The 115,343-nt window shown below is 51.9% G+C and carries 106 protein-coding genes and 2 pseudogenes; 23 read left to right on the forward strand and 85 right to left on the reverse strand.

Features of this window, described 5'->3' with window-relative positions; all coding sequences use genetic code 11:
- Nucleotides 1-50: 50 nt before the first annotated feature.
- The 9 genes from CHH75_RS13550 to CHH75_RS13585 all read right to left on the reverse strand — a co-directional run bounded on the left by CHH75_RS13550 (nucleotide 51) and on the right by CHH75_RS13585 (nucleotide 6,121).
- The gene (locus tag CHH75_RS13550) at nucleotides 51-449 is read right to left on the reverse strand and encodes a hypothetical protein (RefSeq protein WP_095398446.1); all 399 of its coding nucleotides are present in this window, start codon (nucleotides 447-449) and stop codon (nucleotides 51-53) included.
- A gap of 239 nt (nucleotides 450-688) precedes the next feature.
- Nucleotides 689-1,027, reverse strand: coding sequence for an antibiotic biosynthesis monooxygenase (locus tag CHH75_RS13555; RefSeq protein ID WP_095266516.1), 339 nt, complete (start codon nucleotides 1,025-1,027; stop codon nucleotides 689-691).
- 138 nt (nucleotides 1,028-1,165) lie between these two features.
- Entirely contained in the window at nucleotides 1,166-1,573 is a 408-nt protein-coding gene (locus CHH75_RS13560) for a hypothetical protein (RefSeq protein ID WP_095398447.1), read from the reverse strand.
- A 115-nt stretch (nucleotides 1,574-1,688) separates the two neighbouring features.
- Nucleotides 1,689-1,853, reverse strand: coding sequence for a hypothetical protein (locus CHH75_RS24880; protein WP_176475565.1), 165 nt, complete (start codon nucleotides 1,851-1,853; stop codon nucleotides 1,689-1,691).
- A 21-nt stretch (nucleotides 1,854-1,874) separates the two neighbouring features.
- Nucleotides 1,875-3,098, reverse strand: coding sequence for a glycosyltransferase family 4 protein (locus tag CHH75_RS13565; RefSeq protein WP_095398448.1), 1,224 nt, complete (start codon nucleotides 3,096-3,098; stop codon nucleotides 1,875-1,877).
- 12 nt (nucleotides 3,099-3,110) lie between these two features.
- Nucleotides 3,111-3,827, reverse strand: coding sequence for a glycosyltransferase family 2 protein (locus CHH75_RS13570; RefSeq protein WP_095266519.1), 717 nt, complete (start codon nucleotides 3,825-3,827; stop codon nucleotides 3,111-3,113).
- Nucleotides 3,828-4,009: 182 nt separating this feature from the next.
- Nucleotides 4,010-4,336: an AzlD domain-containing protein gene (locus CHH75_RS13575; protein WP_095266520.1), complete on the reverse strand. Its 327-nt coding sequence runs from the start codon at nucleotides 4,334-4,336 to the stop codon at nucleotides 4,010-4,012.
- On the reverse strand, nucleotides 4,327-5,061 hold the full coding sequence (locus CHH75_RS13580) for an AzlC family ABC transporter permease (protein WP_095266521.1): 735 nt from the start codon (nucleotides 5,059-5,061) through the stop codon (nucleotides 4,327-4,329). The genes CHH75_RS13575 and CHH75_RS13580 overlap by 10 nt, the downstream gene beginning before the upstream one ends.
- 142 nt (nucleotides 5,062-5,203) lie before the next feature.
- Nucleotides 5,204-6,121: a DMT family transporter gene (locus CHH75_RS13585; protein WP_095398449.1), complete on the reverse strand. Its 918-nt coding sequence runs from the start codon at nucleotides 6,119-6,121 to the stop codon at nucleotides 5,204-5,206.
- 79 nt (nucleotides 6,122-6,200) lie between these two features.
- Here CHH75_RS13585 and CHH75_RS13590 point away from each other — a divergent pair, with 79 nt between their 5' ends.
- Nucleotides 6,201-7,556, forward strand: a complete 1,356-nt coding sequence (locus tag CHH75_RS13590) for a TrkH family potassium uptake protein (RefSeq protein ID WP_095266523.1) — start codon at nucleotides 6,201-6,203, stop codon at nucleotides 7,554-7,556.
- A 128-nt stretch (nucleotides 7,557-7,684) separates the two neighbouring features.
- On the opposite strand, the gene CHH75_RS13595 is transcribed toward CHH75_RS13590, so the two are convergent.
- On the reverse strand, nucleotides 7,685-7,954 hold the full coding sequence (locus CHH75_RS13595) for a hypothetical protein (protein WP_095266524.1): 270 nt from the start codon (nucleotides 7,952-7,954) through the stop codon (nucleotides 7,685-7,687).
- Nucleotides 7,955-8,092: 138 nt separating this feature from the next.
- Between CHH75_RS13595 and CHH75_RS13600 the strand changes: the two genes are divergently transcribed.
- From CHH75_RS13600 to CHH75_RS13615, 4 genes are all read left to right on the forward strand, one after another.
- On the forward strand, nucleotides 8,093-9,325 hold the full coding sequence (locus CHH75_RS13600) for an aminopeptidase (protein ID WP_095398450.1): 1,233 nt from the start codon (nucleotides 8,093-8,095) through the stop codon (nucleotides 9,323-9,325).
- Between the two features lie 122 nt (nucleotides 9,326-9,447).
- Complete coding sequence (locus CHH75_RS13605) at nucleotides 9,448-10,677, forward strand: aminopeptidase (protein ID WP_095266526.1); 1,230 nt, start codon at nucleotides 9,448-9,450, stop codon at nucleotides 10,675-10,677.
- A 506-nt stretch (nucleotides 10,678-11,183) separates the two neighbouring features.
- Entirely contained in the window at nucleotides 11,184-11,771 is a 588-nt protein-coding gene (locus tag CHH75_RS13610; RefSeq protein WP_095398451.1) for an RNA polymerase sigma factor, read from the forward strand.
- Complete coding sequence (locus tag CHH75_RS13615) at nucleotides 11,752-12,555, forward strand: DUF4367 domain-containing protein (RefSeq protein WP_095398452.1); 804 nt, start codon at nucleotides 11,752-11,754, stop codon at nucleotides 12,553-12,555. The genes CHH75_RS13610 and CHH75_RS13615 overlap by 20 nt, the downstream gene beginning before the upstream one ends.
- A gap of 157 nt (nucleotides 12,556-12,712) precedes the next feature.
- On the opposite strand, the gene CHH75_RS13620 is transcribed toward CHH75_RS13615, so the two are convergent.
- From CHH75_RS13620 to CHH75_RS13660, 10 genes are all read right to left on the reverse strand, one after another.
- Nucleotides 12,713-13,171, reverse strand: coding sequence for a hypothetical protein (locus tag CHH75_RS13620; RefSeq protein WP_255223032.1), 459 nt, complete (start codon nucleotides 13,169-13,171; stop codon nucleotides 12,713-12,715).
- A gap of 208 nt (nucleotides 13,172-13,379) precedes the next feature.
- Nucleotides 13,380-14,693, reverse strand: a complete 1,314-nt coding sequence (locus tag CHH75_RS13625; RefSeq protein ID WP_095398453.1) for a hemolysin family protein — start codon at nucleotides 14,691-14,693, stop codon at nucleotides 13,380-13,382.
- A gap of 398 nt (nucleotides 14,694-15,091) precedes the next feature.
- A complete protein-coding gene (gene gerQ, locus CHH75_RS13630) occupies nucleotides 15,092-15,517 on the reverse strand; it encodes a spore coat protein GerQ (protein ID WP_095266531.1) in 426 nt (141 codons plus the stop codon).
- A 54-nt stretch (nucleotides 15,518-15,571) separates the two neighbouring features.
- A complete protein-coding gene (locus CHH75_RS13635) occupies nucleotides 15,572-15,994 on the reverse strand; it encodes a cell wall hydrolase (protein WP_095266532.1) in 423 nt (140 codons plus the stop codon).
- 230 nt (nucleotides 15,995-16,224) lie between these two features.
- On the reverse strand, nucleotides 16,225-17,313 hold the full coding sequence (locus CHH75_RS13640) for a copper resistance D family protein (RefSeq protein ID WP_095263764.1): 1,089 nt from the start codon (nucleotides 17,311-17,313) through the stop codon (nucleotides 16,225-16,227).
- A gap of 3 nt (nucleotides 17,314-17,316) precedes the next feature.
- On the reverse strand, nucleotides 17,317-17,931 hold the full coding sequence (locus tag CHH75_RS13645; RefSeq protein WP_244908083.1) for a copper resistance CopC family protein: 615 nt from the start codon (nucleotides 17,929-17,931) through the stop codon (nucleotides 17,317-17,319).
- Between the two features lie 333 nt (nucleotides 17,932-18,264).
- Entirely contained in the window at nucleotides 18,265-19,020 is a 756-nt protein-coding gene (locus CHH75_RS13650; RefSeq protein WP_095398454.1) for an SDR family NAD(P)-dependent oxidoreductase, read from the reverse strand.
- 125 nt (nucleotides 19,021-19,145) lie between these two features.
- The gene (locus tag CHH75_RS13655) at nucleotides 19,146-19,547 is read right to left on the reverse strand and encodes a DUF2500 domain-containing protein (protein WP_095398455.1); all 402 of its coding nucleotides are present in this window, start codon (nucleotides 19,545-19,547) and stop codon (nucleotides 19,146-19,148) included.
- Nucleotides 19,548-19,834: 287 nt separating this feature from the next.
- Nucleotides 19,835-20,011 carry a hypothetical protein gene (locus CHH75_RS24885; protein ID WP_176475566.1) on the reverse strand — a complete coding sequence of 59 codons (177 nt, stop codon included), beginning with the start codon at nucleotides 20,009-20,011 and terminating at the stop codon, nucleotides 19,835-19,837.
- Nucleotides 20,012-20,374: 363 nt separating this feature from the next.
- A complete protein-coding gene (locus tag CHH75_RS13660) occupies nucleotides 20,375-21,628 on the reverse strand; it encodes a YCF48-related protein (protein WP_255223033.1) in 1,254 nt (417 codons plus the stop codon).
- A 266-nt stretch (nucleotides 21,629-21,894) separates the two neighbouring features.
- Here CHH75_RS13660 and tlp point away from each other — a divergent pair.
- A pseudogene (gene tlp / locus CHH75_RS13665) lies at nucleotides 21,895-22,121 on the forward strand (small acid-soluble spore protein Tlp).
- Between the two features lie 139 nt (nucleotides 22,122-22,260).
- Here the strand turns inward: tlp and CHH75_RS13670 are convergent.
- From CHH75_RS13670 to CHH75_RS13685, 4 genes are all read right to left on the reverse strand, one after another.
- The gene (locus CHH75_RS13670; RefSeq protein WP_095263758.1) at nucleotides 22,261-22,887 is read right to left on the reverse strand and encodes a LysE family translocator; all 627 of its coding nucleotides are present in this window, start codon (nucleotides 22,885-22,887) and stop codon (nucleotides 22,261-22,263) included.
- A gap of 466 nt (nucleotides 22,888-23,353) precedes the next feature.
- Nucleotides 23,354-24,298: a tyrosine-type recombinase/integrase gene (locus tag CHH75_RS13675; protein ID WP_244908081.1), complete on the reverse strand. Its 945-nt coding sequence runs from the start codon at nucleotides 24,296-24,298 to the stop codon at nucleotides 23,354-23,356.
- A gap of 626 nt (nucleotides 24,299-24,924) precedes the next feature.
- Entirely contained in the window at nucleotides 24,925-25,272 is a 348-nt protein-coding gene (locus CHH75_RS13680) for a hypothetical protein (protein ID WP_095398457.1), read from the reverse strand.
- 252 nt (nucleotides 25,273-25,524) lie between these two features.
- Entirely contained in the window at nucleotides 25,525-28,698 is a 3,174-nt protein-coding gene (locus CHH75_RS13685; protein WP_095398458.1) for a bifunctional cytochrome P450/NADPH--P450 reductase, read from the reverse strand.
- A 533-nt stretch (nucleotides 28,699-29,231) separates the two neighbouring features.
- Between CHH75_RS13685 and CHH75_RS13690 the strand changes: the two genes are divergently transcribed.
- Entirely contained in the window at nucleotides 29,232-30,770 is a 1,539-nt protein-coding gene (locus CHH75_RS13690) for an esterase/lipase family protein (RefSeq protein ID WP_255223034.1), read from the forward strand.
- Nucleotides 30,771-31,111: 341 nt separating this feature from the next.
- Here the strand turns inward: CHH75_RS13690 and CHH75_RS13700 are convergent, their stop codons facing one another.
- The 12 genes from CHH75_RS13700 to CHH75_RS13755 all read right to left on the reverse strand — a co-directional run bounded on the left by CHH75_RS13700 (nucleotide 31,112) and on the right by CHH75_RS13755 (nucleotide 45,086).
- Nucleotides 31,112-32,338 carry an alpha-helical endospore appendage domain-containing protein gene (locus tag CHH75_RS13700; protein WP_095398461.1) on the reverse strand — a complete coding sequence of 409 codons (1,227 nt, stop codon included), beginning with the start codon at nucleotides 32,336-32,338 and terminating at the stop codon, nucleotides 31,112-31,114.
- Between the two features lie 729 nt (nucleotides 32,339-33,067).
- Nucleotides 33,068-33,421 carry a DUF2200 domain-containing protein gene (locus tag CHH75_RS13705; RefSeq protein ID WP_095398462.1) on the reverse strand — a complete coding sequence of 118 codons (354 nt, stop codon included), beginning with the start codon at nucleotides 33,419-33,421 and terminating at the stop codon, nucleotides 33,068-33,070.
- 30 nt (nucleotides 33,422-33,451) lie between these two features.
- A complete protein-coding gene (locus CHH75_RS24890) occupies nucleotides 33,452-33,619 on the reverse strand; it encodes a hypothetical protein (protein ID WP_155617788.1) in 168 nt (55 codons plus the stop codon).
- 16 nt (nucleotides 33,620-33,635) lie between these two features.
- Nucleotides 33,636-35,591 carry an ABC transporter ATP-binding protein gene (locus CHH75_RS25310; protein ID WP_230875641.1) on the reverse strand — a complete coding sequence of 652 codons (1,956 nt, stop codon included), beginning with the start codon at nucleotides 35,589-35,591 and terminating at the stop codon, nucleotides 33,636-33,638.
- Nucleotides 35,572-37,329, reverse strand: coding sequence for an ABC transporter ATP-binding protein (locus CHH75_RS13715; RefSeq protein ID WP_095263752.1), 1,758 nt, complete (start codon nucleotides 37,327-37,329; stop codon nucleotides 35,572-35,574). The genes CHH75_RS25310 and CHH75_RS13715 overlap by 20 nt, the downstream gene beginning before the upstream one ends.
- A gap of 129 nt (nucleotides 37,330-37,458) precedes the next feature.
- Complete coding sequence (locus tag CHH75_RS13720; protein WP_095398463.1) at nucleotides 37,459-38,289, reverse strand: PadR family transcriptional regulator; 831 nt, start codon at nucleotides 38,287-38,289, stop codon at nucleotides 37,459-37,461.
- A 304-nt stretch (nucleotides 38,290-38,593) separates the two neighbouring features.
- A complete protein-coding gene (locus CHH75_RS13730; protein ID WP_095263749.1) occupies nucleotides 38,594-39,469 on the reverse strand; it encodes a carbohydrate ABC transporter permease in 876 nt (291 codons plus the stop codon).
- Nucleotides 39,470-39,490: 21 nt separating this feature from the next.
- Complete coding sequence (locus tag CHH75_RS13735; protein ID WP_095263748.1) at nucleotides 39,491-40,348, reverse strand: carbohydrate ABC transporter permease; 858 nt, start codon at nucleotides 40,346-40,348, stop codon at nucleotides 39,491-39,493.
- Nucleotides 40,349-40,470: 122 nt separating this feature from the next.
- A complete protein-coding gene (locus CHH75_RS13740; protein WP_095398465.1) occupies nucleotides 40,471-41,805 on the reverse strand; it encodes an ABC transporter substrate-binding protein in 1,335 nt (444 codons plus the stop codon).
- A 631-nt stretch (nucleotides 41,806-42,436) separates the two neighbouring features.
- Nucleotides 42,437-43,324, reverse strand: coding sequence for an aldo/keto reductase (locus CHH75_RS13745; RefSeq protein WP_095263746.1), 888 nt, complete (start codon nucleotides 43,322-43,324; stop codon nucleotides 42,437-42,439).
- A gap of 276 nt (nucleotides 43,325-43,600) precedes the next feature.
- Entirely contained in the window at nucleotides 43,601-44,374 is a 774-nt protein-coding gene (locus CHH75_RS13750; protein ID WP_095263745.1) for an SDR family NAD(P)-dependent oxidoreductase, read from the reverse strand.
- Nucleotides 44,375-44,567: 193 nt separating this feature from the next.
- Complete coding sequence (locus tag CHH75_RS13755; protein WP_095263744.1) at nucleotides 44,568-45,086, reverse strand: GNAT family N-acetyltransferase; 519 nt, start codon at nucleotides 45,084-45,086, stop codon at nucleotides 44,568-44,570.
- 233 nt (nucleotides 45,087-45,319) lie between these two features.
- Between CHH75_RS13755 and xerS the strand changes: the two genes are divergently transcribed.
- Nucleotides 45,320-46,402, forward strand: coding sequence for a tyrosine recombinase XerS (gene xerS, locus CHH75_RS13760; protein WP_095263743.1), 1,083 nt, complete (start codon nucleotides 45,320-45,322; stop codon nucleotides 46,400-46,402).
- Nucleotides 46,403-46,476: 74 nt separating this feature from the next.
- On the opposite strand, the gene mobB is transcribed toward xerS, so the two are convergent.
- The 7 genes from mobB to lpdD form a co-directional block, all read right to left on the reverse strand.
- Nucleotides 46,477-47,013 (reverse strand): molybdopterin-guanine dinucleotide biosynthesis protein B, encoded by a 537-nt coding sequence (gene mobB, locus CHH75_RS13765; RefSeq protein WP_095398466.1) that lies wholly within the window; start codon nucleotides 47,011-47,013, stop codon nucleotides 46,477-46,479.
- Nucleotides 47,010-48,323, reverse strand: coding sequence for a molybdopterin molybdotransferase MoeA (locus tag CHH75_RS13770; RefSeq protein ID WP_095398467.1), 1,314 nt, complete (start codon nucleotides 48,321-48,323; stop codon nucleotides 47,010-47,012). Before CHH75_RS13770 ends, mobB begins: the two co-directional genes overlap by 4 nt.
- A 211-nt stretch (nucleotides 48,324-48,534) precedes the next feature.
- Complete coding sequence (locus CHH75_RS13775; RefSeq protein ID WP_095398468.1) at nucleotides 48,535-49,272, reverse strand: DUF4247 domain-containing protein; 738 nt, start codon at nucleotides 49,270-49,272, stop codon at nucleotides 48,535-48,537.
- A gap of 10 nt (nucleotides 49,273-49,282) precedes the next feature.
- Complete coding sequence (locus CHH75_RS13780; protein ID WP_095398469.1) at nucleotides 49,283-49,789, reverse strand: DUF4178 domain-containing protein; 507 nt, start codon at nucleotides 49,787-49,789, stop codon at nucleotides 49,283-49,285.
- A 25-nt stretch (nucleotides 49,790-49,814) separates the two neighbouring features.
- Entirely contained in the window at nucleotides 49,815-50,219 is a 405-nt protein-coding gene (locus CHH75_RS13785; RefSeq protein ID WP_095398470.1) for a DUF350 domain-containing protein, read from the reverse strand.
- Between the two features lie 160 nt (nucleotides 50,220-50,379).
- Nucleotides 50,380-51,048, reverse strand: a complete 669-nt coding sequence (locus CHH75_RS13790; RefSeq protein ID WP_095263737.1) for a PspA/IM30 family protein — start codon at nucleotides 51,046-51,048, stop codon at nucleotides 50,380-50,382.
- A gap of 228 nt (nucleotides 51,049-51,276) precedes the next feature.
- Nucleotides 51,277-51,633 carry a prenylated flavin chaperone LpdD gene (gene lpdD, locus CHH75_RS13795; RefSeq protein ID WP_176475568.1) on the reverse strand — a complete coding sequence of 119 codons (357 nt, stop codon included), beginning with the start codon at nucleotides 51,631-51,633 and terminating at the stop codon, nucleotides 51,277-51,279.
- A 184-nt stretch (nucleotides 51,634-51,817) separates the two neighbouring features.
- On the opposite strand from lpdD, the pseudogene CHH75_RS25315 reads away from it, so the two are divergent.
- A pseudogene (locus tag CHH75_RS25315) lies at nucleotides 51,818-52,114 on the forward strand (DUF6434 domain-containing protein); the annotation flags it as partial.
- A 1,087-nt stretch (nucleotides 52,115-53,201) separates the two neighbouring features.
- Here the strand turns inward: CHH75_RS25315 and CHH75_RS13810 are convergent.
- Nucleotides 53,202-54,230 (reverse strand): NADH:flavin oxidoreductase/NADH oxidase, encoded by a 1,029-nt coding sequence (locus tag CHH75_RS13810; RefSeq protein WP_095263734.1) that lies wholly within the window; start codon nucleotides 54,228-54,230, stop codon nucleotides 53,202-53,204.
- A gap of 256 nt (nucleotides 54,231-54,486) precedes the next feature.
- Between CHH75_RS13810 and CHH75_RS13815 the strand changes: the two genes are divergently transcribed.
- On the forward strand, nucleotides 54,487-55,332 hold the full coding sequence (locus CHH75_RS13815) for a polysaccharide deacetylase family protein (protein WP_095398471.1): 846 nt from the start codon (nucleotides 54,487-54,489) through the stop codon (nucleotides 55,330-55,332).
- Between the two features lie 99 nt (nucleotides 55,333-55,431).
- Here the strand turns inward: CHH75_RS13815 and CHH75_RS13820 are convergent, their stop codons facing one another.
- From CHH75_RS13820 to CHH75_RS13870, 11 genes are all read right to left on the reverse strand, one after another.
- Nucleotides 55,432-56,058 carry a 3D domain-containing protein gene (locus CHH75_RS13820; protein ID WP_230875646.1) on the reverse strand — a complete coding sequence of 209 codons (627 nt, stop codon included), beginning with the start codon at nucleotides 56,056-56,058 and terminating at the stop codon, nucleotides 55,432-55,434.
- 264 nt (nucleotides 56,059-56,322) lie between these two features.
- Entirely contained in the window at nucleotides 56,323-57,318 is a 996-nt protein-coding gene (locus tag CHH75_RS13825; RefSeq protein WP_095398473.1) for a sigma-70 family RNA polymerase sigma factor, read from the reverse strand.
- A gap of 361 nt (nucleotides 57,319-57,679) precedes the next feature.
- Complete coding sequence (locus CHH75_RS13830) at nucleotides 57,680-59,092, reverse strand: extracellular solute-binding protein (protein WP_095398474.1); 1,413 nt, start codon at nucleotides 59,090-59,092, stop codon at nucleotides 57,680-57,682.
- A gap of 115 nt (nucleotides 59,093-59,207) precedes the next feature.
- Nucleotides 59,208-60,053 carry a carbohydrate ABC transporter permease gene (locus tag CHH75_RS13835; protein WP_095398475.1) on the reverse strand — a complete coding sequence of 282 codons (846 nt, stop codon included), beginning with the start codon at nucleotides 60,051-60,053 and terminating at the stop codon, nucleotides 59,208-59,210.
- Between the two features lie 20 nt (nucleotides 60,054-60,073).
- Entirely contained in the window at nucleotides 60,074-60,973 is a 900-nt protein-coding gene (locus tag CHH75_RS13840) for a carbohydrate ABC transporter permease (protein ID WP_095263729.1), read from the reverse strand.
- Between the two features lie 71 nt (nucleotides 60,974-61,044).
- Nucleotides 61,045-62,430 (reverse strand): MATE family efflux transporter, encoded by a 1,386-nt coding sequence (locus CHH75_RS13845; protein WP_095398476.1) that lies wholly within the window; start codon nucleotides 62,428-62,430, stop codon nucleotides 61,045-61,047.
- Nucleotides 62,414-63,121, reverse strand: coding sequence for a glycerophosphodiester phosphodiesterase (locus CHH75_RS13850; RefSeq protein WP_095263727.1), 708 nt, complete (start codon nucleotides 63,119-63,121; stop codon nucleotides 62,414-62,416). Before CHH75_RS13850 ends, CHH75_RS13845 begins: the two co-directional genes overlap by 17 nt.
- 115 nt (nucleotides 63,122-63,236) lie before the next feature.
- Complete coding sequence (locus CHH75_RS13855; RefSeq protein WP_095398477.1) at nucleotides 63,237-64,259, reverse strand: CehA/McbA family metallohydrolase; 1,023 nt, start codon at nucleotides 64,257-64,259, stop codon at nucleotides 63,237-63,239.
- Entirely contained in the window at nucleotides 64,240-64,722 is a 483-nt protein-coding gene (locus CHH75_RS13860; RefSeq protein WP_095398478.1) for a hypothetical protein, read from the reverse strand. The genes CHH75_RS13855 and CHH75_RS13860 overlap by 20 nt, the downstream gene beginning before the upstream one ends.
- A gap of 348 nt (nucleotides 64,723-65,070) precedes the next feature.
- Nucleotides 65,071-66,093 (reverse strand): LacI family DNA-binding transcriptional regulator, encoded by a 1,023-nt coding sequence (locus CHH75_RS13865; RefSeq protein WP_155617855.1) that lies wholly within the window; start codon nucleotides 66,091-66,093, stop codon nucleotides 65,071-65,073.
- Nucleotides 66,094-66,300: 207 nt separating this feature from the next.
- The gene (locus tag CHH75_RS13870) at nucleotides 66,301-67,221 is read right to left on the reverse strand and encodes a phosphatidylinositol-specific phospholipase C (RefSeq protein ID WP_196426412.1); all 921 of its coding nucleotides are present in this window, start codon (nucleotides 67,219-67,221) and stop codon (nucleotides 66,301-66,303) included.
- Between the two features lie 414 nt (nucleotides 67,222-67,635).
- Between CHH75_RS13870 and CHH75_RS13875 the strand changes: the two genes are divergently transcribed.
- Both CHH75_RS13875 and CHH75_RS13880 read left to right on the forward strand, forming a co-directional pair.
- Complete coding sequence (locus tag CHH75_RS13875; RefSeq protein WP_095398480.1) at nucleotides 67,636-68,217, forward strand: TetR/AcrR family transcriptional regulator; 582 nt, start codon at nucleotides 67,636-67,638, stop codon at nucleotides 68,215-68,217.
- Between the two features lie 28 nt (nucleotides 68,218-68,245).
- Nucleotides 68,246-69,445 carry an Acg family FMN-binding oxidoreductase gene (locus tag CHH75_RS13880; RefSeq protein ID WP_095398481.1) on the forward strand — a complete coding sequence of 400 codons (1,200 nt, stop codon included), beginning with the start codon at nucleotides 68,246-68,248 and terminating at the stop codon, nucleotides 69,443-69,445.
- 505 nt (nucleotides 69,446-69,950) lie between these two features.
- On the opposite strand, the gene CHH75_RS13885 is transcribed toward CHH75_RS13880, so the two are convergent.
- The 4 genes from CHH75_RS13885 to CHH75_RS13900 all read right to left on the reverse strand — a co-directional run bounded on the left by CHH75_RS13885 (nucleotide 69,951) and on the right by CHH75_RS13900 (nucleotide 73,505).
- Complete coding sequence (locus CHH75_RS13885; protein ID WP_176475571.1) at nucleotides 69,951-70,349, reverse strand: hypothetical protein; 399 nt, start codon at nucleotides 70,347-70,349, stop codon at nucleotides 69,951-69,953.
- A gap of 637 nt (nucleotides 70,350-70,986) precedes the next feature.
- On the reverse strand, nucleotides 70,987-71,385 hold the full coding sequence (locus tag CHH75_RS13890) for a RidA family protein (RefSeq protein ID WP_095263719.1): 399 nt from the start codon (nucleotides 71,383-71,385) through the stop codon (nucleotides 70,987-70,989).
- 431 nt (nucleotides 71,386-71,816) lie between these two features.
- A complete protein-coding gene (locus CHH75_RS13895; RefSeq protein WP_095398483.1) occupies nucleotides 71,817-72,485 on the reverse strand; it encodes a hypothetical protein in 669 nt (222 codons plus the stop codon).
- 123 nt (nucleotides 72,486-72,608) lie between these two features.
- Nucleotides 72,609-73,505, reverse strand: coding sequence for a sigma-70 family RNA polymerase sigma factor (locus CHH75_RS13900; RefSeq protein WP_095398519.1), 897 nt, complete (start codon nucleotides 73,503-73,505; stop codon nucleotides 72,609-72,611).
- Nucleotides 73,506-73,716: 211 nt separating this feature from the next.
- Between CHH75_RS13900 and CHH75_RS13905 the strand changes: the two genes are divergently transcribed.
- Entirely contained in the window at nucleotides 73,717-74,202 is a 486-nt protein-coding gene (locus tag CHH75_RS13905; protein ID WP_095263717.1) for a carboxymuconolactone decarboxylase family protein, read from the forward strand.
- Between the two features lie 128 nt (nucleotides 74,203-74,330).
- On the opposite strand, the gene CHH75_RS13910 is transcribed toward CHH75_RS13905, so the two are convergent.
- The 3 genes from CHH75_RS13910 to CHH75_RS13920 form a co-directional block, all read right to left on the reverse strand.
- A complete protein-coding gene (locus CHH75_RS13910) occupies nucleotides 74,331-74,630 on the reverse strand; it encodes an SDR family NAD(P)-dependent oxidoreductase (RefSeq protein WP_095263716.1) in 300 nt (99 codons plus the stop codon).
- Nucleotides 74,631-74,735: 105 nt separating this feature from the next.
- Nucleotides 74,736-75,305: a TetR/AcrR family transcriptional regulator gene (locus tag CHH75_RS13915; RefSeq protein WP_095263770.1), complete on the reverse strand. Its 570-nt coding sequence runs from the start codon at nucleotides 75,303-75,305 to the stop codon at nucleotides 74,736-74,738.
- Between the two features lie 101 nt (nucleotides 75,306-75,406).
- Nucleotides 75,407-76,003 carry a YdeI/OmpD-associated family protein gene (locus CHH75_RS13920; protein WP_095398484.1) on the reverse strand — a complete coding sequence of 199 codons (597 nt, stop codon included), beginning with the start codon at nucleotides 76,001-76,003 and terminating at the stop codon, nucleotides 75,407-75,409.
- 358 nt (nucleotides 76,004-76,361) lie between these two features.
- Here CHH75_RS13920 and CHH75_RS13925 point away from each other — a divergent pair, with 358 nt between their 5' ends.
- Nucleotides 76,362-77,654: an MFS transporter gene (locus CHH75_RS13925; protein ID WP_095263769.1), complete on the forward strand. Its 1,293-nt coding sequence runs from the start codon at nucleotides 76,362-76,364 to the stop codon at nucleotides 77,652-77,654.
- 56 nt (nucleotides 77,655-77,710) lie between these two features.
- On the opposite strand, the gene CHH75_RS13930 is transcribed toward CHH75_RS13925, so the two are convergent.
- The 3 genes from CHH75_RS13930 to CHH75_RS13940 form a co-directional block, all read right to left on the reverse strand.
- A complete protein-coding gene (locus CHH75_RS13930; RefSeq protein WP_095263714.1) occupies nucleotides 77,711-77,902 on the reverse strand; it encodes a hypothetical protein in 192 nt (63 codons plus the stop codon).
- A 91-nt stretch (nucleotides 77,903-77,993) separates the two neighbouring features.
- Complete coding sequence (locus CHH75_RS13935) at nucleotides 77,994-79,136, reverse strand: glycosyltransferase family 4 protein (RefSeq protein WP_095263713.1); 1,143 nt, start codon at nucleotides 79,134-79,136, stop codon at nucleotides 77,994-77,996.
- Nucleotides 79,137-79,180: 44 nt separating this feature from the next.
- Nucleotides 79,181-80,512 carry a UDP-glucose dehydrogenase family protein gene (locus CHH75_RS13940; RefSeq protein ID WP_095263768.1) on the reverse strand — a complete coding sequence of 444 codons (1,332 nt, stop codon included), beginning with the start codon at nucleotides 80,510-80,512 and terminating at the stop codon, nucleotides 79,181-79,183.
- 369 nt (nucleotides 80,513-80,881) lie between these two features.
- On the opposite strand from CHH75_RS13940, the gene CHH75_RS13945 reads away from it, so the two are divergent.
- The 3 genes from CHH75_RS13945 (at nucleotide 80,882) to CHH75_RS13955 (ending at nucleotide 82,402) form a co-directional block, all read left to right on the forward strand.
- Nucleotides 80,882-81,244, forward strand: a complete 363-nt coding sequence (locus CHH75_RS13945) for a PadR family transcriptional regulator (RefSeq protein WP_095263712.1) — start codon at nucleotides 80,882-80,884, stop codon at nucleotides 81,242-81,244.
- Nucleotides 81,210-81,887, forward strand: a complete 678-nt coding sequence (locus tag CHH75_RS13950; protein WP_095263711.1) for a DUF1129 family protein — start codon at nucleotides 81,210-81,212, stop codon at nucleotides 81,885-81,887. The genes CHH75_RS13945 and CHH75_RS13950 overlap by 35 nt, the downstream gene beginning before the upstream one ends.
- A 71-nt stretch (nucleotides 81,888-81,958) precedes the next feature.
- Nucleotides 81,959-82,402: a hypothetical protein gene (locus CHH75_RS13955; protein WP_095263710.1), complete on the forward strand. Its 444-nt coding sequence runs from the start codon at nucleotides 81,959-81,961 to the stop codon at nucleotides 82,400-82,402.
- A gap of 74 nt (nucleotides 82,403-82,476) precedes the next feature.
- Here CHH75_RS13955 and CHH75_RS13960 read toward each other — a convergent pair whose 3' ends face one another.
- Nucleotides 82,477-82,773, reverse strand: a complete 297-nt coding sequence (locus tag CHH75_RS13960; protein WP_141235845.1) for a nitroreductase family protein — start codon at nucleotides 82,771-82,773, stop codon at nucleotides 82,477-82,479.
- 152 nt (nucleotides 82,774-82,925) lie between these two features.
- Nucleotides 82,926-83,954, reverse strand: coding sequence for a nitroreductase family protein (locus tag CHH75_RS13965; protein WP_095263709.1), 1,029 nt, complete (start codon nucleotides 83,952-83,954; stop codon nucleotides 82,926-82,928).
- Between the two features lie 423 nt (nucleotides 83,955-84,377).
- Between CHH75_RS13965 and CHH75_RS13970 the strand changes: the two genes are divergently transcribed.
- Nucleotides 84,378-84,878, forward strand: a complete 501-nt coding sequence (locus CHH75_RS13970) for a MarR family transcriptional regulator (RefSeq protein WP_095398485.1) — start codon at nucleotides 84,378-84,380, stop codon at nucleotides 84,876-84,878.
- Between the two features lie 21 nt (nucleotides 84,879-84,899).
- Here CHH75_RS13970 and CHH75_RS13975 read toward each other — a convergent pair whose 3' ends face one another.
- The 3 genes from CHH75_RS13975 to CHH75_RS13990 form a co-directional block, all read right to left on the reverse strand.
- Nucleotides 84,900-85,829 carry an alcohol dehydrogenase catalytic domain-containing protein gene (locus CHH75_RS13975; protein ID WP_095263707.1) on the reverse strand — a complete coding sequence of 310 codons (930 nt, stop codon included), beginning with the start codon at nucleotides 85,827-85,829 and terminating at the stop codon, nucleotides 84,900-84,902.
- Nucleotides 85,830-86,084: 255 nt separating this feature from the next.
- Nucleotides 86,085-86,807 (reverse strand): amino acid ABC transporter ATP-binding protein, encoded by a 723-nt coding sequence (locus CHH75_RS13985; RefSeq protein WP_095263705.1) that lies wholly within the window; start codon nucleotides 86,805-86,807, stop codon nucleotides 86,085-86,087.
- Nucleotides 86,794-88,236, reverse strand: coding sequence for an ABC transporter substrate-binding protein/permease (locus CHH75_RS13990; protein ID WP_095398486.1), 1,443 nt, complete (start codon nucleotides 88,234-88,236; stop codon nucleotides 86,794-86,796). Before CHH75_RS13990 ends, CHH75_RS13985 begins: the two co-directional genes overlap by 14 nt.
- 354 nt (nucleotides 88,237-88,590) lie before the next feature.
- Between CHH75_RS13990 and CHH75_RS13995 the strand changes: the two genes are divergently transcribed.
- Nucleotides 88,591-90,342: an alpha-glycosidase gene (locus CHH75_RS13995; RefSeq protein WP_095398487.1), complete on the forward strand. Its 1,752-nt coding sequence runs from the start codon at nucleotides 88,591-88,593 to the stop codon at nucleotides 90,340-90,342.
- 187 nt (nucleotides 90,343-90,529) lie between these two features.
- On the opposite strand, the gene glgA is transcribed toward CHH75_RS13995, so the two are convergent.
- Nucleotides 90,530-91,966: a glycogen synthase GlgA gene (gene glgA, locus CHH75_RS14000; RefSeq protein WP_095398520.1), complete on the reverse strand. Its 1,437-nt coding sequence runs from the start codon at nucleotides 91,964-91,966 to the stop codon at nucleotides 90,530-90,532.
- A gap of 52 nt (nucleotides 91,967-92,018) precedes the next feature.
- On the reverse strand, nucleotides 92,019-93,995 hold the full coding sequence (gene glgB, locus CHH75_RS14005) for a 1,4-alpha-glucan branching protein GlgB (RefSeq protein ID WP_095398488.1): 1,977 nt from the start codon (nucleotides 93,993-93,995) through the stop codon (nucleotides 92,019-92,021).
- Between the two features lie 217 nt (nucleotides 93,996-94,212).
- Between glgB and CHH75_RS14010 the strand changes: the two genes are divergently transcribed.
- Entirely contained in the window at nucleotides 94,213-95,427 is a 1,215-nt protein-coding gene (locus tag CHH75_RS14010) for a glucose-1-phosphate adenylyltransferase (RefSeq protein WP_095398489.1), read from the forward strand.
- 91 nt (nucleotides 95,428-95,518) lie between these two features.
- Here CHH75_RS14010 and CHH75_RS14015 read toward each other — a convergent pair whose 3' ends face one another.
- From CHH75_RS14015 to CHH75_RS14035, 5 genes are all read right to left on the reverse strand, one after another.
- A complete protein-coding gene (locus CHH75_RS14015) occupies nucleotides 95,519-96,979 on the reverse strand; it encodes a sensor histidine kinase (protein WP_095398490.1) in 1,461 nt (486 codons plus the stop codon).
- Entirely contained in the window at nucleotides 96,976-97,674 is a 699-nt protein-coding gene (locus tag CHH75_RS14020) for a response regulator transcription factor (RefSeq protein WP_095263699.1), read from the reverse strand. Before CHH75_RS14020 ends, CHH75_RS14015 begins: the two co-directional genes overlap by 4 nt.
- Before the next feature lie 3 nt (nucleotides 97,675-97,677).
- Nucleotides 97,678-98,994, reverse strand: a complete 1,317-nt coding sequence (locus CHH75_RS14025) for a hypothetical protein (protein WP_095263698.1) — start codon at nucleotides 98,992-98,994, stop codon at nucleotides 97,678-97,680.
- Between the two features lie 50 nt (nucleotides 98,995-99,044).
- Complete coding sequence (locus CHH75_RS14030; protein ID WP_095263697.1) at nucleotides 99,045-99,764, reverse strand: phosphonate ABC transporter ATP-binding protein; 720 nt, start codon at nucleotides 99,762-99,764, stop codon at nucleotides 99,045-99,047.
- A gap of 136 nt (nucleotides 99,765-99,900) precedes the next feature.
- Complete coding sequence (locus CHH75_RS14035; RefSeq protein ID WP_244908076.1) at nucleotides 99,901-101,091, reverse strand: MFS transporter; 1,191 nt, start codon at nucleotides 101,089-101,091, stop codon at nucleotides 99,901-99,903.
- 126 nt (nucleotides 101,092-101,217) lie between these two features.
- On the opposite strand from CHH75_RS14035, the gene CHH75_RS14040 reads away from it, so the two are divergent.
- Together CHH75_RS14040 and CHH75_RS14045 are read left to right on the forward strand one after the other, a co-directional pair.
- The gene (locus CHH75_RS14040) at nucleotides 101,218-102,135 is read left to right on the forward strand and encodes an ArsR/SmtB family transcription factor (protein WP_095263695.1); all 918 of its coding nucleotides are present in this window, start codon (nucleotides 101,218-101,220) and stop codon (nucleotides 102,133-102,135) included.
- 78 nt (nucleotides 102,136-102,213) lie between these two features.
- Entirely contained in the window at nucleotides 102,214-102,951 is a 738-nt protein-coding gene (locus tag CHH75_RS14045) for an HAD family hydrolase (protein WP_095398491.1), read from the forward strand.
- A gap of 269 nt (nucleotides 102,952-103,220) precedes the next feature.
- Here CHH75_RS14045 and CHH75_RS14050 read toward each other — a convergent pair whose 3' ends face one another.
- The 8 genes from CHH75_RS14050 to pdhA all read right to left on the reverse strand — a co-directional run bounded on the left by CHH75_RS14050 (nucleotide 103,221) and on the right by pdhA (nucleotide 114,107).
- Nucleotides 103,221-105,632, reverse strand: coding sequence for a type IA DNA topoisomerase (locus CHH75_RS14050; RefSeq protein ID WP_095398492.1), 2,412 nt, complete (start codon nucleotides 105,630-105,632; stop codon nucleotides 103,221-103,223).
- A gap of 154 nt (nucleotides 105,633-105,786) precedes the next feature.
- Nucleotides 105,787-107,274, reverse strand: coding sequence for a glutamate synthase subunit beta (locus tag CHH75_RS14055; RefSeq protein ID WP_095263692.1), 1,488 nt, complete (start codon nucleotides 107,272-107,274; stop codon nucleotides 105,787-105,789).
- Between the two features lie 329 nt (nucleotides 107,275-107,603).
- Entirely contained in the window at nucleotides 107,604-108,104 is a 501-nt protein-coding gene (locus CHH75_RS14060) for a dihydrofolate reductase (RefSeq protein WP_095398493.1), read from the reverse strand.
- An 88-nt stretch (nucleotides 108,105-108,192) separates the two neighbouring features.
- Nucleotides 108,193-108,987: a thymidylate synthase gene (gene thyA / locus CHH75_RS14065; protein WP_095263690.1), complete on the reverse strand. Its 795-nt coding sequence runs from the start codon at nucleotides 108,985-108,987 to the stop codon at nucleotides 108,193-108,195.
- A gap of 166 nt (nucleotides 108,988-109,153) precedes the next feature.
- Nucleotides 109,154-110,575, reverse strand: coding sequence for a dihydrolipoyl dehydrogenase (gene lpdA / locus CHH75_RS14070; RefSeq protein ID WP_095263689.1), 1,422 nt, complete (start codon nucleotides 110,573-110,575; stop codon nucleotides 109,154-109,156).
- A 3-nt stretch (nucleotides 110,576-110,578) separates the two neighbouring features.
- Nucleotides 110,579-111,892, reverse strand: a complete 1,314-nt coding sequence (locus tag CHH75_RS14075) for a dihydrolipoamide acetyltransferase family protein (RefSeq protein WP_095398494.1) — start codon at nucleotides 111,890-111,892, stop codon at nucleotides 110,579-110,581.
- 29 nt (nucleotides 111,893-111,921) lie between these two features.
- Nucleotides 111,922-112,899: an alpha-ketoacid dehydrogenase subunit beta gene (locus CHH75_RS14080; RefSeq protein ID WP_095263687.1), complete on the reverse strand. Its 978-nt coding sequence runs from the start codon at nucleotides 112,897-112,899 to the stop codon at nucleotides 111,922-111,924.
- A gap of 140 nt (nucleotides 112,900-113,039) precedes the next feature.
- Nucleotides 113,040-114,107: a pyruvate dehydrogenase (acetyl-transferring) E1 component subunit alpha gene (pdhA, locus tag CHH75_RS14085; protein ID WP_095263686.1), complete on the reverse strand. Its 1,068-nt coding sequence runs from the start codon at nucleotides 114,105-114,107 to the stop codon at nucleotides 113,040-113,042.
- Nucleotides 114,108-114,378: 271 nt separating this feature from the next.
- Between pdhA and CHH75_RS14090 the strand changes: the two genes are divergently transcribed.
- A complete protein-coding gene (locus tag CHH75_RS14090) occupies nucleotides 114,379-115,113 on the forward strand; it encodes an alpha/beta hydrolase (protein WP_095398495.1) in 735 nt (244 codons plus the stop codon).
- The last annotated feature ends 230 nt before the right edge of the window (nucleotides 115,114-115,343 follow it).

A 115,343-nucleotide genomic window follows, 5' to 3' on the forward strand; every position in this document is an offset into this window, starting at 1 on the left:
TTTGGTGACCGCTTATCATATGGATAGCCAATTGCTGATGCCGGCTTCACTTACCCTTCGATGAGCGCCAAATATTTAATGAAGGTATCGCCCTTTTTTGCCAGCAGAATCGGTCCAAGATGCGGCTTGGATTCGTAAATTTCCGTGCCTTCCGGCAGGACGGTCGCCATGCCATCGACAAAGGGACGATTCTGCTCATACACTTGCTGGATCGTTCCAACGAGGTCTCCCGGCTCCAGCTCCTCCTCCTGAACCCACTCGATCTCTTCTGCGTTGAGGTAAACGAGGCCCTCCCACTGAAAAATATCCGCGCCCGGCTCCCGGGCCAGCAGCTGCTCGGCAGTGACATTGCCGATGACTTCGGTCCGCTGTGCGCCTCCTTCGCTCTCCATCGAACTGCATCCGCTGAAAGTCAGCAGAACGGTAAGCAGCAATGCAAAGATCTTCATCGTTGATCTCCTCCTTTCACTACTCTTCAAACGGCCAGACTGTAGAATTTGTTGCATTTAATTCCAATTATTAGATGGTAGATTCGGAAAACAGGCGGTCTTTCCACCTCGATCTGCACAACAAAAAAAACACAGCCTCCGTATCTGGAAGCTGCGCCTTTCTTAAGGTCCGGTTGATTATATTATTATAAGCCTCGTATTAAAGCCTTACTGTTATGTCTCTTCTTTATGACTCCGAATTATGCCTGATCCTTATGCTGGCCTTCTTTGACCGCTTTCACATCGTACATATTAACATTAACGCTTACAAGATACTCGGGCTGCGGCTTGCCGCGCTTCTCCCGGTGTCCTTGAATATGAGCGTCGCTCTTCTCCCAGTTCTTCCAGTCCTCGATCGATCTCCAGCGAATGACAACCACCACTTCCTCCACATCGTCTTCCTGCTTCTTCCGGTTCACCATCACGGTCTTGTCGATCAGCCCTTCCATCGCGTCCATCGGGCTATCCTGCGTGAAGCGCTCGATCACTTGATCGGCAAAGCCTTTCTTCACCACCATCGTTCTCGTTTGAATAAGCATATATGAAGCCTCCTCATCTGGTTCTGCATGTTATCTATCATCTCTGCTGCCATCAATTAATACGATATATCGTTATGATATAACGATATATCGTATGGTGTCAAACGCGTGTGCTGGTTTGCATAGATTATGGATGAGCTAGATGATGCGCTGCTGGATTTCACTCTGGATGAGCCAATTTCCATCGATAAACTGCCAGTTTTCAATGGTGAAGAATTGCGCCACCTTATTATCCCTATAAGTAATGGACAGGTCATAGAAGACGACCGCCTGCTCGTTGTCCTTCAGCCTGATCACGCGGTGATCGAAGTTTTTATGGCCGCCCAGCAGCTGGTTTACGGAATCCTGCATCCCTTTCCAGGATTCCTCGGCATTAAAGAACAAGGGCTTCGCACTTGGATTGTCAAAAAACGCAACGTAGTACGCTTTGGCCATCCGATCCAAAGCCGTCGTGTCTCCTGTCGCCATTGCCTCATGCCAGTCTGATATGTATTGATCATGCATTATCGTAAATCGATCAACGGCTTCCTTCGTGATTAGATTCATAGGGCACCATCCTTTAGAGTTATAATTTCAAGGAAAATTATACCTGAACTGCAGGTAACAAGATAGGGGCTACCCCCATGCCCTTGATAGGCGAAGAAGTAACCCCACCAGCCCCTTACGGGTTAGAAACGACCGTATCCGGCAGCTTGTAATCTTTCGGCAATGAAGCGAGAATGCGATTGAATACAACGTAGTCCACCAGAATTTCAGGCGTGGATACCTGCCGGTGAAAGATCCGGTTATACAGATCGCTCATCACGGTAAATGCTTGCTGATTCATCAGCTTCCCCTCCATGTTGTTTTATCGCTGAGTCAGCGCGCCATGATACATCATCAGCATCCGCTGAACCATCAGATCCATGGACCAGTGATTCATGGCAAAGGCCTTCGCATTCTGGCCGAGCCTCATCCGGTAATCATCGCGTTCGAGCAGAAGATTGAGCTGCTGTGCTACCGTGTATGCATCGCCAACCGGCGAGATCAGACCGGTCTGACCATGCTGCACCATTTCGGGCAGGCCGCCGGCACTGGATACGATGCAAGGCAGCCCGGCCATCTGGGCTTCCATAACCGAATATGGCTGATTATCCTGAATGCAGGTGTGGACAAAAATATCCGATTGAGTCAGCATCGCCGGCACATCGTTTCTGGACCCGTGGAAGAATACATGGTACTGGAGGCTGCTGTTGACCGTCTGCAGTTCCAGTTGCCCGCGATAGTCGCCGTCCCCTACGATCCAGCATACCCAATCGTCACGCATATGCCGCAAAATTTCCAGCGCTGAGATCAGCACATGAATCCCTTTCACATAGACCAGCCTTGCCGGACAGATAATTACTTTTTTGCCTGGGGGCCGCACGACCGGGGTGCCTGCATTCATCTTGGCATAAAAGGCCGGCGCATCAAATCCATACTGAAACACGGCTACCCGGTTCTCCGGGACACCGAACTCGCCAACGAGAATGTTTTTCGACCAATGATTGGCGGCAATCGTAATGTCCGTTGCCATCGCTGCATGATACTCCATGGAAGGAAAGTATCTCCATGCAGGACTCCCCTCCGATATTCCCATCTCCGGATGGTTGCGGAAATGGTCCATCATTTCGCGCGCTACAGAGCCGTGAACATGAGCAATCAGCGGCGTTCGCTTCGGCTTCACCCGACTGAGGGAACGCGTGGCAAATACATCCTGTGTGTGGATGATATCATAGCTCTCCAGGCCAAAATAGGCGGCCGACAGCTCCATAAAGTATCGCTCAAGCTCATAATTGGTAATGACCGGATGTGCGTTCAGTTCCGGGACTTGCGCCGATGCCAGCTTAGCCGACAGAATCGGCAGCAGCGCCTCCTTGGCCAGCTCCATCCCATGTTGATTCACGATGTGAATTTTTTTGTAATCCGGACTGTTTCCCATCATATCCACTTGATGCCCGTGGTTCTCCAGGTGCTGCTTCAGCTGGACCATAAAATTCCAGACGCCGCCGACATGGGGGATCAGCCAGTGGGTTGCGAGCAGTATCTTCACACGTTCTCCCCCTTAACCACCGAGTTGAGCCGCCACATGCTGCAGTAAATTGCGGTAATTATTCTGTACCATTTGATACTCACCGGCAATTCTGGCCCGGTGCTGAATCGTGCCCATCTGCTCATGGACCCGGTATTTGGTGAGGCAGTCCGGCATATACCCGAATTTCGCCCCGTTAATGGCCAATCGAATCCACAGGTCATAATCATGCGTAAAAGGAAGATGATCGTTAAACATCCCGACACCGGCGATCCATTCTTTTTTGGCGATCACCGTACACCCATTGATCGGATTCGAATAGGACAGCTGCCGGCACAGATCGGCCATGCCTGCCATCGGAGCCGGACGGTACGGATCGGTAATCCGGCTGTGCTGGTCGATAACCGAAAAGGCGGTATAGCTTACGTCCAATCCATGCGTGAGCATGAATGCCATCTGTCTTTCAATTTTGTGAGGCTCAAATTTATCATCCGAGCTTAGCCATGCGATATACTCACCCGATGCATGCCGAAATCCGTGGTTGAGCGCATGAGCGGTCCCGCCGTTAGCCTTGCCCAAGTAATACACCCGGTGCGTATAAGGTGCAATTAGATCGGCATGCCGGGTTGACCCGTCATCCACAACGATGATTTCGACAGCGGGATAGGTCTGGTGAATGGCGCTTTCCAATGCCTCCTGTATATATGGGCAATTATAAAAGGGTATGACGATCGTTACCGTCGGCATCATCCCCTGTCCCCTCCTTCTGCCTATCAGGTTCGATTACACTCAAGCAAACATCATGGTCTAGTACACCTTATGCAATCTCCAGACATTCCGAAAGGACCCCTGTCCCCTGACATTCGTCCAAATATGCGAAATAAAAGAGCTGCCCCCATCATGCGGCAAGCATGTGAGAACAGCTCCAGTATTCAGATCACAAGACGCAGAACAACAATTGTGATGATGCCGACAATCACCGTGGCGAATAGGCTCTTCGTGATGAACGCCGTCAGAAAGGCCGGCACCGCGGCGGCGATCTCCAGCAGATTTCGGCCCGGATCGACCTTCCCGTCAGCCAGCAGCAGCTCCTGGGCCAGCAGCGCAGCCATTACCGCGACCGGCACATGATCCAGCCAGCGCAGCAGCGCTTCCGGTATGCGCAGGCGATTGAGCACCATGAGCGGCAGCACCCGGGGAATCAGCGTGACGATGGCAGAGCCGACAATGAGCAGAAAGATATGCCATCTTACTTCCATCGTTCCATCACCATCCCCGCCGTGGCCGCCACGAGAATCGCCACAATAATCGCCGCGCTCGGCGGCATCAGGAAGCTGGCCAGTACAACGGCCGCTGCCGCACATAGCGCAACGAGCAGGTCGAGGCCGAATTTCTTCCGGCTGATCATCTGCAGCGCGAGCAGGCCGATGAACATGCCCGGCAAGGCAAAATCAAGTCCCCATCGCTCCGGGTTCGGTATCCAGTCGCCGACAAGCCCGCCGGCTACATTAGCTGCACACCAGTTCAGATAGGCGGTCAAATTCAGCCCCACCATCCATTTATAGCCGAGCTTCTTCTGCTCCTGGGCTTTGGTCGAAGCCACGCCAAACGTTTCATCTGTCAGCAGCGAACCGATAAAAAAGCTTTTTCGAGCCGACAGCTTCTCAAAATAAGGAGCAATTGCCGCACTTAGCAGCAAATGCCTTGCATTGACAAAAAATATCGTCGTGACAATGGTCGCTATGGGCGAGACGGCCGCCACCATACCAGCTGCGATAAACTGGGCGGAGCCCGCATACACAATCAGCGACAGCAGCGCGATCTCCATCAAGCTGAAGCCAGCGGTCCGCTCCACCACACCGGCGGCAAAGCCGATGCTTAAATAGCCGAGCAGCGTCGGCACACAGTCCTTAACCCCTTGCAAGTAAGTATTGCCCTCGATCGGTTTCGAGGGGCTGTGCTGTACTTCCGTGTTCACTTCCATCCGATCCCTCTCACAATCTCTTGGTCTATCCATACTCCAAACCTGCCTTCATTATAACATGGCACGCCTGGCGATGAGTGACAACTTCCCGCCCCGTCCTCACAATCAGCTAATCAGCGGTATGCTCACCCGCCCCATATCGTTATCCGGCTTCTTCCTGCCGAAGCGGCGAGACCGCCCTGCTTGCCTTGTTCCCTTGCAGGAACATCACCAACCCGAGCATCACGAGCGCGCCTCCTGCCGCCTGGAGCAGGCTCATCGATTCGTTAAGCAGCAGGAAGGCCAGCAGGCTGGCTCCAACCGGCTCGCCGAGCACGCTCATCGACACGGTGGAAGCCGAGGCATATTTCATGAGCCAGTTGAACATCAGACTGCCGAACACGGTGGGCACGAATGCCAGCAACGCGAAGATGCCCCACTCTGATGCAGCATAGCCGGTAAAAGGAACGCCCAGCGCGGCATTGTATACGGCCAGCACAGCTGCTGCGAACAGGAACACAAGCAGGCTGTACAGGTACGCGGGCAGCCGCCTCAGCAGCAGCTGACCCAGCAGCATGTGGACGGCGATCGCTGCGGTACCGCCAAGCGACATCAGATCGCCGGTCAGATGACCCGGACTCCCGTCGAACCCGCTGCTTCCGATCAGCAGGAACACCCCGGCAAAGGCGATCGACATGCCGATCAGCGCCGGGATATGCACCCGCTCCTTAAACCAGAAATACGCGCCGATCATTACAAATACCGGCTGCAGGGCAAGAATAATCGTGGAGCTGGCCACACTGGTCCACCGGAGGGAGCCCATCCAGAGCAGAAAGTGAAGCGCCAGCATGAAGCCTGAACAGGCTAGCAGTGCCCAGTCCGTGCGCGTCAGCTTCCTGATCTCGGCGATGTATTTGCCGCTAAACGGGAGCATGATCAATGCGGTGATAATCAGTCTGTACATGGCCTGAATCGAGGTCGGGCTCTCCGCCCATTTGATGAATATGGAAGAAAATGAAATGGCCACAATCCCAATGATCAAAGGGATCGGTACAGGAATTGGCGGTTTGTCTGCATTCATGGTAGTTGAGTGATTCACCTTTCGTGTTATGATTAGAAAGTATGGCTTTTGCAATAATATCAATAAAGGACCTGACGACATGAAAAAAAAGAACCATTTACGCAAACCTTTAAGCCCGCCTAAATTTCTGGCTCTCGGCTTTGCAGCGATCGTGCTGATCGGCACCTTTCTGCTCAAGCTGCCTATCGCCTCCTCGGACGGCACATCCACGCCGTTCGTCGATGCGCTGTTCACGGCCGTATCGGCGACAAGCGTTACCGGCCTGGTCGTGGTGGACACCGGCACCCATTGGTCATTCTTCGGCCAGATCGTGCTGCTGCTGTTGATCCAGATCGGCGGACTCGGCTTCATGACATCGGCTACGTGGGTAGCGTTGATGTTCAACCGGCGCATCTCCCTGCGGGAGCGCATGATACTGCAGGAAGCGATGGGACATACCCAGATGTCCGGTATCGTGGATCTGATTCGAAGAGCGCTCATTTACTCGATCATTATTGAAGCCGCAGGCGCAATCCTGCTGACCATCCGCTTTGCCATGGACATGCCGTTGTCTGAAGCGATGTATCTGGGCATATTCCAGAGCATATCCATTTTCAACAATGCGGGCTTTGATCTGATGGGTCTCCATCACGGGCCTTTCAGCGGATTTCCCGCTTACGTGGCAGACCCGTATGTGAACCTGGTCTTGATGGCGCTGATCTTCCTCGGCGGTATCGGCTTTATCGTCATCTTCGACCTGATTGAGTATCCGAAGACACGCAAAATCTCCCTGCATTCCAAAGTGGTGCTGACCGTTACCTCCACCCTGATCGTGCTCGGTGCAGTTCTGCTGTTTATTCTGGAGTTCAGCAATCCAAGAACGCTTGGGCCGCTATCCACTCCGGTCAAAATGATGGCCTCCCTGTTCCAATCGATCACCCCCCGTTCCGGCGGGGTCAGCACGATTGACATATCAGGGCTGCAGCAGTCCTCCCAGTTCTTCATGGTCATCCTGATGTTCATCGGAGCTGCGCCAGGCTCGACCGGCGGCGGAATCAAGGTAACTACCTTTGCGATCCTGATCGGCGCTGTGGTGGCAATGATTCAGGGCAAACGCGATGTCGTCCTGTTTCGCAACCGGATTGCTCAGGCGGTCGTTTATAAATCCATTACGCTGACGATCCTGTCGCTGCTGCTGCTGGTCGGCGCCTCCATGTTCCTGTCGGTCACGGAGCAGGGTGACTTCCTGATCATTCTGTTCGAGGCGGTATCGGCCTTTGCCACCGCTGGTCTGTCCATGGGACTGACACCCGAACTGTCGGATATCGGCAAGGTAACGGTCTCGTCGCTGATGTTCCTCGGACGGCTCGGGCCGTTAACGCTGGCCTATGCGTTAAGCCGCCACAACCATAAGGATCTGTATCGTCATCCGGAGGGCAAGATTATCATCGGATGATGAGACAGACACCGCGGGTACGGCCATAAGCTCACAAACAAACCGTGCTTTCACCTTTAAAGGGGAAGGCACGGTTTTTGCGCTATCTATGGCTCAATTGTTTGATGCAGGTCACGCTCCGCTATGTACTACAGATCTCCCGCCTCAATCGCTGCATCCAGCAAATCGTCAAACAGGTCGTCATTGTTCTCGATCAGCTCGTCTACGGCCAGGAACTGCTCTTCCAGACCGGGCTCGTCCGCAAAATTCAGGCTGTAATCCCAGTTGCGCCCGTCTTTGCTGTGGAACGTAATTTCATAAGGTTCAGCATGGCCTTCATAGGCAAAGATCGTGTATCCGATAAAATGATCCTCATCATCCCGCTGCATCCCGGCACGTTCAATTTGAATCTGTGACACCTTTTCATCCTCCTTCAACAGTTCATACCCATAAGACACAATATAACACTTTTGCGCGTCTGTCATTAATGTTTTTAATATGTACATTCATCTAGTATAATATGGTGGAAAATCTATATTCGTATTGGAGGGTACCAAATGTCCGATTTCTATACATCGCTGGACAAGTATGCCGAATTGGCAGTAAAGGTAGGTGTGGGCGTCCAGAAAGGTCAAACCTTGGTCGTTCACGCGCCTGTCATTGCTGCAGACTTTATCCGTTTAATTGCCAACAAGGCATATGAAGCGGGTGCCCGGCTGGTCAAGGTGATCTGGAACGATGAAGCGATCACGCGGCTTCAGTTCGAAAAAGCCGCAGATGATGTGTTTACGGAAGCGCCAAAATGGCTGGCAGGCGAGCTGACCGAGCTCGTCGAGAACGGAGCGGCTGTGCTGCATGTGCTCTCCGAGAATCCCGACCTTCTGAATGGCATTGAATCCGGCCGCATCGCTAACTTCTACAAAACCCGCGGCGAAGCGCTGAAGCAATATCGCGCCTACCAGCAGTCTGACAAATTCAGCTGGTGTCTGATCGCCGTTCCTTCTCCGGAATGGGCCGCCAAAGTGTTCCCCGATGTTCCGAAGGAAGAGCAAGTCGATAAGCTGTGGAACGCGATCTTCCATACGGTACGCGTCGATCAGCCTGATCCGGTTGCCGCCTGGACGAAGCATCTGGAGACACTGGATCAGAAATCCGCGGTGCTGAATGCCAAGAAGTACAAGAAGCTGCACTACATCGCCCCGGGCACCGATCTGACGATCGAGCTGCCGGAAGGCCATATCTGGGCGCAAGGGGACAGCATCAACGAAAAGGGACATGCCTTTGTCGCCAACATGCCGACCGAGGAAGTGTTCACCGCTCCGCTCAAGACGGGCGTGAACGGCACTGTCCGCAGCACGAAGCCGCTCAGCTATGCCGGCAACATCATCGACAATTTCTCGCTCACCTTCGAGAATGGCAAGGTGGTCAGCTTCACCGCCGAGACCGGCCAGGAAACGCTGGAGCAGCTGCTGTCCATGGACGAAGGTGCCCGTTATCTGGGTGAGGTTGCGCTCGTTCCCCATCAATCCCCGATCTCGGAGTCGAATATTTTATACTACAACACCTTGTTTGACGAGAATGCCTCCAACCATCTTGCGCTCGGCAGCGCCTATGCCTTCTGTCTCGAAGGCGGCAAGGGACTGAATCATGAGCAGCTGCAGGAGCGCGGCCTGAATACCAGTGTGACCCATGTGGACTTCATGATCGGATCTGCGGATATGGATATATACGGCATTACGGCAGACGGTCAGAAGGAGCCTGTATTCCTGAAAGGAAATTGGGCATTTTAAACAGCGTACTCTAGGGTGCGGCAGCCATTCAGCTTCTGTCTGGATGGCTGCTTTCCTAAACCCGACATCAATATGAATTGACCTTAGGTTAATTATAGAAAAAGGATAACGGAGGAATGAACATGGCAAGTTTTGAAGAGAAGCTGGAACGATACGCGGAGCTTGGCGTCAAGGTGGGCGCCAATGTGCAGCCAGGGCAAACGCTGGTTGTCAATGCGCTGATTGAAGCCGCTCCCCTCGTTCGTCTCATTGTAAAAAAAGCATACGAAGCCGGTGCCAAGCTGGTCAAAGTGAATTATAGCGATGAAATCGTCAATCGCATCCGCTATGACCTCGCACCGGATGAGTCTTTCAAGGAAGCGCCAACGCATTACGCCCAGGAGGTCACTGAACTTGCTGAACAGGGTGCTGCCTTCCTGACTGTCCTCTCCTCCAATCCGGACCTGCTGAAAGGCGTTGATCCGGAGCGCATTGCCACGTATCAGCGTACATACGGTGAAGCGATGTCCAAGTACCGTCAGTACCAGCAGGCCGACAAGATGAGCTGGACCGGCATCGCCTTTGCATCCCCGGATTGGGCTGCCAAAGTGTTCCCGGATGTGCCGAAGGAACAGCAGGTCGAGAAGCTGTGGGATGCGATCTTCCATGCGGTTCGCGCTGATCTGGATGATCCGGTCGCGGCCTGGGAGAAGCATATCGACACGCTGCAGAAGAAATCCGATGAGCTCAACCGGAAGAAATATCACAAGCTTCGTTTTGTATCCGAGGGAACCGATCTGACCATCGAGCTGCCGGAAGGCCATATTTGGGCGCAGGCGGGCAGCCATAACGAGAAAGGCGAGCGCTTTGTTGCCAACATCCCGACCGAAGAAGTGTTCACCGCTCCGCTGAAGACCGGTGTAAACGGCACAGTGCGGAGCACGAAACCGCTAAGCTATGGCGGCAACATTATCGACAATTTCACTCTGACGTTCGAGCAAGGCCGCATTGTCGATTTCTCTGCCGAGCAAGGTCAGGATACGTTGGCCCGCCTCATCTCGATGGATGAAGGCTCACACTTTTTGGGAGAAGTGGCGCTGGTGCCGTACCGCTCCCCGATCTCGGAAAGCGGCATTCTGTTCTACAATACGCTGTTCGACGAGAATGCCTCCTGTCATCTGGCGATCGGCAGCGCCTATGCCTTCAATCTGGAGGGCGGCAAAACGATGACGCCGGAACAGCTGCGGGAGCACGGCCTGAACGCCAGCATTACCCATGTCGATTTCATGATGGGCTCGAAGGATCTGAACATTACCGGCATTACCCGTGACGGCAAGGAAGAGCCTGTCTTTATCGACGGCAATTGGGCATAAAACCCGCTTATTCCATGTGCAAGCCCTGCTGTCCAGCCTGATGGAGCGCGTTAACATTCGCTCTATATCGTGTATCGTGCATGAGCGTCAGACAGCCCTTCGCCCTTTGTCCTCATTCGGGCAAGGGCTGTCCCAAGCTCGGCTTGGCGGTGTCATCCGCCCTAGTTCCGCTGCGCTCCTCTCCCCTTTCGGGATGGATTCCACCCCACGCATCCACCGCTATGATCCCGAACCGGCGATCTGATGATGCTGTTTCTGGATGAATTAGCACGCCCTTTCACCTCTACTCGGTTTCTCGCTTCCATTATGACTCGTCTCGGCCTGTTTCCCTCCTTCTTCACGTTGGCAACATTGAACCAAATTTCAGCAATGATCCACCCTATTTGTCCATATCAGTTGGTATAAGCTTCTTTGCTTTCTAATAAGAATGAGGTGGGCTTTTTCACACAACTTGATGTAAAATGATGAAAGAAATAGGATGGGAACGCCAGAGAGGAGATTATCGAGTGTCCAACCGATTACAGCTCCTGCTCGCAGCAGAATTCGCTGATCTGAGCGAAGCTTTGCAAGAACAAATCTATTACGAATTTTATGATCTGGTCTATGGACAGATCCTGTATATTGTTCGAGATCATGCTGCGGCCGAGGATATTATTCAAGAATCATTCCTGAAAGTGATTACAAGCAAGCCGGAATTTGAGAATGAAAGCAAGATGCGGGGATGGCTTCGAGTCGTTGCGAAGAACTCAACGATGAATTATTTAAGAAAAAATAAAAAATACCGTAACCAAATCGATGTTGAGCGTGTTTTTATTAATGAAGAGCAAATGGTTGTTTCTTCCATTAATGTAGAACAACAGGTGGAGTCCAACATGTTGGAGGAATCCATCGAGCAGTATTTGCACCAGCTCAAGCCGGAATATCGCATTCTGATTGAATATCGCTGGAAGCATGGCCTGTCCTACCGGGAAATCGGGGAACTGCTCGGCATCCGGGAAGATATCGTGAAGCAGCGGCTGTTCCGGGCCAGGGAATCTGTGAAGAAGATGCTGTATAGAGAGTGGGGTGAATTGGATGAGCAACGAAAAATATGAAGGTAGCTTTGACGAACAGTTTGATCAAGCATTTGAACGCGCAGCATCTCGTTCTTCAATAGCTGCAGATGAAGAATCGAAACGGCAATCATGGCAGCAGGTCAAGCAGCAACTTGATCAGCTTAAACGTAAGAAGCAGCGCCGCCGCCGCTTTCGGCTTACCGGTATTGTTGCGGCTTCCGTTGCAATCGGGGCATTTCTATTCTCCCCGCCCACTATGACGCAGGCGGTAACTCCCTTTTACCAGCAGATCAAGAATTGGGGGGACGGTGTTGTCAATATGATGTTCGGACGGCAAAGCCCCGCCCCTGAACACGGTGCAGTCACAGCGCCGCCGCCGGATATGGTTCAGCATCACGGACAGTCGGATGAGGATGTATATGTTGAGGAATTGACAACCGAGTATCATCATCTGACAGAAGCGCAGATCAAGGAACGACTGGCATTTCCGCTTCCCGAGTTCGGGTATATGCCTGAAGGATATGTGCTGGATGAGATGAGCGCCCTTGGCTCCGCTCAGGAGGAGCCGGTGTATGATCTGGCGCTTCATTATGCGAATGGTGACCAACGTCTATATGTGCATCTGTACAGTCTGGACAACTCGGCTTCGGTAGCACTGCCAGGTGAAGTAACGAGCCAGCTGAAGCTCGATTCCGGCATTGAGGCTGCCTTCAGCGAAGGGCGTTATAACAGCCTCAAATTCATGATGAACGAAGTGGTGTACTTTATCATCGGGGATGTGAGCAAGGAAGAGCTGGTCAAGATCGCCAACAATATCCAATAAGCAGCTTCCATTAGCCACCAACTATTATCGGGAACCGAGAGCGGACAATATGTAAGCGAGCCAGGCTGCCGCTACCTGAATCATAGAGGCATCGGATTATATAAAGACACAGGGCTGCCCCGGAAGGGGCAGCCCTGCTGCTTCATGCCATCTGAAATTATAGAGGAATAAGGACAGAATTCGTGTAGTATGTAGCTGATTCGTAAGTCCCGCCATGGTTCACCCAGTGTACGGTATGCGCCCGGTAATAGTACCCTGGGGACACACTCCATGTCCGTAGTCCATCGTAAGAGCTTCTGCTGGACACACTGTCGGAGAAACTGGCAATATTGATCCATTCCGTGCCTGTCCAGCGCTGGAGGTTGTAGTTGACCCCTACTGAATTAACCGTCTGATAAGCATAGGTTCTGGCAGTAACCTGAACCTGGTTGGATCCGGCTTGTCGGATCGTAGAAGATCCATGCGATAAATACAGGTTCGCGTTCAATGCTGCGAACGGAACAAATTCCGCCTCTACTGGCGGCGGAGATGTCAAGGCACCTGGTGCTAAGTCTGAAGCTGAATCCGCAAACGCCCCTCCGGTCAGAGATAAACTCAACAGTACACTGAGAGCCACCGATGAGACTATGCGTGTATGATTCCGCACTTTGGACATAACATCACCCTTCTTTCATTAATAGGAACATCCATATTTTAACATCCTTATTCGACGAAAAAGTATCTATTCTTTCATTATTTGATATAAATATTGAAACTAATTTAATATAAAAAAGAAAGATCGACATAAAATGTCAATCTTTCTCATCGATTCCATCCACAGCAATCTATGCTCCCGCTTCTTCCTGCAGCATCTGCTGTCTTGTCACCCGGATTCGGGATATACGTTTGTTATCCGTCTCCTCTACCTCGAACAGACAATCCTCATACAAGATGGACTGCCCTTTCTGCGGCAATAATACTTCAAGACGGGAAGACAACCATCCTCCGATGGTATCATAATCATCTGTATCCACATGGAGACCTAGACGGTCATTAATTTCATCAATCAGCATCAATCCGTCAATGGAGAACTCGTCTTCACCAATCTGCTCGAAACCTTCCCGCTCCTCGTCAAATTCATCCTGAATCTCGCCGACAATCTCCTCCATAATGTCCTCCAGGGTCACCAGGCCGGAGGTGCCGCCGTATTCGTCAATCAGAATGGCGATCTGCGTCTTGCTGCGCTGCATTCTTCTCAGCAGCTCGCTGATCTTCATCGACTCGGGAACAGCCAGAATCGGGCGAATCAATGAAATCTGGTTATGCGCCAGTCCGCGCATCAGATCCTTGATATGAACAAAACCGATAATATGGTCCTTGTCTTCATCACATACCGGATAACGGGTTCGCATGCCTTCTTGCGCAATCTTCATATTCTCTTCCAAGGACAGATTATTGTATAAACAGATCATATCGGTTCGGGGAATCATGACTTCACGTGCGGTCGTATCGGCAAACTCAAAGATGTTGTCAACAAGCGCCATCTCCGTGTTGTCAATCAGCCCGATTTCGTTGCTTTCCTTCATCATATCCCGCAGTTCTTCCTCCGTATGCACATTGCGTTCCACGACGCGCTGCATCCGGAATAAGCTCAGCAGTCCGCCGGATAGCCCATTGACCAGCCACAACAGCGGCGACATGCCTTTATAGAACAGGTTCAGCGGAATCGCAGACAACAGCGTAATGCGCTCCGCCTTGTGAGCCGCCACCGATTTCGGGGCCAGCACGCCAAACACGACATGAATCAGTGATATAAGCATAAATGCAATAACCAGGGATATGATATGGATGAGCGTCTCGCTCCATCCAAGCCCGCCAAACCATGGCGTAATCATGGCAAAAATCGTTCTTTCGGCGATCCAGCCAAGTCCAAGCGTAACTAGCGTAATGCCCAATTGGCATGCGGACAGCACACGGTCAAGATTTTGCAGAATGCCCTGCGCAAATCGGGCTCTCCGATGCCCTTCCTCGGCCAGTGCATCAATCCGGCTTCCCTTCACTTTCACGAAGGCCAGCTCTGCCGATACAAAAAAACCGTTCAAAAATACAAGTAAAAACACCAAGAATAAACTTAATAAACTCGGTAAGGGGTCACTCAATAGATCTCCTATCCGCCATGCAACATGCCATGACGAATAGGATCACCTCCTTCGATTGTTAAAAATTTGTGAAGCGATCACACATTGCAGCGTATCCGAACCGCGCATCAACTTCCCAATGAAATCATCTCCTTGTCTTATTTGAGACGTATACAAGCTATATAAATAATTATATAGAACTACGATACACAGTCAAACTTTGTCTTATGACATAAAAACGCGTTGTTAGCGGCTATTTTTTGAATACCTGGGTTTAGCCCCTGATATCGCCGAATTGATATAGTCTATGAAATGAGCGGCTTGAAGGTTTCGTATAGCGTCCGGATTGCGCATAAAATGCTCGTATGTACGGAAAAACTCCGAATAGATCGCTATCCGGAGTTCAGCTTGATTGGAGATTATCTTCCGCCCTGAGTGCCCACATGGCCAGGGTATTGGTAAGTAAGCGGCTCGTCGAATACGACGTAGTCCAGATTGACCATCAGCAGAATGACGCGTCTTCCTGTCTGACGCTCGCTGATAATAATGTGATCTCTGCCGGCAGCTTCGATGATGCCTGTGAACACTTTGGCATTCCACTGGCTGTTGTTCTCGTAGGTCATGTAGAAGGTGCCCTGCTTGCCGAGGTTCAGGCGCAAAATGTTCTCAATGTAAGATTGCTCGAATTGCTGGGTTGGCAGCACCGCACCACCAGGGGTAATCGGGGCTCCGCTTGGCACCTGCGGCGGGACATTGCCGGCATAGCCGGCGACGGACCGCTGAGGAACGCCGGGATAACGCACCTGATTGACAAAATGAACCGGGGGAACACTGTGGTTGTACATAAAACTGGATTACCTCCTTGTCATATCTTTCGCATGAAGCGGTTGTTCAAGCCATTAATAAACGGCAGGACAATCTTCGTAAGTCGGGATGAAGAAGCAATGCGCCTTAAATCGGCCGGAATGCTGCTGATTGTACCAGGTAGGAGGACAATCGCCCACCGGGCGAAAGAACCACAGCGCGTTGGAGGCCGGCCAGATTCGCTCGCCGTTAATGACTCTCTGGGCCAGCTCTTTGTCCCGCTCCCTTGCCTTCTGGTAAAAGTACCCCTTCTGCGTGGCCTCGAATCCGCCCGGACTCTGGTATACCATATCCCTCATGCTGCGGATATCCATAAAATCAAGGCAATTGGAACGGATGCGGTTCACGCCAACATTGCCGACCATGAGCATTCCCTGCTCTCCCTCGCCTTCCGCCTCTGCCCGGATCAGTCTTGCCAGAAGATCAATATCACTTGAATTTGCTTTGATAACAGCCACAATAACTCCCTCCACTTCCTTGACTTCACCACTGTATCGTATGTGCATTTGCCTAGCGGGGTGACGATGAGCGAAGGGATTTTTTTCACTGCTCTATACATACGAGGAGGCAGGGGATGAAATACATATAAGCGAAAGATTTTTACAAAAAAACAGCGCGGCATCATAAGTCAGGCTGCTGTGAAAGCATGCAAAAAAACCTTCCCGAGTCGAAACTCGGAAAGGTCCTCTTAAGCGGATACGGTTATCGAGAACATCACGCCGCAATATAGAAGCACGATGGCAGCCAGGCTGCTGAGCAGCGCGAATGCCGGGCCTTTATTACGTTTGAAGGCGTACAGGATACCGCCGAGCAGCGCCAATCCTGCTGCCAGGCAAACGATACCGATCCAGCTCCACTGCAAGAGCAGCGCGCCTTCCTGGAATCCGGAATGAAACCACAGAAAGGTCGGAGCAGGCCCGTAAATCGCGAGCGTATCCGGCACTTCATGGGGGGCTGCCTGCTGGTTCATATATCCGGTAACGATATAGATCAGCCAGATCAGCACCCCTTCGCTGCGTGCCCATGAAGCAGGGCGGAAATGGGATTGCCGCCGCAGCTTACGCTTCATCAGAGCACCGTTGACAAAGGCAAACACGAGCAGCGGCAGGATCAGAATATGCTTCACCAGCAGCGCCTGTCCGTAAGACAAGCCCCAGCTGTTCACCGGATCAGGGGCCACCCCGCTCATCAGATAAAGGCCCGAGGCCATGACGATGACAAAGCACAGGATGGCAAACGGATGAAACCATCTCAGAAAGGCGTCCCAGCGATCCGATCCGAGACTGAACCATCCGACAAGCAGCAGCGTCCCCGTCCAAAATGCCATGCCGGCAAAATGACCGAGAAAAGCAACCGGGCCCAGCCAGTCAAACAGCGTCGCCGCATGGTTGAATCCGGATAGCCCCCATGCCATGCCCAGCACTGCAGGCAGCATCAGAAACCGTGTGATCGTACGCGGATTCCGCTGCACGATCCATGCCAGCACAGCCATGAGGATGACGAGCACGAGCAGCCATGCATATTGTTCCCCTTCACGAAACTGGAACATGATGCTGTTGAAGGCTTTCCAGAAACCGAGATCTGACTTGAAAAACATCACAATTCGCAGCAGCGGGATAAAACCGCCGACGGCCACCGCCAGAGCGGCAAGCGGCCCCAGCCAGGCAGGAACGGCCAGTCTTGGCTTATAGCGGTCCGGGACAATTGCAAGCACGCTTATTGCTGCCAAAATCGCATAACCCAAATACAGAAACGGTTCACTCAGCCAATAATACATGGTTTACTTCCTGTTCCGGGAAAGCTTGACTACAAAATAACCAACCAGCACAGCGGCGACAACAACGACGACAATCCATACGTTAAATCCGCCCTGACCCTCGTTGTCACTTGCCGGATTTTCCTGTTCCGACGCCGTTTGATCACCGGATGTATCGGTCGCCGCTTCGTCAGCCGGCGCTTCGTCTGTCGCTGGCTCTGAAGTTTCATCCGTCACCGGCTCTTCCTGCGGCTCGCCGGTAACCGGAGTATCCGGCGCTTCGGCAGCTGTTTCCTGCTCCGGCACGTCAACCTGGAATTGGTAACTGCCTTCGACAGGATGGCCGTCAGCACTTACGATCTTGTAGTCCACCGTATAGCTGCCGGACTGAAGCGGGGAAACCAGAACGCCCTTCAGCGTCTCACCGGTCACCGAGACTTCAGCCAACTCAACCTCTTCCCCCTGCTCGTTCTTCACATTCAGAATGCTCAAGTTCTCATCGATATTCTCATTGAAGGACAGACTCACTTCCTCCACGACTTCGCTAATGATCGCATCAGCGGCAGGCACGCTGCTCTCCAGCTTGGAGTGTGCCCAAGAGGATGCGGGGAACAGAAGTGCCCATATGAAACTCACCATTAGCAGGGATGAGACTTTCCACATATTTTTCACCATGATCGCCTCCATACTTCCAATTTATCTTCAATTTAAATCTTCCCCATCATAACAAAGGTTGTCAGTTATGGCTATTGATAGATTTGTGAACATTGTCATAGGTATACATAATATATTTTATGTAAACTTAATATGAGCACGGTATCGTCGCAACGATGTCATCATCGTTCTCGTCGAATTCATTAAATCCTATGGGGCTATCTAAATCTGTCGAAATATTCTAATCGGAGGCTGCAAAACAAAAGGATCGGCCTAGATGAAGCTCGGCCAATCCTTCGGGTTTATTCCTCGTTCGCTCTATTCCTCATATATCATTTTACGCGTCATTCCCCCGTCCACGACGAGATGCGTCCCGGTCACAAAGGTGTTGTCCGGATCTGTAAAGTAGAAGCAAGCCTTGGCGATATCCTTCGGCACGCCGACCCGGCCTGCCGGATGCTGACTGTGATCCTCCGGCCGCAGCTGATCATAGCTGCCCGTTTCGATCCAGCCCGGACTGATGCAGTTGACGCGAATGCCGTCTGGCCCGAGGCTGACTGCCATCGCATGGGTCAAGGCGACAATCGCGCCTTTGGACGCCGCGTACGCTTCAGAGTTCGGCTCGGACATGACCGATCTGGTCGAGGAAATGTTGACAATGGCGCCCCCGCCATTGGTTCTCATATGTAATGCCGCTTCCCGCGAGGCCAGAAAACAGCTTCTCGCATTGGTATTCAGCACATCATCCCATTCCTCGACCTTCAATTCATAGGGAGACTTCCAGCGCGATACCCCGGCGTTGTTGATCAGAATATCGAGCCGTCCGGTCCGTCTGACTGCCTCTTCCATCAACTGCTTAATCTCGCGCTCGTCCCGGACATCGCATGGGACGAAGACAGCTGAATATCCGTTCGCTTGCAGCTGTTCGGCCGTCTGCTGCCCTTCATCCTTCAGCGTGTCGCTGACAATCACATCCGCGCCAGCGGCAGCGTATGCTTCCGCCAGCCCCTTGCCGATGCCCTTGGCTGCACCGGTAATGACGACGGTTGTTCCTTTGAACGTGGTTGTATTCATGTGATTTGGCTCCTCCTGTGCAAGCGTAAATAATCGCATCACGATATGATTTCATTATAGCGCACAGAAGTTCGCTTACCAATCCTCGGGTGAAGATGCAGCATTCCGGTATAGACGGTGTGAGGCTAACCTCTGGCCAGATCCTGATGGATCTTCGGATGTCTCGCGAAGCTGTAGAACCGGGTGCCCTGGAATCGCAGCATTCCTTGATCCCCCTCCGCACACATCCCATACTCCTCTCCGCTCACGACAAACTCCATCCGGTCCCCGCTTTCAACCTCGAAAGTGACGTAATAGGTGGTACGCGTCCGGCTGGACATCGTATCGTCATGGTGATGGGTGTGCTTCACCTCCGTGCGCTTGCTTACAATTTTAGATTCCACGGTGAGCAGCGGCTGACGGTTGTTCCGGCTCCATTGCAAAAGCCCTTTCCCTGCAGAGAGCAGCACAATGCCGACAACGACAATGAAGAACACGGGCATGACACTGCCAAAAAAATCGAACATCCAATCCGATCCCCATCCCATATGGCTCCCCCCTCCACCTTGTCTTGCTTTATGTATATGCCTATTTTTAGACAACTTAACACAGGGAAACAAAGTTTTTAGACAAAATGTTGAAGCCTGTCCCGCAGTCCTGTCTATGACCTTCCTTCAAATTCGTGATGATATAGTGTAGTATAACCACACTCCAAGCCTTCACGAAGAAACAAGCGGATTACAGGCGAATTAGAGGGCTCAAGCACACAGCAACCCCCTGCAGCGAGACACCGCGGTGTCCTTCGCTTGCAGGGGGTTGTGCTTGCGATGACGAGTCAGTCATTGGCCATCTGCATCCATCTTCTTGTCTCCTGCTGCCCATCGTCCTCGGCGGTGAGCAATCCTTGCTCGGTCCAGCAGGCCAGGCATTCCTCTTCGGTCTGGCATTCGTGGTTATAGTCACAGTTATAACAAAGGTTCAGATAATGTTGGGTGATCCGATCATAAGTCATCTCGATCCGCTCCTTCAGCTTGTGGTGTGAAAGCTCTTCCTTACACTTCTAGCATAGCATAACGGGCGCTTATATTTTGTGATTATTTTCACATGAATACTGAAAGATGAACATAGTATCCCAATAACGCAGAGGACACGGCTTTAAAAATCGTGTTAACCTCCTATTCGTCGGTAAAAAGGCTTTACCTGCCATACCGAATAGGTTTAGCAGATAAAGCCTGTAATACGCTAGCTGATCATCATGATAATTCATGAGATGTTCAGCCAAGTGATCAGTTACATGCTCAGCTATAGGATCATCCTTTGGAGATCCGTTATCACGATAATCCCCTGCGATGCAGATTCAGCGTTAAATGCCTTGTTAAATGCCTTGCCATGTCACGCCGCCGTCCGTGCTCTTCATCAGCCGGGAACGCTTCTGATCATGCGTTTCAATCAGCAGCCAGCCTACTTTCGAGCTGAAGAACTGCAATTTTACCACCCTAGGATAGTTCCCGAGATTTTGAGTCAGCAGCTTGTCCCTCGGGAACGGCTTCCAGTTCTTGCCCATATCCGTCGTATGGTAGACGATCCCGTTCGCCATTTTCCAGCCGTCGTAAAGCCGTCTGAACACCGGCTGGATCGAGCCGTTCTCCATGTCGCCGATGCGCTCAAACGGAACGAGATTCCACGACTTGCCGCTGTCGGCGGTGAAATAGCCGAAATAGCTCGTTCGATCCTCCGTGTAGCAGGTGACAGGGATGTAGGCGTCCGTTCGGTTGCCGAGAAATTTCGGCTTTCCAGGAGTTATGTCCTCGCACCGGTTCAGTGATGTACTGTTGAACACCTGGGCCGACGAGCTCCATTTCTGACCTCCGTCACGGGTAATATACAGTCTCGACAAGTGTGTGTCCTTCACCGTTGCGAGTCCGACGTTAGCGTTGGAAAAATCCATGCCGATCACCCTCCCCGACTGCGGCATGACCGTGCTTGGAATGTTCGCTGACGGGTAATCCGAGTTTTGCATAACCTTGTCCCAGGAGCGGCCGTTGTCATCCGTCTGGAACAGCGTTTTGTCCTGGGCGTAGCCGAAGCTTTTCTCCGAAGACATGATCCAGCCGAGCCTTGCCGATGCAAACGCCACGGCCATCACGCTTCCGCGTTCGGGCAGCGAAGAGATGCTCCACGTATCCCCGCCGTCATCCGTGTTCAGCAGCACCGTTCCGGCGCCGCCACGCTGATTGCGAATGATCCAGCCATGATCTTTATCCGGGAATACGATATCCCTGCCGTACTCCAGCTTATCCGTAAACTTCACGTTCTCGGATGGCGATATGTCAACCCAGGTGATGCCGTAATCCTCGGTTAGGTACAATCGTAACGCATTGTTGGTCAGGCCCCACGCGATTCCAGTCGATTCATTCAGCAGATGAAAATCGGTCAGTCGTGTGTGAATCTGATACTGGTTCTTTTCTTCCGCCGGATTTTGGGCAGTTTCAGGCGTGACGATCGTAATCGTCTGCCCTTCTTCAGCCGCTTCCGGCGGGGTCTGCTCCAGCGATTGGGGCTGGGGTTCAGGCTGCGGTTGGGCCTGCTCCGACGAACAGGCCGACAGCAATATAGGAATGATTGTCATTATACGGATCCAGAAAGTAAAACCTCTTGCCTTCAATGAGTGTTCCTCCTCAAAGCTCTTTGCCTTATGTGCCCATATACTACTTATTCCGACATTATAACATATCTGCTAAAGCGGATTATGAACAGACTGACCTTCATTCATGACAATAATGTTTCCTTTTCATAGCAGAAACGCTGTGAAATGCATAACAGAGCCATTATTTTGGAAAACTTGTGGAGTGCATACTCAGCATGAATCACTGTCATTTCGGGAGGTGAACACCAGTGGCAAAACCGGATAATCGCGAGGATAATGTCGAGCATCTGCAGGATGCGGTCCAGGACACCATTGAAAACTTCCGCGAGGCTGAAGATTATCTTGAGGAATTTGGAGACGAAATTCCGGCCGAGGAAAAGGAACAAATCGAGGAACGCAACACGCGCCGCAGAGAAAGCATCGCCGGATTTCGTGTAGAATCAAGGACGAAGCCCGCCATCAACGTGATCAGTAACTCAGGGCCTTAACGACTGGCAGAAACGGCGGAACAGGAGGGTGGCCATCCGCCTCCCTGTTCCGTGTCATTACATTATACACAAGCTCCGCCCATTACCGTATGCCAGAATCACACATACATACACACATACTGCTTCTTATAGCTTGGTAGTCAGCAGCTTGACGCCCAGCGCGGAGAAGATCGCCGCTCCTGCAACATTCGCCATCTCCCCGAAGCGGGAGCTCCTGAGCATTCGCTGACTGAACACCCCGGCAAAATACGCCAGCAAGCCGAAGATCACCCCGCTGAGCACGAGAAAAATAAGACCTAGGATGACAAGCTGCAATCCAACTTGGCCGATCTGATAGTTCACAAACTGGGGCAGGAAGGTCAGGAAGAAAATCGCCACCTTCGGGTTCAGCACATTCATCAGAAAGCCTTTCATCAACAGGCTGCGGCCAGACTGGGGCTTGCCCTTCTCGAGGCCAATCGGCTCTTTGCGGTATTTGATCGATTTATAGGCCAGGTAAAATAAATAGAGCGCCCCGGCGATCTTGAAAGCCGTAAACGCTACGGCAGACGTTTTCAGAATGAGGGACAGTCCAAGCGCTGCGGCGAGCGTATGTACAATGTTGCCGAGACTTAACCCGAGCGCGGTTAATACCCCGGCTTTCTTGCCGCTGGTCAGCCCTTGCGTCACCGCAAAAACCAGATCCGGACCCGGCACAAGAATAAGCAGAATCGCCGCCCCCATAAACAGAAGGAGGGATGACAATGTAAACATGGCGACATCGTTCCTTTCCATATAAGTCGAACGAGGTTTATTGTAGCATATCTGGGACACATCGTCTGCTTGTGACGGCTGTGAAACAACAAATGTTAACATAATATATATTATGATGTCTTCCATATTGATTAATGTCATTAACTATTAAATGGATAAACGAATGATTATAAGCGTTCCACATTCGATTCATCGAACAGCGCACAGCGCACATAAAAAAGCGTCCAAATTGGACGCCTTTCTTTGTCGCATGTCGAATTTTATAGAAACCTGATAGCGAGCCGATCTGCCTCCTGCGCTCACTGTATTATCCTCTACATATGATGATGCCCCCAACGATTATTCGCACTGCGCGCAGTTCCCAGCGCGCGGTGCCTCCATTCCGTTTGAAACCGCAAATCTGCATCATTCATCAGGTTTACATAATCCTCATTATGTAATTTGATTATTTATTTAATGACATTAATCATCTGCGGTTTGAACGCAGCTTCGGCAGTTTCACGTCCAGCCGAGTCATCGCCTCTTCCTTCTCCCGATTGGAAACATGCGTATACACCGTGGTCGTCTGGATCGAGGCATGACCGAGCAGCTCCTGCACCGTTCGAATATCCGTTCCTTTGCGCAGCAGCATGGTAGCGAAGGAGTGGCGAAGCTTGTGACTGGAATAAGCGACCCGCATCTGCTCTGGAAGATGACTCTGGTACTGCCGGAACGAATCCGCTGCAATTTGCTGAATGGTGCGGATCGACAGTCTTCTCCCCTTCTGGGAGATGAACATCGCCTCTTCTTTACGCCGATAAGGCGTCAGCCTGTGCTCCAGGTAGACGGACAGCATCTCGGCAACCGGCTCCGGAACCGGGATTGTCCTCCATTTCCGCCCTTTACCGAATACTTGCAGTGTTTTACGGTCAGGCTGATAGTCCCCGAGATTAAGTCCATGCACTTCCCCGACCCGCAGCCCCATGAACGCCATCAGCAGGAAAATCGCCAGGTTGCGCTCCCGGTATTTGCCGCTGACCGATTGCAGAAACGCTGTCAGCTGCTGTTCATCCATATAGACCGGGGCTTTATTCTTCTCCGTCTTGGCCTTCTTGATGCCAGCTGCCGGATTGTTCTCGAGCAGCTCCAGCTCCTGCAGCGCCTTGAAGAAGCAATGAATAGCCGCATGCTTGCGGTTACGCGTCTGATCGCTGGCGCCATTTCGTCTCGCTTGAGATAAATACGCGATCACCTGAAGTTTTTTACACTCGGCGAGATCCCGCCCATCCAGCGTGCTCAGAAATTGCCTCACATCGCTCATATAGTTCCGCTCGGTGTATTCGCTGTATCCCGCATCCTGCATCCAGATCAGAAACGAATCCAGGTACAGGCCATACCGGTCCGAGATCTCTTCTTCCCCATGTCTGTTCATCGCTGCCACACACTCCATTCTCGATCGCCAATTCACTGAATCTAGGATTGCCTCTATGATGTTTCACCGACTCGTGCCAACTTCTCCCTATTGGATGCACGATAACGCTCTTCATTGTACCTGATCCGTTGACGGATTGCGAGCCATATCGCGCTTTCAGGAGCATGAAAGATGACCAAGTGTACATGCTGGTGCGCCCATTCGCTCATAACGTAAACTGCGTATAATTTATATTATACGCAGTTATAGAGGGCGATAACCCGTTGTTAACTGAAGGATATAAACTTCGCCGATTGTCCCCTCGATCTTGCTCTCGCTGATGGGTATGAATAGGCATAGGGGCCCCTACTCTCGGCCTTTTTCTAGCTTATTGCCTCATAGAGGCAGATGTGAATTGAAATGAAAAGACCGCGATCACTCGCGGTCCGATATACGTTCATCCTATATTAAGCGTAAACGACGCGATCTGCATCCGTAAACCGATACTGCGTATTCAGACACTCTGCAATACAGTATCTCCATTGGATGGGTTATCGAATTGCACCGCTGCGCCGATCGGATCGGTACCGATAGTCCCAATCCCGTTGCCTTTCTCCAAAGGTGTGCTGAATACAAGACGCTAGCGTTCAAGCTTTGTGTGTGTTCCACGCGGGATGTCGATAGAATTCAATGGTATCAATAAAACTCACCTTATACTGCTGCTCCACTTCGGACAAGTCCAGCAGCTTTCGGTCGATTGCTTTCAGCCCCATGACCACATCATGGCGCAGTAGGTCCATAGCAATTTTGCCAACGAACCCGCCCTCGATCTCCTTATGTCTGTTACGAAACTCTTCATTGTAGATCAATTCTGGAGTAAAGGATGCTTCAACAAACGCATTGACGAGGGTTAGCTCGTTCCCTTCCATTTGCACGGCAATATAATAATTCCCGCGCTCATCCTTTATAAGATCTTTATTGATTTCCACGTTCAATTGGATCACTTCCTGTATCTTAGATTATGAGCCTTCGCCCAGCACGCCAAAAAGAAAAAGCAGATACACTGATCAGTCTCAGTCTCTTGCTATACATCTATACTGCCCATTAAATTATACCTTAACTTGTATCGCTATGCTCGTATGGGATATCACGACTAAAAAACGGTGAGCACAGCTTTTTTCTCTGTGTCTCATCGTGCAACTCATTCATGTATGGCAAGTAATACCCGATTCAATTCGTTTATCCCACTATAGACCTGTCCAAACATCTTTGGCGTACCGGCCTTCCTGCTGCAAACGTTCAAGCCATGCATCCGCCTGTTCTGCGGATTTGCCGCTAATGTCGATGTATGCTTGCTTGAGCGTGGCCTCCACATCAGGAGCCATCTTGCTTCCATCTCCGCAAACATACAGATGCCCGCCCTGCTCAAGCAGTGGAATCAGCTTGTGGGCATCGTCTCTCATCAGATGCTGCACGTAGCATTTGTCCTGTCCATCCACGCTGGAGAAAGCCGTATGGAGTTGGACAAGCCCTTCTTGCTGTGCAGCTTCAAGCTCATTTTTATACAAAAAGTCATGTTCCGGGTTACGGCATCCAAAGTACAGATGGGCTTCGCCAACCTGCTGCCCTTGTTCCTTCAAAACACGTCTTGCCTGCAGGAAACCACGGAATGGTGCCACACCTGTTCCAGGACCTACCATAATAATCGGTACATCCGCTTGATCTGGCAAATCAAACCCGGACTCTGGCGTCCGTATGAACATAACCACCTCTTCACCCGGTTTCAGGTTCGCCAGATAGTTTGACGCTATGCCTTTATATTCCCCTTGTCCGCTCCAGGCAGGAGCACGAACTACACGGACTGTGATGCTGGCCTGTTCCGGCTGTACACGAGGTGAACTGGAGATGGAATAATATCTCGCTTTGAGTGGAGGCAGCAGTTCCAGGAAGCGTTCAAACGGCATTTCACACGCCTCGTACTTAACCAGATAATCCAGCATCGATATCCGTTTGCTCCGCACTTCTTCCATATACACAGATTCATCCAGGAGAGCTTCTAGCTCCTTCTTGTGCGGGGGGCAAACGGTATATGCCGCCAGCTCTCTCAGCTGTGCACGCGTTGCTGCCTCTTGTAGCTCCACACTGTGACTGAGCAGGTCATATAGATTAACCGGCTGCTGTAGGGGCAAATGTGCTGCACTTCGACCCGATGCATCCAGAACCAAATGTTCCGTACCAGTGTAACCGTAGCGCTTTAGTACGCGTTCCACAAGTTCCGGTGGATTTTGCGGCAGAATTCCCAGATGATCACCTTCCTTGTAGGTCATGCCCTCAGGCAGTTTAATTTCCAGATGACGTGTACTCCGCGGGCTGCCCGCATCATGAAGTTCCCGATTTTCGAGCACTTGAGCTACATGGGCATCATACGTATCTGCGAGCGGTGTCACCGCTAGCCCACTTACAAACTGTATGGACAATGAACTGCATTCACTGCCTGAGCTGCTGCTGAGCTCAAGTCCCATCGCACGTGCCAGATCCTGCCACAATTGTTCACTCCAGTCCTCTACCTGCTTCTCAAAATCCCCGTTTGCGTCACTTTCACCAAGAGGAGACAACCGCGTTGCGCCCTTCGAAGAGAGCTGTTCATCAATCAAACGCGGGATACGCTGATACGTGCTGGCCCAGTTGTGATCCCCGCATCCAAGAACAGCATAACGGACTCCCTCAAATTCCTTGTGATCTGCATGTTCAATCCATTCCACAAAGTCCTTGGCATTACTCGGCGGCTGGCCATTGTAGGATGCACTGACGATAATAACAACACCTTCTTTCGGCAGTTTGCCTACCCGATCATTCAGTGCTGCGACTTCACTTCGAAATCCCTGGTATCGTGCATGATCTGCAATCTCACGGGCAATACCTTCCGCTGTACCCAGATTGGAGCCGTACAAGACCAGCATCGGGGTGTGATGGGCATTTGCCGGATCAGGCTCTTTTCTTTTGGCAACCGAAGATGGTTCCTTTACCGAAATACCTGGAACAGCCATGACGGGCTGCCCACCACTCACACGAACCCGAATGGTGAAATGTTCCGGCTTGAGTGTCAAAGTCTCTTTTACCTTCAACTGGTAATCGGTATGATCGATCAGGTCAAAATGTTTCAGGACCATGCCCAGCACAAGCGTTGCCTCCTGAAGTGCAAACTGCTGTCCAATGCAGGCCCGTTGACCATTACCAAACGGCTTGTAGGCATCATGCGGAACCTTGCTCGGATCCTCGAACCGCTCCGGACGGAATTCCTCTACATCGTCCCCCCAAGCATCACGGTCACGGTGCAGCTTGGGAATGAGCACACTTACACTATCCCCTTTTTGCAAAGGGTACTTTCCTGCGAGCACCGTGTCCTCTTTGGCGTAAAGGGAAAATGCCGGAGCCGTTGGCCACAAGCGCAACGCTTCGTTCAGCACCATGCGGATGTATTTCAGATTGCGAACCTGATTGTACGTCGGAACCGGATCTTTCAGAATCTGGTCGGCTTCGGCTTGCGCCTTGGCCAACTTATCCGGATTTTTCATCAAGTAGTAAATGGCAAAGGATAGTAATCCACTCGTTGTCTCATGCCCTGCAATGAGGAATGTAATAATCTGATAACGGATATTTTCATCATCCAGTGTTTCTCCCGTTTCCGGGTCCTTGCCGTTAAGCATATGGGATAACAGATCATCCGCACCTTCCTGAGGGTGCTCTTTGCGCTCGGCAATAATATGATCGACCAGCGTGAACATCGAACGGATATCCTGTTCGAACTGTTTCTTTTTACTGATCATCAGCTTATCCTGAATACGAAGGCGCTGCAGTGAACTCATGGCCTCATCCAATGCGCGTACCATGCTCGTGATAAATGGGTGCGGTTCTTCTCTGTAAAAGCTGTTAAACCGATAATTGAAGCCACACAATCCGATCGTATCCAGGGTTAGACGTGTCATATCATCGGGGACGTTAACCGCTTCATCGGGATTCAGCCTGGACCATTTCTGAACAAGCTGCACAGCCAGATCAACCATCTTGTTATGATATCCTTGCATGGCTCGCTGGCTGAAGCTGGGTAACAGCACATTGTGGGCTTTTGTCCAATTGGATTCATAGGTCCAGCTTGTAAACAAGCCATCTCCTGCAAACGCACGAACTTTCTCAAGAGGTGCCCACACACGCTTATCGAATTTGGATTCATCCGTTACCTCGGCGACCAGCTCATGACCTGAAATATACAGCTCGCTTCGTCCTGGATACTCCATTCGAAAGATAGGTCCATATTGGTCTGCAAGTTTAACCAGGGATTGCACAGGCTCCTCAAAGTTTAAATGCGGCAAGTTACCTAAAGGGCCGAATGTTTTGGGTTGCGGTACTGAAAATAGGGACATGCACACCACTCCTCCTCCAACTTATTAATCCAACCTTCTGAATCATGACTTTTTTGAAATAAACGCTACAAATTCACGGACATCACTTCATATGCTGCAAGTAATCACATTGAATGCAAAACATTAAAAAAAAACGAAACAGAACCAATTGACCAATTTGGTATAACGGTCATTCTAGCGTAAAAAAATAAGTCACTTCGTTATCTGCTTTTACCCTAACATTTCCAGTTCCAATCTACAACAGTCTCAAAGTCTTAGGACCATTGGGTAGCGCTCTATTCATAGAGTACAGTGCGAGTATATCATCGCAAACGCATTCATATAAAGCCGCTGCCGCTTCGCATTCGATCATTAGTATATTTAATCACGCTTACCTAGTGAAATAATCCATCTATGAAACCTACATCATTTTTTACACTTCCTCATAGATTTAACGAAAATTTGAAATAGAATCGACACTTCCCATTTATTTCAGATGCTAAGATACGAGAGAATTGAAAAAGTTGGAAGGGGATGAATTTATGAGAAAATGGATGTCTTTATTGCTTGCTGGCCTCATCACATTCAGCATCACGACTTCGCCGGTGCAGGCGGGAAAACCGACAAATCCGAACACGGGCGGCACACCCGGAAGCTGGACGGTGGGCGCTGCGCCTGAGCGTGTCGATCCATCGAAGCCGGCCATCCTGTTCGTGCATGGCCTGAACAGCAGTGCCAATGTATGGTACGAGAACAACGATATGTATGAACAGGCGTACAATAACGGGTACCAGACCTCTTTTATCAACCTGTATGACATTACAGGAACCTCCGAGAGCATGTGGGACAACGGCAGGCTTCTCTCCGGGAAAATCCGGGAAATCAGCGAGCATTTCGGTAAAAAACTGATCGTGATCGCCCACAGCAAAGGCGGTGTCGATACACAGGCAGCCATCGTCCATTACGGTGCGGCACCTTATGTGCAGCGCGTCATCACCCTGGGCAGCCCGCATCACGGCTCGCAGTTGGCAGACCTTGCCTACAGCAGTTGGGCCGGCTGGCTGGCAGACCTGATCGGTTCCAGAAATCCCGGCACCGCTTCGATGCAGACGTCCTACATGCAATACTTCCGCTCACAGACCGATGGGCTGAGCTCGGGCAGAGGCGTACCCTTTTACACACTCGCAGGCAATAGCTGGTCTTCTGGCAGCACTTCGCATTTCTTCGGCGGACTGTATTTGTCTTCCTATGGCGACAACGACGGTGTCGTCACCGTCCAGAGCGCTTATGTGCCCGGCGGACGCATGATCCGCGTTGGCCCTTGGAATCACACAAGCGTGCGCACAGGTTCCCATGTCTATTCCCTGCTGGCTCCTTATCTGCAGCAAGCGGAACCGGCCCAGGCCTTCTCTTCTGAATCCGGCCACGAACGGATTGCGCCAAGCGCCTCGGTAGCTCACGATCCGGGCAGCCATTATATCCGGGGAGGCAAGCTCCACGGACAGGCAACCGAGACGCTCGTTGTCGAAGATGGCGTGGCATCCGTTCAGCTGAGCTGGATCAGCGACAAGCCGCTTCACAGCCTGGAGCTCACCCATCCGGACGGCACTGTCGAGACGCTTCAGCCTGAGATGTACCAAGATGAAGAAATATTCCAGGGGGCATGGCATCACCAGGTGCTGCTGAATCAGCCGGCCCCGGGAGCTTACGAACTGACCGCATCGGCGCCGGACGCCGCAGCCTACCTGATGGCAGCCCAGTTCCATCGCCCTCAAGATTTCAAGATCAGCCTGAAATCTACCGGATCAGAAATTCAGCTTCAGCAGCAAGATCAAGCGCATGTGAACAACATCAGCTATGATATCAGCTATTTCGGTGATCCTGACAGCTTGTCCCCGCAGAAGCTTTCCCCGTCCATCTCAACGAAGAACTTCAGCGCGAATGCAAAGCCGGACATGTCGGTGTTCAACAAGCCGGGGCTTTACAGCATTACAGCTGAAGCAACAGGCGTAACCGACAAGGGCTATCCGTTCCGCCGCACGATCGTACAATCCGTATTCGTGGACGAATCGGGACGTCAATACGGGCTGTAGAAGGGAAAGCGATCCACGCGGAAATCCAATGAGATATATCCTCGAGCATTGACAAGAGCAGAGATCCTACTCTGCTCTTTCCTTATTATCACTTACTAATGTCAATTCCATATCTCACCTTTGCTATAGTTAACATAATATATTTTATGTAATTATTAAGGGGTGAATATATGAATTCACCTGCGTAACTCATTAATAACAAAATGAGGTCAAGGACTACAATGAGATTGAAGTCCTTGACAATGATCCTTATTCGCTTGGGATTGCCTTGAATGTGCTTGAGATTCGTTTGAGACACGCCATGAGTCTTCTTCTATGCACCAGTCTGCCATACAGCAAGCTTATGTCATCTGAGGTCCCGCAAATCGAAAACAGAACAGCTGCGCAGCGCTATTCGCCAATCCTTCGGATAGTGCAACCGGGAATGCAGATAAATTCAAGGCTTGAATCGTATCTCCGGCACTGAGATAAATCGAAACGATCACATATCCATTGCCTGCAGTTGCGGAGTCCAGAATATCCGGAGTGGACGATGGAATGCCGTTGAAGGCATAGCCGAAGCGGGATCCTGAAGGTGTTCCCGCAGCTTTGTTGTACGTTAGGTTAACATAATACAAGCCTTCCTGTTGAACCGTAATGGTGCCTGTTGTGTTGTCAAAACCAAGCCCTGCGGCTTCAAAAATATAGTTCGTCAGCGGGGCGTTAGGTGCAACAGATTGTTCCGGAGCAGATGCCAGCACAAACGGTTGCCTTGGCACGCCCGTCACACCGGTGACGCCTGTCACGCCTGTTGTTCCGGTCTCACCCGTTACGCCCGTGGCGCCTGTTACCCCGATCGCACCCGTCGCTCCCGTCTCGCCTGTCGTTCCAGTCACACCCGTTGCCCCTGTCGCTCCCGTCTCGCCGGTTTCGCCAGGTGTCCCGGTTCCCCCCGTGACACCTGTCACCCCGGTCGCCCCGGTCAATCCGGCAGCTCCTGTCGCTCCCGTCGCTCCCGTCGCACCCGAAACCCCGGTCACACCCGGGATACCCGTCGCACCGGTTGGGCCAGTCAGGCCTGTTGCGCCGGTCCCGCCTTCCTCCGTCTCAATCGAGACGATTGCCGAACCGGGTGTCGCTGCGATGTCGAGACTGTTCGAAGTGAACGTAAGGCTTTCACCGGCTGTCATCGGCACACTGCCAGCCTCACCGACTACATTAAACAGGAACGTCCCAGGAGCTACCGCACCGGTCGGTCCTGCCGGCCCCGGTGAACCTGGCGGGCCGAACGGGACCGGCGGGGACATGATCCGCTCCAGTTTACCTTGCAGTGCCCATTCTTTCTTCGTTATTTCGCGGATGGTCTCCCGCATGCTGTTATTGATCATCAGCAAATCACTTATCGTCGCCGTGGGGCCGGTCATTCCCGGCAAGGTGCCAAGAACATACTGCAGCTTCTCTCCTTCAGCATTAATAATATGGCTTAACCCCAACTCTTCCATGGCAATCGAAGACAGCAGCAAATTAATGGCGTCTTCCCGGCTTATCGTAATGACCGGCGTGATGTTGGGGATATTGGACTGAGACATGCTTTCTCCTCCTGTTCGCTTTTGCCGTCCATTCCCAGTTTTCTTGTGATAGGATAGATTCAACATGGATAACTTCCAACATTCGACCATGGTTCGCGAGCGTCATAAGATCAGATCGAGCTCAAGCCTCCCAATGTTACACCCATCCTTTTATCGCCGCACGAATCCAGATGACTTCCATCCGCATAACGGCACGCCATTCCAACTTGACAATCAGCAACGCTCATCGTGCATTAGCCTATATAAGCATCTTCACCTCCAGCCTTCCCTTCCGATTGCTTTGATCGACGATTTCAAGCCGCCCGGGTATCCAATCCCCATGTATCTACTTAGAAGGGCGAACATCAATAAGCGGGAAGATTGTGACAACCTTTCATCTTGCTCCCCCTGTTGTTCGATTGTATCGTCGCTCTACATGACCACGGCCATCATTCCCATGAATATCCAGTAGTTAAACCACAAATTTGCGTGTGTATCCTGTATGTATCGGAAAGCGAACTTCATATACCATTATCTGTATTCTCAAAGGCCGCAAAAATGCCATAAACAGACAACGCACAACACATGAAACTCATGCTGATGATGATTTCTACCGTCTCTACTAATAAACATGCTCATTACTTCTATCCCAATACAGCGTCACAAAGAGTGCCATAACAACAAAAAACCCCCGATTTCGCAATCGGGGGCACCGTGACAGGCGGACTTCCATATCCTTCAACGGGTTAACTACATTTTTCGCAAAATCTTCTCCATCGCTTTCCCTTTAGCCAGTTCGTCAATCAGCTTATCCAGATAGCGAATTTCCCGCATCGTCGTTTCTTCAATGTCTTCCACGCGGACGCCGCATACGACGCCTTTAACCAAAGCCCGCGCCGGATTCATGGCTGGAGCCTTCGCAAAGAAAGTCTCAAAATCTGTCTTCTCGTCCAGTTGTGTTTCCAGCTCTTCCTGGCTATATCCTGTCAGCCAACAGATAATTTCATCCACTTCGGCTTTGGTACGGCCTTTTCGTTCCGCCTTCGTCACATAATGGGGATAGACACTTGCAAAGCTGGTTGTATAGATACGATGTTTGGTCATCATTCATCTTCCCTTATCAAGTTTTCTCTATTATAGCATGTAAGCCGAAGCGTGACGAAGGAAGCTGCTGGATACCAGGAACCGGAATCGATCAACCGGAAGCCATGTGCCCGTATTAGAGGCAATAACGGCGCTGCCCCTTAGACTGATGGCAGGCACGGCCTGAACTGCACTGCACGGCACTGTACTGCACTGCAACGAATATCCCCTCCTGCTACACCGCCACATGGCCTTGCGAGTGCTCGTATAGCTCCCGGTACTGGCCGCCGCGCTCCAGCAGTTGCTCGTGAGTGCCTTGCTCTATAATTTCGCCTTTACTCATCACGAGAATGCGGTCTGCCTGCATGATGGTGGACAACCGATGGGCAATAACAATCGTGGTGCGATTCTGGGACACGACATAAAGGGCATTCTGAATCAGCTGCTCTGTGTACGAGTCCAGGTTGGCGCTGGCTTCATCCAGGATAAGGATCTTCGGCTTGAACACAATAATCCGGGCAAAAGAAATCATCTGCCGCTCGCCCGCCGACAACCCGCTGCCCCGTTCAGACAGCATCGTATCATAGCCTTTCGCCAGCTTCCGGATAATATGATCCGCGCCCACAAACTCGCAAGCGGATATCACTTCCTCACGGCTGATCGACTCGTCGAACATCCGGATATTATCAATGATGCTGCCCGAATACAAGTACGGCTCCTGCTGCACAAGCCCGACGATGCGGTGCAGTGAACGCTGCGGAATATCGCGCACATCTACGCCGTCAATGCAGATGCTGCCTTCCTGCACGTCATAGAAGCGGCACAGCAGGCTGATCAGCGAGCTTTTTCCCGCACCGGTCGTACCGACCACCCCGATCAATTCACCGGGCCGAATATGCAGATCCACCTGACGGATAATCGGTGTCCCTTCCTCGTATGCAAAAGAAACCTCATGAAAATCAATACGTCCTCTCACCTGTTCAGGCAGAAATCCTTGAGCGCTCTTGACTGAATGACGCCCCTCAGGCTCCGCTGGGCCGCCCTTCCGAGCTGCCGCACGGTCCACGTCAAACTTCGTCGGCTGTGCAGAAGACGCAGAAGACGCAGAAGACGATGCCGCGGCATCCGCTGACACGACATCTGTGCGATCCACGATCTCCGGCTTGCTCTCGAACACTGCCCAGATGCGCGACACCGCTACCGTAGCCGATTGCAGCGTATTCCATTGCTGAGTGATCGTATTGATCGGCTGGAAGAACTGACGGATATACGTTATAAACGCATACAGAACGCCGAACGCCAGGCTTTGATCCAGCACCGCGTTTCCGCCAACCCAGACCACCAGCGCAATCGACAGGTTGCTCAATATATCAAAGGTGCGTCCAAACAGCACATTCGTCCGGATTTCACGCAAATTGGCTTTAAAATACGAGCTGTTCCGCTCGTTGAACTGCTTCTCCTGCTCTTTCTGCTGGTGAAACACCTGGACAAGATTCATGCCGGACAGATTTTCGGCCACAAAGGCAACCATCCGTGACAGCCTCGTTCTGGCCAGCTGATACGTCGTACGCATGAATGAGCGGAACGCAATCGCGATGACAAAAATAATCGGCAGCAAAATCATGCAATACAGCGCCAGCTGCCCATCCAGCTGGAACATCATCACAATGATGAACACGAGCGTCAGACCGTCGCGGAACAGACTTAGCAGCACCTGATTGAAAAATTGATTCAGCGCTTCCGTGTCGCTTGACACATGCGTGATCAGGCTGCCGCTGGACATCCGGTCGAAATATTTCATCGACTGCTTCATGATATGGCCAAACAGCTGCTTGCGAATGCGGGCCACGATGCTCTGCCCGATATGCTGCAGCAGGTTGTTCTGCAAATACGTGAAGGCGAAGCTCGACACCGACAAGCCCAGATAGATCGCGCAGATGATCAGCAGTCCCCTGTAATCGTTAACGCCAGCCAGCAGATTGTCATCAATTGCGATTTTCATCAGGAACGGCTGCAGCAGCTCGGACATGATTGCAATCAGCGAACATAAGAACACCCCGATAAATCCCAAGCGATGAAGCTTGATATAGCCGGACAACGCCTTGAACGCCGAGATGTAATGCGGCTTCTGTTCCGGCTGGTTCAGATCCGCCTTCTGGTCGGCCTTCCAGTTATGAATGGCTTGTGCCATGCTGGCTTCCCTCCTCCTGTATGGCATGAAGGTCGGCATAAAGTCCGTCCTGCCGCAGCAGCTCCTCATGCGTGCCGCGCTGAATGATTACGCCATCATCCAGCACAAGGATGTGATCCGCATGTTTGATGGCGCTGATCCGATGCGCGATAATGATCGTGGTTTTGCCTTGACGCTCCTTCTGGATCGAATCGATAATCTCCTTCTCTGTCACCGCGTCCACCGCGCTGACACTGTCATCGAGAATCATGATCGGCGCGTTCTTGATCAGGCCGCGGGCCAGACTCGTCCGCTGCCGCTGACCGCCGGACAGTGTCAGGCCGCGCTCCCCCAGTCTCGTCTCGAACCGGCTCGGCAGCTCCACAATATTATCGTAGATCTGCGCCTGGCGCGCGGCGCTCTCCACACGATCAAGATCCGCATCGCGCTTATAGAAGGCGATATTCTCGCGGATCGTCGTACTGAACAGAAAACCGTCCTGCGGCACATAGGCGATCTGGCTGCGCAGGCTTTCCAGCGTCAACGCTCTCACATCCGTCTCATCGTAATGAATCGTGCCCGGAGGTGGATCATAGGTGCGCAGCAGCAGCTTCATCAGCGTTGTTTTGCCGCTTCCGGTCCGCCCGATGATGCCTAGCGTCTGCCCTGGTTTAACGTTCAGATCGATCTGTTTCAGCACCTGATGAGAAGTGTCCTCATAAGCAAAGCTCAGGTTGTCGATCCGGATTTCGGCTTTGCCGAGATCCACCGCCTTCGCATGATCTGATTCCACAATGTCCGACTTCTGGGACAATAGGTCATTCAGTCGCTCCAGCGACGCGCGTGAGCGCTGAATTGAATTAATGACGTTGCCAATCTGCTGCAGCGGAGTCATCAGCATCCGGACATAGAGCGTGAGTGCGACGAAGTTACCGAGCGTGATCCGGCCCATAATCGTCAGATACCCGCCAAATGCCAGCGCCGTAATCAATGCAATCGTGCCGAGAAACGGAATCAATGCCTGGAAGAACGACGATACGCGCACCAGTCGAAGCTGGTTGCGGCGAATGCGCTCCACCGTTTGGTCAAACCGCTGCTGCATAATATCTTCTACGGCGAATTTCTTCGTGACCCGAATGCCGCCAAACTGCTCCTCGGCTGTATCGGTCATGCGTCCAAGCGCCTCCTGCACCTCCAGCGACCGCTTTCTGATCACGGGACCAAGATACACCACGATAAACGGAATCAACAGCAGCGGCAGCACCGAGGCTGCGATCAGATAAACCGGGATGCCGCTGATAAACATCATCGACATGGCCGCTATAAGCAGCATCGCGGCGTTCGCCGACTGGTTAAAGCCCATCGAGATCGACTCGCGCACCGCCGTGACATCGTTCATGAAATAGCTGAGCAGCTTGCCTACCCCGTTACGGGAATAGAAGCGCTCGCTCATCTCGGTGAAATGACGAAACAGCCGCCCTCTTACGAGAAATTCGAACCTGCGCCCGATATGCATGATCAAATACATGGCCACGCCGTTAAAGAGCACATGCCCTACCCCGATCGCCAGCAGCAGCAGGCTGTAATCGACAATGAGCGAACGGGTCAGCTCCCCGACATGCAGCTTGTCAGTAAACTCCCCCAGCACCTTCGGGAAATAAACATTAATCAGATTGGATACGAGATGGAGGAGAAGTGAGAGCAAATATACCAACCACGTCTTCCGAAAAAAATCCAGCAATATGCGTGCGGATGTCAAGGCACGCCCACCTCCCGTCTTGTCAGTTCCAGTCCTGGACCCGGGGAACATGTTCATAGGAACCCGAGCGATTCTGCACGGCAGCTGCCAGACAATGCCTGGCAGCGTTACTGCTACAACCGCAGCAGCTCACTCCTCTTCATTTCGTTGCGGCTGGCTGCCGCTGGAACCGGATTGCCCGAATGGCCCTTCCGGCATGCCGGATGAACCCGCAGCGGGATGATCGGAGCGGTCCGCTGGGCCAGGAGCGTCGGGCGATCCCTCACGCCCCTCGGGCGCTGGCGTCCCTGCCGAACCGCCAGGCTCTGCCGGAGCCGCGGAATACGCCGCATCAGACTCGCTGCCCGGCACGGGCATGCCAGCGATATGCTGCAGCGTCTGGCGAAGGTCCGCAAGCACAGCCCGAAGCTGCTCTGCTTTCGCCGGATCGGCGATCGCTGCCCTTTCCGCTGCTTTCAGCAGGTGGATCAGCTCTTTGCCCTTCGGCGTCAGCCGCCGATTGCGCCGGGGCATCGGCGGATCCAGGTCCGCATCGCGCTCGTCTTCGTGGCCGCGGTAGCCGCGGTGACCGTCGTAGCCGAACTCAGCAGGTTCCCCCCCTTGCTCAGCAGCATTGAGCGGTTCCGGACGCTCCATTTCTTCCTGCAAATAAGCCCGGCCTTCCTCCGTAATTTGAAATATCCGCTTGCCGTCCTGCTTATAGGGCTCTACCAATCCCTGGTCCCGAAGCATCTGCAGGGTCGGGTAAATCGAGCCGGCGCTTGGCTTATATGTACCGCCCGACTGCTCCTCCAGCGCCTTCATCATTTGGTAGCCGTGCATATTCTCATGACTGAGCAGCTCCAGCAGCGCATACTTAACCCCGCCCCGGCTGAAATACCGTCTGCCCGAGCCTCCGGTGTCCCGCGCATTGCCCAAATGCAAAAACAGTCTCTCCTCTTGCTTCCATTCCTTGGTCATGCATTGCCCTCCATTACGATATATCGTATTACTCCGAATTTTATACGATATATCGTTAGAATACAATCGTTTTTCAGGCTGTTTTTTCCATTTTTCGCATTGACTTCAGGCCCTGTCGCTACATAAAAAAATAAAAGCCGACCTATCACCACCGTCATTCCACATTGCGGTGGCGAAGTCAGCTTCCATCCTCGCACGATCATTTTCATTATGTCCAGCACGAACGGGCGCCTGATCTGCATAAATCCGTCATACCATCTCCCCAATTCCCTTAACGGATTCTATCCCGTCCCTAAAGGCCTGCTTATCCCTTGACCGCTCCTTCGGTCAATCCCTTCTGGATATACTTCGAGATCATCAAGTACACCAGAAACACCGGAATGACCGTCAGCGACACCGCCGTGGCCATCAGGCCGAAGTCGGTTCCGTACTGCGAGCTGATCTCGTTCAGCAAAGCAACGATCGGCCGTACATTTTCCTTATTCACGAAGATCAGTGCCGAGAACAAGTCATTGTAAGACCACAGGAATACAAAAATGCTCGCCGATGCAAACACCGGGCGCGAGATCGGCACGAAGATGCGGTAGAACATCTGCCAGCGATTACAGCCATCCATGAACGCCGCTTCCTCCAGCTCCTTCGGAATGGTGCTCATGTATCCGGCGATGACCAGAATCGCAAAGGTCAAATTCCCGGCCGTCTGCGGCAGTATCAATCCCCAATATGTGTTCACAAGACTCGTCTGAATCAGCAGCTCATACACCGGCACGACGGTGGCGAATGCCGGAATCAGCAAGGTGGCGTACAGCACGGAATAGATCGTTCTTTTTCCTTGGAACTGAAACCGGGACAACACATAGGCTGCCAAGCCTCCCAGCAGCAGCACCAGGAATACCGTACTGAACGACATAATCAGACTGTTCATGTAGCTTCGGCCAATGTTGATCCGCTCAAAAGCATTTTCATAATTCGTCCACACCGGATTCCACGCAATGGAGAATGAGTCATTCATGACATCCCGGGACACCTTGAACGAATTGTTCACAATCCAGAACAGCGGATATATTGTGGTTAGCGACCATGCCGTCAGAATGATGTAGATGATCACACTGCTCGCTTTCCATCTTTTCTTATGGATCACCTGCTGTTTTTGTTGCTCCGCGACAATCGTCGGCTCCATAATCGAACACCCCTATATGGCTTAATATGTAATCTCATCCCGCTTCAACAACCGGTTGGCCACAAGCGCCAACACCACGCCGAAAATAACCATGTAAATTGCAACTGCTGAACCATATCCGAAGTTTTGATCGACCATCGCCTTTTTGTACATATACGTCCCGAGTACCTCGGTGCCGTTCTGGCCTCTTGTAATGACCCAGACGAACTCGAATACTTTGAGCGTACCGGTGATGGCCAGCGTAATGACGACCTTGATGTCGCTCATGATGAGCGGAATGGTGAGCATGGTTGTCTTTTTGAGGCCGCTGATGCCTTCCAGCTTGGCTGCCTCATAATAGTCGGATGGGATTTTGGACATGGCAGTCAGGAACAAGATGAAGTAAAAGCCCACATAATGCCATACCGTCGGAATCGAAATGGCCTTCAGCGCATTGCCCTGATCCAGCCACAGCACCTTCTCGATATTGAACTGGGCAAGCAGGTTGTTCAGCAGACCGAAATTATAGTTATAGAACAGGACAAACAACAGTGAAATGGCCGTACCGGATATGACCACCGGGAAGAAAAAGACCGTCCGGTAAAAATCCTTCCCCTTTCGGATCGAGTCCACCAGCACTGCGAGAACAAGCGCGATGCCGACCTGAAACACCAGCACGTACAGCATCACTTCGAGCGTGTTCAGCGTTGCCGCACCCAGAAGCTCATCCGAGAACAGCCGCTCGTAGTTGTTCCACCCGACAAACCGTTTATCAAAGAAGCCTGTCGTCCGGTAAAAGCTCAGATAGAGGCTCTTGAAAAACGGATAATACAAAAAGATGGCCATGATCACTGCGGCAGGAAGCAAAAACATCCATATATACTTTCGATCACCCTTCATTTTTATCACCCTTGATGTAGAATTTATCGGTTCTTCCTGACACCCGAAATAGCGACGCCGCCCAGGCATGCAGAATCGGGCGGCGTTTGCTAACGGTTATGCGAATGTTCTCTAGACAATATTTATGGTCTGTTGTCGTCCTCTACCTTTTTCGCATCGGCAATCGCTTCGGTCGGCGTCTTCTCGCCCTGGATAACCGCATATACGCTGGCGCGAAGGTTGCCGAAGGTCTCCTGTGCCACTTTGCTGTCAATTGGCGAGCTGATGGATGCTGCTTTCGCCGCCATCGAGAAGCCGTCGAGCGCAACCTGCGGCAGCCCGGTCACTTCTACATCCGCCGCCGGCGTACCGCCGTTCGCGGTAGCAATCTTCTGAATGCTGGCCGGGGACGTCAGATGTTTCATCAACGCAACCGCCGTATCTTTTTTCGCTGCGTCATCATACGTCGCCTTGGACAGGTAGAAGCCTGTGCCGAAGCCGCCCACAATGTCGTTGCCGCTGCCTACACCGCCAGGAACGGCCGGGAATGGCACCACCGTCGTCTGGTCACGCACATCTTCATTCCATCCGCCGATGGCCCACGAGCCTTCAAGAATCATGGCCGCAAGACCTTCGCTGTAATAGTTGCCGGCCATGCTCAGATCGATGGTTGCCGCATCTTTCGGAAATGCGCCAAGATCATACAATTCCTTGATGGCAGCATAGCCTTTCTCCCAGTTCGGATCCACTTCATCCTTCAGCCCTTTGTTCTGACCTTCCGGACCCGCAGCCGACAGTACGGCATGCTCGATCAGATAGTGAGACTGGTCAAACGGCACCGATAACGGGATGATGCCATTCTCGGACAGCGTCTTGACCGCTGTCGTCAGCTTATCCCAATCGGTTGGCAGCTCAAGCCCATGATCCTCGAAAATCTTCTTGTTCACGAACAGACCTTCATAAAAGCCCGTCAGCGGCACCGCATAGATGTTGCCGTCTTCCTGTCTGGCAAGCTCCAGCGCATCCGGAATGAAGCCGCCCTTCCATTCGGCATCCTCCTCGAGAAGATCGTTGAGCGGAACGACCTTGCCCGCATTGACGAATCCTTCGGCATCCGCACCGATGAAGTAGAACAGCAGATCCGGCTCGTTGCCGCTGTTCATGTCGGTGTTGACTTTCGTCCGGAAGCCGTCGTCATTCGCGGACATCGTGTCATTCTCAATCGTTACATTCGGATGTGAAGCCGTGAACTCGTCCAGCGCGGATTGGAACGCTTCACGCGCCGCATCGGTTCCGCCGAACGTCGAGAACACACGCAGCTTGACCGGCGGTGCATTCTCTTCCGCCACGGGCGGTGTCTCTGTCCCCGTGTCGCCGCCATCCCCCGACGAACTCGTGCCTCCGCCGCCGCAGGCAGCCAGGAATGTCGCGAACAGCAGCATGACACTCATCAGAATCATCGATGACCTTTTTAACATTCGATTTCCCCCTTCGTTATTTTTGTCGTGGGTCGTTGATGTCTTATCAGCATTTTATGCCACGGGCAAAGGCTTTCAAAGGGCTACAATTTTATTATGCAGGGGTAAATTATTCTACAGCCGGGCCTGCCGGGATGCCTTAATCCTATATCCTCCCTCCCCAGATGACGTTCTTCGGTATCTTCGCGGCTGCTGGCGGCGAGGTCGAGGTGGAGGCTTTGAACTGTTCCGGGCTCCCCTCTCTTTTGATACGGGGGTGGGTAATTAGGTACGTGGGTGGTGGAATGGCAGATGAAAGGTCTCAAGAGCGTCATGGTCGCTTTTAACTATTGTGAATTTTTCATATGTTGAAATAATATAATAAGGGGGTTGAAATGACCGTTATCATCGGCCTTTAAGGGTATTTTGCGCAATTATGTATGTACTGATAGATCTAAGGTTCGTATTCTCTATGTATTGACATCCGGTTTGTCCTTCGGGGTGTCACTTTATGTCGTTACAATCAAATATACGCCCGGGTTCTGGTCATAAAAAAAGCAGCCGACCTGCAGGAATCCTCCTGCTGATCAGCCACTTAGCAATCTGCACAATCCTGATGTAAGCATCCTGTCTGTGAATAAGGAGCCGTCGATTACACTTTGCCGACCCAATCGGCCCCGGCCACTTCCTTCCAGCGATGGCGAATCGCTTCATACACTTCCTGCGGCAGCGGGCCTTTGGCCAGCAGCTCGGCATTTTGCTGCCAGCGCCCCGGGTTGGCCGTTCCTACGATCGCCGTTGCAACCCCCAGGGTGCTCAGCGTAAATCGAAGCGCGGTTTCAACGCCTTGCTGAACATCTGTCAGGAAATCATAATTCAGCTCTCCGAGACGGAGCCAGTAAGGATACGCATAATCCTGCTCGCTGAGCGTATCATGCTGCCAGGCAACGTTGGCAATCGGCCGCTTAGCAATGACGCCCATCCCCCGTTGAAGCGCTTCCGGAATGGTCAAATCAATGGCTTCCTGGTCGGCAATGTTCACCGAGGTTTCCAGGCTATCGAAGACTCCGGTCTGCACCGCATACAGCGCATCCTTGGTATCCCCGCTGTAGCCGATATAGCGCGTCTTGCCCTGCTCCTTCGCCTTCTTCAGCACCTCGATCACTTCGCCTTGGCGGAGGATTTCCTCGGAACAGCTGTGGAGGTGAATGATATCTACGTAATCGACCTGCAGCCGCTGCAAGCTGCGATCAATCGTCTTCTCCAGCAGTACCGGATCCCAGTCGGGATAATCAAGCCCTGACGCATGTCCGCACTTGGTGAACAGATAATACTCTGATCTGCGCCCCGCCAGTGCCTTGCCGATCAGCTCTTCACTATTGCCGTAGCACTCCGCCGTATCAATGACGTTAAGTCCGGCGTCCAGCGCGCTGTGAAGCAGCTTCTCGACCGTCGGCAAATCCTTGTTCCCGATTTCGGCCCCGCCGAATCCTAAAATGCTGACCTGCATATCCGTATTGCCATAAGCTCTGCGTTCCATGCAACAACACGCTCCTTTTTTACATGATTCATTTCGGCCTTACGGGATTATTACCCTGCACGGTTATTTCGAATCCAGCCTCGAATTATAGAAGCAAATGTCGATTCCAGCACACGTCCTCCTTCTCCAGAGGCTTAGCATGATTATCCCGTTTGATCAGGCTGCTTCCTCCTGAACCAAAGGGATAATGGTTATAAGGGAGGCAGAAAGACAACCGACACATTAAGCACCAATGTCTGGGGTTGAGCCTACGATATTCACTTATGGTAACAATGATCAAAACCCATAAATGCTCATTCCGCCATCCACAAGCAGCGTCTGCCCTGTCATATAATTGGCCGCATCGGAGGCAAGGAACACCACAGGGCCCACGACCTCTTCCAGCTGACCCACGCGTTTGAGCGGAGTTCGGTCCAGTATATCCTTGAGATACGCCTCGTCGGACAGCAGCTTCTCGGTCAGCGAAGTCCGGAAATACCACGGACCAACCGCGTTGACCTGAATGCCGTATTGCGCCCATTCAAGCGCGAGCACCTTGGTCATATGGATCAGCGCCGCTTTGGTCGAGCCGTAGACCACGCCGGTTCTTAGCGCCGTATGTCCGCCTACGGATGAGATATTGATAATGCGGCCGCCTCCCTGCTCCTTCATCTGCTTAGCCGCGATCTGTGAGGCAACGAAAGCCGATTTCAGATTGGTCTGTACGATCACATCCCATTCTGCTTCCGTCACCTCAAGCGCCGGCGTCCGGATGTTCATGCCTGCGTTGTTCACGAGAATATCGAGCTTGCCCGCTTCCTGCACAAACTGCGAGATCGCTCCCTCCATCTGCTCTCTGTCCGTCAGATCTGCCGGAAGGATAATCGCCTTGCCCTTCCCGGCACGTTGAACCTGCTCTGCAGTTTCCTCCAGATCACTGCGCGTGCGCGACATGAGACCGACATCACAGCCCGCCTCGGCCAGCCCGATCGCTAACGCTCTCCCGATTCCCCGGCCTGCACCTGTGACAAACGCTGTTTTTCCCTCTAAACGAAAAGATGGCAAATACAATATATTCCCCTCCATATTACAACCCCATTTATTTCGATTCCAAGGCGATTTCCGCCCGATACATCCACGATACACCAATCATTTAACTGGATTAATAATTAACATCATTAAATTTGCGATCGTTAAATAATGATCGTTAAGCTGCTATACATATCTTTCTGTCGCTGTCTATCTATCACGCTACACATAAGAGCTAACGGTTTCCCGGGCCAGAGGAAAAATACTGCGACGGATTCCCGCGCTCCGGGTCAATCCGCTCTTGGTATCTCCCGTCCGTATAAACGCCGATCACCTTGCGCCAGAACGTCTGTGCCGGCTGATTCGTGCTTACCTGACTGACCTTCCACCGCCCTTGGAAGCGGTCGAACAGCTCGCGAGCCGCCCATGAACCGAGCCCGAACCTGCGGTATTTCTGCATGACAAAAAATTCGGTCATGTAATAATCCGCTTCCTCGCTATCCTCCACCCGCTCAATTAATGCAAATCCGGCAGGACGCTGGTCGTATGTAATGAGAAACGGGTATTTCCGGTCCCGCTTCTTCCAGAACTGATCCAGATCCGGGTACGTTGCAAACAGCCCCTGATCGTTCAAATCAAAGTCCAGATAACGGGTAAAATCATAAAAGTAAAACTGCATCATATTGGTAATAACATGCTGCTTTCGTTTGGGGACAAGCTCCAGCCCCATTCTGCCGCTATGCGCTGAATTCATGAAACTGCTGCCTCCTTGCCAAGATGACGATGTCTAAACGATGAGGTCCACGATGTACTGTTATCATATAACGTGACCTGTCCGATCACAAGCAAGTAACAGCAAACCGCCAGCACCGCTGCCCGGTAAGCCCCCACCCTCCCATTCATCAGGACGTCAAAGGGCGTCATATGATACACTAGGTAAAGAACAAGCTTATCCGCATTTCATCGCATTTGATTAGAGGTGATACCATGAACATCCAAAAAGAACAGGATCGGGTCAAGCTGGACGAGAAGTCCCCGGCCATGCCTTGGTATGTACAGCAATTTATCGACTATAAACTTCCGGATCTCTCCCCTTCGACACTGCTCGAATACGTAAGAGATTATGAAACGTTCTTTAATTGGCTGCGGGCGGAAGGTCTGTCGGCCGCAGCTTCGAACCGGGAAGTGGCGCTCTCCGAGCTGGAAAGCCTGCGCATGGACAGCATTACCGCTTACCGGCTGTACCTGACGACGCGCCGAGAGGGCGCAAATTCCAGAATCACGGTGTCCCGCAAGCTGTCTTCACTGCGGTCGCTGTTTCACTATTTAAGTCAAATCGCTGAGGATGAGGATTTCTATCCGCTTCTGAAGCGCAACATTATGGCGAAGGTGGAGATCAAGCGGATCCACAAGCCGAAGGACACTGCCGCCAAGCTCAAGGGCAAGATTTTGGAAGAGGACGAGCTGCAGGAATTCATCACCTACATCCACGAGGGCTACGCCCAGGATGTCGCCAACAACAAGCAGGCGTTATACGCCCATGAGCAGAACAAGGTCCGGGATGCCTGCATCGCCAGTCTGATCCTGAATTCCGGGCTGCGGGTGTCCGAGGTGGTGAATCTCAATCTGTCGGACATTGATTTGAACAACAAGATGCTTCACGTATTCCGCAAGGGCAACAACGACGAAACGTTCAAAACGCCGGTCTATTTCCGGACTCAGGCCAAAGACGATCTGGAGCATTATTTGCAGCTGCGGCAAGCCCGCTATAAGGTTCCGAAGAAGGAGAAAGCACTGTTCGTCGCCCTGCGAAACGGGCAAAACGAAGGCCAGCGCATGACCAAGCGCGCGATCCAGGCGATGATTATCAAATACGCCAAGCGTTTTGGCAAGCCAGCGCTGACCGTCCACAAGCTGCGGCATTCTTTTGCCACCGATTATTATTTACAGAACGACATCTACAAAACCAAGGAACAGCTTGGGCACGCCTCGACGGAAACAACCGAGGTATATGCCCATCTGACCGACAAAACGATGTCCGAGGCTATTGAACGCCGAACGGACGCTTAATGTGTCATAGGGACACCTAGTGACTTATAACGTCTCATTGTGAGTCTTATGGTTTCATAGCACATCAAATTGCTTCACTGAGCTTCACTCGAAAGGATCAACGCCACAATGGCATCCACGTCATCCCGCGGTATCACCGGAGCCGGCAGGTCAGACCCCACCGTCAGTCCCCTGCCCGGCTCTTCTGTCATCTTCTGCGGCTTAATCATCTCCTTCGGCACAACGATGCCCATTACGCCCTGCAGCTGCAGCAGCCCAGCATCAGCTTCATCCCGCAGCAGCACCAGCTTCGGATATGCCGCTTGCTTGAAGCCTTCCACGAGCACGAGGTCAACGTCCCGGAAAGCGCCGATGAGTGTCTCAAGCGGCGTCTCTGCTTCCATCAACACCGCCGTTCGTCCCGGTGATGTGATCGCTACCGCATCCGCGCCGGCTTCACGGAACTGATCGGTGTCGGTGCCCGGATGATCCATCTCAAATTGATGCGCATCATGCTTGATGACAGCCAGCCGGACGCCGCGCGCCTTGAGCTGACGTATGACAGCAGCCAGCAGCGTCGTTTTTCCACTGTTTTTATAACCGCATAGTTGAACGACTCGAACCTCTTTCATGACCAGGCTCCCGTAAGCACCAGCACCGTCACGGGATGCCCTTTAGACGCGCCCTTCAACTCCGGCGGTATCACAATCAGACATTCACTATCCTTGATCGTGACCATGACACTGGATTCATCAAGCTGAGCTGGAGTAGCAACGAGTCGACCTTCCCGAACCCCCAACCGTCCGCGCACGAACCGGGTAAAATTGTTCACTTTGCTGTAATCCGCCCCAAGCTCGGCGGTCCATTCGGTCAGATGCAGCTGCGTCATGCCAAGCTTCTTGCGAATCGCCGGACGGACGAACAGCAGAAAGCCGACGAAGCAAGCACCCGGATTGCCAGACAAGGCAAACAGCAGTTTCCCGTCCTTCACCGCCGCCGTCGTTACACTGCCCGGACGCATCGTCACCTTATTGAACAGCATGTCCACCCCGCCCGAAGCAACCAGCTCCCCCATGATGTCATAGTCGCCAACCGATACGCCGCCTGTAGTGACCACGATATCGTACTCCTGAAGCGCAGACGCCACTTTGCTTCGTGCCAGCTCAATGTCGTCCGGGATCGCCTCCATGACGACCGGAGTGCCTCCAGCCTCCCGAATCTGGGCTGCCAGCATGTAGGTGTTGCTGTTGCGGATCTTCCCCGGCTGAAGCGGCTCATCGATGTCCAGCAGCTCTGTTCCGGTTGAGAATATCCCGACCACCGGGCGCCGGTACACCTCCACCTCATGAACACCGAATGTCGCCAATACTGAAATTTCACCCGGACCGATCTCGCGCCCTTTGGCAAGAATCAACTCGCCTTCCTGGAGCTCGAATCCGCGCGGCGTTACATTTTTTCCAGGCTCAATCGCTCTTTTCAGCCCGATATACGTCTCTCCGTTCTCACTGCGGCTCTCTGTCGCCTCCAGCATGACCACAGCGTCCGCGCCGTCTGGCACCTGGGCACCCGTCATAATGCGCGAGGTCGTCCCTTCGGTGATCGGCACTGACGATACATATCCGCACGGAATATGGTCTACGACCTTGAGCCACACCGTCTCCCCCTCTTCACAAGCCAGCGTGTCTTCTGAACGAACCGCATACCCGTCCATACCCGACCGGCGAAAAGCCGGATACGGATGAGGCGCAATCACATCTGCGGCCAGAATCCGTCCATCGCTTTCTTTCAGACTGATGATCTCCGTCTCACCAGGCTGCACATAAGCCAGCGCCTTCTCCTGGGCTACCGGCACCTGCAATGCTTTACGCTGAAATTTATTGGGTGTATCGGGCTGTCCCTTCCCGTTCTGTTCTTTCCCGCTCTGTTCCTTCCCGTTCTCCATTACATCTCCCCCACTTCTTCATGACTATACTTCCCAGCTGCCTTCATCAACCTATAGTATCAGTTATAACGCCAAATGATCGTGATGGCAAACACAGCCCCTGCGTCCCCCGCGAACCAAACCGCTCGCATGATCAGCGTATAACCAAGCTCTTCACGGGGAGCTCCTGTCGATATAAAAAAGCGCGCGGCCTTCGCCGCACGCAAATGGTCTACCTTCGACCACGCCGGAACACCTTGCCTGATCCAGAGCGAGTCTTCGGTTTGGTATATGATTTCTTCGGTGAATCGAACAGACTGCCGCCGGATTCGCCGCGAGTAATGCTGCCCCGGTTATTCCCGGAATCCGGATTCCGCTTGAACAGGCTTCCGCCCGTCCCTACCTTGTCCTGACCACGTCTTGTGATCTTGCCGCTTCGGTCCACCGTTAGCGGTGGCGCTATCTTCTTGTCCTGATCTGTCGGCTTCCGGAAGCTGCCTTCCTTCGGCTTATAGACATCCTTCTGGGTATAGCCGCGATACTCCCCGCCGCTTCTGCCCATGCTGTCGAACAGATCGCTGAGCAGAACAGCCGTCAGGTACCCTTGCAGGAAACTCGGATTATAGTTGTTCCGGACATATTCCTTGGTATCGATCTCGATCAGCGTATCCGATGGCTGGTCAGGGTCCTGCTGCAGGTGGTAGAACTCATCCCCATAGACGAGGAACATTCGCTCATCATCTTCAGGCGAGACCTGATCCGGGGCCTGCGCGGCCATCAGCTCCTGGGCAACCTCGGGAACACTTTTCCCTTCGGCCCGGTACACGAAGGACTCGGCTCCGCTCTCCCGGTTCACCGATTCCAGCGGATACGTATCTCGTACATTCGGCGCGCCGCAACCGCTCAGGAGCGATACCAGGAAGCTGAGCACCAGCAATATTTTGATTGGCAAAAAAGAGCGTGCTTTCATGTTACCACTCCTACGTCGCCCGGAGGATTCTCACATCTCCCGGAATCACTTTCTCGCCTTCATACAGCATAAATCGTCCATTCTGCCATTCAATCCGGAGCAGGCGGTAATCATCGGATTGATACTGCCATACATGCTGTTCTCCGCCCTCCATAAACGGCGTTTTCCCCGCTACAGTCACATGACCGTTATACTCTTCCTCCAGGTGAAAAACATGCTCATCCAGCTCAATCGTTGTCGGAACTTCACCCGGTGTGTCCAAGCGGCCATCAATTGCATGATACAGCGCATACTGAACCATCTCGCGCACCTCAATATAGAGATATGCGATCCGGCTGCCATCCTGCAGTGTCAGCAGCGCGGCGTTCCGGCTCCGGTTCTGGACGCGGCCTGTCACCTCATATGAAACCAGCGACACCTCACAGATATCGCCGGGGGACAATTCAAGCGGACTCTTCTCCTTGATCTCCGGCTTCGGCTTGGCAAACATATTGCCGATTCGTTTCCATACGCTCATCATCCATATCCCCTATCTCATCATCTTACAAACATGCTGTAATAATCAGTGCCCCAACGATGTGCAGAGATCCGGCTAACAGGCCGTAGCCTGTCTTGCCTGCCTTCGTTCCCTGATCCAGATCAAGCCCGGCAAAACGCCGCAGCAACAGCTCTGTCAACGTTTCGAGCACCAGCAGAATGATAAAGGAGATGATGGAGACAATAACCGCCTCGAGCAGGTGATAGGCCGTGCTGATCGATACAGATAAAATATAGCCCTGGGCTGCCAGCTTCAACACGAGCCGCGTCGTTACCGCCATATTCCCGGCTTTGACTTCCTCAAGATCCTTGTATTTCGTAAACAGTGAATCCACCCACATCAGCACGAACAGCAGCAAGGCCCCTGTCGCCGTCCACAAGAGCACGCTTAATAACATTTCCAAATTCATAACGTTCCCCCACATTCAACTTTCCGTTTGCTTTCATTCAAGAGCCGCAGATCCTGGATGTGCACCGGACATTTGCATATAGAAAGACGAAGGAGATGTCCGCCCGAAAGCTTCCCTGTCCTCCTTCGCCTCCACTTGCCGTCATTGTTCGATGCCCGTTTTACTTGTCCTCGTACTGTTTCATCAGAGCTGCAAGCTCATCTTCGATTTGCTTGTCTTTGCCAAGGCTTTCGAACTCTTCGTCCAGCGATTTCTCACGCTTGGTCATCTCGTTGCTAGCCTCTGCTCTTGCTTCCATCTGCAGCATCTTCTCTTCCATGCGCTTCAGGCCGGCAGATGCCGAGTCGGAGCTGAATCCGTTCATCGCCTTGTTGATTTCATTCTGTGCCTTGGCCGCGTTGTAACGGGCTACCAATGTTTCCCGCTTGTTCTTCATCTCGGTCAGCTGCTTGCGCATTTCCTCCAGCTTGCCGCGCAGATTATCGGCTGCCAGCTTGTTCTGATCATAGCTTGCCTTGTACTCATCCCGCTTCGCTTCAGCAGCCTTCTTCTCCTCGAGCGCCCGGCGAGCCAGATCCACGTTCTGTGCTTGAGCCGCTGTGTGTGCCTGCTGGGTCCGCTTCTCCACCAGCGCAGCCTGCTCCTCATAAAGCGCTTTGAAGCGCTTCTCAATGGCAATCTGTGCTGCAACAGCCTTCTCGGCGTCCTCCAGATCTGCGGTCATATCCCGTATATATTGATCGGTCATTTTGATTGGATCTTCAGCCTTGTCAATAATCGCGTTAATGTTCGCCATCGTTAAGTCGCGTAATCTTTTAAAAATGGACATGGTTCCCTTCCTCCGCTTCAGTTCATATTTGAGTTTGAAACACTATGACTATTGATACGTGGTGATGCCGCAATACGTTTCAAAAAAATCAAAAAAATATGGCTCGTATCAGATATCCGAGTTTGACTTCCCCTCAGGGTGTGCCCGCTGTGGGAACGAGAAGACTTCCGACCGTTCTGATGTCAACCACGGATGATTGGCATGAGCCACAATATCGATATATTCTCATTATACATGTGCCTGCTGCCATTCAACCAGCACTTTCTCCAGCTTCCCGCGCGTTATGAACACAATGGCCTCCGTTTCTTCACGGGTTAAACCCGGATAATGGATGCCCATCACGACCGTTACCTGACGATCCAGCCTCTCTGCTGCCTTCAATGCGAACTCTCCTGTCAGCAAATACTCCTTATGCCCCGGCACCCGAATGGTGTCCACGGCGAACCCTGGCCGCTGCGCAGTCCGGTATGCCGTGGATATTGCCCCAATATGACTTGCTCCTCCGGTGATCGTAAACAGAACATCTTCGCCATACCCCTTGCACTCGACCTGTATATCATCAAACTTCCCTTGGAACGGGACCATCGGTTCAGCCTCCCTCACATTTGTATATCTTCATTGGATAACAGCATGAAGTCCACTTGCCATGAACATTGTCATACGGAAGTTGCTTGCCCTTTAGAGAGACCCTAGCTGTCCTTTACTCTTCGAAAGAGAACGTCTGGGCTTGATTTACTCATATCGCTTGTCCAACAAGAACAAATGCTGAGCTTTTTTCAAAACCGTGATCCCCAAGTTTCATTTCTCCACCTATATCCAGAACTATTTCAAGAACAATGCAGGCAAAACTTACCGCGACGCCGTGGAAGCATGGCACGAGTAAGAGAAGCGGCAGAAGGATCCCTCATACAAGAAGAACATTGCTCCTCAATTTGAATACAATCAATTCATTCGCGATTTTTATGCAGACCCGAACAACCGAGGCAAAGACCGCACAGCTGCAATCGAAGCCTGGAATGAAATCAAGAAGCTTCCCGGAAGCAATAAATATACGCCCTCATTGTAGCTGGCCGTTTCCCAGTCTTGATGCCGTATTCGGAATTCCATCACAACGTAAAGGTATCCCGTACGCTTTCCGCGCCTTCGAGACTCTCTTCAGGACCGTCAAGTGACTCTCCTCTCAGCTATAAAGTTAATTCGCCAGCGTTTTCTTTATATTATATAGAATTTCATTTATTGGAAGACAAAGATATAGTAGGAATTGACCACTGCTTAATTTAAGCATGACAGCCCTCTCGACTAAACAATACTCCTTTTTAGATTAAGCAAATTTTTAAGCTTGTGGGGTGACTTTGCTTGCAGCAGACAACCGCCATTCGTCAAAACATAGAATCTCATCTGAGAGACCGAAGCTGGTCGATCTCTCAAATTGCTCAGATCGCTGGCGTTAACTCTGGATCGCTTAGCCGTATCTTGTATGGAATAAATCACTATCCATGATGGAGCTCAACCGGATTACGGCAGCCCTACTCTGCCCGAACCCTGATCCGAAATGAACAATCTTCTTCAGTAATGAAGTCATACTCCGCAAGCAGCAATGGGAGGAAACGGTCCGGGTCCATCCCGGCTGGATTCTGAATCTGGACGCCGACGAATGGTTCGAGTCCCGCTTTGAGAGCAGGCTGGACGCAATGCTGGAGCAGACCGATTATGACGTGTTTTGCTTCCGTCTGTAGGACTTCTGGAGTCCGACGCACTACCGGGAAGACATGTATTGGAACGCACAGCATTACTACCGCCCTTTTCTTGTTCGATACAAGCCGGATTTTGTCCCCGGTGGAAAGAAACGCCCCAGCATTTCGGCAGATTCCCGGAAAATGTGTTGGAGCTGCCGCATACGTTATCCAGCGTGCGTCGTCTCAAGCATATGGGATGGGCGGACCCGAAATCATCGTCTGGAGAAATGCAAACGGTACAAACAGCTTGATCCCGATAGCAAAATACGGCTGGTCCGCACAATATGATCCATTCTCGACAAGACGCCCAACCTGATTGAATGGCAGGAATAGGATCTCTCCATCCGCTCCGTGCTCAATAACAAAGCGCGGCTCCCTGTGGGAAGCCGCGCTTCTGTAATGCTATGATGACCTGGATTAGGAACGGTACCCCCGCTCGTACGGCTTCGGCACTTTTTGCTCACCATCCAACGCTTTGGCTGCATGAATCGCCCAGTATGGATCACGGAGCATCGCTCTGCCAATCGCTACAAGATCGGCCTTGCCAGAAAGAATGACGTCCTGCGCATCCTGATATTCATCCAGTAATCCGACCGCGATCACCGGCACCTCGAGCTGACGCTTGATTTCGGCTGCCAGTTCTACCTGATATCCCGGCTCTGCTTTCGGCCCTCCACCGGAACCGATCGGCCCTTCTCCGCCTGAAGATACGTGAAAAATATCAACCCCGGCGTCTCTGTACCGCTTGCAGATTTCCAGACAATACTCCACATCGTACCCGCCATCGACATACTCCTGGGCAGATACGCGCATCAGAATCGGCATGCCTTCCGGCACGACCTCTTTAACTGCCCTGACGACCCGCTCTCCGAACAGCGCCAGATCCTGGCCATACGCGTCTTCACGCTTGTTCGTTAACGGTGAGTGGAATTGATGGATCAAATAACCGTGTGCACCGTGGATCTCCACCGTATCAAATCCGGCTTCTACAGCGCGGCGAGCCGCCTGTTTATGAGCTTCGATTAACTGCTCAATCTCCTGCGTAGACAGTACCCTCGGCATTCTAAAGCTGTCATTGAACGGAATCGCCGACGGTGCCACAGGAGGATCTGCATCCTGAGCCTTGCGTCCAGCATGGCCAAGCTGGATCCCGATCTTGGTTCCGTATGAATGCACAGCATCCACCAGCCTCCGGTATGCCGGGATATGTTCATCCCCCCAGATACCGGTGTCTTGGTCTGTGATTCGTCCTTCCGGATGAACCGCTGTCATCTCCACAATAATCAAGCCTGTACCACCGACGGCGCGGCTTACATAATGTACGTAGTGCCATTCGTTCGGGATCCCGTCTTCAGTCTTCACGGAATATTGACACATTGGCGGCATAACGATACGGTTTCTCAGCGTTAAGTTTTTGAAATTATAAGGTGTAAATAAATCAGCCACTCGATATCATCCCTTCCGAACCAAATCTGTCTAATTATCTCCTATCGATGTCTATTATACACCTTCCTGGGATTAACGAAAAAGAACCTTGCTTGGGGATAATTGCATACCGTGCTGGGAATACCATAGGAAAACGTCTTTGGCGATCTCAATCTGCAAACTCCCGGATCTATGCATGCAAGAACGGGCCCATATCATTCTCACATCATGCTTTTTCTCCATAACTAAACTGTAATCAAAGGAGTGAGGGTCATTGATGAAAAGCTATCCGATTATATGCTGTTTGCTGTTCTTATTCGGAATGGTCATCTCGCCAGGCGTTGCGATGAGCGCAGCTAATCATGGCGATGTCCTCGCTGTCCTGGATCAACTTCATTCCCCTGTGGTTTCCGATACGTTCGAACAAGGGAACGATTCAGGAGGTGCTCAGCAAGACGCTAAGAAAACGCCAACCTTGAGTCAATTAATGACCCAATATCCCGACACATTCCGGACCCGTGGTCCCCGCGTCAAGCGGATTGCTCTAACCTTTGACGATGTGCCCGACCCCCGATTTACAGGAAAAGTGCTTGACGTTCTTCAGCAGTATGATGTCAAAGCCACCTTTTTTGTCGTCGGTAACCGGGCCAAGAAGCACCCCGACTTGCTGAAACGCATTCACGAGGAAGGTCATGCGATTGGCAACCATTCCTATAACCACGCCCAACTGAACAAGCTTCGCCTGCCTGACTTTATCAAGCAGATTGAACGGACCAATGCCGTCATTGAATCCATCGTTGGTGTGACGCCAACCCTCATCCGCCCGCCTTATGGCGACATCAATGAAGAGCAGCTCAGATGGGCCAGGAAAAACGGCTACAAGGTGGTGAACTGGAACGTCGATTCCCTGGACTGGAAAGGACTGAACAAAGATGAGGTCAAGCATAATATTTTATCCGCCATCGGTCCGGGGTCCATCGTCCTCCAGCATGCAGGCGGTGGAGCCGGTTCGGATCTCACCGGAAGCATTGAGGCGCTGCCGGAGATCATTACAGAGCTGATGCGTCAAGGTTACGATTTTGTCACGCTGCCGGACATGCTGGGCGTTCCCGAAAGCCAATAGCAAGATGTTACAGGTTCTCATGAAATGAAAAAAAGACGGCTGAACCACAATGTGATTCTAGGAAAGCCGTCTTTTTTCAAGATGTGCGCAAGAGCTGTGCTATTTGATGAAATATAAGGTCACGTCCTGGATGCCAAACTCTCGAACGGATTTGGGTGAACCCGGAATGAAGATATCGATCTTGTTTCCCTTGATCGCTCCGCCAATGTCTCTAGCTTCTGCAACAAAGGCTTTTTTCGGAAGTCCAGGGTGGGTGTGACCGGTGACCAGCACCTTGGTTCCCAGCGGGATTACTTTCGGATCAACTGCGATTGTACCCAGCTCCAGCGGATTTCCGAAATAATCGACCGCTCCCCAGCCGCCGTTCTCGCTTGCAGCCGAAGAATATGCTGTTGCCTTTACGTTAAGGGTTTTGGAATAGTCAAAGGTTTTTCCCCATGCCTCCACCACTTTATTCTCCGGAAATACGTTTAATGTTGGCAGCATCACCGCCGGCGAGGCCGCTTGGGCCTTGGTAGCCGCGACGGCTTTCGCCTCGGACGGAATCGTTATTTTGAGACCTGCATAAATATTGGTCGCTTTAATGCTCGGATTGGCCTGCATCAGCTTGTTCAGGTCCACGCCATACTGTTTGGACAGAACATAATATGTATCCCCTTCTTTGGCGGTATGCACCTTGCTGGCCGCTTCTGCCGGATGTGGGTGTATTACAAAAGAGATGCCCATGGCGAGCGAGCAAGCGGTGATTAAGTTTACGGTCCTGCTCCACTTCTTAGCAGCGCTTCTCTTTCTTCTTGGCGAAACATTGCGGTTATTCTTCTTCAACATCCAATTGCCTCCTTGTTCTTTCACCCCGACCATGGGAGTGAAATCGCTACAGGTTCTCGAAAAATGATATAACGGTTACGAATATATCACAAATTTGTAACCTTTACTGCAAGTAAATGCTGGAAGGGAGGGGCATGCCCCTCCCTTTTTCTTAGGTAGATCCTATGATTCAATTTTATATTTTTTATCCTCTTGAAGTGTGACATTTAAAGCCTTCGCCGCTTCTGCCAGCAGATCCTGACAGAAATAATAGTGTTTTCGCATCGTAATATGCTCTTCTTCCGTCTCGAGGTAAATAAGATCGTTAAGCTGTGGACCGCTCTCTGAGTTGTAATAGATGGCAACGACTTCCCTTCCCCAGAGCTGTTCGCATTTGGCGAACTGCTTCTCGAGCAGCGGGTCTTTAAAGTCATCAGCCAGCGAGTGCTTGATACTTGTTTCTTTTCCATACTCTTGTCCTACATGAACACCGTCCCATTCAGCATGCTCTGCCAATAGCGAGGCCATCATGTCAAGATTCCGATGATTGAAGGCTTCGATAAAACGATCCACGAGCCTTGCTTTTTCAGGGGAATTCTGTTCGGTTAGTACGGTTGTTTGTTTCACTACACTTCGTGGTATATCCATGGCTCTAGATTCCGTTTGTTTCAACTTCCTCAATCTCGCTCGTGCCCGATGCAGCGCCGATTTAACAGCCCCTTCACTCATGGTAAGCAATTCGGCTGCCTCACGCGCAGTAAAATCAAATACATCCATGACAAGGACGATGACAGTCTGTTTGGGTGTCAAGCTGCATGCTAGCATTTCTATCGATTCTTGAACCTCCATCCCGCTCATCGGCATGGTGTCTTGCATAAGCTCTTCTGCGTTGTCCATCAGGGTTTCTTTATTTCGTTTTCTTTGTTGATTTAACCATGTATTCGTTGCGATGCGGAACAGGTAGCTTCTCGGGTTGAGGGGTTGCCATACCTGACCTAAGATGGCCAATGCCTTGATTAACGTTTCCTGCACCAGGTCTTCTGCATCCCACGGGGACTTCGTTAGACTGAGACAAAACCGCCATAAATCCGAACGATAAGGTTCAATGATAGCCAGAAACCTGTTTTTCAGCTGCCACGCTTCCCGCTCCAGGCTTTGCAAGTCTTCTGCACGATGCATGTTTCATCTCCTCCAATGCTTTATTTCTCCTTCACTCTAAAAGACACTTGAACCTGGGATTTCGATACGGGGGATATCAAAGTTTTTTGGCTTACGGCCTAAACCCGATGCATCTGCTCAGGCTTTCCCGTGTTTATTGCTTTTATGATCATTTTACTAGATTTTTCATTCCTAAATGAATGGATGTGGGCGAGCAGCAGGTATGCATCCTCCCGATCACGTTTCCCGCTCCCTCTTTCCTTACAGACAAGACAAGCGGAGCCCGAATCGGGACTCCGCTTGTACTTGCTATCGCCTTCACCTAAATACTAGCTAATCATCTGCTTACTTCTGAACTTCACTTAACCGATCAGAATGCTGCTTACTGCTGGCCCTCCAGCCATTTCGTAGCTTCTTCCTGCGCTTTCTTCATCGCGTCCGCAGCGGACAATTCGCCGAGCAGGATGCGCTCCACATTCTCGGACAAGATGTAGCGCGGCTGTCCGGCACGGTACGGATAACGCGGTGCCCACAGCTGGCTCATCTGTTTCAGGATGATATCCATTTGCGGCACTTCCTTCACACTTTCCCACTCTGCTGCCGCTTTAATGACAGGCATGCTGTGGGAACGCTGTTCATTCCACATGTACTCCTGGAAAAACTCGCTTCCGCTGAACTTCAGCCACTCCCAGGCGAGATCCTTGTTCTGGCTGTTCGCCCCGATGGCAAACGGGCTTCCGGCAAACATGCCGCCCATGCCCTTCTCCGGATGCTTGAACAGCAGCGCTCCCTGATACCGCTCTTGCGTGCCAAACGTCTCCAGGCTGTTCACAAAGCCTGGCGCCACGCGCAGGTTAATGGCAACATTGTTGTTATTCTGCAGGAAATTCTCGGCTCCCTGGTTCACCATTACGCCTTCTGGTGCATACTGGGCCGCTTCCTTCAGCAGCTCCGCAGCTTCGATCATCGTAGGCGAGTCGAATTCCAGCTTCATGTCCTTCCACAAGAATCCGGTACCCCACTGACCGCCTTTCGACTCGTTAATATTCATGATGCTGTCTGCAGCATCGTTGCCGTTGAAGGTCAGGCCATAGTTTTTTTCACCGGTTTTCGGATTGGTGCCCGTCATTTTGGATGCTTTCTCTATAATCTCTTCGATCGTTGGCTCTTCGGATAAGTACTCCACGCCCCAATCGTCGAACAGCTGTTTATCATATACGATTAAGCGTGCATCCCCGATGAATGGCAAGCTGTAAATCTCCGGCTCCTGATCGTTTGGCCCCATCGCTCTCCAGCCGTCCACCTGACCGTTCAGATAGATGTCCAGATCGAAGCTGTCCCGCTCAATATAGGGCTGAAGCGGCTCCAGCAGCCCTTGTTCCGCGAATGTAGCAATGCCTGGCAGCTGATACACATCCGCCGCACCGGACTGAAGCATGGTCTGTGTTTTCTCGTTGTAGTTGTCCCAGCCCATCAGAACAAATTCGACTTCCGTATTCGGATACAGTCTTTCGAACTCATCTTTCAGCACTTTCACGCCTTTGGACGACTGTCCTGTAAGCGCATCGGTCTTGTCCTCCAAAGAGAAATCGCCGATCAGCTGAACCTTCAGCTTGCCGGACAGCTCCGGTCCAGCGGCTTCCGCCGAGTCCGTCGTTTCTGTCTGCGCTTCGGTCGTTGTCTCGCTCGTATTCGCCCCGGCATTGTCGGTGCTGGTCCCGCCGCAGGCGCTAAGCGTCAGCGCAAACAACAACAGCAGGGTGATGACAACAAACTTGGAATTTACTTTGATCATCGTTATTCCTCCAGATGAATGAATGATTTTTTTTAAACCCCGTAGTGCCTATCCCACAACCAGACTGCTTCTCCCGATCCATCGCTTCCACTCTCGTTTGATTGTCCCGGGCCCATCACTCTCCTTTCAGGCCGCTGAGTGCGACGCTTCGAATGATATATTTTTGGAAAAACAGGAACACCAGCAGCAAAGGCAAAATGCTCATCGTGGCCAGCGCCATCGTCACACCGGCAAGCCGGCTTCCATTCTCGGCGGAGAAACTCGACAAGAACAGCGGCACCGTCTTCAGATCCTGATCGTTGATTACCACCAGCGGCCAGATGAAGGAATTCCAGCTATCCTGAAACGACAGGATTGCCAGCGTTGCCGTAATCGGGCCGGTCAGCGGAATGAAGATGTAGAAGAAGGTTTTGAACTCCCCCGCACCATCCATCTTGGCAGACTCCCGCAGCCCCTCCGGGAGCTGGTCGAAATATTGCTTGGTCAGCACAAGCCCCAGCGCATTCACGAATGATGGCAGAATGAGCGGATACTTCGTGTTGATCATCCCCAGATCATTGAACATTGTAAACATCGGAATCAGACGAGTCTCAAACGGAATCATCATCGTGGCCAGCACGGTGAAGAACAGCAGCCGCTTGCCCTTGAAGTCCCCCCGGGAGAAGGCATATCCCCCCAGCAGTGCCGAGCCGACGCTGAAGGTGACGCTGAATACCGCGATCACTATCGAGTTCCAGTAAGCCTGAAGCAGGGCATTGTTCTCGAATACGAGCCGATAGTTGAACCACGAGAAATCCCCGGGTATGAGTCTTGGCGGGAACGGCATCGCCAGATTGGCCGTTCGCTCCAGGCTGACGCTGATCATCCACGCGAACGGATAGATCATCGTACAGGCGAGCACCGTCAGCAGGATGAATATGACCCCGTTTATCAGTTTCCGTCTGTCTTGCATGCCAGGCATATATGGATCCCCCGTCCTTGTTAAATTTTCATGCGCAGCAATTTGGTATTGATATAGGTGAAGATCAGGATGAATACGAACAGAATGTAAGCGGCTGCTGAAGCAATCCCGTATTCATTCCCGCCGAAGCCGCGTTCGAATATGAATCCGACCACGGTGTGAAGCGATCGGGCCGGACTTCCCTGCAGTCCGCCAAGCATGTAGGCGTCCGTGAAGCGCTGCAGCCCTCCAATCCACCCAAGTACAAACAGGATCGTCAGACTGCCAACCATATTCGGCACCGTGATCCGCCACCACTGTTGGAAGGGAGTCGCGCCGTCAATCGCAGACGCCTCATAATACTCAATCGGGATCGCTTGCAGGTTCGCCAGATTAATAATGATGACGAAGCCGAGCCAATGCCATACGGACAGTATGATCGCGCCCCATTTGGCTGAGGTCGGCTGGGACAGCCACACGACCTTCTCGAACCCGAGCAGCTGTGCGACATAATTCAGCGGCCCGTCCGGATGCAGAATAGCAAGGAATACGGTGGCTGCCGCGACCATCGAGGTCGCATTCGGGATGTAGAACAGCACCTTGAACAGATTGGAGGATCGGCGCAAGCTGTTGATCAAGCAGGCGATCAGAAAGCCGATCGGAATCGCAATCAACAGCTGGAACACCGTGATGTATACCGTGTTGTACACCGCATACCAGAACGTTTCCGAGGCGAGCACATCGGCATAGTTCTGCGTGCCGACAAACCGCTCGTTCGCTCCTCTAGTGAAGCTGAGCCGGAGCGATTCGATCAACGGGTACACCGTAAACAGCAAGATGCCCAGCAGTGTTGGAAGCAAGAACACATACCATATGGCGTGCGACTCCCTTCGTGAAGCGACCCTCCATTTTCCGAATAGTTTCGTTCGAATCTGCGACATATTGTTGACCGGACAGCGACTACGCTGCCCTCCCTCCTTTTCGTGGAATCAACGACAACGACAGGGATTACTTATCCTTCCGATGTGACAAGCTTGATTCGTTTCCATTTGCCCGACCGCCAGCGTGCGATCATGAAGGCGCCTCTGACCCACTCATCAATCACGAACACGATCCATACCCCATAAATGCCCCATCCGAGCGTCATCGTCAGCACATAAGTGAGCGGCATGCTGAAGCCCCACATGATGATCAGGCCGACGATGACGGGGTACCGCACCTCTCCTGTCGCATTCAGCGCGCTGATCATCATGACATTGCATGCTCTGCCAGCCTCCTGAAGGATGCCGATCAGCATCAGGATCTTCCCGATGCGAAGCACGTCCGGATCATCCGTGAACAGGCCCAGCAGCGGGACGGCTGCGATGTACAGCGTGCCGCTGATCAACACCGAGGCTGCAACCGCAAGCAGCGTGTACCGGATGCCCATCCGGCTGGCCTGATCATAGGCTTTGGCGCCAATGCGGTGACCGATCAGGATGGCAGCGGCCATGCCAAGCGCTTCTGACAGCAGGAACACATAACCCATCAAGGTCTGGGTATATACCTTGGTCGTTAGAGCGGTTGTGCCGATCACCGCAATCATCATCGTGACAACCACCTGGGAGGCCGTATAGGACAGGTGTTCTCCCGCCGAAGGAATGCCGAGCCGGAATATTTGCTTCAGATCTCGCCCGAAGGGACGCAGCATGACCGCAAGGGAAAGCTTGGCCTCCAGCCCTTTTATCAAGAACACCGCCGCGATCACCGAGCCGACCAGGCGGCTGGCATGCGTGACCCACGCCACCCCGGCCACCCCGTAAGTGGGAAGGCCCCATGGGCCATACAGCACAACATAGTTGCCCAGTGTATTCAGCGCCACCATGATGACCGATAAGAGCAGCATCCGCTTGACAAGGCCGTTCATGCGCAGAATCATTTCCGAGGTCATGACGAAGGCGGTTGCGTACGCCCCCAGGCTGATGATTGACAAGTATGTTCTTCCTTCATCCATAAGCTCCGCAGGGAGCTGGATCGCGCCCAGCACCGGTCCCGCAAATGTATATAGTGACAGCCCGACCAGCAGCCCGAACATCATGTTCGTTCCGAGCGCAATGGAAGCAATTCTCGTTGCGTCCTGCACCCTGCCTGCCCCGGAGTACTGGGCGATCAGAATCGACGCGCCCACGATGATAAATCCGAACAGCAGATGGGCCGCGGTCATCACCTGCGACACGGTGCCGATAGCGGCAACCGCTTGATCGGAATGACCGCTTAACATCAATGTGTCGATTGAAGCGATCAGCGTCTGCACGAACTGGCTCAGCAGAAGCGGCCAGGCCAGCCGGAACAGCGAGAACCGCGGCGATTCCTCGAGGAAGTGCTGGCCGGGCTCGGCCAATTTACGAGCGGTGGCCATCGGTTGACCCGCGTTTCATCAGCTCCATTGCCGGGGTCAGGTCGGTGACGGACAGCGCATCCACGCCCATATCCGCATAATGGCGAAGCAGGGGCTCGTCGGCCGGGAGCGTATAGAGCCACACCCGCAATCCGAGCTGATGCGCTTGCGCCACGAGGGCAGGCCGGCATGAGCCGTACTGCGCATTGATTCCGGCATAGCCTGCTTGCTCTGCCTGCTGGCAGTACTGCCGGATACGCTCTTCATAGATGTCATCCGCCAGGTCCGTCGGGATCGGCGGCAGATTCCAGATAACATGCCTCGCGCGCGGGCCGTTGGCCAAATGATCGGTCACGCCTGTGAAGTACACCTGGCTCCATACATCCAGCCGATCAACAACGGCCGCTGCAGCTGTATAGGCTTCCTCGGTTTTGAGATCCAGGTTGAAAGCAACTGGCTTTCCTCGATACGGGGTGAGGATGGTTTCCAGCTTCTCGACCGGCTCATAACCGGCCGCAGTCCATTCCTCGTATGTATATTGTGAGACGTCGGGCTGATCATCATGGTATAGGACCGCTATGCCGTCTCGGGAAGTCCGGACGTCGACCTCCAGCACATCGGCCCCGGTCTCGTAACCTGCCTGGCAGGAGACGAGCGAGTTATAAGGCGTGCCATCACATCCGGTATGGGCAATCCAATCGAATTGATTCATTTCTCTGTAGCTCCCTTCTCTGTTCCATGCTTCTCCGGTGGTATTCCGTCCGTGAACGCGGCGATGTTGCGGCTCTGCCAGGCTGGTACCCCGTCCATTTCCTCCACGTCACTTTTTACGGTTCCCTCAACTCGTCGTTCGAAGCCGCCAGGATGTATACCGGGTTCGTGAACGCGAGTGTTGCATGGCCGCCTGCCAGCATGCCCGCAGCCTTCACTCTAAGCCAGCGAATCCCTGCCGCAGGGATGCTGCATTCCGCGGCGCCCTGCTGATCTGTCCTTGGCAGAATCGCAAGCTCTCCTGCATTCGATTCCACAATCAGCTTCGTCACTTGCATCTCATCCGCCGTCCGGCCAGGCACGGACGATGACTCTACTTGAATACGCAGTTCGATCGTGGCCGTCTCCGGGCTTAAGACCGTGATGATATCGCCAATCCCGTATGTCGCCCCGCCGTGCGCTGCTTCCACATGCAGCAGGGGTCCCATGCTCACGATACAGCGTCCGTGCCGAATGGCTGACACGACCGATTCCGGCCGGCTGCGTTCGCTTTCCTTCTCCAAACCGACATAGGTGAAGGCTGACCAGCCGTCTGCATGCTCTGAGTGATGCCAATCCCGCCCTGCGGTGGCCGTGATCCGGAAGCCTTCATTAAGCAGGCTTGTCCACTGCTGGAATGCCGGGATGTTGTGATGCTTGTACGGCGGCATCATCTCATGCCACACTTCAACATAGTCAATATCGTTCCAATTCTGGATCTCATATTCCCAGTGACAGCCTGTGCATATCGGACTGCCCATGCTGTAGGGGTGTGCGATCCCTACGATTCCTCCGGCCTCATGCACCCGCTGGATCCCTTTATGAATATCCCGCGGTCCGAGATCTCTCCATTCGCAGTAAGGGGCACCGAGGGTCAGCATATGTCCGTAAAAGGTCGTCCATTCCATCCCGGGAATGATCGCTACCCCGGTTTCCTCCTGTGCCGCATTGGCTTCCGCCATGCCTGACAGCGTATTATGATCGGTCAGCGCAATGCCTCCAAGACCCAGCTTCTTCGCTTCCCTGCACATCTCCAGCAGCGAATGTCTTCCGTCACTATGCGGTGTATGGGTATGCAGCTCAAATGGTACCCATGGCATCGGCATTCCCTCCCTTTCTCACAACGAGTCGATAGTGGCACTCCGGCGTCACGACGCAGTGAATGCTGATCGTAAGCTTCCAGATGCCGCTGGGCAGCGGCCCAGCAATGAACCCGGGCGATGCCTGCTCCTCAGTCAGGAGATGATGCTGCTCCGGGGGATGCCGATGAGCCGAGCCGCGAAAACCGGACGGATCATCGAGCGATAGCGTCAGCAAATTTTGCAGGGGAACGAATCGCTCCCAATGCTGCTTCTGGAGCTCAGAAATCGACGGCTCCGCATACTTGTCGATGGCCTCCAGGATCATCCGCCGCGAAGCTTCCCGATCCTCGAGCGCCTTCGGGCTGTAGGCAAAAGCAATGTCCAGGCAGGCGGCAGGCTCATCGATATGAAATTGATAGGTAATATGTGTCTTGGAGCTAAGCGGAGTTACGTTTCCCTCCACAATCAACAGATCGTCCATAAGTTTTCGACCACCTTTTGCTTCATGGATTTTCGCTTTGGTTATCCATGCTGATGTCTTGCTTCTCTGTCTCCTGTGTTGCGGTATGGTATCGTTACCAGAAGAATGATACTTCGTATTTTAGAGGACATTTGTAAAATCTATTACCGTTTTTCCTCGGCGTTATATAAATTTCGTGGAGAATTACGTCTGATTTTGTCAAATGATGATAGCGCCATCGCCATGAGAGGAATTGAGTTCTTACTGCATAGGCGGAAAAGCTGGATTGCCGCTTGCTTGCAGCGGCCGCGAGCATAAAAAAACAGGCTTATCGTTTGATAAGCCTGTTCCCAGCTCCTGCTGTTCGTTTCACGCGTGTGCCAGCCTTGGGCGGCAGCTCTCACGCTCAACGAGACGATGCTGCAAAATAATATCCGAATCAAATGTAAATTCGGGATTAACGATCATGTGATGCATATATTCCACCGACTTCTTCCCAAGCTCCTCCACCGGCTGCTGCATCGACGTCATTGCCGGACGCACGACCTCGGTAATCAAGCTTCCGTCAAAGCCCATAATCGACATATCTTCCGGCACCTTCAGCCCGTGGTCCAGTGCGCAATTCAGCGCTCCGACAGCCATATCGTCACTGGCGGCAAACACGACCGTCGGCCATTCGTCCTCGCCGAGCATCTCCTTCATCAGCCTCCGGCCCGAAGGGAGCTTGTAGTCCCCGAATTTCACAAAACGTGGGTCCGGCTCGATGCCGTGCTTCTTCATCGCTTCCGCGTAACCGTTGTAACGGCTGAACCCGGACGTAATGTCCGCCAGGTCGCCGCCGATAAAGGCAATCTTCTCATGGCCTGAGGAAATGAGATGCTCCGTCGCATCGAATGCCGCCTGATAGTCGTCGATCAGCACCGATAAGTAGGATGAAGACGGACCTTTCACACTGGAGAACAGAATCGGCATTGAAGCATGTTCAAAAAACTCGAGGATATCCTGATTGAATTTCTGATGCATGACGATGATGCCGTCCACCCTCATATTTTGAAAAACACGCAGGTAACGCAGCTCTTTCTCCATGCTTTCTGCAATGTTGCCAACGAGCAGGTTATATCCTTGTGCGCTCGCGGTTTCCTCAATGCTGCTCAATATCGTTGAGCAAAATTGACTCGTCAGATCCGGCACGATAATGCCGATTGTATTCGTCTTCTGCATCTTCAGGCTGCGTGCGATATGGCTCGGCGTATAATTCAGCTCTTCGATCGCCCGGTTCACCTTATCAAGCAGCTCCTGGCTTACATACTTCTCGCCATTCAACACTCTGGAAACGCTGGTGACCGACACCCCGGCCCTGCGCGCAACATCTTTAATGCTAGCTCCCACCATGCCACCCCTTACCCAGTATCGTGCTTGTCTTCTACGATATGACAACGCCCATCCTCACGTCAACCTCTCCGGATGCAGCGACAGCACCGGTGCCGATCCTCCACATTGCGCTAAACACACAGAAGCCTGGCTTCAGCTGGCACACAAAAAAAAGAAGGAGACGGTGAAAGCATTCACCGTCCCCCCCATTCCTTGCCGCGTTGCCGATTAGAAGTTGGTAGAGATAATTTTCGAGGCATGATCGCCTGTAATAAAGTCCATCACGGTGATGCCGAAGCGGCCGTGGGTGTTGGTGCTGAAGAACTGATTGACTTTCGGGTTGATGTCATTGGCAATCGTGCGAATGTTCGGGATGCCGAACAAGCCCGGGTTATAACCGCTGGTGAAGTTGATGTACAGCCATGACGGGTTGGACGAATTGGCTTCATGATACATGTTCTGAATGTCGTTCCACTTTTTGTTGCGATCCGACACTTTGTAATAATCCTGGATTTTCAGATTGGCAGCGTTCTGAATCGTGAAGGTTGTGTTGTCCTGCCAAGATGTGGCGTCGATGCCTTTCGGAAGCTGGGCAGCCTGGAATCTGCGCACCAGCACAATCTTACCTCTCGCTTCGCCAAGCGTTGGGACGTGATTCGTCATCAGCCATTTGTCCGGGTTTTTGCTTACATACCAGTTGAACGTGTCCTCATAGGAGCGCGTGTTATCAGCGGCGGTATGCTCTTCTTTCACACTCATGATAACCGTCTCTGTCGGGTTGTTGTTCAGGAACGAGATGACCGCGTTCAGAACATCGTCGAAATTCTGATTCTGGTACACCGCACCATGATGAATGGTGAATGCATCCTTATAGTGTCTCGTACGGATGTCTAAGTAACGCACACCGACGGACAGCTGCTCTGCAATGGTGAGATCCTGGTTCTTGGCTGTACCGTAAATCGGCTCGTACAATGCACCGGAGTCATGGGTTCCCGGAATCGAGAGGCTCGACAGGGAAGTGTTGTCGCTGATGGATCCCATCCAGTTGGAACTGTTGTATGACGCGGAGGCATCGGAAGCAAAGAAAGTGCCGGCTACAGACGTTACAAACAGCATGAGGACGGTTACACGCAGAATCGCTTTCTTCAACACGGGTATCACCTTGCCTTTTCATAGTTTTATGTCAATCAAGCGGCGCCAGCTTGAGTAACATCGAGCAGGTCATTCATACAACGAGAAGTCATCCATACAACTCGGGACATGATGAAACCTAGGATGGCAGCACAAAAGCCGCGCGGGGCAAAAGCCTATGTATCTATCCATACAAGACCCCTGTGAAGGAAAGGTATAGACATCTCGTCAATTAGCCTATCAATCGATTGTTAATTAAGAATTAAGAAGATATTTTTGCTGTGTTAATCATTGGCATTGTTTTCGTAAAATCTTGCGTGACATTTTATGATTTTGCAGATTTTTTCGTTGAGGCATCATCACTTGAGTTGACATAAAATCGGTGACCCTCTATATTTAGAGTAATTACTCTAAAACAGAGGTGATGTGTGATTGAACACCAAATCACGAATTGTGCAAACTGCGGTTCAGTTATTTAATGATCAAGGGATCGGCAAAGTATCGACCAATCATATCGCCGCTGCCGCTTCGATGAGCCCAGGCAATCTCTATTATCATTTCAAGAACAAGTCCGAGATCATCCAAGCGATTCTGCTGGACATGTATGAGGAATGGAATGAGGTATGGTCGCTCCCCGAACATGTCACACTGACCCAGCAGCATCTGGGGCAGAAGCTGCTGATGAACTTCGACATTTTGTGGCGGTATCGATTTTTTTACCGGGAGGCACTGTCATTGTTTCAGGCAGATGAAGCTTTAAGACTCCTGCATACGGAGATGATGAACACCCGACTGGTGGAGCAGGAAGCGTTTATACGAAGATTTATCACGGATGGCGTGCTGCGGATCGAAGCTGATTCCGAGCAGCTGCAGAAACTGCTGATCGCCTGCTGGATCATTGCGAACAATTGGCTGTCCTTTCTCGAAATGAACGGTCAGCCTGTCGATGAGGCCAGTTTTACCAATGGCGTCGGCCTGATCTGGGCAATACTCGACCCGTATCTCGTGAAGTAGACAATAATCATATACTGGAGGATGGATTGTGGAGCCTACGAAATCGGATCAACCGCATAAGAACATGTCAAGAAGGAATTTTCTCAAGGCATCAGGGGCTGCATTGGTGCTGCTCGCAGGAGGAGGACTATACCGGGCTGTGGATCAAGGGGTATTCTCTACGGCCCGGGGACCCGCTTATGTTCCCTGGAATGTCGATGTAGCGTTTGAACCGGACCTTGCAGAGAAGGATCCTGTCAAATTGGTACAATACGCTATATTGGCCGCCAATGCGCATAACACCCAACCGTGGCTGTTCCGTGTACAAGATAACCGAATCGAGTTATTCGCTGACCTGTCCCGAAATATCGGTGCCATGGACCCCTTCTATCGGGAAATGAACATCAGCCTGGGCTGTGCGATTGAGAATCTGTGTCTGGCTGCTAAAGCGTTCGGTTATGAGCCGAAGGTGCAATTGCATGAAGGGGAGTTTGACCGTATCAAGGTTGCTGATATTACGCTGTCAGATCGAATTCCGGAAGTTTCGCCCTTGTTCCGGATGATGACGAAGCGGCATACCCATCGCGGCGCTTATGATACCAAGCAGCCAATACCAGAGCAACTGCTGCGGGACATGAGCCTGCTGAGCCGGGATAATCCGAATGCAGATCTGGTATGGCATGCGGACGATCAATCGAAGAAGCACGTCGGTGCACTGATTATTCAAGCAACGGAAGCGATCATACAGGACTCGGTTCAGGCTCACGATAGTCATCGCTGGTATCGTCATACCAGGGAGGACATTCATCGCTTCAAGGACGGGACAACGCTGGACGCCACAGGCAACCCCGCCTTCGTCCGGGCACTTGGAAAGCTCCTCCCCATCTCCGAGGCGTCTTCGAATGATTACTGGCTCAGCATGACAAAAGACACGCATATTCCAACAGCCGCCGCCTTCGGCAGCATCGTTGTCTCCGCCAGGTCCAGAACGCAATTGCTGGAAGCGGGCCGCTTGTGGCAGCGGGTTCACCTTTGGGCTACCAGCAAGGGACTTGCTCTCCATCCTTTGAATCAAGCGAATGAGCGTCAGGACCGGGAACAGCAGCTTGGACTGGAGCCGCTCTTTGGCAGCGCCCTTCAGCGGCTAGCTGGCCGCGGCGAGCATGTGTTTCTGTTTCGCATCGTCTATGCGCGGGAACAAGCGATCCCGAGCCCGCGCCGAGCGGCGGAGGAAGTGCAGCTGCAATGATCCGGGCAGGCGCGAAGGACAATGCATATTTCTCCGCGAGCACCTACATCATGAAATCATCATTCCTCGTTATGTCGCTGCGGAACGGAATGGGATGAACTCCGATCCGGGCTGACAGGATCGTTTGCCAGATGCCAAAAAAGCATGAACTCGAGATCCCCCCGAATTCATGCTTTTTGTAGTCAAAATATGCTGCCAGGAAAGCCATTCCATGACGGGTTATACATAAACTCATTTCCTGCATTCCAATCACACATCAAAGTCGACATCATACAAAAACTGAAGCCGTTTATGAAGCAGCTGCGAAGGAGCGATTGAAAAAGCAGCGTCCCGCAATTTCACCAAGAGCGGATGGTTCACTTGAGCCTCGGAGAGACTTGACCATGTCAACTAACCCGTAGAAAATATCAATCAAAAAAGACCGCTCTGCAAACGGTCATACTGCACTGTACCTGAGTACTGATAACAGCTTAGACGAACTGGCTTTAACAACCGTGCACGACTTTTAATTCTTTGGAATATCGTAAATATCATTAGGATCATTGGTCTGTAGCACTATTCCTTCATGATCTAATACAATAATAGTGGGCGACTGTTCAATGGCAAATAGTTTCTTATAGTCATATTTTTGAGTTTGGTCATCCAGACTAATAAAAGACATATTATGAATGGGTAACGATTCAAGAATAGCTTCTGAATTTATGACATTCAGCATTTCTTCGATAAGTTCGGAATAATCTGATTGACGCCCATCCCAAAAGACATAAATATTGTAGGATTTTTGCTGAGGCGAAACCATGTCACGGACGGCATCTTCTTTCCCCCTAGAACAAGCGGCCAGCGTGCAGGTGAAGAAAATAATAAGGAGAACATTTAAAATTCTGCTTGTTTTAATAGTAATCACCTCGTTGAAGTCAAGGGGGCAGAGTCCCTTGTTATTCTTATCAAAATCCAAAATGAGGGTTTAACCCCAATTTTAAGCATCTTAATAGGTAATGTAAATAATAAATACTTCCTACCGACTTACTATTGACTTCTATTAATGCAGTTACATACTTCAGAGTTGATCTGCACGCTTCCTCCCTCGCCTTGTAAAACGCCTTTTTTGTAACTGAAGTTGCATTTTATATAGCTTTTTGGCCATTTCAAGGCTCTATTCTTTGCTGGAGGTTGCCAAAACCTTATTAAGTTACTAAGTTCTCTACTGCTCACGCCATAACAGTACTACAGTGAATAGTACCAGCAAGGCTGTATTAATGATTATAATCTCATACAAAGAGCTCGGGCGTATCCCTGAATTGGATCGACTAATTACAGCGATTTCGGAATTGTTAAAGCATTAAGGATGTGAGGACAGGACAAGAGACTGGGTAGGTTAGCGTCAAGCAGCGCTTGCATTCGCTCGCTCCCACAGCTGTCTAATATCAGCGTAGCAGAGAACATAACGGCGGTATCCGAACGTGAATATAGTGTGGATGGGGACAAGAAAACATGGAACCTAGATAATAAAGGTTCCATGTTCGGATGAAGTGTGTATGAAATTAAACTTTAGCAGCCCATATTTCGATTTCTATCTTGATTTCCGGCAGCCCCAAAGCCGTAACATAGGCTACCGTCATCGCAGGGTACTCATCATTGAAGAATCGTTCCCACTCGGAATAGAGGTAATTCCAATCAATCGGCTCAATTGCCCAAATGTTCACTTTAATAATATGATCTGAACATAATCCTTCTGCTGCCAATACGTTGTGGATGTTGGCAAAGGTCAGCCCGATCTGTTCATTCATGTTCTCAGGGAACTGCCCGTTGGGATCGATGCCGATCTGGCCGGATGTCACAAACCATTCCGCATTTCTTGGAATTTTTGTAATATGGGTGTATTTCCCTACCGGTTTCGGCATGCTGACTGGATTGGTTCTTGTAATTTTATCATTATTCATTGTTAGTTCCCCCGTCTACAGAAAATTCTGCTGTGTTCTCCAGTAAACCGCTTTTTGGACACACTTCACCCTTGGAGCGATTTGTCTAGAAGAAAACAGCAGTAGAGTATCCATAACCCGCAGATAAAGCCATGAGCGATCTTTTCTTCATCAGATGGATACTCCTTTCTTGTTCACGGACGGATTTGATAACATCATAATCCCAGTCTACCACACCTGCTCAAGCCATTTCACCTATGTCCTATGAGATCTTGCTTGCAGCCTTTTCGTGTCTTACAGGCCTCAAGAAAGTGTACGTACGCTTGCGCGCTTGGGTTCAAGGCAGTTATGCATTTCAATCCGAGTGGCCTTTCAGTATAGAAAACATCTATCCTAGTATAAGTACGCAAGTTCACTTCAGGTACGTTCCAAAAGGTACGTTCGGATGAGATTTAGTGCATAGAAAGCTCCTCCGATGGCTCCTGAACTTTTCCTCTTCCCCTTAGCCTCCATAATCCGGCCGCAATGCCCATACACCCGGCGGCTACCAGCACCCCGTGAGCCACTCGCAGCGGCTGGGTTCCCAGAAATTGAGGAAGATACAGCAGGAATCCCATCGTGAAGAGCACACCAGCCCATTTCGGTAAAGCACCGGATTTCCATATGACCATAACCACCAGAATGGAACCGATGCCGATCAGCATCAGCCCCGCAAGAATCATGAGAAACCCGGAGCCATAACGAATGTCATCCGCCAGGGCGATCCATTCGGCACTTTGCTCTGCGAGAGCACGCTTTCCAAGCGCATGTAAACCGAATACCTCAGCACCATAAAAGGGCAGCGTCAACCCGATTCCGAGCCAGGTGACCACGATACTGCGAAGGGCAAGACGCCCGCAAGACCCGTTCTGTAGAAGTAAATAAAGTCCCAGCAGCCCTGCACCCAGTAACGAGAAGGCCACAATCGCGAGCACATGGGATACGATCCAGGCCGGAGAAGCAAAGGCTGCCGCGCCCACCAACGATGTCTCATCAGAAAACGGACGGATTGCAGGATAGAGAACAAACAGAATCCCGGCAATGACTAAACTGACAGAGGCTAACCGAATGCGCTTTTCCATAAATCCCTCTCCCCGAAAACTAATATAATTAGTATTTAAACTAATCTAATTAGTAATATAACTAATGTGATTAGTTATGTCAATCGGTTATTTCATTCACTATTTCCGCTTTCTCGTCACGGTTTAGTGATCATCAGCGCTTGGGGAATGACCATCATAATCCAATACACCCAAATCGATCGTATGAAGCCGCTCTGGGTTCGAGATCAATTCCACTTCGGTAATGATCCCGCACTTCACTGTGAACTTCAACACGTAGAGCAAGTTGCCGCCAGGGGCCGCCACGATGCCCACGCTGCCGTCCACCCAGGCAAGCTGAGCTGATTTCTGCGCACGTCCGGCTACCTTCTTGGCCAGCGCCGATGCACCGCGGAACACTCTCGGCGTTCCGTCTTCCCGGTCGTCCCGCAGAACCACATCCGGATCCAGAGCAGCAATCAGCTGATGGAGATCTCCTGCATGCGCTGCTGCCAGAAAAGCCCGCACCACATCACGCTGAGCTGCCACGCTGGTATCCAGAACCTCCTCCGCTCCGCGGATCCGGCGTCGTGCCCGGCTCGTTAACTGCCTTGCTGCGTCGTCTGATTTACCAATAATCGAAGCGATCTCGTGAAATGGCATTCCAAACACGTCATGGAGAATCAAACTGATTCGTTCCGCCGGCTTCAAACGGTCCAGCACGACCAACATGGCAACGCCTACGGAATCGGCGAGGACAGCTTCCTGTTCCGGATCGGCATACGAAACGGCTGCAAGCGCCTCCGGCGGATGCTCCTCAAGCGACTCCTCTTTCCTCGTCTTGCGAGCCCGCAGCATATCCAAGCAGATCCGCGATACGACGGTAGTGAGCCATCCCCCGATATTGTGAATATGATTCACATCGCTGCGGCTCAGACGCAGCCATGCTTCCTGAACCGCATCCTCCGCTTCGCTCAGAGAACCAAGCATACGGTACGCCACGCCATGAAGATGCGCCCGGTGTGCTTCGAATACCGCTGCCAACCCTGCCTGATCATTCATCTTGCTTCCCCCTTCTTCTCTTTCGGACAGTACAGCAATCCCTCTATCTTTATTGACGACCGCCACTCAATTTATGTGACATCCTCCCTGCATGATCTATTCATCGGCACTAGGCCCGAGTGTTTGTCACACTTCCAGACCGTGATCCGTCATCGTATTGTAGGACCGAATAACGGGTTTACACCTAAATCACGAGAAGGAGTGTATGTTGATGTCATCCAGAATGGACAATCCTGCTGCCATTGTGCCCGATATGGGCCAAGCCTTGCAAATGTTAGGAAATGCGCTGTTTTCGTCTGCGGCACAGACCGGTGTTCCGAAGGGACTCCTGTTCCTGTGCTACTTGCGCGCCAGCCAGATTAATGGGGACAGCGTATGCGTACAGCTTCATGCCCGCAACGCACTGTCAGCGGGGGAAACGACAGAGCGCGTGCTCGCAGCCGCCGCGTGGCGCGATACGCAGCTATTCAATGAAGCCGAGCGAGCGGCTCTCGCGCTATGCGAAGCCATTACCCGGATTGAAGACCGGGCACATCCGGTGCCGGACGATATCTATGACGAGGCGGCAGCACATTTCGGGCAGCAAGCGCTGGCCACGCTGATCGCCGGGCTTGCCACCGTCAACCTGTATAACCGGCTCAATGTGGCGACCGGACAGCTGGCCGTGAGTGCGGATACAAGCAAGCCCGGTCAATAAGCAATTCAAGCAGGGAGCAGCGTTCGATTTCTCTCCTGCTGTTCATCATTCGATGTACGAACCCACCAAACCCCAAAAAGCCTGCAGCATACGCTCCCATAGAGCAATGCCTGCAGGCTTCTTTCGCATTACAGAAGCATGCCCGTGCGGACAGCGATATCGCCATACCCGGCATTGTTCACGACCACATCAAGACATCCGTACCGGCTCTTCGCCTCTTCAACCGCTTGAGATACGGCCGACTCATCGCTGACATCCAGAGCAAGGGGGTAAATGCGATCTCTGTACGTCTCGACCAGACCGGCGAGTGACTTCGGGTTGCGGGCCGTGGCAATGACAACATCTCCTTTGCGCAAGGCTGCTTCAGTCAAGGCGCGGCCAAATCCCCGGGAACTGTCTGTAATAAACCATATTTTTGGATTCGTCATGGGATGAACTCTCTTTCGATTAATGAATGTTCATTTATTGTACATCAAAAAAATGGGCTCGATAACGGCCATCACATCTCCCCTTTCTCGTCATTTCCATTTGGATTATACCTTTATCGCATCCCAGCTCATATCAATCGCTGCTTGCAATTGCTGCTGGTCGAACTGCGTTCCGTTCTTGACATGCTCCTTCGCAAGTTCCACCACCGGCATGATCGAATATACGATCAGCATCCGAACATCCGCTTGCTTGAACAGCCCTTGCTGCTTGCCTTCTTCAAGCATGTTATAGATCGGCTCGAACATCCCTGTCGTGTCCAAACACCATTTCTGCGGAAACGGGGAATGAATCATTTGCTCCAGGAACAAAAAGTACGCTGTGTTGCTTTGTATAAAATCAACGTAGTTATGAATAATCGACTCAAAGCGCTCCCGGACGGCCTTCTTCTCATGCAGCCCTTCGAACATCTTCTCGCTTAACTTGCCTTTTACCTTCAGGTACGTGTTAAGCAACAAATCCTCCTTGTTCTCATGATAAATATAAATGGTTGCAGCCGACACATTGGCCTGCTTGGCGATTTTCGAAATTGAAATGTCAGCGAACCCGATCTCACTCACCAATTGGATCGTAGCATCAAATATTGCCTCTACTTTATTATCATCTCTATGTCTCATATCCACAACAGTAAATGATCATTCATTTAATGTCAATGCAAGCAACTCCATTCCTGATGGAGTGCTGTCGGCCCCAGCCTCAAGAGCACGTCTTATGATGTTCAGTTGTCATTCATTCCTTTGCCATCCAGAATATGCGGCACATATTTCTCGATGCGCGACACCCTAGTTTTGGCTTGCTTCGCCCCGTTAAAATAAAGCACGTACGCTCTTTGACGCCCCGGCGTCAAGGCTTCAAAAGCCGTCTGCAAAGCTGGCATGTCGGCGAATTTCTGCTGTAATTCTTCCGGGATGACCAGCGGCTTGTCCTTGGCCGCAGGCACGGCTGTCCCAGCTTTCTCGACCTCGAGAGCGGCATGAACGAACGCTTTCAGCATCCCTTCAGCCTCGGTAATTTCCTGAACCCCCGTAAACCGAATCTGACGCGCCGCCTGCACGTTCTCTGTCATCTGAATCAGGACTCCGTGCGGGTCAGGCAGCAACGCGCCTTTAAAAAACATCAGCGCAACATACGCTTTAAACGGCTGGATAATGCATATATTTTTGCCCTGAGATGTGTAGCAAGGCTTCCCCCACTTCAATTCCTCGTCCAATGGACAATCAAGCAGGATCATTCTCAGTTTCTCCATTTCAAATATCCACTTGTCAGCTTTCCCCAGAAATTCATCTACCTTCGGATTCGCTTCATGATAAGTCATCCCGTAACCCCCCGCTTCTCCATTAATCTTGCGATATGCTCTCATTATTAATCACGGATCAGTGAAAAGTAAAGAATCGTACCCTGGAAAGCCAAAGAATCCCTGTGCCGCCCTCTGCCGGCGTTCATGTAAACCACGTGTAAATATATGTAAAGACGGAGTAAAATTTATCCAGCCTATCTATACTTCTTCTATAGTCTAACGTAGACTACTAGTAAGGATTTTGCATAATCGGTGAAGACGTCTCCTATTCGCAAGAAGTAATACATAGAATAAACAAGATTCACGGGTTGGTTTATCATACCGGGAGGCGCCCAACCGAATGTTGCATCATCCGGATCAAAAGGAGGAGTATACCGTGAGCAAATTCACCAAAGCGGAAAAAAGCTGGATGATGTATGACTGGGCCGATTCAGCTTATTTTCTCATTATCGTGACCGCTATCTTCCCGATCTATTACAAGGAAGTGGCTGACAACGCTGGCGTCCTGGGCGCCAACTCGACCGCCTATCTGGGCTACACCATTTCAATCGCCACCTTTATCCTGGCGCTGCTCGGACCGATCCTTGGCACCATTGCCGATTACAAAGGCATGAAGGACAAGTTTTTCACCTTCTTTTTTGTCATCGGTGTCATTTCAACGCTTGCTCTGTTTTTTGTCCCGGATGACAACTGGCTTCTCTTATTGATCTTTTATACGCTCACAACCCTGGGCGCGCGCGGAGCCAACGTATTCTACGATGCCTACATCGTGGACGTCACCTCGAGGGACCGACTGGATGAGCTGTCTGCCAGAGGTTATGCGCTAGGCTATATCGGCAGTACGATTCCGTTCATCGTATGTATTGCCATTATCCTCACAGCCCAGATGGGGATCATTCCGCTGTCCACGTCGGCAGCAAGCCGGACGACCTTCCTGATTACTGCCATCTGGTGGCTCGCCTTCACGATCCCGATGCTAAGAAACGTCAAGCAGCAATACGGGGTTCAGCGTGAACCGAGAGTTGTTGTCAACAGCTTCAAGCGCCTTGCGCAGACCTTTAAGGAGATCCGGCAATACCGGACTATCTTCCTGTTTTTGATCGCCTATTTCTTTTACATTGACGGCGTGGGCACCATTATCTCCATGTCCACCGCCTACGGTACCGATTTGGGGTTAAGTGCGACAGACCTGATCATTGCGCTATTGGCCGTACAGATTGTGGCAGCCCCATTCTCGATCGTATACGGGAAGCTGGCCAACCGATTCGGCGTCAAAAAGATGCTGTATACCGGCATTGTCATTTACATGATCGTATGCGTGTATGCCATGTTCTTGAAGACGATTGCAGACTTCTGGATATTGGCGATGCTTGTGGCGACATCCCAAGGCGGTATTCAAGCACTCAGCCGCTCTTACTTCGCCCACATTGTACCTAAGGAAAAATCCAATGAATTCTTCGGCTTCTACACCATCTTCGGCAGATTTGCCGCTGTATCCGGCCCATTCCTTGTCGGTGTGATCACACAACTGACCGGAAGCTCCGCCTTTGGCGTAGCAAGCTTGATTGTACTGTTCGCGATCGGGCTTGTCGTGCTGATGTTTGTTCCTTGGACAGCAGCGCGTAGTGCGACTGCGGATCTCGACAACACGCTGGAAAAAAGCCTCTGATTCATACTCGCTATTATACAAAGCTGGCGTCGATGCTCTATCGGTGCCGGCTTTTTTCATGCCCCTGAAGCGGCGGACAGCCTCTCCCCTCCCTGCATAATCGGCAAGGTGCCTGTGGAAGAACCGCCGATCTCCTGATCAGGCTCCGCTCGGCTGCAACGCTGAAACGGACTGCGCCGGCGGTCCACGAATGACAACAGGAACAGAGCCATCCGCGAGACGTTCGGATCATGAAGGTTATCCTCCATGATCCCGTCCTGGGATGGCTCTGTTCATTAGGTAACAAGGGGAGAGCAAGGATCAAGCCTGCCCTCCCTGTTCCTCTCCCTGTGCAGCGTCCTAAGCCGAAATTTCCTGCTTCCGGTTGGCAATTTGCAAGAAGCTGTTGATGAGTTTGTCGAAAATTTCATTCCATGACAATGTCAAGGCAAATGCCCGGGATTTCTCCGCAAAGGTGCGGCGGAGGCTTTCCTGCTCCAGCAGCAGGCTCGTATAGTTGGCGAAAGATTCCGTATGCTTCGCTTCACATAAGAAACCGTTCACGCCATGTGTGACCAAATGCTGCACGCCTCCCGCCTTGGCCCCGATCACCGGCAAGCCCGACGACTGGGCCTCCAGCACAACGTTCCCGAAGGTCTCAGTCGGGGAAGGAAACAGGAACAGATCAGCCGAGGCATATACCTTGGACAAGGCTTCCCCTTCCAGAAAACCGGTCCAAGTAATTTGCGGGTGCTCCTTGGCCGACAGCGTCTGGAACAACGGACCGTTGCCCACGATCAAGAGATGCGTCTCCTGCTTAACATGCTCTGGCAAAGCATGGAACGTCTCCAGCACAATATGCACATCTTTCTCGGGCGCTACCCGCCCTACGTAGAGCAGGATGTTTTTCTCCTTGATATTGTATATCTCCCTGACGCTCCGCGATTGTTTGGCCGGTGAATAAAAGTGGTGGTTCACTCCCCTGCCCCAGATGTCGATGGAAGGATGGAAATTCCGGCTTAGCAGCTTCTCGCGTGTGCTCTCCGAAGGCACATAAACCCGATCGAAGGGCTGGTGAAACCACTGTAGATACTTCCAGATCCACTTGGTCAGAAACGTAGCGTGATAATAGGCCAAATAATCATCAAAGTGCGTGTGATAGGACGCAACCATCGGAATTTGATGTTTCTTCCCATAATGGAGACCGAACAGGCCCAAGTTAAAAGGCGTTGCAACATGTATCAAGGTCGGCTTGAACTCATCGAGTGTCTGCCGAATGTGAATCGGGTTCGGAATCGCCAAGCGGCAATCCGGATACAGCAGAAACGGGATGCTCATAAACCGTTCAATATGAGGCACCTTCGGTACTGGAGTTCGACCTTCCGGGACGAATAAGCGATACGCAATGCCTTTCGTATCCAGATAATTGGTGTAGCGCTTCAGCGTGCGGGCTACCCCATTCACCTCCGGGGCATATGTGTCTGAAAAAATCGCGATTCGCATCTTTTCACTCCTTTTATCCGTGATCGCATCATTGCCTGCTGTCCTCATGAATGCAACAGGTGACTCGGCTGCCGCTCATTGACGGCAGGGCGGCCAATGGAGTAATACTCCACCCCTGCCCGTTCAGCTTCCGCTAAAGCGTAGCAATTGCGCCCATCAAAGATAATCGTTTCCTTCAACGTCTCCTGGTTATATTGAAGTAGTGGAAAACTACGGATTTCATCCCATTCCGTAACGATAATGCTCGCTTCCGCCCAGTCCAGCGCCTCCTTCATGCTGCCTGCAAACCGTGCGCTTTCGAGAACCGGATTTCCTTTGGCCTGATTCACGATCGGATCATACACGATGAGCGAGGCGCCAGCCTTAAGCAGCTCCTTCATCATGACTAGCGATACAGCCTCCCGGATGTCATCGGTATTCGGTTTGAAGCTGAGGCCAAGGATAGCCACCCGAAGATTGCGCAGGGAGGAGAATCGCTGTTTCAATTTATCCAGCACCACATATGGGCGCTGCTCATTCACTATACTTACAGCCCGCAGCAGCTGCAGCTCGGACTGCGCAGACTCTGCCATATGCAGCAGCGCTCTGATATCCTTCGGAAAACAAGAGCCGCCATAACCAAGGCCCGCCTGTAAAAATGGTGAACCGATCCGCCGATCAAGCCCCATTCCATGGGCGACTGCATCCACATTGGCCCCCAGCTTCTCGCATAAATTCGCCATCTCGTTAATGTAGCTGATCTTCGTTGCCAGAAAAGCATTCGAGGCGTATTTAATCAGCTCCGCGCTTCGAGGATCGGTGCGAAAGACCGGCGTTCCAAACGGCTTGTGCAGCTCGGTAACGATGTCTGCGGCGCGGTCGCTGTCCGCACCAATGACGATCCGGTCCCCGTGATAGATATCGTGAATCGCCGAGCCTTCCCGCAGAAATTCAGGGTTGGATACGATGTCAAACGGGCAGTTTGTGTGCTGCTGAACCATCGCTCGCACCTGTTCATTCGTTCCGACCGGCACGGTGCTTTTGACCACAATGACGGTGTACTGCTCAATCGCTTTGGCGACTTCGAGCACCGCCTGCTCGATGTAGCTCACATCCACAGCTCCGTCCGGCCTGGATGGCGTTCCGACCGCTATACAGATGACATCCCGAAAGCGATATGCGTCTGTCGTGTCGGTGGTAAAGCGAAGACGCCCATTCTGTAAGTTGCGAACCATCAGCTGCTGGAGTCCAGGCTCGTAGAACGGCACTTCTCCCCTGCTAAGCTTCATGATTTTCGCGCTGTCGACATCTGTACAAATAACTTCATGACCGATCTCTGCGAAGGTCACGCCGGTCACTAAACCAACATAGCCAGTTCCAACCACGGTTATTTGCATGCGGCCCTCCTCCATTTCATTCAGGACTTGATGGATGCCATCCATCCTCCTGGTCGCCCTTTGCGTTTAGTGTATCAAGCGAATATTAAGGGACTGTACGGCTTTCATAAAATTTATAAATCCCGGCTTTAACTAAAATTTTACGAATGTTGGAAATTTATTTGATATAAACATGAGATCCATATTCCTACTTGAAATACAATCCGCATTTTGTTAAAGTAGACACAAGCTACTTTGCGATGCAAGGTAGCTGTTCACGAACCAGCTACCTGGTTATGCAAGTTACTTGGGAGGGCTCATGCCCCCGATGAAGGCCAGAGTGCCTTTTTATTTTCGCCACTATATGGTTATACAAGGTAGGTGAATAAGTTGTCGGTGCGAAGCCAGTTATTAAAGGGCATTCTGGAAGGGTGCATTCTCGCTGTCATATCCAAGGAAACGATATATGGCTATGAACTGACGATGAAACTCCGGGATATGCGGATCGAGGTTAGCGAAGGCTCGATTTATCCGATATTGCTACGTCTGCAGAAGGAACAGCTGATTGTTGGCGAGATGCGAGAATCGCCCAGCGGGCCCAACCGGAAGTATTACACTTTGACAGATAAAGGCGAAGAAGCGCTGCAACAATTTAGGATGCATTGGGATGCGCTCAAAGGCCCTGTCGATGAACTGATGCAAAAAGGAGGAGGAGCACATGCACACCAAAGATCTGATCGAGGAAAACAATAGAAAGCGCGAGCTGCTGAACGAGGAGAACGAAAAGTATTATACCGGCCTGCTGATCTACATTCGGACTTCATTTAATAGGTCTGAGCAAGAGACCGAAGAAATTCTGATGGAGGTGCTGGACCATCTGCTCGAAGCGCAGCAGAATGGCCGTACGGCAGAGGAAGTGTTCGGCAATGACCCGAAGGCGTATGCCCAGGAAATTGTCGGCGAACTCCCGACAGCCCTGCCCAAGGAAATGTTGAAGCTGGTGGCCATCGGCGGCTTTACCTTTCTCGGTATCTTTTTCTTTACCACCGGGCTGCTATCGACCATTCTTGGCTACGGCTTCAATCTGGGGAAATCGGTGTATGAGTTCCACACGGGAAGCTTGGCGGTAGGCGTCATTGCTTCGCTTCTTCTGGGCTGTCTATTTATTTACGGGCTGTTCGCATACATTCGCTGGTCCGCGTTTCGCAAGATCCATAAATGGAAGGAAATCGCCATCGCCTTCCTCGTTGGCGGGGGTGCATTCGGTCTGTTCGTTGCCGGCCTTTACTTCATGCCTTCATTCGGAACTCCGCGTGTCGTGATTCCTGTATACTGGTTAATAGGAATTGGTGCTGTACTCTATGGGGCTGGCCAGTGGCTAACGAAGAAGAAATGAGCGGCCTTAGCCGCCTTCTACCCAATGAAACAGCCACTCATCATGATCCATAATGGAAAGGAGCCGCAGAGATGAGCTTATACGTCCGTCCGATGATCAAGATCAGCGCCGCTGCCATTTCATCTGTGCTAACCAGTGCCGGGCTGGCATGGTACAGTTACACGCCGCCGGATGAAAGGGCGGCCGAGGTTGCATATTATTCCTTTGGAGGTATGTTTGCGATTCTGTTCCCCCCTGCCTTCTTCCTGTTCTTTATCTTTGGCGCCATTGTATCCTTATGGCTCGATCAGCGCATGAAAGGATATGCCAGGTGGACCGGTGTGAAGAAGGCGATTGTGATGATTTTCTCGTATGCAGTGATCGGCTTGATTGGGGGCCTGGCCGTTTCCCTTTCAATCTCGCAGTTCGGTTTCATGTATTACGGGATTCCAGGCGCGCTGCTGTTTTTGGCGGTGCAGAGCCTGCTGCAGGCAGGAGCAGCCAAGATAACGAGCAAGACTAACCCTCGTCACTGAGCCGGGCGGCAAGCCCCTGCATCGAAATGCAGGGGCTGTGCGCACCGTTATTCCTTTCACTTGCCCTGCTGTAATTACATGATCGCATTCCGATGCATGATCCGCTCTACAGGGTGCCGTACCGTCGGATGGCCGTCCTTTATGCCTTTACCAATAGCGATCAGCATGACATCCAAATAGCGGTCCGAAATATTTAACACCTCTTTCAATTTCCCCGAATCGAAGCCGGACATCGTGATTGTGTCTACCCCCGCTTCCTTGGCCAGCATAACAATTAACGCCGAAGCCTCCACCACCTGTTGTTGATGGTAAGCGCCCGGCAGAAACGCCGCTCGAAGTTTCGGGTCGTCAATGATGAGATATCGGGTCAAAGGGCTGGAGCCCGATCATCACATCCCGTGCGATCACTCCTAGGCTTGCCAGAAAGAAACTACCCGCTCCGTCCTTCACACGGATGGAGGAGCGGGGCAGCTTGAGAAGCACAACGCTTGATGGGCAGCAGTTGCCCGGGAAGGTCAACCGATCAGCGATAGGAGATGCGTAAGTCAGTAGCCTCGGCTCCGGATATCGTCTCACCTTCTCCCCCAAGCTCCAGCACCGCAACAATTCGCTCCTGCGGCAATACTCCCAGCCGCTTGCACCACAGCTCATCATATGTCCATGCCGGGATGCTGCGCCGTACCGGCCATTGCCTGTACTTGGCCAGCAATTGAAAGTTCTGAATCAAGCAGCACACGGCTGCGTAGTCCTCTTCCTGTTTGTGCAGATCCGCTTCCTCTTTCGCCACCACGACCAGGAACGCCTCCGCGTTGCTTGCGGAAGATGCTCGCCATTCGGCGGCTGTATCGCCTTCGCTCACATAGATAAAGCGCCACGGCTCTCGCATCCCATCGTTCGGCGCCCATACCGCCTCATTCAACACCTCCAGTACCGCTGCCGAGGAGATCCGGGCTTGATTCGCTCGAACGGCCGACCCTCTCATTCCCCCGCCGATTTCGGTCCATTTCTTCTCCGCGGGTGTTCTTCTCCGGGCTCTCGGTATTTTGTCAAAGTAACCCATGTTCAAGATGCCAGCCAACCTTTCCCCGTCCTGCAAACCGATCTCCTTGTAAAAAGACGCGCCATATACCATTGGATCCGTGTACCAGAACATGCCGAGCCCCTGCTCCCAGCCGAGCAATTGAAGGTTCTGCATGATGCTGCATACCGCGGCATAATGTTCATCTCGCGCCCGTTCATTCTCCCCCGGCTCCGCAATAAAGATCAGCTGAACAGGAACATCCATCGCTTGTTTGGTGATCATATCGACCATTTTCGCCGGAATAAGTTTGCCAAGACCGCTTTCCCTCACTTTAGCGACCATGCTCTCAGCAAGCCTGAGGCGGGATGCTTCTGTCCCGTAATAGATGCAGCGCCAGCAAGGTGCCGCCCCCTCGGCTTCGTATAAGCTCGCCGCCTCCTTCAGTAACGAGATGACGAGCTCTTGCGCGACCGGCGTCTCATTGTATTTCCGAATGGATCTTCGTTCCTTTATCGTTATGGCTGCAACCATTCCTGACCCCTCCTTCATCACATTGTTACGTAGTAAACAAAATAGATAATCATCATGACGGCATAAAACGGATGATCCCCTATATAAAAGCGTCGATGAAAACAGCGTTGAATCAACCTATAATCGAGGCTTCCCCTTTCCAGTCCTAGGTCCCTTCTCTGTTTTTGTTTATAAGTAAACTATAATACTGTCAATGATCACGTGTCAAATCATTTTCCGGGTTGGTCATATCTGTGGGAATACAGCACCAGTAATTCAAAAGTCTTATAAAAAAAGGACCGTTTGATGATCACAGGAGGTTTAGCAAGCGAAATTGAGTGTTCAACTTGATTGTGATATATTAGTTTACATCCAAACAATACAAGAGCAGACGGAGTGGACGAGCCCTCCGCTCTTTACTTCTAATAAAAGGAGCCCAGCCCCATGAGCGCACCTGAAGGAATCAAGCGTTTGCTGTATGAACGTTTTCTCCATTTCACACATATCACCGATCCCATTTCCGCTGTCGAAATTGAGGAGTTTGCTGATCTTGCAAGGCAGCATGGGATCAGCTCATATCCAAGCAACGTCACAAGCGTCCACGTCCTGGACTGCATCGGCAACCATGAGCCGATCAACAATACGAATATTGCAGAGAAGATGAATTTATCCAAGGCCAGCATTACGAAGATCTGCACCCATCTGCTTAAGGAAGGATTTATTAAGCGAAGTCAATTGAAGGACAACAAGAAAGAGGTGTACTACAGCCTGACCCCGAAGGGAAGGCACATTTATGAAGTCCATGCGATCCTGCACCAGATGATGGAACAACGGTTTATCGAATTCATGGACTCTTTTTCGGAATCAGAGCTTCAAGCAGTGATCAAATTTCTCCAGTTCATGATCGACCATCATAAAGACGGCTTCATGAAAGGAAGCCAATAAGCGTAGCTGCGGAACGGCCGATCAATACTCTACCAGCACCTTTAACGGATGCTGGGTTCCATTGCCCAGCGCTTCAAAACACGGAATAAGCTGCTGGCTGCTGATTTTCATTTCATACAGGTCACGCAGCGTGGAATCATGCAACTTGAAATTGGCAAAATACCACTCGGCATGCTTTTGATAATCCCAGCCATCACTTGAACCGACAATTCGCAGCTCCTTCTCATAAAACGCCGGCTGCAACACAAATTCATCTCGATTTCCGTCGGACAGAATACAAATATGCCCCTCCTTCACCAACGCTCGCTGCAGCGTGGCAAAAGCGCGGTTGTAGGCCGAACATTCGAAGCCATAATCATACCGATCCGCAAGACATTCCTCCGGATCATGGAACACATTGGACGCCCCCAATCGAGCCGCCATCCTTCCTCTGGAACGATTCGGCTCCAGGACATCGACATGCCGGACATTCTGATATGCCTTCAGGAAATGAAGGGTTAATAGCCCCATCGTTCCCATGCCGGTAATCAGCACGCGATCATTCTCTTTAGGCTGAAGTTTCAGCACGCCCTTGGCGGCGTCGCACGACAATATGACGAGCAATGCATCGGCAGCCTCAATGCCTGGCGGCACGCGGATGGCTTTGTGCTCCTTCACCCTTTCATAATCTTTATGGCCGTAGAAGGCGACGACGCGGTCGCCAACGTTTAGCGAACGGACCGCTTCGCCAACCGCGATCACTTCACCGTAGCTTTCATATCCCGTCTCTTTCGGATAGCTGGATTGCGAATCCACGGCATGATGCCCCCGATATTGTGCGATTTCCGCTCCGATGCTGATGGACCCGGCCATCGTTTTAACGAGCACCTCGTCCTTCGAAAGCTCAGGCAATGGCTTACGCATCCACTGCAGTTTTCCCGCTTCAAGCAGTACAAGCCTTTGTTGCTCCATGTTTCCAGCCGCCCTTCGGTTATGTATTCGTCGTAGCGTGGCCCCTTCGTACTTGCCCGCTCCTAGCCGTTTCAATCCCCACCTCGCGCTTACCTACAACTTGCACGCACAGATACTTACACCACTCTAATTCGACATAAACCAACAACCTCCTGCCAATGACAGGAATGAAGCCAATAACATAAAAGCGGTATATCAGCTGACTTTCCAGCTCATATACCGCCATCCGGGCATGCTTCACGAATTACTGTTTCCTTACAGCACCTTGCTCAAAAACTCCTGCGTCCGCGGATGTTGCGGCTGGCCGAACAATGCCTCCGGCTCGCCTTCTTCGACGATTTTGCCACCATCCATAAACAGGATGCGATCGCCAACCTCGCGCGCAAAGCCCATTTCATGCGTGACGATCACCATCGTCATCCCGCCCTCAGCCAGCTTCTTCATAACCTCAAGCACCTCGCCCACCATTTCCGGATCCAGTGCTGATGTAGGCTCATCGAACAGCATGACATGCGGCTGCATCGCCAGCGCACGCGCAATCGCAATCCGCTGCTTCTGTCCACCGGACAGCTGCGATGGATAGGCGTCCTTCTTGTCCAGAAGGCCTACCCGTTTCAGCAGATCCTCGGCAATCACGACCGCGTCCTGGCGGCTCGTGCCCTTCACCTGCATCGGCGCCAGCGTAATGTTGTCCAGCACGCTTTTATGCGGGAACAGATTGAACTGCTGAAACACCATGCCCATTTTCTCGCGCGTCGCATTGATGTTGTGATTTTTGGCGGTAATCAGCTCGCCTTCGAACATAATCTCCCCGCTCGTCGGCTGCTCAAGCAGGTTCAGGCAGCGCAGAAACGTACTTTTTCCCGAACCGCTCGGACCGATCACAACGACAACTTCCCCCTGGGCGATTTCAACATCGATCCCTTTCAAAATATCCAGCTTGCCAAACGATTTATGGAGATTTTTAACGGTTATCACTTGCGCTCAACTTCCTTTCCCAGACACCGAGCAGCTTCGAAAGCACGAATGTCAGAATAAAGTAGATCATAGCGGCCACCAGCAGCGGATTTAGAGGCGCAAAGGTCGAACCGCGCAGGATCTGGGCCTGATACATAATGTCATATACCCCGATAAAGGATACAATCGAAGATTCCTTAATGATGACAACAAATTCGTTGCCGATTGCCGGCAGTATGCCCTTGATCGCCTGCGGCAGTACAATATGGCGCATCGCCTGCCGTTTCGTCATGCCGAGCGAGCGGGCCGCTTCCAGCTGACCGCGGTCTACGCCCTGAATACCTGCCCGGAAGATTTCCGCGAGATAGGCGGCACTGTTCAAGGACAGGGTAAGGATACCGGACTGGATTGGCGTAAAGGTAATGTTGAATGCCGATAGGCTGTAATGGATAATGAACAGCTGCACCAGCATCGGTGTGCCGCGCACAACTTCTATATAGGTAGTCGCAAGCAGCTTCACGACTTTCACCTTCGACATGCGCATCAGGGCGATGAACAGCCCGAGGATGAAACCGAACACAACGCCGAGTGCAGAGATCAGCAATGTGAACTGAATACCCTTCATATAATAGTCGCGGTATTTCCAGAAGAACTCGAACATATTCAGACTGTCCTTGGTCCGTCCGGCCGCGAGGTCACTGGCCTCATCGACAAATTTCTCAATGAGGTTGTCTTTCTTCAGCCGTTCCAGTGTCTGATTGATGCTGCTGAGCAGCTCATGGTTGCCTTTGCGGACACCGATCGCATATTCATCATTCTCGGCCGTCGGCTTGGCGTCCGTGATGACCATCGTTTCTTCGTTCATATTCGTTCTGGCAATCGGATACTCGGCTAGAACCGCATCCACCCGGCCCGATTCCAGCTGCAGCAGCAGATCCGGAATTTTATCCAGCGCCACGACGTTCGCCCCGGGAATCCCCTTGGCGATGTTCTCCTGGATCGAGGACTTCTGCACACCGATGCGCGCCCCTTCCAGTCCTTCCATCGTGTTGTACAGATGCTCCTCGCCTTTGCGGACGATGACCGATTGCTCAGCGGCATAATACGGGTCGGAGAAGTCGATGCTTCTTCTTCGCTCTTCGGTCGGGTTCATCCCCGAGATGACAAAATCCACCCGGCCGCTTGTCAGCTCCGGAAGCAGCGCGTCAAAGGACGTGTCCTTGATAATCAGCTCTGCACCAAGGTCCTTGGCAATTTCCTTCGCAATTTCGATGTCAAAGCCTACAATCGTATCGACACCGTCAATCTCTTTATGAAATTCGTAGGGTGCATAGTCTGCGCTTGTTATAAGGATGATCGTTTTCTTCTCACCCTCCGCTTGGACGATACTGCCCATCATCAGCAGCACGGCCATGAACAAGGTCAGCCCTATTGTCAGTTTGTTTCTCATATGTGCTACCTTCTCCTCTTAAAATATATTGCATCAGGACTTAACATGATCCTTACCTAAAAATCACAACTGGGCTATTATAAAACAGGATGCATGATTATGCAATGTAAGTCGCTCACTTTTCATAATCTTTCATAAAAAGTACATTTTTTGGGGAGTGCATATTCCGCTCCGGTCCGTTTCATCTTATGGAGAGCAGCAGCGCGTCTCGTCTAGAAGAGTTGCAGCACGCCTTACGAAATAGCTGAGCTAGTCAAGTTATTCGTTCCTCTGATTCTTAATCCGGTCGCTCGGTTATTTAATAGTCAAATCAGGATTTTGCAAAGTCCTGCAACACATCAGGAGGTGCAAGCCATGCTGCTTGAAGCGCTATATCATGTTCCTAGAGATAAATGGGCCTATGCCTATGATCCCGCTACCATTCATCTGCGGGTCCGTACCAGGAAGAACGACGTGGACTCCGTGGTTGCCATGACCGGTGACAAGTATGATTGGGAGCGAACCTACTTCGAGATTACGATGGAGAAAGCCGCCTCTGATGAAATGTTTGATTATTGGGAGTGCGCCGTTCGCCCCAAATACAAACGGTTATCCTACGGCTTCCGCATCCATGATGGCAAGGATACCGTATATATGGTCGACAGCGGCATCACATGGGATTATCCGCATCCTCCGGCCGGTTACTTCGAGTTCCCCTACATACATGAAATTGATGTATTCAAGGTGCCGGAGTGGGCCAAGGAAGCGGTATTCTACCAGATTATGACCGAGCGTTTCGCCAATGGCGATCCTGACAACGATCCGCCAGGCACGGAGGAATGGGGCGGGCAGCCTGCAGTCGACAACTATTTCGGAGGCGATCTGCAAGGGGTGCTTGATCATCTTGACGATCTGGTGGAGCTTGGCATCAACGCGATATACTTCACGCCTCTCTTCCGCTCTCCGTCCAACCATAAATACGACACCGTTGATTACAAACAGGTTGACCCACATTTCGGCGACAATGAGCTGCTGAAGCAGGTGGTCGACGCTTGCCATGAAAGAGGCATACGGGTCATGCTTGATGCGGTGTTCAATCACTGCAGCGAACAGTTCCCTCCGTTCCAGGATGTGCTGAAGCATGGGGAACAATCCAAATATGCGGACTGGTTTCATGTGAACAAATTCCCTTGTGAAGTGAAGGATGGCATCCCTACCTATGATACGTTCGGCTTCTTTGGCAATATGCCCAAATTTAATACGGCCAATCCGGAAGTGAAAGAGTACCTGCTGGACGTAGCGGAATATTGGATCAAGGAGATCAAGCTGGACGGCTGGCGGCTCGATGTTGCCAACGAGATTGATCATCATTTCTGGCGGGAGTTTCGGCAAATTGTCAAGAGCGCCAACCCGGACGCCTACATCGTGGGCGAAGTGTGGTCCGACTCCCTGAACTGGCTGCTCGGCGACCAATTCGATTCGGTCATGAACTATCCGTTCGCCGACAAGGTGCTCGAATTCTTCAATGGCAATATGGACGGACTGACCTTCGCCAATCAGATCGGCGGGCTGCTGATGCGTTATCCGCAGCAGACGAATGAAGTCGTATTTAACCTGCTGTGCAGCCATGACACCCCAAGGCTGCTCACCCGGCTTGGCGAGGACAAGCGGCGGATGAAGCTGTCGGTGGTATTCCTGTTCACCTTTATGGGCACGCCGTGTATCTTCTACGGCGATGAAGTCGGGCTGTCGGGCGATGGCGATCCGGACTGCAGACAGTGCATGGAGTGGGACCCGGAGAAGCAGGATCGGGATCTGTACGATTTTTACCGGATGATGATCAGCCTGCGCAAGAACTTCCCGGCGCTGCGTCAAGGCCGCTTCCGCTTCCTCCAGGCGAACCGGAACGATCCATCCATCGTCTATGAGCGGGCGGATGACCAGTATCACTTCATTATCTGGATGAACAACAGCGAAGAGAAGCGCACCTTGTCCCATCCCATTGTAACGACCGATTGGTATGATGCTCTCCTAGATGAGCCGGTCAAGCCTGTGGACGGCACGATGCACATTGAACTGGAGCCATACGGATATCGCATCCTTTGCCGCAAGCTGAAGTCCAGCTGATTCCCCTTCACAGCTGTGTATAGGTACAAAAATTAAATGAACTGAGACTTCCCAAAAGTAATCTTCAGACCTTTCTTGACGAAGTACGCCCCGATGATTTCTGCCTGAGCAGGAGTCACCGGGGCGTTATTCTTATCGTTTAGAGGACAATCGCTGTATCATCGCTTAAGTCCCATTGTCCCTTCTGTCACGATATGCTGTGTACACGGCGGTAAATATCCACATACTGCCCCGCCGATACGAGCCAGCTGTAATCGCCGTTCATCGCGTTTTTGCTTACTTTCCGCCAATGCTCCGGCTGGCGGTAGAACGAGGCGGCACGGCGGATCGTATACATCATGTCATGCGCGTTGTATGCGGCAAACGTGAAGCCGTTCCCTTCGCCGGTAAATTCGTTATACGGCTGCACCGTATCGTTCAGGCCGCCCGTCTCTCTTACGATCGGGACGCTGCCATAACGCATCGCAATCAATTGACTGATGCCGCATGGCTCGAATTTGGAAGGCATCAGGAACAGATCGCTGCCGGCATAGAAGCGACGGGATAATCCTTCGCTGAACCGAATTTGGGCGGACATTTTGTTCGGATACCGATTGGCTGCTTCCCTGAACCAGTGCTCATACGAAGGATCGCCCGTGCCAAGCACCACGAACTGAATGTCATCATAATACAGCAGCTCGTCAAGGACGCGGATGACCAGTTCCAGCCCTTTCGAATCGACAAGGCGGGAGACCATCGCCATCATCGGCACATGGGGAGCGACCGGCAGATTCAGCTCCTGCTGAAGCTCGATTTTGTTCTGCATTTTTTTATCCAGACTGCTCCGGTACTTCACGGCAATATGCGGATCACGGTTCGGATTATAACTCTTCGTATCAATACCGTTCACAATCCCGCTCAGCCTTTCGCCCTGCGCGGACAGCAGGCCGTCGAGGCCGTAGCCGTAATAGGCGGTTTGGATTTCCCGTGCATAAGTCGGACTGACGGTTGTCACATGATCGGCGTAGACGATGCCCGCTTTCATAAAGTTCAGATTACCGTAATACTCCACGCCTTCCGCATGGAAATGGCGGCTGTGAATCCCGAGCAGGTCCACAAGGACCTCGTACGGATAAACCCCCTGATACAGAAGGTTATGTATCGTAAATACGGTTTTAATCTCAGCATAATAAGGATCATGGCGGTATCCATCATGCAGCAGCAGCGGAATCATAGCCGTATGCCAATCATGACAATGCAGCACATCCGGCTTCAGGCCGATAACCGGCAGCAGGTCCAGAATCGCCCGGTTCAGGAAGGAGAATCGTTCGCCGTCATCCATGTAGCCATAGATACCATCTCGCCCGAAGTAATATTCATTGTCTACAAAATAGACCGGCACCCCTTCCCAAATGATCCGGCTGACCCCGCAGTACTGCTGTCTCCAGCCGATCTGCACCTTGGTCTCGCCAATAAACTCCATTTGGCTTCGATATTCCTCCGGAATTCCCCGGTACTTCGGCACGATAACGCTGACGTCCACCCCAGCTTCCTGGAGCGCTTTGGGCAGCGCGCCGATCACATCGGCCAGACCGCCCGTTTTAATAAACGGCACACACTCCGAAGCGGCAAACAACACCTTCATATTATCTTTGGATTCAGACATGCTCTCTTCTCCCTCCGTCCATTTCATTGGATTACAGTCGTTTGGTTTTCTCTGTCTGTGATGAAGCTTGACGTGCCGCAGACCGTTTAGCGCTGCTGCGCCGCTGCGGGCTCTTCTTCTTCAGCATGACAATGCTAAGCGGCGGAAGTGCAATTTCCACGCTGCATGGCTGATCGTGCCACGACAGCTTCTCTGTATGCAGCGGTTTCGGGTTCAGCATCCCTTCCCCGCCATAATCGCGGTGGTCGGAATTCAGCACCTCGACATATTCCCCTGTGCGCGGCATGCCAATCCGGTACCGCTCATAAGCATGCGGCTGGAAATTGATGACCACAATCAGCGTGTCACCGGCTCGTTTCCCTTTCCTCATATATATAATCACGCCCTGCTCCGCATTGTCTGCGTTGATCCACTCGAAGCCTTCCCAGCTGTGATCCAGCTCCCACAAGGCGCGCTCCTGCTGATACAGCTTATTCAGCGCCGCGGTATAGGCAAGCTGCCGGCGATGGCTGTCATAATCGAGCAGAAACCAATCCAGCTGATCCTGGTCCTTCCACTCGATGAACTGACCGAATTCAGCGCCCATGAAGGTCAGCTTCTTGCCTGGCTGCGTAATCTGGTACCCAAGCAGCAGACGCAAGCCTGCAAATTTCTGCTCATAGGTGCCGGGCATCTTGTTCAAGAGCGAGCGTTTGCCGTGAACGACCTCATCATGAGACAGCGGAAGCGCGAAATTTTCCGAGTAGGCGTAACACATCGGGAACGTCAGCAGGTGATGCTTCTCATGCCGGGCCCCGAAATCAAGCTCCATATACTTCAGCGTATCGTTCATCCAGCCCATGTTCCATTTGTAGTTGAAGCCCAGACCGCCCTCATGCGACGGAGCCGTCACGCCGGGCCAGGCGCTCGATTCCTCGGCCATCATCAAGGCGTTCGGGTAATAATGAAACACCGTTTTGTTCAACGTTTGCAGAAAGGCGACCGCTTCCGTATTGTCAAGACCTCCCTGCGCGTTTCGGATGTACTGTCCTTCTCTTTTCTCAAAATCAAGCCGGATCATGCTCGTTACCGCATCCACCCGCAGACCGTCAATATGATACATTTCCATCCAGAATATGGCGTTTGAGACGAGGAATGAGACCACTTCAGGCTTGGAATAATCAAAAGAAAGCGTTCCCCAGCCCGGCTTTTCTGCCTTTAACGGATCTGCGTATTCATACAGCGGCGAACCATCAAACAAGCGGAGTCCGTGCGCATCCTTGGCAAAGTGGGCAGGCACCCAGTCCAGAATCACCCCGATGCCGGCCTGATGGAGACGGTCGACCAGATACATGAAGTCATGCGGGCTGCCATAGCGGCTTGTCACGGCATACAGACCGGTTTCCTGATAGCCCCAGGACAGATCGTAAGGATGCTCGGCAAGCGGCATCAATTCTACATGGGTGTAATTCATCTCCAGCACATAAGGCACCAGCAAATCAGCCAGCTCACGATATGTATAAAAGGAGCCGTCCGCCTTCTGACGCCATGTGCCGACATGCAGCTCGTAGATGTTCATCGGTTTGGCATAAGGAGCTCTTCGCTTGCGCCGCCACGCGGCATCGTTCCAGTTGTACCCGCTTAGATCTGTCACGACAGACGCGGTATTCGGTCTCACTTCGGCGTGAAAAGCATACGGATCTGCCTTCAGGAAGGACGCCCCATGCTGGTCGGTGATGTGATATTTGTACAAATTCCCAGCCTGAAGCCCCGGAAAAAAACGACTCCAGATCCCGGATTGGGGCATCCTATATAACGTGTCTTGCGAGCCGTCCCAACCGTTCCAGTCCCCTGCGACCCCGACCTGCCTTGCGCAGGGGGCCCAGACGGTAAAGCGTACTCCCTCTTCTCCGTTTTCCCTTGCAGGGTGTGCGCCCATCCAGCGATAGCTGTGAAATGAAGTTCCTTCATGGAATAAGTACACTTGTTCAGGAGTTATGCTTCCTTCCCTGACTTCTTGAGCATTCAATACTTATCACCTGCTTCGGCATAAAATTACAGTTATTAATGCTATTAACCCATTTTAACCAGCTTGAAAATAACAAAACATCTTTTGCTTCCCATCTCACGAAACACCAATACAGCAGTGTAAATTTTCATTTCAATATTTCAATATAATCGTTTCAAACCCCGAGCATGTCGGTTATGTAAGTATCAACGTTGAAAAAAATTGGGAGGGAAACGTGATGAAGAGAAAAGACTGCATCGCTATGCTTCTGGCCGGAGGTGAAGGCAAGAGATTGGCACCTCTGACCTCTAAGCTGGCAAAACCTGCTGTACCTTTCGGCGGGCATTACCGGATTATCGATTTTCCTCTCAGCAATTGCGTGAATTCCGGCATTGACACGGTGGGAGTATTAACTCAATATGAGGCAGATTCACTGCACAGACATATCGGGGAAGGCGATCCTTGGGGTCTGACACGCAGCGGCAGAGACGGGATTTCACTGCTGCCTTCGTATGACACAGACCAGAAGGAATATCTTGGTACGGCAGATGCTATTTATAAAAATATGAAATATATCGATGAACAGAATCCGGAGCATGTGCTCGTGTTGTCCGGAGATCACATTTACCATATGGATTACAGGCAGATGCTTGATAATCATAAGAACAGCGGGGCATCGGCCACCATTTCGGTGATGGAAGTGCCATGGGAGGATGCGAGCCGATTCGGTGTCATGAGTGTGGATGATTCCCTGACGATTACCGAATTCGCCGAGAAGCCGGCAGAGCCGGAGAGCAACCTTGCCTCGATGGGCATATACTTGTTCCGGTGGGATTACTTGAAGCGATATTTGATGGAGGATGCGCAAGATCCGCAGTCCAGCCATGATTTCGGGAAGGATGTCATTCCGAAAATGCTGGCGGGCAACGAGCCTCTTCTCGCCTACCGCTTCCAGGGCTACTGGCGTGATGTCGGTACCGTTCAGAGCTTGTGGGAGGCCCACATGGACGTCCTGAGAGGACGTGAGCTTGTGCTGGAACGTCAGGATTGGCCGATGTTCACACGTCCATGGCTGACCAGAGCGACGGCGGCCCGCGCCAGAATGACGGATTATGCCGACTGCCTCATCCACGATCAATGCACCTTTGAAGGCAAAGCCAGAAGCTCGGTCATCTTCTGCGGTGCCGAGATCGGCAAATATTCCTTGGTGAAGGACAGCGTCGTTATGCCAAACGCCAAAATCGGCAAGGCTGCTCACATCGAGCATGCCATTATCGGCGAGGGCGCTGTGATCAAGGATGGTGCGGTTGTGCAGGGATCACCCGGCCATGTTGTCGTGGTTGGTCCATACGAGACCGTGCTGCCGAAACCGACCGTGCGCACACAGCCTGCGCGTCTGCTGCAGGATGTTTACGAGAAAGGACGGCTTCGCGCCAACGTATCTTCTTCTTGATTCAAATGAATACGAAAGGGGCATCCCAAGGTGTTGTGTCAGCCTGGGATGCCCCTTTTTCTCATGATGGGAGAGCTTATGCTATTGTTGTTCACGCGAGCGGATGATGCGGATTCATGGCCTCTGCCCCGAATTCAGCATCTTCGCCCTGCGCCCCGGGAGGTTCACCCTCCGGCAGCGGCAGGCGAACCATCACCGAGGTTCCTTCGCCGAGGACGCTCTCCATCTCCATCGAGCCGTGGTGGAGCTCCACCAGCTGCTGTGTAATCGCCAGTCCCAGCCCTGTTCCGCCATTAAGCGGATTGACCTGGAAGAAGCGATCCTTCACGCGCCGGAGATGCTCCTCGGAGATGCCAATGCCTTGGTCGCGCACCGTCACGGTCACAAACTTCTCCTCCATTGTGAAGGATAGCGTGATGACGCCGTTCTCGTGGGAGAATTTGACCGCATTGTCGACGATATTGAGGAAAATCTGCTTCAACCGGTTGGCGTCGCCGTGTATGACCGGCTTTTCCTCCGATTCGAGCAATATTTTGACCCCTTTCTGCTCGGCCTTGGCCCACAGGTTCAGTATAATCTCCTGCAGCAGCTCCTTGAGATTGACGCTGCTCATGACAAGCTTCATCTCGTTCTGCTGCAGCTTCGCGAAGTCCAGCAGCTCCTCCACAAGACCGATCAGCCGGTCCGTTTCCTTCGTGATGATCTGCATCCCCAGCTTCGTTTCCTCTGGGTCGTAGCCGCCCACATTCAACGTCTCGCTCCACCCTTTAATACTTGTGAGCGGGGTTCTAAGCTCGTGGGAGATCGATGAGATAAAGTCATCCTTCACCTGATTGCTTCGCACGATTTCCTGTGCCATATAGTTCAGCGTCGAGGAGAGTTCTCCCAGTTCATAGCGATAATCGCCCTTGATGCGAACATCGAATTTCCCCTTCGCCATCTGGGCGGAGACGGTCGTTATATTGTTGATCGGCTTCACAATCGAATTCGCCAGACCGATGCTGAAAGCCAGCACCGTGGCCAGTACTGCCGCACCGATGCTGATCGCAAATAGCGTGATGTTCATCAGTTTGTTGTTCATTTTCTCCAGCGAGGTGACATAGCGAAGCACATATTGATCCTCCCCGCCCTGAACGAGCTGGGACACCGCCATCACGATCTGCCCCGTACCCGGATCTCGCCCCACCCACCGGCTGGTGTCCCCTGCCAGCGCCTGGGTGAAATCACTGGACGCAATCGTCTGCTGAGTGTCAAAGCCGGTCGAGGTGGTCAGCACCCGGCCGGATGTATTCACGATTTGAAGCTCGGTATTATCCAGATCGAAATGTCTCAACATTTCTCCCAGCTGATTCACGTTATCCGAATTCGGCAGCCGGAACGGCTGATAGAAGTCGTTGGCCAGCCGAATATGGTTTTGGATATGATTGTATACCGTATCATAATAGTATGTTCGTATCGCGATGAGAAAGATAATCTCAACCAGCAGCAGCGCCATAAACACTACCAGAAAATAGTGCAGCACAATCTGCCGCTTTATGCCTTTTTTGATCATTGTCCCTGACCCTTCCATTTATAGCCGTGTCCCCATACCGTCTGGAGAAATTCCGGCTCGGAAGGATTTTCTTCGATTTTTTGACGCAACCGTCGGATGTTCACATCCACAATTTTGGGATCGCCCATATATTCCTTGCCCCACACATGGTCGAGCAGCACATCCCGGCTAAGCGGCGTATTTTCTTTCTCGAAAAAGAACTGAACGAGCGAAAACTCGGTTGGCGTCAGCTCGATCAGCTTCCCGTTCTTCTTGAACTGCTTGGTGATCAGATCCAGCGAGAACGGTCCGGACTGGAAGGATACTTTCGCGGCTCCGGCCCGCTGCACATTGACCCGGCGCAGCAGCGACTGGATGCGCGCGATCAGCTCGGTCGGGCTGAACGGCTTGCTGACATGGTCGTCAGCGCCGACGGACAGCGCATAGACTTTATCCTGCTCCTGCACCTTGGCGGTCAAGAAGATGATGCCGAGCCGTTCGTTCGTTTCCCGAATTCTGCGGCACACTTCAAATCCGTCAATGCCCGGCACCATGACGTCCAGGAGTGCAATGTCGATATCCGGCGTTGACTGCAGCATCGACAGCGCTTCGTTGCCGTTGCCGGTCTCCAGCACATCAAAGCCGTTTCGCTTCAGATTGATGACTATAAAACTGCGAATCGATTCTTCGTCTTCAAGGATGAGCACTTTACTCAAGATTTAGTTCCCCTTTCTTTCGATAGGAGCCACATTGTTGCTTGGCTTATTCTCTTTTTTGGTAAACTTCAAATCCCCGTGGCTGCGGTAGGCAATGACCCGGTTCTTATCTCTGATCAGCACGTTCCAGCCCGGATCTGCTTCAGCCCACTGGGTCATGTTGAAGAATTGAATTTCCGCGACCGACTCCCCCGTCTCCGTCTTAACAAAGTTCAAATAACTTTCCTTGTTGGATTCCGGCGTGATCGTAATCTGGTTGTAGAGCTCCTCCGGAAAATTCAAATAGAAACGGTTGTTGATATCATGATAACGCTGCAGCACGAAGTTCAATGTGCCTTTTTTGCCTTCCTCGGACAGCTCCCCGTCCCACTGATAATACGTAGTGAAATACGGAATTTCCTCATACAGCCTGCTTTCCCATCCGACCGGCGTCTCCGGCACCCCGATCTCCAGAATGCCATCGCCGTTAATATCCTCGCTATCGATCGGAAACGGCTTATAGGTCATCGAGTCATCCTTAATGACATCGATAAACTTGTTGTCCTCCATAATGATCAGCTTGGTAAAGGAATCATTCGAGGATACGAGCGTATCCAGTATAATCCCTTCTTTATCCTCCGCCACTTCTCCTGCGACAATATTGTAATAACTCTCCACGTTGGACCCAAGGTCCAGCCGGTCGATTTCACTAAACGTCTTATCGAAGATGTTATATTGATACGTCACAATATAGGACAGTTCGTTCTTCTGGAGGGATACAACCGTAAGATCGTTGGCGCCGTCTCCGTTCATATCTCCGATCTCAAAGTGCGTATAAGGAAGAGGAACCAGCTTCTCCAGCGCATCGCCTGTAAACTGATAGACGATCAGCCCGTTTTGCAGTTCCCTGTCCCCGCGCGAGAAACCGGCCACAATCTCATAATTGCCGTCGTTGGTCAGGTCCACGAAATCGAATGATTCCAGTACGGTCCCTTCCCCGTCAAAATTCAGCTTCTTTACCCAGGTGTCGCCCTGCTGCTGCAAAATCATACCGTGCACCTGAATCTCTTCATCCGGCGTCTGGTAGAAGACCACCGCCTCAAGAATGCCGTCATTGTTCAGATCCTCGATCCGGATCTGACTGCTGTCCGTATCGCTGCGCGGCCTCAGAATCGATGCCCCTGTTGGAAGCTGAGACTGGATCACCCCGTTAAGCGAAGCTTTGTCCGCAGGCAAATCCGGCGTTTTAATCAAGGATATCGGGTCCTCAATGAAGGAGCAGCCGCTCAGCATGATGACGAGCAGCAAAGAAGACAGAGCCTGCACTATTTTGTGTCTCAATCCTTATCAACTCATTTCTATTATAAGCGCCATTGTGGGCGACTATGGTTTTACAGCCTGGCTTTCTCGCCATGTGTCAGCCTTCTGCCGGTGACATCCACCACAATTTGACCATCGGCCAGCCCGATGATACGGGTGCAGAATTTCTCGGCCAGCTCGATCGGAATGACCGTGATGACCGTCAAACGTTCCTCCTCGCATAGCGATTTCAACGTCTTCAGAACATGCTCGGCAGAGCCCGGATCAAGTCCCATCACCGGCTCATCAGCCAGAATGACCTTCGCGCCATGCACAAGGGCACGGGCAATCGCGATGCGCTGCTTCTCTCCCCCGCTCAGCTCTCCGGCCTTGCGATGCGCTTTGTCAAGCAGCCCCAGATGCTCAATCGTATCCATCGCTCCCATATAATCATCGGAACGGACCATGCCGGTCACCATCCGCCACCATGGCGTCTGACTCGCTTGTCCGATCAGTACGTTCTTCAGCGCGGTCCGGTTCACATTGAGCGTCGGATTCTGCTCGAGATATGCCCACTCCCTCTTGATTGTCCGTTTCCCCGAGGGATTCATCATATCTTCTCCGTCAATGAGCAATTTGCCGCCGTCCCATCGTTCCTTCATCGCGAGGCAGCCCATCATCAGACTTTTCCCGCTTCCGCTGGCACCGATCAATCCGATCATTTCCCCGGTTTCCATCTGGAAGCTGATATCTTTGAGCACAGGGGTTCTATCAGGTCCAACTGTCTTCTTAAGCCGTTCCACTTTGATCATCTATTCGTCTCTCCCGTCAAGTGCATATTCCTACTCTCTAGTTTAGAAGAAAGCGGCGGCAAATTCCATGAGAACACACGTTCCCTTCGGTGCCGTGCCCTCTTGATATACCAGTAGATGCAGCCGACAAGAGACTCTATAGCGATTCTTGATCCGCGGTTGATTTCTTTACCTTAAATAATATGCCGGTACATGCGAATAAAATGTATAGTCCGCCAAGAAGTACAAACATGCCGCCATTCCAGCCGGTCCCGAGGATCGCCCCGCCTGCGTTCGGTCCGGCGATACTGCCGGCATTGAAGTGAAACGAAGCCACCACATTGGCTGCAGGCAGCAGCGTGCGCGGCAAAATATCTGCCGCATAGGCAAGTCCGAGCGAGAAGAAGGAACCGACGAATCCGCCGGCGATCGTCAGCAGAACCAGCGTCATCCAAAAACTCGTGCCCGCCAGCGGTATAAGCAGGAAGCAGAGTCCCCCGGTAATACCGGCGAACGTCAGCACCCGTTTGCGGCCGAACCGGTCGCTCCACATGCCGAGCGGAAGCTGCAGCAGCAATCCGCCAATGCCGACAAAAGGCAGCAGCGCCGCGATCTGCTCTACCGTAAACCCGGTGCGCAGGCCATATACCGGGAAACTGCTGTTAATGCCCGACTCCATATATCCATACAGAAACGCCGGAATTAACGCATACCAGGCCAGCCGATAGCTGGTGCGGTATCTTCCTCCTCCGGCCGTCTCCGTGCCCTGGCTCCGCTCCGGCTTCAGATCCGGCAGCTTAAACAGCACCACAACCAGCAGCAGCAAGAACAGAACTGCCAAAATAATAAACGGTACGGCCTCCCCGTATTTCAGCAGGGAGATGCCAAGCGGACCGATGCTGAATCCGATCCCGTAGGACATGCCGTAGAACGATATGCTTCGCCCGCGGTTCTCCGGCGTTGACATCATCAGAATCCACAGCTGTGACGCATAATGCAGCGCGCTGTCCCCGATACCAACCAGCAAGCGCAGCACGAACCATAGCGCAACGCTTGGGATTAACGGAAAAGCAAGCAGCGAGAGCATCACCAGCACAAGACCGGCGGCAATCAGTTTCTTGAAACCTACCCAGCCGAGCACCCGCTCGGCCACCAGCGTCATGGCGAAGGAGCCGACATACAGCGCCGCCGCGTTCAGTCCGTTCATCGTGGACGATATGCCCATCCGCTCCAGAAATATGGCCAGGACCGGAAGCAGCAGGCCTTGACTTAGACCTGCAGCAATCACAACCCCTATAAGTATAAAATAATGAATGTTCCCCTGCCGGGTATGTCCAGCTTGTGTCACGAACCACGCTTCCCCCTCTGTCATAAAAGCAAATAATCAAACAGCCAAATGAACATTATAGTGGACAACCCCATTCGATACAAGCCATAATAATTACAATGCCATCACTTGGGAGGGTACTTATTCATGACATATAAAGTTCATATCGATGTATCCACAGTATACGAGCTGGTCAGCAGCTTTATGGTATATGCAACAAGGAAGTGGACGGACAATCTGGACATTGGCAAACAGCTCATTACGCGAATGGATGCCTGTCTGCCCCAGCCGGTGCGCGTGCAAATGGGCGAAGCGCGCTTCTGGCCGCTGGCCGATTATGATGTGCTGTACGCCATCGTTATGCTGAGAGGAGAGCATGATGAGATTCCGGACTTTCTGCACTGGCTGGAAACCTCATCCTCCGATGAGCTGCATCGCCTGCTCGCCGAGCATATTTCCTGGCTGACGGCGGATGAAACGAACCGAATTCGCACAAGCTATACACCGCTATTAAAACTGTGGCACGAGCATTATTTTGCCGAAGTAGAGAGCGATCTTCGCCCCCTGCTGCAAGAGGATGCCGAAGAGAAGCAGCTGCTCTTGACGAAGATGGATCCGGAAAACTTGATCGAATATGCCTCCAGCGGTGTCATTCTCGATCACGTGCCGCAGACAAACGTTACGCTGTTTCCAGGCACTCACTTTCGGCCGATCAACACATACTGCTTCTATGACAATCTGATTCTGCTCCAGTATCCGATTGATATTCCCGAAGAAGACGAGGATGAGCCGCCTGTCGTGCTGCTGCGCATGACCGAAGCGCTGGCGGATCCGGAGCGGCTGAAGCTGCTGCGCTATATCGCCGATGAGCCGAAGGCCGTATCGGAGATGGCGGTCGAGCTTGGACAGCCCTACGAAACGCTGATGCACCATCTGATGATTCTAAGAGCGGCAGGACTGCTTCGATCCCATCTGAAATCCGAGAATAACGAACGATTCAGCCTGCGGCCGGACGGCGCGTCAGAGCTGCAGATGTTCCTGGAGAATTATATTCGTCTGTCCTAAAAGGTGGTGTGCTGGGCCTGTCACCGATAAGAGGATGAAGCAATTTTATATTTTCCTGCACCGAGAAGGAGATCACTTATGAACCAACAATCACAGCATCTTATCTTTGATTTGGATGATACATTGATTCATTGCAATAAATATTTCGAGCTTGTTCTGGGAGAATATTTCGAGCAGATGACCGCCTGGTTTGAGCCGTACGGGCTTACCACCGAACTGGTTCGCGCCAAGCAGATCGAAATCGATGTGGCCGGCGTGAACAAGGTGGGCTTCGCCAGCGTGAACTTTCCTGAGTCGCTCATTGCCACCTACCGCTTCTTCAGCGAACAATACGGACGCGAGTTGAACGAGGAAGAAGAGAAGCAGCTGTTCTCGCTCGGAATGAGCGTGTATGAACAGGAAGTTGAGGCTTATCCCGGGATGGTCGAAACGCTGGAGCGGCTTCGCGGCGAAGGTCATCACCTGTATCTGTATACCGGCGGGGAAGCTCGGATCCAGCAGCGCAAGATTGAGCAGATGAAGCTTGCCGATTATTTTGACGATCGTATCTATATTCGCCAGCACAAAAACGTAGAAGCGCTTGAGAACATTCTCACGCTGAAGCATTTCGATCGCCATTGCACCTGGATGATCGGCAATTCGTTGCGTACCGATGTTATGCCTGCCCTGTCGGCCGGCATCAACTGCATCTATATCGAGCAAAAGCTGGAATGGGAATACAACCTCGTTGAAATCAACGTCAAGCCGCATCATGTGCTGTACACCGTATCCGCCCTGACCGAAGTGCCGGAGGTCATCCACAACCACCTCACGTAGTACCTGTCGTCATTGAGGCATCGCCTAACGCTGCCTCAAGCGAACATCTACTCCAGGGGTTTGGAATGGAAGACGTAACGCTGGCGTGAGAAGCAAGCAGCACCTATATAGCTATACCAACTGTCAGCGCAAACAGGGCTGCCTGAAAGGTCATTGCACATTGACCGATCGGCAGCCCTGTTGTATGCGTGCTGTTCAGTGTTGATCACACTCGACAAGCGAGCGGATGAATGAATGGAGCACAGGATGAACCCGTACGTGCGCACGATTTACCGCGCAGCTTCATTTGCTGCCTCTGGCTGCAGTGCCAGCTTGCCATCCCCGGTAGCGCTTAGTACAATCCGCGCCTTATATGAAGATCCGTCCTCCCGCTTGAACGACAGCAGCTGTGTTTTCCCTTGGGACAGCAGCGATTTCAGCATCGGATGCGAAATTTTTTTGCCGGCAAACTCCTTCCAGATGACAAATCCGCAGCCCTGCTTGAAGTGCGTGCAGCCATAGCCCTTGCGGCCCTCGATAATCTGACCGCCGCAGCCCGGCTTCGGGCAGATGCCGAAGGTCTCTCTTGCCGCAGGAGGCACCGGCTTGCTTGCAGCAGACAATCTGGTATCCTGCATACGTTCTGCTTGACCACGTAATTGCCCTTGTGCAGATCCTTGAATACGAGCTTGTTCCCGTACCTGTCCGGTATCCTGACCAGGACCAGCATCGTTCGTTCGCGTCGTGCGGCCCTTGGCCGTACCCGAGCCCGCAGTCGATGCGGCTTTACCGCCTCTGCCTCCGGCACGCCCCTTGCCTTTCGCGCGATCCTTCTCCGATTCAAACATCGACGGCGGGGCAGGTCTTTGCGTCGACACCTTGCTGATGATCGAAAGTGTAAACTTCTGCACATTGTGCATGAAATGTTCCGCAGACGCTTCCCCTTTGGAAATCTGGTTCAGCCTCCGCTCCCATTGCCCGGTCATCTCCGGTGACGCCAACAGCTCGACGCCTGCATGCCGGATCAGCTCCACCGCGGATCTCCCTTTTTGGGTCACGGTGATCCGTTTGCCCTGCATCGTAATATAGCCAACCTTCTTCAGCCGCTCAATCGTGGCTGCACGGGTTGCCGGCGTGCCGAGCCCGCTCTCCTTCATCGCATCGCGAAGCTCTTCGTTTTCAATCGATTTGCCCGCGCTTTCCATCGCTTTCAGCAGCGTCCCCTCCGTATAACTTTTGGGCGGCTGGGTGGCCTTCTCCTTTACTTCGGAGCGCTTGCACTGAACCGGAAGCTCCGGCTGGATCACAAACGGGCGATCATTCCATTCCAGCGTTTCTTCCTCCTCATCCTCTTTGCCTTTCTTGGATGATTTGGACCGCTTCTTCTCCTTCTCCCCCTGCTCCTTCTCCAACAGCACCTTCCAGCCGAGAGACAGCAGCTCCTTGATGTTGGTCTTGAAGGTCTCCTCTTCCACCTCTGTCATAACCGTATGCTGCTTATACATCGCCGGCGGGTAGAAATGGGACAGAAAACGGATGATGATCAGATCATAAATCTGCTGCTCTTCCTTGCTCAACGTGCCCGGACGCTTCAGCGTCGGCAGAATTGCATGGTGATCCTCGACCCGCTGCGGATTGCAGACCGCCCTGTTGTTTTTATGTACCCGGCCCGGCTCTGCCGCTTCCGCCATCTCCTTATACGGTGTCGATTTCAGCATGTGCAGCGCTTTATGCATCCCGTCGATATTCTGTTCGTTTACATAGTTGGAGTTCGTACGGGGATAAGAGATCACTTTATGCCGCTCATACAGCGCTTGGGCAATGTCCAGCGTTTTTTTCGCGGAATAGCCGAACTTCGCGTTCGCTTCACGCTGAAGCAAGGTTAGATCATACAGCTTGAACGGATATTCCTTCGTCTCCTTGACTTCATACTTTGCAACTCTTCCGGTTTTCCCCTTCACCTTGCCTGCAATCTCATCGGCCTTCTCCTTCGAAGTCAGCCGCTCTCCCTGCCAGGTTCCTGCATACTCCAGTTCATCCTGCTGGAACAACGCCTTCACATCGTAAAAGGTCTGCGACTCAAACGCCTCAATCTCTTTCTCACGGTCATAGATCAGCGCCAGAACCGGAGTCTGCACCCGGCCCACGGACAGGAGCGTATGATGCTTGGTAGTAAACGCGCGGGATGCATTCATGCCGATCAGCCAATCCGCTTCGCTGCGCGCTCTTGCCGCTTGGGTCAGATATTCAAATTCCGCGCCATCTCTCAGCTCGGCAAAGCCTTTGGCGATGCTTTCGGCTGTCAGGTCGGAAATCCACAGTCTTTTGACCGGCTGGCTGAGCTTTAACTGCTGCTGGATTAAGGCAAAAATATACTGCCCCTCGCGCCCTGCATCACAGGCGTTGACAATGCTGCTGCAGCGTTTGGCCAGCTCGCCGATCACTTTCAGCTGATCCTTCGTTTTCGGGTTTGGCACGATCTTGAAGCGCTCGGGAATGATCGGCAGATCGTTAAAATTCCATCTTTTATACTTCGAGTCATACGCCTCCGGTTCGGCCAAACCGACCAGATGACCGATCGCCCATGTGATGATGTACTGCTCCCCTTCCAGATACGTCCGATTGTTCTTGGCCCGGGGTTCAATCACGGCGGCAATATTGCGCCCCATATCCGGCTTTTCGGCAATGACCAGCGTCTTCAATTCGACTCTCCTCCTACTACCACACAGAAACTTATCTTAAGCCGTTTCATTGTCGATATTGGCAAGATTAAACATATCCTTGCCTCTAAAAAAGGACTTCGCCAGCGCGAAGTCCTTATCTGTATCTATTAATATATCATATTTTCGGATTGGATTAAACCAAAACCGTAGAGCCCATCAAATACTTGTCAACCTCGCGAGCCACCTCGCGGCCTTCGTTGATCGCCCATACAACCAGGCTTTGGCCCCGGCGCATATCCCCGGCAGCAAACACCTTGTCAACATTGGTGGTATATTTGCCGTAAGGCGCCTTCACGTTCGTGCGGCGGTCTGTCTCCAGCCCCAGCTGCTGAACCAGCGTTTGCTCTGGTCCGTCGAAGCCGATTGCGATCAGCGCCATCTGAGCCGGGAATACTTTTTCCGTGCCCGGAATCGGCTGATAGATTTTGCGGCCGGTTTCATCCACGATCCGCTCGATTTGAACCGTATGAAGCTCTTTCAGGTTGCCGTTCTCGTCGCCGACAAATTTGGTCGTCATGATCGAGAACTCACGCGGATCTTCGCCGAACAGCGCCTTCGCTTCCTCATGTGCATAATCGAGGGTATACACATTCGGGAATTGCGGCCACGGGTTGGCAATCGGATCGCGCTCCAGCGGTGGACGCTTGTGCGTACCGAACTGGGTGACACTCCGGCAGCCGTGACGAAGTGCGGTTGCCACACAGTCAGAGCCGGTGTCCCCGCCCCCGATGACGATAACGTCCTTGTCTTTAGCGGAAATATAATTTCCATCCTGAAGACCGGAGTCAAGGTAGCTCTTGATCGTGCCATTCAGGTAGTCCATCGCATAATGAACGCCTTTCAAATCGCTGCCTTCAATGTTGAATTCACGCGGCTTTGTTGCACCACCGCACAGAACGACCGCATCATACTCATCCACAAGCTGCTGTGCCGGGATGTCTTTGCCAATCTCGGTGTTCACCACGAACTCCACGCCTTCGGCCGCCAGCAGATCCACACGGCGCTGTACAACGCCCTTGTCCAGCTTCATCGACGGAATGCCGTACGTAAGCAGTCCGCCTACCCGGTCGGAACGCTCGAACACGGTCACAGAGTGGCCTGCTTTGTTCAGCTGGGCCGCTGCAGCCAGACCCGCAGGTCCGGAGCCAACGATGGCGATACGACGCCCTGTGCGCTTCTCAGGCGGCTCAGGAACGACCCAGCCCTCTTCGAAGCCCTTGTCAATAATCGCCTGCTCAATCGATTTGATCGTCACGGGCTGGCCGATCAATCCTACCGTACAGGAGCCTTCGCAAGGCGCAGGACACACGCGTCCGGTAAACTCAGGGAAGTTGTTGGTCTTGTGCAGACGCTCCAGCGCTTCTCTCCATAACCCGCGGTATACGAGGTTGTTCCATTCCGGAATCAAATTGTGAATCGGACACCCGGACGTTCCGCCAATCATGTCGATACCTGTGTGGCAGTATGGCGTACCACAGTCCATACAACGTGCTCCCTGGGTCTGAAGCTCTTCTTCTTCTAAATGTTTATGAAACTCTTCCCAGTCTTTAACGCGCTCTGCCGGATCCCGGTCTGCCGGTAGCTGACGCTGATATTCCATAAATCCTGTTGGTGTTGACATACTGCTTTTACCCCCATCCGTTCTATCACTGGTGAAATACATGTACAAAATATCATATCATAAATCAACAATAACCGATCGATTTATATCGAAGAAACCGTGAAGAAGCTGATACAACTTTTTTATTTATGCCAAGTAAAATTTTTATCAGTCTGTCGAAAGCTTGCGGTTCCTGGCTAAATAAACAACTTCATGTATAAACATTAGAGATATAGTAGCACTTCACTTTTTGCATGTTAAATGGATTATATGCATGATCATTTGTATTTTCCGACTATAAAAGTCTCTATCGGCGATAGTAATATCAGGGAGCAGGAATTTATGGCCTCTTATTTGCGAACCTTGCGCTCATAGGTGACAAAGCGATAGCGGTATGGATTGTTCTCGTCCGTGATGCCCGGCACCTCTTCCACCACCTGCCATTCCTCCCAGTTCACTTCCGGGAAGAAGGTGTCTCCTAAAAACGCATGGTCGATAAAAGTGACATAGAGCCGATCCGCTTTTGGCAGCATGAGCTCATAGATTTGCGCACCGCCGATGACCATCAGCTCCTGCTCGCCCTCATAAGCGAGCGCATCTTCCAGCTCATGGATAACGATGCCTTCCTCCGGCTTCAGCTGAAAGCCTGGATCGCGCGTCAGCACAATGTTGGTCCGATTCGGGAGCGGCTTGCTGCCGAACGATTCCCATGTTTTCCTGCCCATCAGGATCGGCTTGTTCAGCGTCATTCTTTTGAAATACGCCATATCTTTCGGCAAATGCCACGGCATGCCTCCATTTCGGCCAATCACCTGGTCTTTCCCCATTGCCCATATCATCGATATCGTCATAAACAACCTCCTTTCATTATCAACTGCGGGGTTCTCCTGCGCGGGTCATGGATGCAAGATAAGTCTGATCCGCACGTTGCGTGTCTGTTTAGACGGCTACCTCTGCTTTGATCGTTGGATGATGCTGATAACCCTCAAACTCGAAATCTTCATATTGGTAATCGAAAATGCTATCTGGCTTGCGCTTGATGATCAGCTTCGGAAGCGCGTACGGCTCACGCGCAAGCTGGGTCTTCACCTGCTCCAGATGGTTGAGATAAATGTGTACATCCCCGCCGGACCAGATGAATTCTCCTGGCTCAAGATCACATTGCTGGGCGACCATGTGGGTCAGGAGCGCATAGCTGGCGATGTTGAACGGAAGCCCGAGGAACGTATCCACCGAACGCATCGTCAGCATGCAGGAGAGTTTGCCTTCGGCTACATAGAACTGAAATACGAAATGGCATGGTGGCAGCTTCATATTGTCGATCTCCGCCACATTCCATGCGCTGACCATATGGCGTCTGGAGTCCGGGTTGTTCTTGATGGCTTCAATCACGTTTGCAATCTGATCGATTTTACGGCCGTCCGGGGCCTCCCAGGCGCGCCACTGCGAGCCGTACACCGGGCCCAAATCCCCGTTCGCATCCGCCCACTCGTCCCAGATGCGCACCCCGTTCTCCTTCAGATAATGGATGTTCGTGTCCCCTCTGAGGAACCAGAGCAGCTCATGCACCACAGACTTGATATGAATCCGCTTCGTTGTCACAAGGGGGAAGCCTTGGGATAGATCAAACCGGAGCTGACGCCCGAAAACCGACAATGTCCCGGTCCCGGTGCGGTCCTCTTTCTTCACGCCATTGTCCATAATATCCTGCAGCAGTTCCAAGTAATTTCTCATCCTACAACCTACCTTCTTCGTCCTGATGTCTTAGCTCATAGTTTATCATAACGCTACTTTTCAGTCACATACATTGATATAAAAAAAGACTGCCCAGGCCAGGTCATGACAACCCGGCCGAGGCAGCCTCCGTATAGAACACATGAGGTCCTTGATGAATCAGTCCTTACTTGCGCGGTGCTACCACGTGAATTGGATGGCCAAGAACAAGCTCGGCACTTTCCGCCACGATTTCACCAAGCGTTGGGTGAGCATGGATAGTCAATGCGATATCCTCAAGCGTTGCACCCATTTCGATTGCGAGACCAAGCTCAGCAATCAGGTTGGAAGCTTCGATACCTGCGATGTGAGCACCCAGAACAAGACCTGTTTCTTCGTCAGCAACGATTTTCACGAAACCGTCAGGGCTGTTCAAGGACAATGCGCGTCCGTTACCCGCAAACGGGAACTTCGCGGATTTCGCTTTGTAGCCTTGCTCTTTCGCTTGCGCTTCCGTCAGACCTACGCTGGAGCATTCTGGATCTGTGAAAGCCACTGCCGGTACGCATTTGTAGTCCACCACGGATGGCAGGCCTGCGATTGCTTCAGCAGCCACTTTACCTTCGTAGGAAGCTTTGTGTGCCAGAGCTGGTCCAGGAACAACGTCACCGATCGCAAAGATATGCGGATGGTTGGTGCGTCCTTGATGGTCAACTTTGATCAGACCGCGATCGGTCATTTCGATGTTGATCAGATCAAGACCTAGCTCTCCGTCCGTGTTAGGACGACGGCCGACAGTCACCAGCAGGTAGTCTGCGGTCACTTCTTTCGTTTCGCCGTTAACGGAGTACTTCACAGTCACGTCCTTGTCGGTTTGCTCTGCGCTTTCCGCTTTCGCGTTAGTTACGATTTCCACGCCGGTTTTTTGCATGTTCTTCGCAACCAGTTTGGTCATATCCGGATCGAATCCGTTCAGGATGGATTCCATACCTTCAATGATGGTTACTTTCGTGCCGAATTTGGAGAACATTTGACCCAGCTCAGCACCGATGTATCCACCGCCGATCACGATAAGGCTCTTCGGCAGTTCTTCAAGCTCAAGCGCTTCGGTGGAGGACAGAATCCGTCCGCCAAACGGGAATGCTTTCAGCTCGATTGGACGGGAACCTGTAGCGATGATGCAGTTTTTGAAGCGATAGCGCGGAGACTCGTTTTCATTAAACACACGCGCTTCGTTCTCGTTGATGAACATGCACTCGCCTTTGAAAATTTCAACCTTGTTGCCTTTCAGCAAGGAACCAACGCCGCCGGTCAGCTTTTTGACAACACTGTTCTTGAACTCCTGTGTTTTGCTGAAATCCACGCTTACGTTTTCAACGTTCACGCCGAACTGGCTTGCATGGCTAGCTTGCTCAAATTGATGAGCAGCCGAGATCAGCGCTTTGGAAGGAATACAGCCGCGGTTCAAGCACACGCCGCCAACCTCAGATTTATCCACGATCAGTACCTTTTGACCCAGCTGGGCGGCACGAATCGCCGCCACGTAACCTCCAGGTCCAGCACCAATGACTAGTGTATCGATATCAAGAGAAGCATCTCCTACTACCATTAGTTACACCTCCATAACAAGCAGCTCAGGGTTTGCGAGCAGCTCTTTAATATAGTTCATAAAGTTTTGTGCTGTTGCACCATCGATGATGCGGTGGTCGAAGCTCAGGGACAGCGCCATCACTGGAGCAGCCACAACTTCGCCGTTCTTCACAACGGCTTTCTCCGAGATACGTCCTGTTCCGAGAATCGCAACTTCTGGGAAGTTGATGATCGGAGTGAAGAACATACCGCCAGCGGAACCGATGTTAGTGATGGAAATGGTGCTGCCTTTCATTTCGTTCGGACCGAGTTTTCCTTCGCGTCCACGAGCAGCCAGATCACGGATGCTGTCAGCGATCATCCAGATGCTCTTACGGTCAGCATCTTTGATAACCGGCACGATCAGGCCGTTGTCTGTGTCAGTAGCGATACCGATGTGGTAGTACTTTTTGTATACGATCTCGTTCGCTTCTTCGTCGATCATCGCGTTGAGCGCAGGGAATTGACGGCAAGCCGCAACGAGCGCTTTAACGATGAATGGCAGATAGGTCACTTTCGTGCCTTTCTTCTCTGCGATTGGCTTCATGCGTGTACGGAACGCCACCAGCTCGGTTACATCCACTTCATCCATAATCGTAACGTGCGGAGCGGTGTAAGCCGATTTAACCATCGCATTGGAGATCGCTTTGCGGATGCCCTTGAACGGAACGCGTTCTTCTTCAGCACGTGCATCAACTGCTGGAGCTGCTGCTGCAGTACCGGAAGTCGATTCTTGCGCAGGAGCTGCCGCTGCCGCTTGACCGCCGCCGTTCTTGAATGCTTCCACATCCTCGCGAGTCACTTTGCCGTTGTTGCCAGTGCCTTGCACTTGAGCGATGTCAACGCCTTGCTCGCGAGCAAACTTGCGAACGCTTGGCGTCGCCAACACTTCACGGTTAGGTGCAGCCGGTGCTGCTGCAGCGCCAGCTTCGCCCTGTTTCGCATCCGACGGAGCGTTTTGAGCAGGAGAAGAAGTAGTATCCGCACTGCCTTGAGCTGCGTCAGCTTCTTGAGCCGCTTGCTCGTCAGCATGACCGCCTTGATCCGGAATGTCACCTTCAGCATCGATAACAGCAACAACTTCACCGACACGGCACACTTGACCGTCCTTGGCAAAAACCTCCTGAACCGTACCGTTTACGGGACAAGGAACTTCCACGACTGCCTTGTCGTTCTGTACTTCCATGATGATGTCGTCGTCTGTTACTTTGTCGCCAGGCTTGATGTGCATTTTGATGATTTCACCTTCATGCAGCCCTTCACCCAGCTCTGGGAAACGATATTCAAATTTTGCCACTGTAAAACCTCCCTAGAAATTTGCTGCGATTAGAAATTCAAGACTTTGTTAACGGCCTCTACGATGCGTGCAGGAGTAGGCAGCCAGGCATCCTCAATTTGAGCGAATGGATATACAGTATCCGGCGGTGCAACGCGAAGCACTGGAGCTTCCAGATGCAGGATCGCCTTTTCGTTGATTTGTGCAATCACTTCGGCAGCGACGCCGGAAGATTTCTGCGCTTCCTGAACGACGATAGCGCGGTTTGTCTTCTTAACAGAAGCCACGATCGTGTCAATATCGATAGGAGAAACGGTACGCAGGTCGATAATCTCGGCTTTAATACCGTTCTTTTCAAGCTCTTCAGCTGCTTTGGCAGCGGTGTGTACCATCATGCCATAAGCGATAATGGTAACGTCGGAACCTTCGCGAACAACGTTCGCCTTGCCGATCTCCACCGTGTAGTCACCTTCTGGAACTTCCGCACGGAAGGCATGGTACAGGTTCAAGTGCTCCATGAAAAATACCGGATCGTTGTCACGGATTGCCGAGATCAACAAGCCTTTGGCATCGTATGGGTTGGAAGGCACTACAACCTTAATACCCGGAGATTGTGCAAGCAAACCTTCAAGCGCATCGGTGTGCAGCTCAGCCGCTTTAACTCCGCCGCCGTATGGAGTACGGAATACGATTGGCGAGTTGTAACGGCCGCCGGAACGGTAACGCATGCGAGCTGCCTGTACGACCATCTGGTCCAGCGCCTCAAAAATAAATCCGACGAATTGAATCTCGGCAATCGGACGGAAGCCCTGAATGCCAAGACCGACAGCCAAACCGCCGATTGCGGATTCAGCCAGCGGCGTATCGAATACGCGCTCTTCCCCGAATTCTTTTTGAAGGCCTTCGGTTACCCGGAAGACACCGCCGACATGACCAACGTCTTCACCGAAGACAACAACGTTAGGGTCGCGGCTCAATTCAACGCGAATCGCATCGCGAATCGCTTCTTTCATGTTCATTTGTGCCATTGCTTCATTTCCTCCTTAGACATTACAGTTCACATAAACTTTCGGAATGTGTGCTTTATATCGCTCGTCAGCCAGATCAACGCACTGGCATCAATATGCTACCAAAGGCTTCATACCGCGGCATGAAGCAGCAGCCGATTTTATTTAAAATCAGCTTTTTGCTCTTCAAGATCATGCGGTGTATGTTCGAACATGCTGTCAATCAGACCAGGGATGGTCATTTTCTCGGTTTGCTCAGCCTTTTTGATCTGTTCGTTCACTTTCGCTTTTGCTTCCTCTTTCACGCGAGCTGTATCCTCTTCGGTCCACAGGCCTTTCTTCTCCAGATACTTCGCAAGACGCGCGATTGGGTCCTTCTCGTTCCACTCGCCTTCTTCTTCCTTCGTACGATATTTCGTAGCGTCGTCAGACAGGGAATGCGGACGGAAACGGTAAGTTACAGCTTCGATCAGCGTGGCGCCTTCGCCATTGCGAGCGCGCTCAGCAGCATCGCGAACCGCTTTGATAACAGCAAACACGTCCATACCGTCAACCTTCACGCCAGTAATACCGGCTGCAACAGCTTTGTGAGCGATCGAAAGCGCTGCTGTCTGCTTGGAGAAAGGAGTTGTAATGGCATAGCCGTTGTTTTGTACAAAGAAAATAACCGGCAGTTTGTAAACTCCTGCAAAGTTCAGACCCTCGTAGAAGTCGCCTTCGGAGGAACCGCCATCACCGGTGTATGTGATAACAACTTGCTTTTGCTTCTTCAATTTGTAGCCCATTGCAATCCCCATCGCGTGCAAAATTTGCGCACCGATGATGATTTGAGGCATAAGCACGTTCACGCCCTCAGGAATTTGTCCGCCATGCTGATGGCCGCGGGAATACAGGAATGCCTGATAAAGCGGAAGGCCGTGCCATACGATTTGCGGCATGTCGCGGTAGCCCGGGCATACGAAATCGTCTTTCTCTAGTGCGAATTCACTTCCGATCATCGTAGCTTCTTGACCGGATACAGGCGCATAAAAACCGAGACGACCTTGACGGCCGAGGTTAACGGCACGATCGTCCCAAGTACGGGTAAATACCATACGGTACATAATCTCTTTCAATTGATCATCGGATAGTTCTGGCAGAAGATCTTTGTTTACGATTTCGCCGTCCGGGGAAAGTACGGATAGAGTTTCCACTTCCTCGGTGTATACTTCATAAGGAACCTTGGTCATTTTTTTCACCTCAATAAATATTTGAATATCAAGTTCCGCTGTTATAGAATTATTATACACCTGTTTTATTGCTTTCGTCAAAGAAATACGGCGTTAAATTTAATATTTCTTGACTTTTGTATGTATAACAGGGCGTTGTTAATACTATAACAGTTGTAAAACTACGGGTAACACAGCAGGGTGATCCTGCAACAGGCGCAGCTTGCGAACCAGGTACATTTTAGCTTATTGTATACAGCTTTTCAAAAACTAACCCAAAAGGTGATCACTCATGACGAATGAACGATTATTGAAACGAACCATTGTAAAGGAGGTCATCCACAGTCGCCATCTCCAGGAAGATCGGACCCTCCGCATCTACCTCCCGCCCGGCTACAACGAGGTGCTCAGCTATCCGGTCGTCTATTGCCAGGACGGCGAGGAATTTTTCAACTTTGGCCGCATTGCCACCTGGGCCAATCAATTGATTCTGGAAGAAGGCTATGAGCCCTTCATCATCGTGGGCGTGGAAGTGAACACCAAAGTCCGCACAGAGGAATACGCGCCGTTTGGCAGCCGCTTCGATGCGTATCTGTCATGCTTCGCCGAAGAGATTATTCCCTTTATAGAAGAAAAGTATCCGGTTCGCCGCGATGCATCTGAACGTGTGCTGGCCGGCGACTCGCTCGGCGGAAGCGTATCGGTCCATCTCGCACTGCAATATCCGGAGCTGTTTACGCGTGTGATCAGCCTCTCCGGCGCTTTTTACGAGAAATCCCAAAGCATGATCTCCATCCACAGCGACCTGTCCTGGCTCGATGTCTACATGATCGTTGGCTTGCAGGAGGACAGCTATGCAACGGACACGGGCGTGTATAACTTTGTCGAGTTAAACCGCACGACCAGGGATCTGTTTGAAGAGCGGGGTGCCACAGTATCCTACTCCGAGAAGGACGGCCGCCACATCTGGGGATTCTGGCAGAAGGAGCTGCCGGACGCCCTTCGTTACTTCCTGAAGGCCGAGTAACATACCTCGGCTTCGGCCAGCGGCCCTTTAGGGGCCGCATTTCTTTTCATAGCATGGATAAAAAAAGATGAACAAACGCGCATTAACGGGATAGAGAACCTGGACCGGCTTCAGCCGGGTGACCTCACTCTATAATCCCAAGAAAAGCCTGGTGCCCAAGTGTTCGCCCTTTCGGGTAGCCAGCCGCAACTTTTCTTTATGGAATGTGCATTGTTCATCTTTTTTTGACC

This window comes from Paenibacillus sp. 7541 (genome assembly GCF_002276395.1).
GTDB lineage: Bacteria > Bacillota > Bacilli > Paenibacillales > Paenibacillaceae > Paenibacillus_AQ > Paenibacillus_AQ campinasensis.

Excerpts from the sequence above, each read along its gene's own strand:
- CHH75_RS13910 (WP_095263716.1), bottom strand. The coding sequence starts at position 74,630 with ATGACGAATCCAAAAATATGGTTTATTACAGACAGTTCCCGGGGATTT.
- CHH75_RS13585 (WP_095398449.1), bottom strand. The coding sequence starts at position 6,121 with ATGAATGCAGACAAACCGCCAATTCCTGTACCGATCCCTTTGATCATT.
- lpdD (WP_176475568.1), bottom strand. The coding sequence starts at position 51,633 with ATGGTCCCGTTCCAAGGGAAGTTTGATGATATACAGGTCGAGTGCAAG.
- lpdA (WP_095263689.1), bottom strand. The coding sequence starts at position 110,575 with ATGGTAGTAGGAGATGCTTCTCTTGATATCGATACACTAGTCATTGGT.
- CHH75_RS13995 (WP_095398487.1), top strand. The coding sequence starts at position 88,591 with ATGCTGCTTGAAGCGCTATATCATGTTCCTAGAGATAAATGGGCCTAT.
- CHH75_RS14030 (WP_095263697.1), bottom strand. The coding sequence starts at position 99,764 with ATGATCAAAGTGGAACGGCTTAAGAAGACAGTTGGACCTGATAGAACC.
- CHH75_RS25310 (WP_230875641.1), bottom strand. The coding sequence starts at position 35,591 with ATGGCACAAGCCATTCATAACTGGAAGGCCGACCAGAAGGCGGATCTG.
- CHH75_RS14045 (WP_095398491.1), top strand. The coding sequence starts at position 102,214 with ATGAACCAACAATCACAGCATCTTATCTTTGATTTGGATGATACATTG.
- CHH75_RS14080 (WP_095263687.1), bottom strand. The coding sequence starts at position 112,899 with ATGGCACAAATGAACATGAAAGAAGCGATTCGCGATGCGATTCGCGTT.
- CHH75_RS13975 (WP_095263707.1), bottom strand. The coding sequence starts at position 85,829 with ATGGAGCAACAAAGGCTTGTACTGCTTGAAGCGGGAAAACTGCAGTGG.
- CHH75_RS14015 (WP_095398490.1), bottom strand. The coding sequence starts at position 96,979 with ATGATCAAAAAAGGCATAAAGCGGCAGATTGTGCTGCACTATTTTCTG.
- CHH75_RS13575 (WP_095266520.1), bottom strand. The coding sequence starts at position 4,336 with ATGGAAGTAAGATGGCATATCTTTCTGCTCATTGTCGGCTCTGCCATC.
- CHH75_RS13560 (WP_095398447.1), bottom strand. The coding sequence starts at position 1,573 with ATGAATCTAATCACGAAGGAAGCCGTTGATCGATTTACGATAATGCAT.
- CHH75_RS13920 (WP_095398484.1), bottom strand. The coding sequence starts at position 76,003 with ATGACTTATCATGAAGCGAATCCGAAGGTAGATGAATTTCTGGGGAAA.
- xerS (WP_095263743.1), top strand. The coding sequence starts at position 45,320 with ATGAACATCCAAAAAGAACAGGATCGGGTCAAGCTGGACGAGAAGTCC.
- CHH75_RS13970 (WP_095398485.1), top strand. The coding sequence starts at position 84,378 with ATGAGCGCACCTGAAGGAATCAAGCGTTTGCTGTATGAACGTTTTCTC.
- CHH75_RS13650 (WP_095398454.1), bottom strand. The coding sequence starts at position 19,020 with ATGAATACAACCACGTTCAAAGGAACAACCGTCGTCATTACCGGTGCA.
- CHH75_RS13950 (WP_095263711.1), top strand. The coding sequence starts at position 81,210 with ATGCACACCAAAGATCTGATCGAGGAAAACAATAGAAAGCGCGAGCTG.
- CHH75_RS13820 (WP_230875646.1), bottom strand. The coding sequence starts at position 56,058 with ATGGGCATCTCTTTTGTAATACACCCACATCCGGCAGAAGCGGCCAGC.
- CHH75_RS13900 (WP_095398519.1), bottom strand. The coding sequence starts at position 73,505 with ATGAATGATCAGGCAGGGTTGGCAGCGGTATTCGAAGCACACCGGGCG.
- CHH75_RS13865 (WP_155617855.1), bottom strand. The coding sequence starts at position 66,093 with ATGGTGGGAGCTAGCATTAAAGATGTTGCGCGCAGGGCCGGGGTGTCG.
- CHH75_RS13930 (WP_095263714.1), bottom strand. The coding sequence starts at position 77,902 with ATGGAGGATAACCTTCATGATCCGAACGTCTCGCGGATGGCTCTGTTC.
- CHH75_RS13550 (WP_095398446.1), bottom strand. The coding sequence starts at position 449 with ATGAAGATCTTTGCATTGCTGCTTACCGTTCTGCTGACTTTCAGCGGA.
- CHH75_RS13775 (WP_095398468.1), bottom strand. The coding sequence starts at position 49,272 with ATGAAAGCACGCTCTTTTTTGCCAATCAAAATATTGCTGGTGCTCAGC.
- CHH75_RS13890 (WP_095263719.1), bottom strand. The coding sequence starts at position 71,385 with ATGAATAATGATAAAATTACAAGAACCAATCCAGTCAGCATGCCGAAA.
- CHH75_RS13895 (WP_095398483.1), bottom strand. The coding sequence starts at position 72,485 with ATGGAAAAGCGCATTCGGTTAGCCTCTGTCAGTTTAGTCATTGCCGGG.
- CHH75_RS13790 (WP_095263737.1), bottom strand. The coding sequence starts at position 51,048 with ATGTCCATTTTTAAAAGATTACGCGACTTAACGATGGCGAACATTAAC.
- CHH75_RS14060 (WP_095398493.1), bottom strand. The coding sequence starts at position 108,104 with ATGACGATATCGATGATATGGGCAATGGGGAAAGACCAGGTGATTGGC.
- CHH75_RS13580 (WP_095266521.1), bottom strand. The coding sequence starts at position 5,061 with ATGGAAGTGAACACGGAAGTACAGCACAGCCCCTCGAAACCGATCGAG.
- CHH75_RS13915 (WP_095263770.1), bottom strand. The coding sequence starts at position 75,305 with ATGAGACATAGAGATGATAATAAAGTAGAGGCAATATTTGATGCTACG.
- CHH75_RS13690 (WP_255223034.1), top strand. The coding sequence starts at position 29,232 with ATGTCTTTATTGCTTGCTGGCCTCATCACATTCAGCATCACGACTTCG.
- CHH75_RS13855 (WP_095398477.1), bottom strand. The coding sequence starts at position 64,259 with ATGCCATGGGTACCATTTGAGCTGCATACCCATACACCGCATAGTGAC.
- CHH75_RS13740 (WP_095398465.1), bottom strand. The coding sequence starts at position 41,805 with ATGTTAAAAAGGTCATCGATGATTCTGATGAGTGTCATGCTGCTGTTC.
- CHH75_RS13905 (WP_095263717.1), top strand. The coding sequence starts at position 73,717 with ATGTCATCCAGAATGGACAATCCTGCTGCCATTGTGCCCGATATGGGC.
- pdhA (WP_095263686.1), bottom strand. The coding sequence starts at position 114,107 with ATGACCAAGGTTCCTTATGAAGTATACACCGAGGAAGTGGAAACTCTA.
- CHH75_RS13990 (WP_095398486.1), bottom strand. The coding sequence starts at position 88,236 with ATGAGAAACAAACTGACAATAGGGCTGACCTTGTTCATGGCCGTGCTG.
- gerQ (WP_095266531.1), bottom strand. The coding sequence starts at position 15,517 with ATGTACAACCACAGTGTTCCCCCGGTTCATTTTGTCAATCAGGTGCGT.
- CHH75_RS13605 (WP_095266526.1), top strand. The coding sequence starts at position 9,448 with ATGGCAAGTTTTGAAGAGAAGCTGGAACGATACGCGGAGCTTGGCGTC.
- CHH75_RS13700 (WP_095398461.1), bottom strand. The coding sequence starts at position 32,338 with ATGTCTCAGTCCAATATCCCCAACATCACGCCGGTCATTACGATAAGC.
- CHH75_RS14055 (WP_095263692.1), bottom strand. The coding sequence starts at position 107,274 with ATGTCAACACCAACAGGATTTATGGAATATCAGCGTCAGCTACCGGCA.
- CHH75_RS13645 (WP_244908083.1), bottom strand. The coding sequence starts at position 17,931 with ATGGTGAGTTTCATATGGGCACTTCTGTTCCCCGCATCCTCTTGGGCA.
- CHH75_RS13830 (WP_095398474.1), bottom strand. The coding sequence starts at position 59,092 with ATGATCAAAGTAAATTCCAAGTTTGTTGTCATCACCCTGCTGTTGTTG.
- CHH75_RS14010 (WP_095398489.1), top strand. The coding sequence starts at position 94,213 with ATGAAGAGAAAAGACTGCATCGCTATGCTTCTGGCCGGAGGTGAAGGC.
- CHH75_RS24880 (WP_176475565.1), bottom strand. The coding sequence starts at position 1,853 with ATGAATCAGCAAGCATTTACCGTGATGAGCGATCTGTATAACCGGATC.
- CHH75_RS13845 (WP_095398476.1), bottom strand. The coding sequence starts at position 62,430 with ATGGCCACCGCTCGTAAATTGGCCGAGCCCGGCCAGCACTTCCTCGAG.
- CHH75_RS13850 (WP_095263727.1), bottom strand. The coding sequence starts at position 63,121 with ATGAATCAATTCGATTGGATTGCCCATACCGGATGTGATGGCACGCCT.
- mobB (WP_095398466.1), bottom strand. The coding sequence starts at position 47,013 with ATGAAAGAGGTTCGAGTCGTTCAACTATGCGGTTATAAAAACAGTGGA.
- CHH75_RS13815 (WP_095398471.1), top strand. The coding sequence starts at position 54,487 with ATGAAAAGCTATCCGATTATATGCTGTTTGCTGTTCTTATTCGGAATG.
- CHH75_RS13600 (WP_095398450.1), top strand. The coding sequence starts at position 8,093 with ATGTCCGATTTCTATACATCGCTGGACAAGTATGCCGAATTGGCAGTA.
- CHH75_RS13860 (WP_095398478.1), bottom strand. The coding sequence starts at position 64,722 with ATGGACGATCTGTTGATTGTGGAGGGAAACGTAACTCCGCTTAGCTCC.
- CHH75_RS13640 (WP_095263764.1), bottom strand. The coding sequence starts at position 17,313 with ATGTATTATTGGCTGAGTGAACCGTTTCTGTATTTGGGTTATGCGATT.
- thyA (WP_095263690.1), bottom strand. The coding sequence starts at position 108,987 with ATGAGAAATTACTTGGAACTGCTGCAGGATATTATGGACAATGGCGTG.
- CHH75_RS13660 (WP_255223033.1), bottom strand. The coding sequence starts at position 21,628 with ATGACAATCATTCCTATATTGCTGTCGGCCTGTTCGTCGGAGCAGGCC.
- CHH75_RS13720 (WP_095398463.1), bottom strand. The coding sequence starts at position 38,289 with ATGACCAAGGAATGGAAGCAAGAGGAGAGACTGTTTTTGCATTTGGGC.
- CHH75_RS13965 (WP_095263709.1), bottom strand. The coding sequence starts at position 83,954 with ATGGTTGCAGCCATAACGATAAAGGAACGAAGATCCATTCGGAAATAC.
- CHH75_RS13785 (WP_095398470.1), bottom strand. The coding sequence starts at position 50,219 with ATGAATTTGGAAATGTTATTAAGCGTGCTCTTGTGGACGGCGACAGGG.
- CHH75_RS13675 (WP_244908081.1), bottom strand. The coding sequence starts at position 24,298 with ATGAACAGACATGGGGAAGAAGAGATCTCGGACCGGTATGGCCTGTAC.
- CHH75_RS13770 (WP_095398467.1), bottom strand. The coding sequence starts at position 48,323 with ATGGAGAACGGGAAGGAACAGAGCGGGAAAGAACAGAACGGGAAGGGA.
- CHH75_RS13705 (WP_095398462.1), bottom strand. The coding sequence starts at position 33,421 with ATGACCAAACATCGTATCTATACAACCAGCTTTGCAAGTGTCTATCCC.
- CHH75_RS13840 (WP_095263729.1), bottom strand. The coding sequence starts at position 60,973 with ATGTCGCAGATTCGAACGAAACTATTCGGAAAATGGAGGGTCGCTTCA.
- CHH75_RS13755 (WP_095263744.1), bottom strand. The coding sequence starts at position 45,086 with ATGAATTCAGCGCATAGCGGCAGAATGGGGCTGGAGCTTGTCCCCAAA.
- CHH75_RS13835 (WP_095398475.1), bottom strand. The coding sequence starts at position 60,053 with ATGCCTGGCATGCAAGACAGACGGAAACTGATAAACGGGGTCATATTC.
- CHH75_RS13590 (WP_095266523.1), top strand. The coding sequence starts at position 6,201 with ATGAAAAAAAAGAACCATTTACGCAAACCTTTAAGCCCGCCTAAATTT.
- CHH75_RS13735 (WP_095263748.1), bottom strand. The coding sequence starts at position 40,348 with ATGAAGGGTGATCGAAAGTATATATGGATGTTTTTGCTTCCTGCCGCA.
- CHH75_RS13685 (WP_095398458.1), bottom strand. The coding sequence starts at position 28,698 with ATGTCCCTATTTTCAGTACCGCAACCCAAAACATTCGGCCCTTTAGGT.
- CHH75_RS13955 (WP_095263710.1), top strand. The coding sequence starts at position 81,959 with ATGAGCTTATACGTCCGTCCGATGATCAAGATCAGCGCCGCTGCCATT.
- CHH75_RS13780 (WP_095398469.1), bottom strand. The coding sequence starts at position 49,789 with ATGAGCGTATGGAAACGAATCGGCAATATGTTTGCCAAGCCGAAGCCG.
- CHH75_RS24885 (WP_176475566.1), bottom strand. The coding sequence starts at position 20,011 with ATGACTTATGATCGGATCACCCAACATTATCTGAACCTTTGTTATAAC.
- CHH75_RS13940 (WP_095263768.1), bottom strand. The coding sequence starts at position 80,512 with ATGCAAATAACCGTGGTTGGAACTGGCTATGTTGGTTTAGTGACCGGC.
- CHH75_RS13555 (WP_095266516.1), bottom strand. The coding sequence starts at position 1,027 with ATGCTTATTCAAACGAGAACGATGGTGGTGAAGAAAGGCTTTGCCGAT.
- CHH75_RS13570 (WP_095266519.1), bottom strand. The coding sequence starts at position 3,827 with ATGATGCCGACGGTAACGATCGTCATACCCTTTTATAATTGCCCATAT.
- CHH75_RS13655 (WP_095398455.1), bottom strand. The coding sequence starts at position 19,547 with ATGGGATGGGGATCGGATTGGATGTTCGATTTTTTTGGCAGTGTCATG.
- CHH75_RS13825 (WP_095398473.1), bottom strand. The coding sequence starts at position 57,318 with ATGCATCGTGCAGAAGACTTGCAAAGCCTGGAGCGGGAAGCGTGGCAG.
- CHH75_RS14040 (WP_095263695.1), top strand. The coding sequence starts at position 101,218 with ATGACATATAAAGTTCATATCGATGTATCCACAGTATACGAGCTGGTC.
- CHH75_RS13935 (WP_095263713.1), bottom strand. The coding sequence starts at position 79,136 with ATGCGAATCGCGATTTTTTCAGACACATATGCCCCGGAGGTGAATGGG.
- glgA (WP_095398520.1), bottom strand. The coding sequence starts at position 91,966 with ATGAAGGTGTTGTTTGCCGCTTCGGAGTGTGTGCCGTTTATTAAAACG.
- CHH75_RS13745 (WP_095263746.1), bottom strand. The coding sequence starts at position 43,324 with ATGGAACGCAGAGCTTATGGCAATACGGATATGCAGGTCAGCATTTTA.
- CHH75_RS13615 (WP_095398452.1), top strand. The coding sequence starts at position 11,752 with ATGAGCAACGAAAAATATGAAGGTAGCTTTGACGAACAGTTTGATCAA.
- CHH75_RS13730 (WP_095263749.1), bottom strand. The coding sequence starts at position 39,469 with ATGGAGCCGACGATTGTCGCGGAGCAACAAAAACAGCAGGTGATCCAT.
- CHH75_RS13670 (WP_095263758.1), bottom strand. The coding sequence starts at position 22,887 with ATGTTTACATTGTCATCCCTCCTTCTGTTTATGGGGGCGGCGATTCTG.
- CHH75_RS14090 (WP_095398495.1), top strand. The coding sequence starts at position 114,379 with ATGACGAATGAACGATTATTGAAACGAACCATTGTAAAGGAGGTCATC.